Genomic DNA, 94,551 nt, shown 5'->3' with positions numbered 1-94,551 from the left:
TTAGGGAAATAAGCAAGAAAAAGACCCGGAAAACCATGGACCTGAAACCAATGCAGAGTGATGAGTTCCACCTTATGGTCCCCCTGACGAAGGCCAAGACCCATAAAAGTGGGCAAGAGAGAAACGTACTGAAACCCGTTCTGGGAGACTACATTCTTATGGTGTATTTATTGCTGTAGTCAGGATTACGCAAATCGGATCTTATACTCTCACTTTACCTGTGGTCTTCCTGACGCAGGTTAGGAGTCATATTTAAATTGTAATCACAGATATTAAATATTACGCGTAGTGGAAGCGAGCTATGAATACTCTAAAGCAAGTTTAGATAAGTGACACGGTCCTTTAGATTCAAGCATGCCTTAAAATAGCAGAGTGAATCCTATGATTAAATCACTCTAGAGCGTGTGTCAGTATACCGATCTTAGAACAATTCTGTTCGTAGTGCTTAATGTAATCTTTATTTGACCATAGAGTACTCAGAGCTTGGTCAAATAAAATAGCATATTGTTGATGTGTTTTATTGATCAGTAAAAAACCTCGTTTAATATATGCGGGCTTCTTTTGAGACGTGATAGCAGAGCGTTTTGATACTGGCAATGAACGCTTGTATTCTTGAGCGGTGTTTTCATTCATGATCATAATGTCAGCGCGTTTACGCAAAAGGAATGGAATATTCTTGTCAGTATAAGTTGACTCCACTGTTCTTATATTATGTTCACTAATCGCTTCAAGTAATTCATCGGGGTACGTAAGCCCTTTATTGAGTAGTAAAGTGTATGGCTTCAAATCTGAGTAGCGTGTTAACTTTAGCGGTAAACTACTCAGGTGGTAAAATCGACTTACTTCTTCCGTAATAGCATGTTTAGTATATATATAATCTTCACTGCGTTGCTTGCTAAAATACCAATAAGCACTTCCAATGAACTCCTTTTTCATGCCATCTTTATATGCTCTTTCCCATGGCATGAAAACAAATCGCGTTTTTATATCGTATAGTGCAAAAGCATCTCGTATCAAGGAAGCGACGCAGCCTTGATCTTCTTTTGATTGATCAATATAGGGTGGCCATTGACCTGTGGTAATATTAATTTGCCTAGCATACGGCTCACTGTGAACATTTGAGCTAATAAATAGAAAAATGCTAAACAGAATTCTCATAAGGTGCCTTGTAGACGCTTTATTATAACTATAGATAATCAATTACGTTTTCGAAATAGGGTTACTTAGAATAATGGAAAAGTTTTCGAATATATATGAAAGGGCTTGTGCACGAAAAGGGTCTGAACAAGTTCTTATGTCATTAATCAATAGCCCAGTTACAGCAGCAGATTTGATGTTGATTGAGGATGATTTATGGCTAGAAGAGTTCACTCGAAAAGTGTTTCAAAGTGGCTTTTATTGGTCTGTAATTAACGCTAAATGGCATGGCTTTAGAGAAGTATTTTGGGACTTTGAGATCAATAAATTATTGATGATGTCTCCTGAGGTCTTAGAACAAAAATCAGCAGATGAACGCATTGTTCGAAACTATAAGAAGGTTCAGACAATTCCTGATAATTGCTACATGATCCACGAAATACAGCAATCTCACGGGTCATTCTCTCATTTCATTGCACAGTGGCCTACGGATAATATAATTGGGTTGTGGGACTATTTAAAAAAGCATGGTGCCAGATTAGGTGGTAATACAGGCCCTTTCGCACTAAGAGCTATGGGCAAAGATACCTTTTTACTCAGCCGAGATGTGGAGGCGTACTTACGAGCGCATGAGATTATAGAAGGGGGTTTACAAAGTAAGAAATCTTTAGGGGCTGCCCAAGCTTTTTTTAATACCTTGGTAAATGAAAGTGATTGGTCTTTACAAGCTTTAAGCCAATTGGTGGCCTTTAGCATTGGCGATAATCAAGTACCAGAATAAGAGAGTTTGTGATGGAGTTAATTCAACGGTACAACAATATTAGTGACGACTTTTTGGTTGCTAGCAAGCCCGCAACGGTACGGTCAGCAGAATTACTTTTATGGAATGAGGTATTAGTTAATACTTTAAATATTCCAGTTGCGAAAAGTGATGCGAAGGCAATATTAACAGGCAGTGTACAAAGCGTGTGTAGCCCACCTACTGCACTGGCCTATTCAGGTCATCAATTTGGGCACTTTAACCCAACCTTAGGTGATGGCCGAGCTCATCTATTAGGGGCTTTTACCGATTCTAATGGCCAATTATTTGATATTCAATTGAAGGGCTCTGGAAGAACTCCTTTTTCACGAGGAGGGGATGGGTTGTGTGCTTTGGGGCCCGCAGTGAGAGAGTATGTGATGAGCCAAGCAATGGCTGCATTAAATGTACCCACAACTCATTGTCTAGCGGTCATTTCAACGGGACAATCCGTTATACGAAATGAGGTTGTGCCAGGAGCAATAGTTAGCCGCATTGCAAGCAGTCATATCAGAGTGGGCTCTTTTCAGTATCTTGCAGTACATAACGATACCAATGGATTACGAAACTTAATGGACGATGCTATAGCGCGGCATTATCCACATATAGTGAGTTGCGGTAGTACACGAGTTATCGAGTTTTTAAAAGCCGTGTGTAGTGCTCAAATTAAACTTGTGATTCACTGGTTGAGAGTCGGCTTTATACATGGGGTAATGAACACTGACAACACTTTAGTCAGTGGAGAAACAATAGATTACGGACCATGTGCCATGATGGAGCGTTTTGACTTTAATCAGGTTTTTAGTTCTATAGATAAACAAGGACGATACGCATTTGGTAATCAGCCAAATATGGCAAACTGGAATTGTGCACGGTTAGCAGAGTCATTAATGCCATTAATTGACTCAGATGAAGAATCTGCATTACAAATGTTATCTGCTGCGATAGCCGAATTTTCCGCAGAGTTTAATGAGGCCTATCAAGATATGTGGGCGAGCAAGCTTGGCATATTAGTATGGCAAGACTCTGATAATGAATTGCTGTCAGAACTTTTATCAGAAATGAATTCGAAGCAATTAGATTACACCAATACATTTGCCGCATTAACCAATGCTATGGAAGTAAAAAGTGATCCGTTATTTTTAGTCCCTAGTGAGCTTGATAGTTGGATAGTGAAATGGCAATTACGAGTGAGTGAATATGAACGAAGTGACGTGTTGCAACGCATGAAAATAACAAATCCATCAGTGATACCACGAAATCAACTCATTGAAAAAGTCATCGCAGAGTTTAATGAATTAGGTGATAGCCCATTATTGACTAAATGGTTACCCATTTTGAATTCGCCTTACAATTATAAGCGTGTACCAGATCAGTTTGTTCATACAGCTAACTCTGATACGAGTTATCAAACATTCTGTGGGACGTAACAGGTAAGGATTGATATGACAAAATCTCTGAGTTGGCAGGATATACGACAGCAAGTTATTGCGCACAAGAAACCGTTGTTCACTGCTCATATTATTGCTTTTTTAGCCGCTTTGGTAAGTGTGCCGATCCCATTAATGATGCCATTATTGGTTGACGAGGTACTGCTTGGTCACCCTGGAGCTGCGATTGCTTTTTTAAATCAGTTTTTACCTGCTCAATGGCATCAACCAACGGCATATATTCTAGTCGTTTTGCTGGGCGTGGTGCTGATGCGACTCGGGGCGCTGATATTAGGCGTCTTTCAGTCAAGACAGTTTACCTTCATTGGCAAAGACATTAGCCTTAAGATTCGGGAGCAATTACTCGATCATTTACCACAAGTGCAATTAAAAGAATATGAAACACAAGGAGCTGGTGCGATTAGTTCTCGGTGTATTACCGATGTTGAAACGCTGGATACATTTATAAGCCAAACTTTATCAAGGTTTCTTATTGGTTTACTGACTATCATTGGGACTGCGGCTGTATTGCTATGGATTGATTTTACTTTGGGGTTGACTATCTTGTTATTAAACCCCGCGGTTATTTATTTCTCACGACAGTTTGGTAAGCGGATCAAACACTTAAAAAAAGATGAAAATGCAGCATTCGAAGCATTTCAATCATCCTTGGTGGAAACGCTTGATGCAATTTCACAGCTTAAAGCTGTACGCAGAGAAGGTGCATATTTTTCACACGTCAGGGAATCAGCTGCAGACTTGAAGCATTTTGCTATTCAATCACAATGGAAAACAGATGCAGTAAGTCGATTAAGCTTTACCGTATTTTTACTTGGCTTTGAAGTTTTCCGGGCTATAGCCATGCTTATGGTGGTGTTTGCTGATCTCACTGTAGGACAAATTTTTGCGGTATTTGGATATTTATGGTTCATGATGGGGCCTGTGCAAGAATTATTGGGGATCCAGTACGCATATTACGGAGCATCAGCAGCATTACAACGACTCAACCAAGTATTTGCATTTGCTACTGAGCGAGCAGCGCCTGCTAAGCAATCGAGAGTCTTTGAGCAACAAGAGATAGGTATCCATTTTAGCAATGTGGACTTTGGTTATAACGAAGAGCAACCAGTATTGCAAAACGTGACTTTGGATATTCCCGCTGGCAAAAAAGTCGCGGTTGTTGCAGTGTCTGGAGGAGGGAAGTCGACCTTAGTTCAGCTGCTACTGGGGCTATATGAAAAGCAATCAGGGCAAATATATATTGCCGACACCGCAATTGAGGATGTTGGCTATCATACAGTACGGGAGAATATAGCGACGGTATTACAACAACCTATTTTGTTCAATGCAACCGTGCGGGAAAATTTGACGATGGGAAGAGAACATACTGAGCAGGAGATGTGGCAAGCGCTAAAGGTGTCTGAATTGGATGCCACTATCAGAGTTTTAGATAATGGTCTTGACGCGAGAGTTGGGCGTAATGGGGTGAGATTATCTGGCGGACAAAAACAACGCCTTGCCATAGCAAGAATGGTATTAGCAAACCCTAAAGTTGTTATTTTAGATGAAGCAACCTCAGCGCTAGATATAGAAACTGAAAGTAAAGTTCACCGCAACCTACAAGATTTTTTATCGAACCGGACCACATTGATTATTGCCCATCGATTGAGTGCCATACGACAAGCAGACCTTATTTACGTTTTAGATGATGGCCGAGTTTCTCAGTCAGGAAGTCATGAAGCACTTTCAGCAGAACAGGGGCTCTACAAGACATTATTTGGTCGTCAGATAGGATAATTGTATTAGGAATATATTATCTTCAAATGTTAAGTAAAGATTAAGAAATGTTCTACTATTATAAAGCCAAATTGAAGGGCGATCTGCGCTCACGTTGATGAAATACGGGAAGAAATGATGAAACTTAAATATATTAGTTTAATAATTGCAATGACTGCTGCATCGACAGTATCGGCTAAAGAGCATTCAGAAGGTATACACTTTGGAGTGTTTGGCGATTATTACGATGCGAGTTGGGAAAACACGCTAGGGGCAAACACTGGCGGCGTAAATGTTGACGACTCTATGGGTTGGGGAGCTGAGTTAGGCTATCGCTTTAATGACTACTGGAGTGCGCGTTTCGAGTATGCCGATATGGATTTTGATTTATCTGGTGCGAGTACGGGCTCACAAGATGGTGAACGTTTTGGTTTAGATGCTTTATATCACTTTGATGGCGGCCCATTTTACGGGATATTTGGTATTAAATCAGTAGATGTATTTGATAGTAATACGTTTGCAAATGTAGGAGCTGGCTACCGTCACCACTTTAGTGATAATTTATTTGTGAATGCAGAGACGTCAGTATATCAAGGCTTAGAGCGAAGCTATGTGGATGTGGGGGCGAAGCTAGGTATTAACTATTTCTTTGGCACAACTAAAGCAGCTCCAAAAGTTGAAGCAGCGCCGGCACCAGTGAAAGCGCCCGTTGTTACTAAGAAAGATTCAGACAAGGATGGCGTGCTCGACTCAAGAGATCGTTGTAGTAATACTCCGATGATGGATGCGGTTGATGCTAACGGTTGTAGTAAGTATGAAGAGAAAACGGTAAACGTGAAGTTGTTAGTGCGTTTTCCTCATGATAACTCATCTGTATCATCAGATTATCTGAATGACATTGATGAAGTTGTCGCATTTCTGAATAAGCATCAAGACGCAGCAGTTGTACTTGAAGGTCATGCATCCATTGTAGGAGATGCAAAGTATAATCAAGTATTATCGAAAAAGCGTGCCGACCGCGTTGCAAAACAGTTGGTAGCTAAAGGCATTGATGCTCAGCGTATATCAACAATTGGTTATGGTGAAGAGCGGTTACTGAACACCGCGAATACGCTCGCTGCGCATGCGCAGAATCGGCGTGTTGAAGCTGCCATTACAACAACTGAGCGTGTAAAAGTTAAGCGTCAGTAATGTAATGCCCAATCTAAAAAACCAGTCTAATTAGGACTGGTTTTTTGTGTTTTATCAGTAGGCTCTAAATTCACATTCAGTAAATACAAACTCAGAGGTGGTTTGGTAAAGCACTTTAACAACCGTATGTTGAGGCACGGTCTCTGACAATGTTTCAGTGATGCTAAACTCTAGTTCATTAGCAGTAAATGTGACTAATTTAGCCGCTTCAAACCCAAAAAACTTCCCTACACTCGCATATAAGGCCTTAAAGATACTCTCTTTAGCAGAGAATATGAGGGTTAGAGGGTGATCTGTGTACTCATTCAAACGTGAAAATATGGCTGACTCTGCAGGATGAAGAATTTGTGATTTTAGCTTTTGCTCTTGCTCTGCATCCATTAGCCGTTCTATATCAATACCAATACCAAGTACATCACTGTTTGAAGTGGTTACAGCCATAGCAATATGACGAGTGTGGGTTATGCTTCCTGTAATATGAGATGGCCAAATTGGCGCTCTGTCTTCTCCACTTAGTAACGGAAAATTACTCACACCTGCTTTTTCAAGTGTATGCTTTGCGCATATACGGCCAGCTAAAAATTCAGCACGACGCTTGGCAACAGCGTTTTTCAGTTTCTCTGGAAAACTAACTCCATGGAGAGAGAATTGGCTATCATTATAATGCTCGACTGAAAATGTACAGCAATAAAAAGCATGAGGTAATTGTGGTGAAATATGCGTGTCTTGCTGATAGTTTCTTGTAGTATCCATTCTGGATAGAGTCCCTAGTTTTAGATAGGTAATTATGTATCAATCGTGACGAAATAAGTAAAAAGTCATAACTCGAGAATGTATCATATTCAGGAATTAAATAAATAGTGATTCTATATAATGGGTAAAATCGAAGATTGGCAAGATATTCATATTGCATATGTTGTGGCCAAGTACGGTACATTAACCGCTGCAGCTCACGTCTTAAGTATTCACCACAGTACCGTATTGAGACGTATTAATCAGCTAGAAGCCCAGCTCAACACACGATTGTTTCATCGACATGCTCGTGGTTATCAGATGACAGAGGCTGGGCAGCAGTTATTGCAAGCAGGTACGACTATTGAAGATACACTGGGCCACTTGCATCATAAAATTGTTGCAGCAGATACGACTTTGAGTGGCCGATTATTACTGACAACGGTTAGCGGTATTGTGGAAATGTTAAGCCCAGCATGCCTTGAATTTCAAAAGCAACATCCAAAAGTGCAGTTAGAAATAATCTTGGAACAACGACGACTTCGTTTAGATCATGGTCAAGCCCATATCGCAATCCGAGCTGGGGATAAACCGAGCGATCCAGATTATATAGTTCAGCACCTGTGTTCAACGACGGCAGGGTTATATGCATCAGATGATTATATCAAACGGATGGGCATACCACAGACAAAAGCAGAACTATCGCAGCATCATTTTGTATCAGGGGTTGCAGGGTTTAATGCAATGGTGCCATATTTTGATTGGGTGGATAAACAGATAGATGCGGCACAAATATGTATACGAGTTTCAGAAACAGCCGAAGCCGCACGCGCGATTTATAGTGGTTTAGGAATTGGTGGGCTACAGCACAACATTGCTAAACAATCTCATCGTATTCAACCAATACTAGAAGAGGAGTTAACTTGGCCACTAGATTTTTGGCTGGTAACACATGTTTCGGTTCATCGTACCGCAAAAGTGCAAGCATTATGCAGAGTATTTAAGGATTACTTTAAGTCAAGCTGAAGCGGTTCACACACAACGGTTTCCAAAGGTACGTAGTTATGTGTTCTCGAGAAATATAGAACACACAATTCACCGCGTTTTTGTAACTCAAAGCGAGAAACACTGCTCATATCCATAGCGATTATTGCATGCTGAAGTGGACTGGCTAGATTATTAACTCTTTCAAGTAACAACGTGCTGCTGGTGGTAAATACGTTGTCGGCCAAACGCGGAGTTAGCCCCCCTTTGAGGGTAACGATTGCATGCTGCAATTCATTTTTCATCTGGACTGTGGTTTTTTTTATTATGGCCGGCTGAAGGTCAGGTGTGGGGGTCTGCTCACAGCCAACACAGAGTAAAACGAGTGCACAGCAAGAGGCTTTTATTGCGTATGCCATTATTTTTGCTCATTAATAATGGTATAGATAGTATTATTTTGCCAAATGGCATTGGGGAGCGTTAAACTAACCCCTTTGTTGTGATTAGATGCGGTGCTCTGTTGGATAGGGCGATTAACAAGTGATACAGGACAACCCCCTGTTTCTATATGTGTTAATGCAGCCTGTAATTGGGCTTCATTTGGATTGCCTAGTGGCTGCGTAAAATCATCCGCTACAGTGCAGCCTGATACATTTGCCGTTAAGCCTAATTCCGTGGCACCGAGGTCACCATCGATTGGCGTGAATCCGTCCGCATAGTCACCGAACCCCTTCGCATTTGCACTTTTAAACTGTACGGTGTAATAAACTTGGCCACAATTTGGAGCGGGAGTAAAACCATATGGCTTACCGCATGTTTTCGAACCAATAAGTACTACATTAACATCGATACCGCGTAGTCCATTGATGATAAGTTCACTTGCTGAGCAGGTGCTAACAGTACTGAGGATATATACGGTATCTAAGTTGAGGCTAGGTAGGGTTGTATCAGTGTACTGCAGCGTATCCCAATTTATCATTCTTCGCTCAAACCCAACGCTGCGATTTTTTGCTGATTGTTTATCATTGTGAATGGTTTGACTAAAGGTGCTATTACTTGCTCCAGCGACCATATAGCCAAGCTGTGCTGCCATATCAACAAGGCCACCCCCGTTATAACGCATATCTAGGACGAGCGCGTTGACATTGGCGTTGTTAAATTGGTTGAAAGCCGAGATTAAGCCCGCTTGCCCAGCACTGATAAACTGATTGAATTGCACATAACCAACCGTTTTTTCTCCTGCAGTAAAGGTTTTAGCATTTTGCACTGGCGACAAGGCAATATCACCTGCGGTGACCGCTATATCAATTGACTCAGTTTGTCCGGAACGTGAGATTGTAAATGTGTGAGTGCTTCCGTTAGTTGGGCTGAGCCCATTAATGAGTGCTTCTGTGTTATTTGAGTTTATATCGATGTTATTAATAGCGACTATAGTGTCTCCGCGCTTAAACCCAGCTAAGGCAGCTGGAGAGTTATCTTGCATATATGCAACGCGATATATTCTAGGAGGCTTAGTACTTATTGCTGCCCAACGAAGCCCATAACCAGAGGATACGCCTGATTGCGATTCTTTTTTATAAGCATCGTAAGTTTGAGTAAAATGAAATTGGTCTTTTTGATTACCTGAAGGGGTAGTTTGAAATGTTTTTAAAGAATCAAAATACTGTGACACACTGTCAAAGTTCTTAGGATCATTATCTTCTACTTCGTCATACCATAAATAGGTTGAGTGAGTGAGTGAACGTAGCCACATTTTTTCATGTTGTATAGAGCCAGCTTGATCAGGAAAAGGCTGGTTTTCATAAGGATCAATGCCTGTTCTAGGATTCGAACAGTGATTAATGAAGTTTTCAGCAGCAGTAAATTGACCAAATTGCCAAGTTGCGTCGGGCGGTATGGCGCTGTTTGGTGTCGTACTATTTTGTGCTGGACTATCAGCTGTACTGCCACCTGAACCACCACACCCGGTTAGTAACATTAAAGACAGACTTAAGCCCGCAGAAAATATAGCACAAGAGTGAAAATTCATTAATAGTACCTAGTGGTCAAATGTCATTACTATGTGTAGAAATTAGCAACTAATATGGTCAATAGCAATATTTGTTGCGTTACATTGATAACCGAACATTGAAGGCTGAGCCCTCTTTTCACATCTTCTTAGTTACGTTCCTGCGCCTGTACAAATAAGCTCTGAGTGCCGAGTGTTACGACGAGGCTTTACGTATGTTGCGCTTCCTCCGTGGGCGGGATTGAAAAAGAAGCAACATGCCAGTTAAGCAAAATAATACACTTATCGTCGCGAAACTGATTAATAAGGGGTTGTTAAAGTCATCTCTTTCATCGTAGTCCATAATATGGAGCATCCAAAAAAAATCAAAAATACGCCATATATTGCTTCTAATAGTGATTATTTCACCACTGTGGGCATTGAGGTAAATGGTTGTATTTTGCCAATCATTGAAGGTAACTTGCCAGACATGCTTTTTATAGCCGATTTCTCTTGGTCCGGATGCAAAATAATGTGATGACGCTATTTTTCCTTTGCCTAAATAATGTAAATAAGCCTGTTTATGAATATCTTGCTCAATCGGTTGCGCGAGTACTTTGCCACTGATGCCGTTAAACCATTGTGTCTGTTGACCAATCGCTTTAATGACGGGGGTATCAAGAAAATGAATAAATGACACAGATGTGAGCTGTGACATGGTGTTTGTAAGTAAGTTTAAGTCAGCAGTATAATGTTGACGAGAAAAGGGGGAATCTATATGGCGTTTGGCTAAATGCTTGCCATGGACTTTCTCTAATGGGATTGCACTCATCACAAGCCCACCCAATAACCATGCAAAAATTTGCAATGCAAGCAAATACCCTAACCATTTATGCATTTTACGCGCAGGCTTCAATAAGTTTTTGATCATCTCTATTCTAGTGTCGAGTTTTCAATAATGTCAGTTTACGGTAATTTTAGGTACTGTCACTGCGTTAAATTGTCGCAGAGTGAGTTTGTTATAGCCAGCATGGCGTTACTTGGTTACACTTTACCTTGCAGCACCGTTAATTTTTATACTACATAAGGTAAATCAGAAAACATGTCAGAAATTCAGTTTTTAAACGTGGATCTCGAGCTAGAATCTAAACATGACATTAGTGCATTAGTGAGTGACCTTAAAAAAGATGCTGTGATATTGCACTATGACAAAGATGAATATCGTCAATTAGCACGAATTGAAGCTAATGCTGATGTGATTAGTCCCGATAAAGCAATTAACCATTTATGTGAATTAATAGAGTCTTGTACTAAAGCTGGATTGAAACAGTGGTTGTCTTGTTCAAAGCGTACTTTTGACATTGGCTTTAATTCAGGCACGTCACCTAAATGCTATTCTCAAGCGTTACATGCAGATACTTTATTACGTATTTCAGCGATTGGCGCAGGAATAGAAATCACTCTGTACCCAGCAGAGTAAAGTATGTTGCAGTTGTGTAAGACCTAAATATAATTAGGTCTTTAACTCTATCTATGATCTCACCGCAATAAATCACGATAACTCCATGATAAACAATAGTTTTATTTTCACTCCTTGATTCGTTTGTAAATTATTTTGTTAAATTTGTATTAATTTGTTGATATTTTTTGTTGTTAGTTTTATCTTCAATATCCAACACACGTGGATAATAATAGGATTGGAAGATGAAATTAAGAACAAAAATAATGCTCCCGGCCTTAATGGTTGCAGCTGGATTCAATGCCCATTCATCACAAATTCAGGATCAAAAAATAACGACTTTGTTTCCCGAATTGGATGCTTTTTCTTATGGGGAACATCAGGTTGTTGATATAAAAAGTAATATATCTAAGTTTCTTGCTAAAGAAGTTGAATCTCTGACCCCTAAATTAACATCAATCATGAGTCCGCACCGTTTAGCCGTGCCATTAACTTCAAGTTTGTTACAAGGCACTGCGGCAGATAAATTACGTCTGGCATCTCATTATACGAGAAGGTTAAAGGGTCTTACTTTAAGCAATGATGCAATTTATCAATTGCGACTTGCTGACAGCTCTATGTTTGAAAGTTGGCTTGAAGGGGTTGCGCCATTAGTTGCATTTGCGCCTAAAGGTGACGATAAAACATGGCTCTATGTTGAAGCCTATGACCAAAATGGCAACATGCACCTATTAGATGCGCATAGAATGCCTACCCGTCCCGTATTAATTGTTGAAATAGACAGCAAGAAAAGTGCGCGTGAAGGTCTGGCAATAATGCGGAATATCTTCACTTTAAATGATCAGGGGTCCTTGCCGAGAAATATCGAACAAGCTTCTAATGTAGAAAGCTTATCGACCAGTAACTTACAGCGTATTCGTTTAAACGATGATGAAGAGCCTTGGATTTCAGGCAGTGCGGAGGTGTATGCAATTGTTACTGGGGTGAGTCCGAGTCGTGATAAACCTGTACTTGATATTGTTGATATGCCGTACTTAGACCATGATGGTCGTGATTATACCCCAAATCAAACCCTGATCCATTGGAATCGGTATCGTTGGCAAGCGGCAGATGTATTGTTAATGGAGCAAGATGATAATACAAACTACCAAACATTAGCGACCACCTTTTTAGATATTGTCACGCAAGCTATGCGGGCTATTCCTGATGCGAATGTACAAGGGTATGCCATTATTCCGCAATTAACGAATCAATTGATAAAGGCGATGCCAGCGCATTGGTTTAGCAATGATGACGATTATATTGATGTATTTTATACCTTATTTGAAGGGCAGCACTACGATGCTCACATGGGCGCCAGTGGTAATGCAAAGGTGACCATTAAACCTGTTACGATTAACCCAAGATAGATTCCCCGCGTGTCGGTTACGGCCTAAAGGATTAGGCCGTTTTTTTATAGATAATTAGGGGCTATTGATCTTTCAGGTTCATTTTTGCAGCAGTTTGATTGGCTTTTATACAAGGCAGAGGCTGCGTAGCATGGTAGTTCCATGTGAGTCAGCCGATAACATAGTAGAAAAGCCAATCAAGCGCTGCCTACCGGTTCTTTTGAGCACCGCTTTCTCTTTGTTGCTTAATATTCGCTTAGATTACTAGGCCACATATTAAGCGCCGCGATAAAAGCATGCTCAAAGAGAACAAAAATAGAATAGCAAAGATCAACAGCCCCTAAAGCAGCGCTTTATTATCTAAGGCATAGTGTGATCACCATATCTTGGAAACGAATTCAGGGTGGTCCACGTAGGGGTTACGATTCCCTTGGAATTCATAGGCAGCTTGATTCCGAGCTGTTTCAATATCATCGACAGGATCAAGTTGATGCCAGCGTAGTAGCATTGCAATAACCCAGGGCTCGAAAACACGTCCAGTACTACCATCTAAAACGGCGTTGCTATAAGTGGTGTTATTTTGCCAACTCCCAATGGTGTTTTCATAGCGTGTCGCCATATAGAAATACACCCGCGCAAAATCACCTTTGAATTTATCTATTGGCTCAAATACCGTGCCATTGTAGTTTAATGTACTGGTTGCAGAACCTACTTTACTGCCATTTGTTGAGGTAAAGCTCGCAGATGCAACCTCGCCGAATGGAAAGCTACTGCGTTTGGAGTTAACAAAGCCGTCAGTGGCAAATATATGGTGAATGTCAGAGTTCATTGGCTCTACTTTCCCGCCAAACCAACTTTTTGGGAAAGAGTGCTCACGATTATAACAATCACCTTCTCCTCGATATGAACCGCATTGATTGGTTACGGCAACAAAATTATACGCATCATTGGCTGAAGGTTTCTCAGAGTAACGGTCGAGTACTGAGTTATCTTTTTCAAAGTAATTATCTCTTTCCGATTTATCTATGAACTGCCAAATCGCGCTATATCCTTGTGAGTTGTGTGTTTGGATAATCGTGTGTAACTGAGTTTTTAGTGCATACCCTGTCAAACCGGTTGTTGATGCATAATAATCGCCAGGTGTACCCCCTCCATTATCACCACCATCACTACCGAGTGTGAAGTTATGTGTTTTTTGATCTGTAAAAGAAGAGCCACTAGCAATTGTTTGATTGTTATGCGTTAGTAAATATTCTCCATTGCCAAATTCACAACAAATTCCATCGCCATAGCTATCAGAAATAACAAAGCTGTACGATCCATCAGCAACGCATAATGTTTCAGTATGTGTTGTATTGTTCGCAAAGTCAGCACCGCTTGCTACGGTACTTCCTTGTGCTGTGTTAAGTTTCCAGCTTGTTTCACTCGCGTATTTATCTGTAGTGAGTTTTATCGTTAAGGTATTTTTTGTACATGCATTAGGCGGTGGCGGTGTGGCTATCGATGGTTGAAAGTCGTCTAAGTAAACAATTTCACTACCATCAAAGCCACTGGTATCGTAAAAGCGTAAGCCAACATTAATCACTTTGTCCGTATTGGCTGTGTATTGATAGCTTAACTTTTGCCATTGTTGGGTATTAAATGGGTCTGAATAGTTTTGGTAACCATCGATAATAAGGCGTGCTTTAACTTTACCTTCAGTATGGTATACCCACGTACTAAAATCATATGTTTGGCCGGCTTTCACCGTAACCGACTGTAGTAAGTCCGTATTGCTCTGTGATGCTGTAGTGACTGTCACTTGAGCGGATGAAACACCACTCTTAACTGTGGTGTTATTTTCTGTGATAGAGATACCACTATCAATGGTACTCCATTGTGTTGGTTTACCTTGTTGCCAAGACTCGAAGTTACCGTTAGCAACATTTGCGGCCGCATGACCACTTGTTACTAGTCCAAATGTGGCAGCTAAGATCGACAGAGCTGCTTTGTTCCCGTGTTTCATTATTTTCTCTCTATATTTAGTTTAAAGAGTTATTGTTTTTTAGAAGTAAAACAAGATCAATTTTTATACAGAACTTGTTGAGCACATGTTAACTTTAGAGTTGCCTAATTTGAAACAATTCTTTTAAGCTGTTTTTGTTGGAATTTTCCGTTATTAATAACCAAATGGAATAACAAAGCAGATCTTCGTCTTTTTCTTACTCGTAGAGATGCGTATGCTTTCAACTCATAAATCCTTACATCGTGTAAGGGCGTTGTAGATGAGCAATCTAAGCAAAAAATAGTTTAGGGTTACGGGGAATTTTTAATGTTGTTGAGTCAACTTAGTGCTGCGGCAAGCCCGCTCACACAAGAGCAAGTGCAAAAACTACAAGGTTTGGTTGCAGAACTGAACCCTATTCAACAGGCATGGGTTAGTGGGTATTTGGCTGCAAATGCAAATACAGCGGCATTAAGTGGAGTTGTGGGGCAAACGGCTACACCAGCAGGCGATGCTTTGCCACTCACCATATTATATGGTTCACAAACAGGTAACGCGAAAGGCGTTGCTACTCAGCTGAAAGAGCAAGCTGAATCACGAGGCTTGGCGGTTAAACTAGTAAGCATGTCTGATTATAAAACGTCGGCATTGAAAAAAGAGAAGTTTGTAGTGGTGGTGGTATCGACTTATGGAGAAGGAGAACCTCCTGAGGATGCAGAAGCACTACATACATTTATTGCCAGTAAGAAGGCTCCTAAATTAGACAGTACGCAAATAGCTGTGATTGGTTTGGGTGATTCAAGTTACGAGTTTTTCTGCCAAACGGCCATTGATTTTGAAGAGCGTTTAGTTAAGTTAGGCGCTGAAGTTGCCTTTCCTCGAGCAGATCTTGATGTGGATTATGATGAGCAAGCACAGCAGTGGATTACAGATGCATTAGCGGTGTTTGAACCGCAATTGCAAGCACAGCAAAGTGCTGGTGGCAATGTTGTGACTATGCCATTTGGGGTACCTACTGCAGCATCAAGTCAATATACGAAGCAAAATCCATTTTCAGCTGAGCTCAGTGTAGTCCAAAAAATTACTGGTAGAGACTCAAGTAAAGATGTACGTCATGTTGAGATTTCACTAGAGGGTTCTGATATTACTTACACGCCAGGAGACTCCTTAGGTGTGTATTTCTTAAATGATGAGACACAAGTTGACGCGATTCTCAGTACATTAGGCATCGTGGCTGATACACAAGTTACATTGGGTAAAGAGACCCTAGATATTCGTACCGCGCTTATCGAAAAACTAGAATTGACGCAATCTTATCCAGGTTTTGTAGAGAAGTACGGGCAAGCGACAGGTAACTCGGCGCTTTTGGCATTAGTGGAAGATAAAGCTGCAATGCGTGAATATATCGAGCCTCGTCAAGTGTTTGATATTATTTTACAAAATCCAGCTGATATCACAGCGCAAGAATTAGCAGATAGCTGTCGTAAGCTACAAGCGCGTTTGTATTCAATTGCCTCAAGCCAAGCGGAAGTGGAAGAAGAAGTACACTTAACTGTGGGGTTAGTTGAGTTCGAAGCGTTTGGAGAGCAGCACTTCGGTGGCTGCTCTGGTTATTTGGCGCAACGCGCTGAAGAAGGGGTAAGCGTAAAAATATTTAGCGAGCATAACGATAATTTCCGTTTACCGAGCGATGATACAACACCGGTTATTATGGTGGGTCCTGGTACCGGTATCGCACCATTTAGAGCGTTTTTACAAGAGCGTGATGCGCGAGAAGCGCAAGGTGATAACTGGTTGTTTTTCGGTAACCCTAACTTCACCCAAGATTTCTTATATCAAGTGGAATTACAAGGCTATGTAAAATCAGGCTTGTTAACCCATATTGATTTGGCATTTAGCCGTGATCAAGCTGAAAAAATTTATGTGCAAGACCGATTGCGTGAAAAAGGCGCAGCGGTGTTTGCTTGGTTAGAAAAAGGCGCACATTTTTATGTATGTGGTGATGCTAACCGCATGGCCAAAGATGTTCATCAAGCTCTTGTGGATATTGTTAAAGCGCATGGTGGTAAAGATGATGAGCAAGCAGAGTTATATTTGAAAGAGTTGCGTAGTGCAAACCGCTACCAAAAAGACGTCTATTAATCGGTGCGTGTGCTTATATATCCTGCGGTGCGCGTGGGGTATACCGTCAAAGTAAAGTATTTAGGAATTAATAAATGAGCAAGCCCAATAGTAAGCATGATCAAAACGTTAAGTTTGCAGATAACGAACGTTTAAAAACACAAAGTGAGCATTTACGCGGCACGATTACCGAAGACCTGTCTGATCCACTCACCGGTGGTTTTACAGCAGATAACTTTCAGTTGATCCGATTCCACGGCATGTATCAACAAGATGACCGTGATATTCGTCCAGAGCGAACCAAGCAAAAGCTTGAACCTTTACATAATGTAATGCTTAGGGCACGTATGCCAGGTGGTATTATCAAACCAGAGCAATGGCTTGCAGTAGATAAGTTTGCTGGCGAAAAAACCATGTATGGCAGTATTCGTTTAACAACGCGTCAAACGTTTCAGTTTCATGGTGTATTAAAACCAAATATCAAAGAAATGCATTTAACATTGCATGATGTAGGCATTGATTCAATTGCAACTGCGGGTGATGTGAACCGTAATGTACTGTGTACTACTAATCCGGTTGAGTCAGAGCTTCACCAAGAAGCCTATGAGTGGGCAGCAAAAATTTCGGAACACTTACTGCCAAAAACACGCGCCTATTTAGAAATTTGGCTAAATGGTGAGCGCAAAGATACAACGGATATTGAACCAATTCTTGGATCAACTTACTTACCACGTAAGTTTAAAACAACCGTCACAATTCCTCCAAACAATGAAGTAGATGTGCATGCAAATGACTTGAACTTTGTTGCAATTGAAGAAAACGGTAAATTGGTTGGCTTTAACGTGTTAGTTGGCGGTGGCTTAGCCATGACACATGGTGATGTGAATACTTACCCTCGTAAAGCGGATGATTTCGGTTTCATTCCACTAGAGCACACGCTAAAGATCGCTGAGCATGTTGTATCGGTGCAGCGTGACTGGGGTAACCGTGTTAACCGTAAAAACGCCAAGACGAAATACACGCTAGATACGTTTGGTATTGATGAGTTTAAAGCTGAAGTTGAAAATCGAGCGGGTGTTAAGTTTGCTCAGAGCAGACCTTATGTGTTTACACATCGAGGTGATCGCATTGGCTGGGTTGAGGGAATTGATGGCAAGCATCATTTAACCCTATTTATTCAAAATGGTCGTATTTTAGATTATCCAGAGAAAGCGTTGAAAACGGGCTGTCGAAAAATTGCAGAAATACACCAAGGTGATTTCCGCATGACTGCGAATCAGAACTTGATCATCGCTGGTGTACCAACAGAGCAAAAAGCGGAAATTGAAAAAATAGCACGCGAACACGGCTTGATTGATGATACGGATACTGAACAACGGAAAAACTCAATGGCCTGCGTGTCATTACCAACATGTCCACTTGCGATGGCTGAAGCTGAACGATATTTACCTGACTTAGTTACTAAAGTTGAGCAGTTGCTGATAAAGCATGAAGTTGCGAATGACAGCATCATATTGCGTGTTGTGGGTTGCCCTAATGGCTGTGGCCGTGCGCTTTTAGCGGAAGTTGGTTTAGTGGGCAAAGGGCCTGGTAAATATAACGTATATCTAGGTGGTAATAAAGAAGGTACAAGGGTGCCTAAATTATACTTAGAAAATGTAGGCGAAGAAGTGTATTTACCTGCACTAGATACCTTAATCGGTCAGTGGGTAAATGAGCGTGAGCAAGATGAGTGTTTTGGTGACTTTGTGATCCGCAAAGGCATTGTTGCCGAAGTTAAAGTCTCAAAAACAGACTTCCACGCTTAAACAAATAGGATATTGGCGGGTGAAAACTCGCCAACTTTAGGAATAAGCATGAGTGACTATAAAAATATATTACAGTTAAGTGGTGATGAACAACGTCACTTATTAGCACAAGCAAATGAATTACTGTTGCCAATGACGCCGCAACAGCGAGTGACTTGGGCCTTAGAAAATTTGCCGAACAATGCATTTTTATCGTCTAGCTTTGGTATCCAAGCCGCGGTAATGCTGCATTTAGTAACGCAAGAAAAAGCAGATGTGCCAGTTGTATTAACTGATACTGGTTACCTTTTTCCTGAAACATATCAGTTTGTTGACTATTTAACTGAACGGTTAAACTTAAATTTAAAGGTTTATCGTTCTAATTACAGCCCTGCTTGGCAGGAAGCCAAATATGGTAAGTTATGGGAGCTTGGTGAAGAAGGCATAAAGCAATACAATACGCTTAATAAAGTAGAGCCAATGACGCGAGCATTGCAAGAACATAAAGTGGGTACATGGTTTAGTGGGCTACGCAGAGATCAAGCCTCGACACGTGCTGATAAGCAGGTTTTAGAGATCAGCCGCGGAACCGTGAAGGTTTATCCCATCATTGACTGGAGTAATCGCGACGTTTACCAATACCTTACCAAGCATGATCTACCATACCATCCCTTATGGGAGCAAGGATATGTGTCTATGGGAGATGTGCATACGACGCGTAAACTTGAACCGGGTATGACGGAAGAAGAAACACGCTTTTTTGGATTGAACCGTGAATGTGGTTTACACATTGATGGCGATGGTATCTAGTCATTCTCCAGTGTCAGATACGCTTTACAAGCACAACTTTTGTTGTGCTTTTTTTATGTCTGTCAGCTGTGTATCATCTAATTAATCACGCTAAGCTTAATTGAATGATACGAGGGAGTGAAGACATGAAGTCTGTAAGTTATATGATGATTATGGTGATGCTAATAGGGTTGGGATCGCTCTTTGTTTTAAAACGTCCCGATGGTAAGCCTTGGATAAATGCAGAAGAATTGGTACAAAAAGCTCAAGGGAGTGCACAAACGGTATTTCAATACTCGGAACATACACTTAATAAAGCCGTTGGCAAAGCCAAAGAGCTAGCTGATATAGATCCGGAAAAAGAAGTACGCAGTGATCCTGTAATTTATAAATGGCGTGATGAGAATGGCAATTGGATTTATTCAGATAAGCCAAATCCTAAAGGGGATAGTCTGCACCATACCTTAGATCCCAGTCGGGTCACGATTATGGCGGCGGAAGATACAGCGATTTTGGATAAGCTTGCGTCAGAGAAATCAGCGAACGAGTCGCAACACGGCGTACCCTCTGCTTTAAATCCTGCTGCGGTAAATAAGTTGATGAAAGACGCTAAAAATGTACAAAAATTGATGGATGATCGAACCAAACAGTTGGATGATGCAACCGGTGGAAATGGTGACTAGCAAGAAAATTTATAGCACACTAACTTGCTCAACCTAATATGATTTAACCGATATCTTTAAGGACCTGTTCTGCAATTGCTAAGCTAGCTGTCAGGCCTGGAGATTCAATGCCAAATAGGTTTATCAAGCCAGTATAGCCATGTGTATTTGAGGATTGAATTATAAAGTCTTGAGCACCGGTTTGAGTTATTTTTGGGCGAATTCCTGCGTAATCAGCAAAGAGCTTTGTATCGTCGATAGCTGGCCAATATTGCTTAATAGCTTGCACGAATTTATTTTTATCATTGGCATCAACTTGATAATTTAAGTCATGGATAAAATGGGTGTCAGGTCCAAAGCGGAGTTGGCCTGCGAGATTGAGTGTTGCATGTATGCCAAGCCCATGTTTTTCAGGCACAGGATACACTAAGTGTGAAAAAGGGTGTTTACCGTGATAGCTAAAGTATTGACCGCGACAATAGTGTAATTCTGGAATATATTTTTTTTCTAGCCCATCAATTAAAGAGGCATTTTTTTGAGCAAAAAGGCCACCAGCATTAATTAAATATTGGCATTGGATCTGAAATAAATCACCGTCACAATCTAAATCGACTACGTACCCATTACAGGTTTTACGCGCAGCTAAAAACTGTGTACGAGGCACATATTGGCCGTGATTTTGTGTTAATTTTGTCAGAAGTGACAACATAAACTGATGACTATCAATAATCCCTGTAGAGGGAGACCATAGGCCGTGTGTTGCGTTAATATGAGGCGCGTAGCGACCAATGTGTGTTTTGGACAAAAACTGCAAATCATCAACGCCATTGATTTTTGCTTGCGCAGCAATAGTGTGTAAGGTATTTACCTCAGAAGTTGTTTTTGCGGTGAGCACTTTACCGATTCTTTTGTGGGGTACGTGAAATTTTTCACAATGTCGATATAGTAATTCTTTACCTAGGATACACAGCTGGGCTTTTAAACTGTTGGTAGCGTAATACAGCCCTGCGTGGATGACTTCGCTGTTTCTGCTGCTACTGTGTTCACCAAATTGCTCACCTTGTTCGATGAGTAGTGTTTGAGTTGATTCACTGAATTTCGCTGCAACAGCCATTCCGATAACACCAGCGCCAATAACAACAGTGTCTAACTTTTCCATAGTGCTTCTTTCAATGATTGGCAGAAGCTTAGTATACCAAAGGCAATAATATGGGTCATCTTTACTGTATCAATATGAGTACTTTATAGGCTGAGTGGATCATTTATCGACTACACTATATCAACGGCCATATTGATATAAGGAACAAAATTGAAAGGTTTATTTTACCTGGCTTGGTTTATGTTGGTATCTCATTTTACTGCTGCAAGTCCAATTAAAGTGGTTGTTGGGGGGCATAGTCCTTGGCCACCATATATTTTAGAAGATGGTTCAGGTTTAGTGAAAGAGATCACTGTGGCTGCATTCGCGGCACAGAATATTCGCTTTGAAATACGTACTGCGCCATTTAGCAGAGTAATGCGGTTACTGGAACAAAAAGAAATTGATTTAGTGCCAGCACTTTGGTGGACAGAGCAACGAGCGCAGACATTGCTTTTCACCGAACCTTATTTTAATAACGACATGGTGGTGGTCCAACATGCAAAGTACAAGATTAATTTTAAAGGTGCCACCAGTCTGCGTTTCTTAACCATGAGCACCATAAGAGGGTATGGCTATCATGAATTTTTAAATGGTATTGAAGGGCTGAAAGTTGTACCCGTGCTAAGTTTGCATGCTAGCTTACAATTGGTACAAAAAGGACGCGTAGATGTTGCAATAGCTGATTTGTGGGCAGTCAAACATCATTTGAAAGTATACCCAGAACTGCATGATTTAGAGGTGCTATATCCGGCATTGATGTCTTGGCCATTACATACGGGTGTGCTTAAAACACACCCACAAGGGAAGGAGATAATTCGACAATTTAATTTAGGGCTAGCAAAAATCAGAAAGAGTGGAGTTTACCAACAGATTGTTATGAATCACCTTGGCGACTTCGAGTAACAACTGCAGCGGTCATTCGAGATACACAGCATAATTGGTTTTGCGCATTGACGATTTTTACTTCCCAGACTGATGTGCGCTTTCCTATGTGTAGTGCGCGCGCTGTGGCTGTAAGAATGCCATTGCGAGATGCTTTTAAATGATTAGCGTTGATTTCTTGTCCAACACAATAGTAGCGTTCATAGTCCACCACGAAGTTTGCTGCATAGCTGGCGACTGTTTCTGCAAGAGCGACATTGGCACCACCATGGACTATTCCTATCGGGTTGTGATGATGTGGTGTAGCGGGCATTGTGGCGACGAGGTAATCAGATCCGATTTCTTTTATACTAATACCAAGCGTTTTCATGAGCGACCCCTGTCCATGTAATCCGTTGTCTAAGTCATTACAAAACGCTAAAGTGATGGGGCGAAACCAAATGGACATGACAGCTCCTAAAATGAAGTCCTTTAATATAATGGGTGACTTTTATATCACCGAGTATTAAAGATAAGCAATTGAATTATTTATATCAGCCATGCGGTACGAGAATTTTATTATAATAAGGGTAACGCCTTATCTGCACTTCTGCTGAGAAATAGGAGTGAATATGTATCGAATACAAGTGCAGATACGTGTGATCGCCAGCGCCAGTGTTACCCAAATGAAATTGGCTTTCTACCCGTGTCAGCATCTTTTCTATTTTTTCTGCTTCTATTGCGCTTTTTCTTTTTTTCAGGCTCTACAACGTCAGGAGTCGGTTGTGTTCTAATCGCTGGAGTCGCGTCACTAGAGAGTGTGAGTAGATAGTCATCACCATCAAAATGTAGGCTATCACCAGAATACATTTTTTTGCGTTTTACCGTACACACTTCATTGTTGACGGCTATATAGCCTTCACCAATGAGCATTTTAGCTTGCCCACCCGTTTCAACTAGGTCTAATACCTTAAGTAGATTACATAACTCTATTGGCTCTTCTTCTAGCTCAACTTCAATAAATTCAATGGGTTCATCGGTCATTCAAGTAACTCCTATTTCAGTTTGCGATATTATACCGCTGGATGCGACAGCTGACGAAACTTTTTGTCTTTTTTTATGGTCTTTAACTTAGATATCGTTATTTGTGTGTATTTTGGTTCAGAAGCTAATACTAGGCATAAGACAGCACATCTCAAGACAAGGGCGACGTAAGTATGGGTATTCGAGCGATGTTAAAAAAAGAGTTAATGAACTTAGATGGGTTAGACTTAATGACCGCAGAAGATGTGAGAAACTATTTGAAAGCACATTTTGCACGAGTGGCAAATAAATCAGCCCATAGTTATCGTGTGATCTCGCGCTTTAATGAATACCATAATCAGATAATGACTGGTACTGACACCAAGGAATTGACACTGAAATACGAGCGTCATCGCCTATTTAAAGACATTCTTTATAAGAAATCGACGGTACAACAATGGGCCGCTAAATATGAAACGTAAGCGCATAGTAGAGATTTGACGTTGCATTTTGCCCCACCATTGATTACGGTTGTAATCAATGGTGGGGCAAGTAATAAATTATGAATCGAGTACATGGCGTTATATCCAGTATGTTTTGGTTGGTGTTATGTGTTGGTTGCCAATCAAATAGTAAGGTACACGTATATCATGCGGTGTTAGAAGAAAATAAACAGTCCATATTAACAAATGAGTTAGATGCTTTAGGTATTGAGTACCGTCTTAATAATGTGATACCTAAAAGAGTATATGACAACCCAACCCTTTTCTACTTCCCGGGAGATTTGACTCAATCGATAGTTGATGAGGTAACACTTCTTGTAAACAAATTGGGCTTTGAACGCCTTGATACCCGAGTGTTTAATCATGATAATCACTTTTACTCGCAGGGTAACCTTGGGTTATATTTTCCTGCTCTAGCTAGTAAACAGGTTGCCCCTAATTTACTTTATACCCACGATTGCAGTGGGCACGATAGTCGTGTTGTTTTGCGTGCAGAGAGACAGTGGCGTGAGGAAGGGGTGCTAAGTACTCACAATGTTTCGGGGGGGTGGCAATACGAAGCACCGTATTTAACCCTTATTTACACAGGACAATATGGCCGTATACAGCAAGCTTACCGTGAAGAGCACCACCAGGTGATGACGTTGCAAGGCCCAAAAAAAGCCACGACGTACCATGTTTTGGGCCACCGAGAGTATCCGGTTAAGTTGTTCAATTGTGATTTACGCGTTATTTATGCACAATAATTAAAGTGCTTGTAGGCGCTTTTTGGCTATGTCTAATAACGAAAGACTTTGTTTTACTGCGGTAATATTAGGGGTAAATGGCGTCACTCTACTTGTTGCTTTTTCAATGACAGGGTATTCAGCTAGTGAATTGGCATAGACGCTTTGTGTGTCACTTGTTAATAAAAACTGGATGAATTTTTGAGCGTGATGCTTGTTTGGCGCATATTTGGCTATTGCTGCGGTGGTCGTGGAAATAGGTGTAGTACCATCATTTGCAATCATATAATGTATGTTAAGCTTTTCAGCTAGGTCACGGTCTAGCTTGTTATTGGATTGCTTCATCATGGTCCAATAGTAGTGATTTGCCAGTGCATATTGGCATTGCCCTCTGGCCAAAGCGCGCAATTGATCTCTGTCTCCACCTGTGGGTCTTTTTGCCAATAATTGATTAGCGATGGGTAACCATGCTGTATCTGAGCCTGATTCACTGGCAAGCAGCGAGGCTACGAGCATTTGATTATAACTATGCTGCCAGTTACGAACACAAAAGGTGCCTTTGTATTGTGGGCGTGTTAATGATGCATAGCGAAGTGGTGGTGATGATGTATCATCTTTATGACTGAAAAGCGCACGTGTTCGCATCGAAATGCTGACCCAAAATCCATTATTATCTTTAAGTTCACTCGGGATGTGATCCCACTGAGCAAGATGTGGGATTGGCTGTAAGAGGTTTTTGTGATCATGTAACTGTACTAAATCAGAGCTCAGTATCACGTCAGCAAGAGAGTCCATTCCATCTTTTTTCAAGCGAGCGAGTAAGTATTTGGATTTACCATTTACGACGTTAACTTTAATATTGTGCTGTGCTTCAAATTTTTTAATGACAGGTTCAATGAGCTCATATTTACGAAACGAATAAACATTCAAATGCGCTGTATTAGCAAATATTGGGGCACTTTGTATCAATATAAGGGAATAAAGTAAAAGTTTGCTTTTCTTCATTGTAAATAAGAACTATTATCAGGTGTGTATAGAATACAACGTCATTTACATATGTCTATAGTTACGCCAATAATTTCAGTTTTACGTTCACCAGTGCAGTTTGGTGCCGCGTGTTTTGCGCTTTTTGTATCAGTCATGCTGTATGTAGGTTATTTACTGAATAATTATTACCAACAGCAAGAACGGCAAACATTACAACAGCAGCTATCGCAGTACCATCATCAACTTGATACCAAACTATCATACGTTGGGCATTTGTTATATTCGATTGATTCTTATTTGGTGCCTAGTTTTGAAATGGACCTTTTCAACCAAGTCGCACAGTCCCAGCTTCCGGGCAGTGACGTTGAACTACGGCTAGAATTGTATCGAATCATTAGTGCTGAACAAGTGGCGAATGTGGAAGCCAGTCAGAAAAGTCAGGGCTTTTTTGATTATAAAGTACGTTTAGCGCAAGCACACAGCCAGCATTACCTCACATTGATGAACGTGGCCCCAATGGCCGAATATGGGCATACAATGGGGGATAGCTTAAATTTTGCCGAACAACAAATCAACGCCCTTTACGAACAACAAAGTCTGATGGCCATCAACTGGCGAGATCAAGCTAAATGGACATTGCTGGTACAAAGGCCTGATCACGATGGAGCAGCATCAGCATTGGGTATTAGCTTTGAATTACCAATTTTACTAGAAGGTTTGTTTGGTCATATTTACCAGACAAGTCAACAGCACATTCGTGTTTTAACACAACAACAGGTGCTGTTTAGCTCTGATTGGCAAAACACGCATAGTTTAGAAAGTCGACAAGTAGGTGCATATCAACATATCGACTTTTATGGTCAAGAGTTGATGTTACAGTTATTTAGTCAGAAGCAATTGGCCCCCAGTTTACTCGAAAATAGGCAATTGATGATTGCAGGATTCATTGTGGTGGCAAGTCTATGTGCTTGGCTCGTATGGATGCAAGTACGATATCTGGTTTCTAGGAATAACGTTGTTAACAGAATAGTGGTTGAGCGCACCACAAGCCTAGCGCAAGCCAATGAGCGGTTAAGTGTTGAATCGGATAGGCGTTTAGCGGCTTTACAACAGCAGATCAGCGCTGAAAGAAAGTACAAAAGCCTATTTTTGAACAGTAATGAAGGGCTTTTTGTACTTGATGGGCACGGTCAACTTATTGATGCTAACCCTGCATTTAGGCGCTTGCTTATCGGCGTAGAGGACAAACCCCTCGGGGCGTATTTAAGCCAATATATCGTTGATGATGAGTTCGCTACGCAGTGGCAAGCCATCATTGATCAGAAATCGCGACATGACGAATTAGAATGGTTAGCGCAGGTAGAGTCTAAAGATAGTATTTGGCTTAGACAAACTGGAAGTTGGTTACATAACCCTAGTGGGACCTTGTATGAAGGGCGTGTAACAGATATTACGCAACTTAAATTATTTAATGAACAGCTCAAGTACAAAGCTCAGCATGATAGTTTAACAGATCTGATTAATCGACAAACATTCTTGAATTTGGTTGAAACGTGTCGAACGGTCACAGAGCGAAAGTATATATTGCTATATATTGATTTAGATAGGTTTAAGTTGATTAATGATACCTTGGGTCATCTCGCTGGAGACCGACTGTTGGTTGAATTTGCAACACGTATGCGAATATTGCTAGGGAACTTTGCTGACATTGCGCGTTTGGGAGGAGATGAGTTTGCGGTATTAATTGATTTTGCCAAATTGCCGATGCCATTAGAGGGCGTATTGGAAGATATTCTGGTAGAAATACGTAAACCTTTTATATATCAAGAGCAGAGTCATAGTATTAGTGGCAGCGTTGGGGTTAGGAAGTTTACCGTTCCATGTTTGAATTATGAAGCAGAAAAGCTGCTGCATGATGCGGACATTGCTATGTATGAGGCAAAAAAGCGAGGTAAGAATTGCTATCACATCTATAGTCCAGCGATTGCCTGTGAAGCTTCTAGGAAACTGAGAGTCGAGCGCGCATTACATGATATGACGTTAGACACTGAGCTTAAATTACAGTTTCAGCCTATTTTTTGTCGAGATGGCAAGGTGTTGCGAGGCTTTGAAGCGTTAGTGCGGTGGCAAAGCCCAGAGCTGGGCTTTGTCAGCCCAGCAGAGTTTATTCCAATCGCGGAAGAATGTGCCAAAATAAACGTGCTAGGTCAGTGGGTGTTTCGTGAGGCACTATCGTTTATGAGTGAGCATAATTGTGAAGGGCTGTTTATGAGTGTGAACGTGTCTCCCTTACAACTACAGAGTGGGATGTTTGTACCTTGGTTAAAGCAATTGTTTGCTCAGTATGATGTGTCACCGCAACAATTTAAAATTGAATTGACTGAATCTGCGATGATGATGGTGGAGGACAGTTTGATTGAGCCATTAGAGCAACTGCATGAACTTGGATTTGGTATTTATATCGATGATTTTGGAACTGGTTTTAGTAGCTTAGCTCGTTTAAGCGTATTGCCTGTGGATGGTTTAAAAATTGATAGGGCATTTATTGACGGTATTGAGTGCGCTGGCAGCGCTCGTCAGCTGATAGAAGCAATTTGTGCAATTGCGAAAAGTTTTGATTTAGAAGTGACCGCAGAAGGAATTGAAACACCAGAACAATTGGCCGTATTAGGGGCATTGCATTGTCAACAAAGCCAAGGGTACCTTATGAGCAAGCCATTAAAACGTCAGGCAGCAGCAGAATTACTTATTCAGACCTATGGTAGGCCATATTTAGAATTGGTTACACAATAGGCATTCAGTACTGAGAATGTAATACTAACCCATGTGAGTATCTGATTTTGTGCTTTACTTGATATTGACTTTAAGCAATGAGCAATGGAGCCATATATGCCAAAAGTAACCTCTGTTACGAATAATACATTTTGTTGGGCTGAATTATGCTCGAGTGACTGGTCAGCAGCAAAAACATTCTACACCGAATTATTTAACTGGCAGTTTGATGATCAACCTATTGGTGATGATTACTATTACACGATGCTGCAAAAAGATAAAGATGATATAGCCGCCATGTATCAAATGATGCAAGAGCAAGTAGACGCACAGGTTCAGAGCCATTGGTTGGCGTATATTGCAGTGGAAAATGTTGATGTATTAGCCGTTGAAGCGCAAAGTTTAGGCGCACACATTATTCACGGGCCACATGATGTGCCTGGTGCAGGCAGAATGGTTATGATGAGCGACCCAACAGGTGCTTTAGTTGCACTGTGGCAAGCGAAGGAGCACTCAGGTTACCAACGAAAATTAGAGTTTAATGTGCCGTATTGGCATGAACTGGCATCCAAAGATGTCGCAGCAAGTACCTCTTTCTATACACAGCTTTTAGGGTGGGAAGCCGAGATTATGCCTATGGGGGAGTCACAATATACCCTGTTTAGCGTCAATTCAGAGCCTGTTGCAGGGTTAATGGAAATGACATCAGAGTGGGATGAAAGTATTACGCCACATTGGATGATTTATTTTTCTGTGCGAAGTTGTGATGCAATGGTAGCGCAAGCGGAGCAACTCGCTGGCACAGTATGTGTGCCACCGACTGATATTGTGCAAGTGGGTCGGTTTGCTGTATTGAGCGACCCTAGCGGCGCTGTATTTTCAATTTTAGAGTCGACCTCAGGAGATATTATTGACTCTGAACAATAGGCAGAGATTGCGGTAACTTGATCACTTCACCACCACATTTTGCAAAGCTCTGAAGCAGTGTGTCAATTAAAGCTTGCAGCTTACCAGAGTGATGTAATGCCTTAATTGATGCATCTAATGCGCTGACCAGTTTTACGTGGCGCTGGTGCACGTAATGATAGATGCGATGAGGTTTAGCGTGCAGAAGTTTAATGTACACTTTTTTAATTCCTGCGGTGCACAAAGAGCCGCTGGGAAATACGCTGTTTGCTAACAGTATATTTGCTTGTTCTTTTACCAATGCTTGGAAAGCAGAAATGTCATTTTGCACAGCAGTACAGCTTAAATCTTTTTTGGCGCAATAGTGTTCCGCAATGAGGTTACCATGAATACGCAATATGGGATCTTTTAGGTTTACCTGGCAACTGTGTGGTTTAAGGCAAAAAATGGCTAATTGAGATTGCGCAATGGGAGTTGGTATTTTTATTACGTTTTTGTACGTTGTCATCACAACATCAACACGACCGCCTTCCGCATCGAGTAGGCCCTGGTCCACATTTTTTAATCCTCGGTAACTGGGTAAAAATATCACTTCAGGAACGATGTTCAATGGCTGATAAATTTCGGTCATGATGGCGGTAACCTGTTGCTGGCCTAGCTGATAGGAGAGTGCTTCACTGGCATTAATTGTGTAGGGCTTTGCATTGCAAGGGAGGATAAAAAGTACTGATATAATCAGTAGTAATGTGCGCATAGTGAGTTTACCTGTCCATAAATACGTAAGTTAATGATTGTTGTTTTTGCATATTGATTGCTTAGCGCTGGCTTGATTTTTATGTATCTTACCCCAAAAATATTAGTTCAAATTATGTAACGTGAAAGCGTTTCGGGTTAAATATTGTGTAGGGTAATTAGGAATTGATATGAATAAACACATTGTTATCACAGGGGCCAATAGAGGTATTGGGTTAGAGTTTTGCAAGCAGTATGCTTTAGCAGGTTATCAGGTAACAGCCATTGTTCGTCGTTCATCTGATGCCCTTGAACAGTTGAATGGGGTCAATATTGTAACTGACATCGATGTAAGCAACACGACGGACATTACTGTGTTACAGGAGGCTTTATCTGGACAACCGATAGATGTCCTTATCAATAACGCAGGGGTATTTAGTAATGAAACACTAACTGATATGGACTTTTCAGCCCTAGAACGACAGCTACAGGTAAATGCCATTGCCCCAATTCGTGTTGTGCATGCATTACAGCAGAATCTTTCACCCGGTGCTAAAGTTGCTATGATCACCAGCCGAATGGGATCAATTGCAGATAATAGCTCTGGCGCATATATTGGCTATCGCATGTCAAAAGCCGCATTAAATGCCGCGAGCGTGAGCTTAGCGCATGAATTAAAAGAACAAGGTGTCGCGTTAACATTGTTGCACCCAGGGTTCGTACAAACTGAGATGGTGAATTACGCAGGAGATATTTCAGCTGAGCAAGCAGCGTATAGGTTAATTACCCGTATTGAGGAACTGACGCTTGAATCCAGTGGCAGCTTTTTACATGGGAATGGTGATCCACTTCCTTGGTAAAAGACATTTTATAGAGGGAAGAAGTGTCGACCATAGAGTCAATAAAGTTTAGTTTATTTATGCTAATATGAGCACATCAATTGAGTTCACCTGAATGCAGATTATCTATGGAATTATCACAAAATACACCACTTACTTTACCGCTATTTTTATTAAATGATGAAATCGACACGCGTAATATTGACATGCCTGATTTGGTGTTAAATGTTACGCTCGATGAAACACTTCTGGCTAATTTATGTCAAAATCCGAGAGCAGATGAAAGTGTCAGTATTACTTTAGATACGTATGATCTTGAAGTGAGAGATGTCACATTTTCAGCGTTAGCAACAGGCTCACACCAAGCACAGTTATTACTGAATCATGGCCCGGTATTGAGTGCCGTACTCAGTGATGAATCTGAGCAAGTTTTTATTTCCCCTCCGGTAGAGATGATGCCGACCTTTGATTTAGGCGAAGAAGTCGAGGAGGATTAATGCAAAAACGCTTCTGGGCCCTATTGATTGGCTTTTTATTGCTTTGTGGGTGTACCGCAATTGGTTTTAGCAAATATGATGACTTGTTTGGTAAAGCGCAAACTCAAGCACGTTTGAGTAGTGGTCAGTATGGTCTCGCAGCAGAATATTTAAAAGCGGTTAAGCCTGTTTTAGATACACGGTGTGTGGTGTGTCACGGCTGTTATGATGCACCGTGCCAACTTAAGCTATCTTCACCTGAAGGGATTGACCGAGGGGTAAGCAAAATACGGGTCTATGACGGCACAAGGTTATTGGCTCAACAGCCAAGTAGGTTGTTGTATGATGCCGCGAACACAAAGCAGTGGCGTGAAAAGGGATTTACACCGGTATTGAATGAGCGAGTACAAACAGAACAGGCGAACTTGTTAGGGAGTGTATTATACAATAGTTTGCTGTTAAAGATGGGTCATCCGCTACCATCGCAAAGCATACTGGGTGAAGAGTTTGATTTTTCATTAGACCGTACCCAGCGCTGTGCAAATATGGATGAGTATTCCGCATTGGCAAGACATCAACCTCATGCGGGGATGCCTTATGGATTGCCAGCTATATCGCCACAAGAGTTCAATATCCTAACATCATGGATGCGCAAAGGCGCCAAAATGGCCCATATTCTCCCACCCACAGAGGAGGATATAAAGCAGGTGTCACAGTGGGAAGCATTTCTAAATCAAGATAGCCTAAAGCATCGATTGGCTGCGAGATATATTTATGAACATTGGTACCTTGCCAATATTTACTTTCCTACCAAGGTAAAAACAGCATCACCGAGCTTTTTTAAGTTGGTACGCTCGACTACCCCCCCAGGGCAAGAAATTAAACTCATTGCAACTCGCCGCCCGTATGATGATCCGCAAACTGGGCGTGTCTATTATCGGTTAATGCATGAGCGTACTACCATATTAGCCAAAACGCATATGCCGCTTGCGCTAGATGGAAAGAAGATGCTGCGGTTATATCAGCAGTTTATTGGTGCGGATTATGACGTAACGTATTTGCCGAGTTATGATGCCAAGGTTGCGTCGAATCCATTTAAAGCGTTTTCACAAATCCCGGTAAAATCTAAATATCAATTTATGCTTGATGAAGCGGAATTGATCATTAAGGGTTATATCAAAGGCCCCGTGTGTAGAGGACAAGTGGCATTAAATGTGATTAATGACCAGTTTTGGGTGGCGTTTGTTGATCCGGATAAAAACAGTTCTCCAGAAGTGAGTGAGTTGTTGTTATCGCATGATGATGAGTTGACTTTGCCTGCTTCAGAACAAAGTAATGTGTTGCCGGTATCTAGTTGGACGAAGTATGCAACTCAGCAGCATGCCTATTTAAAAGCTAAAACAGCATTGGCCAATAAGTTGCTCGGGGATGGGGAAAACTTAACCCTAGATTTATTATGGCAAGGGGATGGGCATAATCAAAACGCTGCGCTAACGGTATTTCGCCATTTTGACAGTGCAACGGTGGTAAAAGGCTTTGTTGGGCAAAAACCAAAAACAGTTTGGGTACTTGACTATGCATTATTTGAACGTATTCATTATTTGCTGGTGGCGGGCTTTGACGTATACGGTAATATAGGCCATCAGTTAAATACGCGCCTATATATGGACTTTTTACGTTTAGAGGGTGAACAGAACTTTATTAACTTTTTGCCAAAAAGTATTCGTAAAGAAGTGCGGGAACATTGGTATAGGCGTTCACATGTAAGTTTAAGTGAGTTCATAAATCGTAAGGCGTTATGGGGTGCGCCAACGGGTATTGAGTTTGTAACGAATTCACCAAAAGATGAGTTACTTGATAAGTTTCAACAACATTTGGCACCCGTATTGAGCCAAGAATATGATTATAGTGCTGTTCCTGAGGCATTTAAAGCACTCAATCATCTGCCTACCACGACCATAAATTTACTGCCTCAAGTGTCATATATTTTGCAGAAAGGCCCAACAGGGCAGAGCCATAAAGCCTACACGTTGATCCATCATAATGCGCATTATAACATTTCAAGCTTGTTGAATGAAAACGGTCAGCGAGCCTATCAAGAAGACACAGCCACATTAGTCCCAGGGTTTATCGGAGATTACCCAGAAGCAATCTGGTATTTGCCAAATGAAGTACATGCAACAGAGTTTATTTCGCAACTGCAAGCGGTTGCAAGTGAAGCAGATTATCGCGCTTTAAAAGCGCAGTTTGGTATTCGTCGGACGCACCCGCAGTTTTGGCAGTACAGTGATATATTACATAACGTTGCGAAAGAGTATCGGGGTGTAGAGTATGGACTGTTTGATTACAATAGACTGGAAAACCGTTAGATGTTAATGATTTAACAAGCTAACGGTTTTAGTTAGGGAGCGTTACAATATACTCGCGGCTTTCACAGCGGCGAGTAATACAGATTCATCTAAACGAACTTTGTAGTTTGGGTTCGTATATTGAAATTGCACCAGTCCTTTTTTGTCGACTACAAATACCGCTGGTACCGGTAAGGCGACTTTGCTTTGTCCGTCTAAATCAACAAAATTGACACCCATACGATCGCGGTATGCTTTGGCTGTTTTCTCATCTAAGAAATACGCAACACCCAGAGCCTGTGCTAATGCCAGTTTACTATCAGACAGTAACTGATAATTAGGTGAGTCGATTTTGCTTTTTGCCAATGCTGCTGGGCTATCAGGAGATACCGCGATGATTTTTGCACCATAGCCTGCAATTTGTGCTTCAATTTTTTGGATCCCAGCTAATTGACGAGAGCAATATGGACACCATCCACCGCGATAAACGACAATGACTGTTGCTTTATTGTCGGCATATAGGCTGTTTAAATTGACTGATTTATTGTCTTTATTTCTTAACGTCAATTGAGGGGCGTCTAAGCCTGGTAACAAAGGCCTAACGCGTTCAGGGGCAGACTCAATATTAGTAACTTGAGCCGCGTGAGTGATTGGGCTTACGAAAAAGCCAATTATAATAATTGATATAGCTGTTAGAAAACGCATAAAACTCTCATGAATAAATTAGTGACTTGTATTAGAACGGACCAGTGGCGAATTTCTTTCAGTGGGGTATCATATTGCCTTTGAAATGATCATAGAGAGAGCACAATGTCTGCCAATGTCACTAAACTGGTTGTAATGCTAGAAATGCAAAACGCCATGAATACAAAAGTTCATGAACAGTGGTTTAACCAAGGGTTTGATTGGTATCGTGCTATCTGGGTTGAATGTGCAGAAATGCTCGACCATTACGGTTGGAAGTGGTGGAAAAAGCAAATACCTGATACAGAACAAGTGATACTAGAGTTGGTGGATATATTTCACTTTGGTTTGTCACTACGTATTGATGGTGAAACATCATATCAGGCGCTGGCGCAGCAGCTTGATACACAATTACAGCAACCGCATTGTGGTGCTGATTTTAAACAAACACTAGAGCAATTGGCAGCATCAGCTGTTGCGGATAAAACGTTTAATGCAGAAGCCTTTGCTGGGTGTATGCAGCAAATTGACATGAGTATTGACGATTTATATCGCGGTTATGTTGGCAAAAATACGCTGAACTTTTTCCGTCAAGATCATGGTTACAAAGATGGTACGTACATTAAAGTATGGAATGGTCAAGAAGATAACGAGCACCTAGTTGACGTAGTAAAAAGCCTCGATACAGAGCATCCAGATTTTGCCAAAAATGTATATGCTGGTTTAGTTGCGCGTTACCCGAGCTAGTTTACTCATCTGTTAATGGGAGTAAATGGCGGTAATCAGTCACACATTGATAGCCAGTGATCTTATTCGCTGGCTGTTTGCTGTCAGGGTTTGCGACTGCGAGCAAATGGGCAATACCATAGTGCTTGGCGGCATCTAAGACGGCTAAGCTGTCATCCACGAATAAAGTGCGTTGCTTATCAAATTGCAAGTCAGCTTGTACTTGTTGCCACAGAGACTGGCTTTCTTTACTTACACCGTATTGGTGCGTGGAGATAATTTTGTCCAAGTAGGTGTCAAATTGTGTGCGCTCTATTTTCAACGATAAGCTATCAGGATGGGCATTAGTGAGTAATATTAGCTCTTTACCGGCTGCTTTGAGAGCTTGTAAAAAAGCCGGAGTGTCGTCACGAATGGTAATTAGGTGCTGAATTTCTCGCTTAAGGTCCATAATGGGTAAGTCGAGTTGTGCTTGCCAATAATCTAAACAATACCATTGTATTTGGCCGCCGACGGCTTCGTAGCGCTTCATAATTTCAGCTTTCGCATCGGTTAAGCTAATCCCCTGTTTCTTGGCGTACTCCCGAGGGATCACATCGAGCCAAAAATGACTGTCGAAATGGAGATCCAGTAGTGTGCCATCCATATCAAGTAAAACGGTGTCGATATTTGACCAATTTAGCATAGGCATTTTTCGTTAAAGGCTTTATGATTAAGTTACCGTCATGATAGCAAAAAAACGCCTATGTCACAGAAAAAGCACCCTTGTCCACCTGAGATCATGACTTGTGAAGTCGTGGCTAAAAGTAAGCTGTTTACTGTGGAGTCACTCGACTTGCAGTTTTCCAATGGCGTGCAACGCCAATATGAACGAGTTCGTGGCGGTGGTCGAGGTGCCGTTATGATCGTTCCAATAACGGCTGAAAATGAACTACTCTTAGTGAGAGAGTATTGTGCTGGTACGCATGATTATCAATTAGGCTTCCCGAAAGGGCTTATTGATCCTGGTGAAACACCGCTTGAAGCTGGAAATAGGGAACTAAAGGAAGAAGTGGGCGTAGGAGCGAAACAGTTCACAGATTTAAAAACGCTGTCTTTAGCACCGAGTTACTTTAATGCCAAAATGCATGTACTTGTTGCCCAGCAGCTTTACGCACAATGCCTTGAAGGTGATGAACCTGAACCCTTGGTCGTTGTTAAATGGCCATTACACGATTGGCAATCTTTGCTAACTCAAGTGGATTTTACAGAGGCTCGAAGTGTTGCCGCATTACTGTTATTACAGCAATTTTTAGCATCGGAGGAGTAAGTTTGCACTCATTATTGGAGCCTTGTATTACGCTTGCCGCGCAAGCAGGCGCCGCGATATTGGAAATTTATAAAAATGACGATATTGGCGCGCGAGAAAAGTCAGACAAGACGCCCGTGACTTTGGCGGATATTGCCGCCAATGAGGTGCTTATGGCTGGGCTACAACAGTTAACCCCTGATATTCCTATTATGTCAGAAGAAACACCGATCCCTGAATTATCACAGCGAGCATCTTGGCACCGCTATTGGTTACTCGACCCACTGGATGGTACAGGAGAGTTTATTTTAGAAAGTGGCGACTTTGCGGTCAATATTGCTTTGATTGAGAATAATAAACCCGTGTTGGGAGTAATATATTGGCCGACTGAAAATACCACTTACTATGCTGTTCATGGCAGCGGGGCGTTTAAACGTTCAGCGACACAGGACACGCAAATCTATGTATCAAAGCCAAATAACCTCACTGTTGCAGTAAGCCGCAGACAAAAATTGGAAGTTGTCAGTCAATTTATTGAACGGCAGTTTGACACAGTTGCATTAGGGTCTTGTTCATTAAAGGCATGTATTATCGCGGAAGGTCAAGCAGATTGCTTTTTACGGGTTGGTCCGACGGGGGAGTGGGATACCGGCGCATCTCAAGTAATAGTGGAAGAAGCGGGAGGATGTATCACTGACGCAGAGTTTAATCCACTTACTTATAACCAAAGAGAGAGTATCGAAAACCCAGACTTTATTGTGATGGGCCACCAAGATTGGCCTTGGCAGACAATGATCACACCACATCAACGACGGTCACTGTCTAAATAACGCACAAGGTCGGCAATTATTTACTTGCGTTTTGGTATATAAAGCACTTAACGAAAATTAAGTGCTTAATTGCTTGCATTTAAAATAGAATCCTATACTATAGCGACCTCTTCAAAAGACAAGTTTAAAACATTGTTTTTTAGGAGAATAAATTTTAAGCGATTTCACTTAAAATTACAGGCGCGGGATGGAGCAGCCTGGTAGCTCGTCGGGCTCATAACCCGAAGGTCGTCGGTTCAAATCCGGCTCCCGCAACCAATTCTTTTTTGATTTGGTAGCCAAGTTGTCATGTAGAGCAACTTTAAATAATTTCTGCAGTACAGGCGCGGGATGGAGCAGCCTGGTAGCTCGTCGGGCTCATAACCCGAAGGTCGTCGGTTCAAATCCGGCTCCCGCAACCAATTCTTTTTTGATTTGGTAGCCAGTTGTCATGTAGAGCAACTTTAAATAATTTCTGCAGTACAGGCGCGGGATGGAGCAGTCTGGTAGCTCGTCGGGCTCATAACCCGAAGGTCGTCGGTTCAAATCCGGCTCCCGCAACCAATTCTTTTTTGATTTGGTAGCCAAGTTGTCATGTAGATCAACTTTAAACAATTTCTACAGTACAGGCGCGGGATGGAGCAGCCTGGTAGCTCGTCGGGCTCATAACCCGAAGGTCGTCGGTTCAAATCCGGCTCCCGCAACCAATTCCTGTACATAATTCTACTTATTTCTTCTTAATATATCATTCTTAGTATTTCTCAATTATTTTCTAAAGACTCCCTTTACCTTATCTTATGTTTTGAATGACGATTAGAAAATGAGGTTTACTGCTTGCAAAACATGTGAAGCGTGATCGGCAATGAGAAGAAGGTATAGCGATGAGGTCAACGCCGCCATACCGACAAACAGGTTAAAATTGTCTAGCGTATTCTTCTGCTTGACGCCACACCCTTAAGGTATTTCCCCCTAAGATTTTCTTGATTTGGCCTTGGGTATAATTTCTATCTAAAAGACCTTGTACTAAATTAGGATAAGTCGACACATCTTTTAGACCAATAGGCAGAGAATCACCTACTCCGTCGTAGTCAGACCCAATACCAACATGATCGATGCCAATAAGCTTAACAACATGATCTATATGATCAAGAACTTGTTCAAGCGTGGCAAATGGGAAAGGGTTTTTTGCACGGTATGCAGCCGCAAAATCGGTTGGAGTATTGCCGCTCTGTTGTGCTGCTTTTTGTGCTTTATTACGCACATCATACCAACTTCGAGAGCTTGCCGTGACAAAGCTTGAGCCAAAATTTATCTGGATAACACCACCATTTTTTTTGAGTGCTTTTAACATTTTGTCATCCATGTTGCGCTCAAACCCAGGGGTATATTTACGTAATGATGAGTGAGATGCGATAACGGGTACTTTGGATATTTCCATTGTTTGATAAAATGCGGCGTCAGAAATATGTGATACATCAATGAGCATTCCGATTTTATTCATTTCAGTTACTAGCTTCTTACCGAATGGGCTGAGTCCTTTCCATTTTCTACGAATATCATAAGATGAATCAGAAATATGGTTACTTTGTGAGTGTGCTAAGGTGATATAGCGTACACCGCGGTCAAAAAAGTGCTTGAGGTTTTTCAGCTCCCCTTCAATAGGTGAGCCATTTTCCATCCCCATCGCAATAGACATCTTCTTTTGTTTAAAGTGTACATAAATGTCTTTGGTTGAGTATGCAATTGCAAACTTATCAGGGGCTCTGAATGCGAGTGCTTCCATGCCATCTATCAGTTGATTAGCTAGCTGGTAGCTTTTACCTTTCCCTTCAAACTCTAAGTTGGCCGGAATATAAATAGACATAAAAGGGGCGTTTAATCCCCCTTTTACCGCTCTGGGATAATCAAAATCACCTGACTTGGTGGCCTTACTTACGTCATCCCATTGTTCTTTAAGTCGATATGGTACATCAATGTGTGTATCAATCAGGATGTTTTGTTGTGCGAGACGATGGGCGAGCTCTGATGCTTGATAATCTTTTGCATGTACACCGGATATCATCAGTGCTAGTGCGCAAAGAGAATAACGTAAGGTCATGATTTTGCCTTTTTAGTTTAGTTATTAGCTCTAAACTATAACTGAAAATGCAACAGGGCAAAACCAGCTTTAGCTGTAATCCTCACTTTGCATGGCTTGAAATTGGGCTTTTGTGACAATGTTGACAGATTCATGCAGTTCTGAGAATACAATCAGCGCTTCCCCTGCGGTGAGTAGCGCTTTGACATGGGCTATTTTTTCTTCAGTGGAATACTCATGCTCGCCGTAGTCGGTGCCTTCTCGCAAAACATAGTGCTCAATTAAATTAGCCAGTGTGGTTGGGTCAAGTTGTTGCATAGGAATGATCATACTTTTTTATCCATATTGGCCAATGTAGTAAAATAGTGAGGTACAGCTTGCTCTAACCAAAAGAAGGGTTTAAATGGGTTCACGCCACTAATAAATCCGACATGCCCACCACGCTCTGACACCGCTAACGTAACGGCACTACTAACTTGTGCTTCATGGGGGATGGCTTGTACAGACAACATTGGGTCATCTTTAGCGTGAATAAGCAAGGTAGGGGTTTGTATATGCTTTAAATAGGGTTGAGCACTGGCTTGATGATAGTAATCTTCCGCATTGTCAAAACCATGTAGTGGAGCAGTAATTTGATTATCAAATTGCCACAAATCGTCGAAGTTATTCAGGGTCACTTTATCTAAAGGCAATACACTTTGAATAGTTGGTAGCTTACGGGAAAACGACTTCTTCATTCTGTCGAGCAAGTACTTTTGATAAAGACCATAGCAACTGCTACGTATGACTTGGCATGAAGATGAGAGGTGATATGGTGCAGAAATGACGGCGGCACCTGAGAGCTTACATGTATGGCGTTGTTCACCTAAATACTTTGCTAGTACATTTCCGCCCAATGAAAAACCGACCGCATAAAGCGGGCTGTCAGCATAGCGCTGTTTCAGTGTTTTAATTAAAAAGCTTAAATCGCTGGTTTCACCACTGTGATAGGCGCGTGCCAGTTTATTTGGTGCGCGAGAGCAGTTACGAAAATGCATAAGTACTGCGTTGAAGCCTTTCTTACTGAGTGCGTTAAGCATCCCTTTAGCATAAAAGCTATTAATATTACCTTCTAAACCATGCAGAATTATCGCGATTGGGGCACTGGGCTTTTTGTTTTTGGCCCATGCAAGTTCAAGGAAGTCACCATCAGGGGTCGTCAGTTCCTCAAAATAGACAGGTACTTTTTGAAATGGTCTAAAAAAACGCGGCAGTATGGTTTGCACATGCCGGTTGCGCATCCACCATGCACCTTTAAATGAGTAATCCATAAAACATCTTGCTATCAATGGGTCGATTAGTTTAACAAAAAACGCTGAATGTGTTGAGGCTTAAATCGGCACGATCGCAGATAATAAAAAGCACCCGACTAACTAGGTTAGTAAGGTGCTTTGTGCGTCGTGCTTAATTCGTCTACATTGAGAGTGTATATTGTTGTTTTATGTGTGCTTTATTGTTCAGGTACTTCTGCGTCATTAATTTTCTTGATAAAGTAATACACATAAAATAGACACAGCCCAATCACAATCCCCAAAAATCCGAATGACAAGAATAATACTGGGTCAGTAAAAAAGTCTCTGAAGAATACGTTCATGGCCGTGACTCCTAATTAGTTGATGTATTCATCTTAGAGGAGGGGCTTACGAAGGATTATGATCAAGATCAAGTTTTTTAAGCGTGCTACGAGGGTTAATTCACTGATTTGATCTTGATCATGTTTTTGTGGCGAAAAAGCATTGTTTTAAGGCTAGTGCGTGGTGCTCATCAAGGTAAAACGTCAGGTTATTTGAGGCGTTGTTATGGTTCAAAGTATCAGATTCGAGGTGTTCTATAAGTAATTGCTGTTGAAACTTCTCAAGTGCTAATTCACTTGTTAACAGCTGCTTTCGCAATGACTGATAAGCCGGGTGGCGTTGATAAGATGCCTTGATGTGTTTGCGCAATTGCCTGTGTTGTAACAATGTTTGTGCGTCTATATCCGAACACAGATCTGCTAATGCTTTAACTTGTATTGGCGTTAATTGTATTTTTTGTTGCTCTAGGTAAAGTAATAACAAGCATAGGTTTATGTTTTTATTATGCTTATCTTGTAGTGACAACAACAGCTCCTTGATGTTAGGCAGGGCATAGCTAGCGCAAGAAAATTGCCAAAACAGCGCAGCAGAGAGTGCGTTCATGCACTCATACTCTGTTCAAAATGGCGCTCTTTCCCTTCCAGTTCTTCTAATGCCATGAGCAAATCTTCTTCAACTTGGTTAAGCTTTGGTGTCACGAGCGCTTGCTTATTGAGTAAGTCAGTCAACTTAGCCTTGTTATCTTCATGATACAAACCGTTATCCGCTAACTGCATCTCAATCGTGGCCAACTCATCGGAATGCTTATCTAGCGCTTTTTCTAGCTTTTCAATTTGCTTTTTTAACGGTTGCACTGACTTTCTAAATTCGGCTGCTAGGCGCTTTTGTTCTTTACGATTACTACTAGAGTGACTTTTTGTGTCTACTTCCGGTTTCTTCGCGGCCTCTTTGTTTGCATTTAATAACCACTGATAATACTCATCAAGGTCATAACCAAATTGGGTTACCGTCCCATTATCAACGAGGTAGTATTCATCGGCTGTATTTTTTAGCATGTGGCGATCGTGTGATACGGTGACCATGGCGCCCTCAAAGCCTTGCAATGCCATAACGAGTGCATGACGCATTTCTAAATCTAGGTGGTTGGTCGGTTCATCAAGTAACAATAAATTGGGCTTTTGATAGACTAACATCGCAAGTACGAGTCGTGCTTTCTCTCCGCCAGAAAATGGTGCAACTGGATCAAGTGCTTTGTCACCTATAAACGCAAATCCGCCTAAAAAGTCACGTAGGGATTGTTCACTGGCTTTGGGGTCAAGACGCTGTAAATGTGTGATTGCATTTGCTTGTAAGTCTAATGACTCAAGTTGGTGCTGTGCAAAATACCCGATATTTAAGCCTTGATGTTGGAATACTTCACCTGCTTGTGGTGCTAGCTCGCCGGCAAGTAATTTAATGAGAGTTGATTTACCCGCTCCGTTGCGGCCTAACAGGGCAATGCGGCTACCTGGAACAAGGTTTAATTTAATTTTATGTAAGATAGTGACATCACCATACCCAGCAACAGCATTGTCTAACGTCATAAGTGGGTTAGGCAATACTATGGGGTCAGCAAACTCAAAGTTGAAGGGGGAGTCTGCATGCGCTGGCGCAAGTTTCTCCATTCGTTCTAGCGCTTTAACCCGACTTTGCGCTTGCTTTGCTTTACTTGCTTTTGCTTTAAATCGTGTAATAAATTGCTCTAAATGTGCAATATGTTCTTGTTGCTTTTCAAACAAAGCTTGGTGTTGTGCCATTCTTTCAGCTTTTTGACGTTCAAACTGAGAATAATGGCCTTTATAAATATTTATGCGCTGTTGATCTATATGCCAAATTTGGTCAATGACGGCATCTAAAAACTCTCTATCGTGAGAAATTAGTACCAGAGTGCCAGTATATGCTCGCAAGAAACGCTCCAGCCAATAAACCGCATCTAAATCTAAATGGTTAGTTGGTTCATCAAGCAGCAGCAGATCAGCATCACGAATGAGCGCTTGGGCTAGATTTAAACGCATACGCCAACCACCAGAGAAGGCACTCACAGGGTTATCTATTTGCGCATTTGTAAACCCCAAGCCATGTAGTAATTCACCCGCTTTAGATTCAATGCTATAGCCATCAATGAGTTCAAGCTTTTGATGTACTTTGGCTTGTATTGCACCGTCACCGCTCGCCTCAGCTTGCTGCAAAGTGATGCGGCATTGATAATATTCGTGATGACCTTGCAGCACATATTCAAGCGCACTGATGTCTAATGCCGGGGTTTCTTGTTTTACCGAGGCAATAGACCAATCTTTAGGAAATTGAAAATCTCCAGAGTCTAATTGTAATTCACCTTTTAGTAGCGCAAATAGAGTGGATTTTCCACAGCCATTGGCGCCGACTAAGCCAACTTTATGTTCAGGGAATAAAGTGGCATTAGCATTTTTTAAGAGTGTTTTACCACCACGAAGTAACTCAATATCAGACAGCTGGATCATAGTTTCAATTCTAAATGTGCATTGGGTACATCATAACATGATCTGCTTAATCCTGTTCAAGCGTATCATGCACAGTCGCTTTAGGATAAAATGGGATGGTTGTTATATAACCCAGTAGTAGGGGAACATTTGTGAAACAGAAAAAACGCTTTATTGCAGGCGCATCGTGTCCAGAGTGTAAAAAAATGGATGTGATGATGCTATTTAAAGAACATGATGTGGAAAAGGTCGAATGTGTTGAGTGTGGTCATATCATGACACAACCAAAAGCAGCCGTGCAGGCGTCGACTCGCCAGTTTGAACAAGTTATTGGTGTGTTTAAGCCAGAATAAACTGGCTGAATAACGAAAGGTTAGTAATGGGGAGGAGGTGGTTCTTGATGTTGTGGAATAATACCAGACTCATTGGTTTCCTTCATCTTTTCACCAATTAATTCAATTTGGCGCTGCATCTTCGCTAGGCGCTTTTGATGAGTTTGTAATTCATCATTGAGTGTGTCTATCGTGTCATCTTGAAAAGACACTTTAGCCTCTAATTCCATAACGCGGTTTTCTAAATCAGTCATCAACGGTTTACTCGCTTAAATCGTTCTAGTAGTCCACTAGAGCTTTCTGTTAATAGTGCTTGGTCTTGGTTTACAAATGCCACATCAAATACAACGGCTGATTTAGGTCGGCTCCCAGATCTGGGCTCAACAAGCCAAGATCCAAGCTTTTGTCCATCATTTACCTGCCATAAATCCATTTGTCGACTGGGTGAACCGGTAAGTAGCAGTTCACTACTTTGATTGAAACGCACAGCACTAAAAATTTTCTGTCGGGCAATATACTGTAATTGCGAGACAAGATCACCTGAAGTCAGTTGCCATATGCTGGCTTTTTTTAAACTGTCTGCGGTAAATGCATACTGCCCACTGGCATCTAATGCGACTTTTGTGACTCGACTTGGGTGATTAAATCGATGAATTACCTGCCCAGTTTTGGTATTCCAGAAGTAGGCACTGTAATCATTTGCGCCAGTTAAAGCAAAATGTCCATTCGGTGATAATGCGATACTATTAATTTTTTCTTGATGTCCAAGGAACTCTATGCGCCTTCCGCTTTCTAAGTCCAGATGTACAACAACGTTATCGCTGCGACCATAAAGTATGTAACGGCCCTGGTTGCTGATTGCAATGTCGCGAATAGTGCCTGTTTTTATTTGATAGAAACCTTGGTTTTTGCCATTTTTTATATTCCAAATGGCAAAAGTATTATTTTCGGCAGTAACGGCAAAGCTATTATCGTATGCAATAGCCAGTGAGTGGACGAGGTTTTCATGCTCAGATGATTGGTGCCATTGATATTTTAGCCCATGGCTATCATTGTCCCATAGGCTGACACCATGTTCGACTGAGGACACTAAACTGTAACGTCCATCTTGAGAAAGCGCAGCTGTGAATGCCCCCCGTGCGGCGTGTTCAACAGTAAACTCAGCTTGGTTAGTGCCATCAGAGCAGCTTATAAGCAAAATTAATAGTGATAGCAGGGCGACACGAAAAACATTGGGCATAATATCGGTATTTTCCCTTAACGTCATGTAGTGCAAAGGGTAGACTATATATAATCTGCCCGTTAGAAGTAGTATGTTATTAGATACTAGCGTATCAAGTACACAAAGTCGCGTTAACTTATTCTACGTTTAGCGTTTGAATTTGGCATCTACTGCGATGAATGATAATGTGGCTACAATAGATTTAACCATTAATATAATATTAACAGACTACCGTTAGGTATGTCGGAAAGAGAGAATAGACAGAATGAAACAGACGATTAAATTGTCTTTGATTGCTGCGTCAGTTTTAGCATTAACTGCATGTAATCAAAAAGCTGAAGAAAAGCCAGTTGAAGTTAAACTAGAAACAGAGCTACAACAACAAGCTTATGGCATTGGCGCTTCAGTAGGTAATTTCTTGCAAAAAGACCTAGCTGATAAAAAAGGTTTTGGTGTTGAGCTAGATCAAGCGTTACTTATGCGTGGTTTTCAAGACGCATTAGCGGGAGAAGCAAAACTAGATGAAGCTAAAATCCGTGAAGTCCTTACTGCGTTAGATACATCGGTACGTGAGTTACAAGCTGAAAAAACCAAAGTAGATGCTGAAAAGAATAAAGCTGAAGGCGAAAAGTTCTTAGCAGATAATGCACAAAAAGCAGGTGTAACCGTTACTGAGTCAGGTTTACAGTATGAAGTATTAAGTACAGGTGAAGGTAAAAAGCCATTAGTCACTGACGTTGTTAAAGTACATTATAAAGGCACTTTAATTGACGGTACTGAGTTTGATAGCTCGTATTCTCGTGATGAGCCAACTACTTTCCCATTAAATCGTGTTATCTCAGGTTGGACTGAAGGTTTACAGTTAATGCCAGTTGGGTCTAAATACAAGTTTACTATTCCAGCGAACTTAGGTTACGGTGAGCGTGATCTAGGTAAAATCCCAGCAAACTCGACTTTAGTATTTGAAGTTGAATTACTGGAGATCCAAGAAGAAAAAGCGGAAGCTGCTGCGGAGTAATTCATTTCTCCAGCATCAGCAAAAAGGGCCTCAATAGGCCCTTTTTTAATTGTTGCTAACGTTCCGCAATGGCATAGCTATTAACGACTATAATTGGCATAGAGGTTATCAATCAACTCATCTTCTAACTCGAAGCGCAGTTCCAGTGTTTCACCTAATTTAGATAAATCACTATCAAACTCTACCAATGGGCTTTCTTGAGAGGCTTCGGCATATTTATCATTGAAATCTAAAGCAAGGTCAGTTGTATCAGCAATTCTAGGATAAAGCGCTTGCGCTAATTGTGCGCTTTCAGGGCCTTTTTCCTTACAGGCTTCTACGATGTTATCGTAGATTTCAAAATGGCCAGCGGATAAATAGTCCATAAGAATCTGACAGAAAGATTGAATTTGTACCTGCTCTGGTAAAGCTTGTTCATTCTTATCGTAAGGGGAAAATCCAGCTATTTTACAATAAAGTAATAACAGCTCTTGACGTTCAGCCAACCATGCATCAATAACACTATGGCTACCTCCCCATTTTTGTTGGGCTTGTTCTAACCTAGAAAGCATAGCGGACTCCTTTAGCGGATTGTTTTCCTCTATGAAAAGGAAATCTGCTGCAAAGGTCAACCTATTTTTATTTTATTTCACCAAAACTGGTGTAGGTATTTGATTTTTAATGAGTTGTTGTTTTGGGTAAATCAGTCGCTTTTCACAAGAAAAAACCACCCGTAGGTGGTTTGTAAATGAGTTTAGCTCTTTGATAATAGTTGTTATTTTTATTATAAAGGTGTTTTGTTGTTATTTTTGTAACGCGGATATTTTATACCAAGCTTTTACCTCTGTTGCAAACAAATTAATAAATTGTTTTACATTTTGTTACGTAGCAATGGGCTAACTTTCTGAATTTCAGTCTCTTTTAATCTAGATCATATTCCCGTATTTTGGTGCTTGCTTTTAATAGAGCGTTTGCGTGGATGATGATACAATCTGCTCAATTTTTAAAGCTTTGGAATTGAGAGCCGCTATGAGCGAATTGAAAAATGATCGTTATTTACGTGCGTTAATGAAACAACCTGTTGATGTCACGCCAGTATGGATGATGCGCCAAGCAGGTCGATATTTACCTGAGTATCGTGCAACTCGCGCACAAGCAGGTGATTTTATGAGCTTGTGTAAAAATGCAGAATTGGCATGTGAGGTTACTTTGCAGCCGTTGCGTCGTTATCCACTCGATGCGGCTATTTTGTTCAGCGACATCTTGACTATTCCAGATGCAATGGGCCTTGGTTTGTACTTTGAAACTGGGGAAGGGCCTAAGTTTGAACGCCCTATTAGTTCTTTGGCTGATGTGCAGAAAATCCCCAAATTAGATCCTACTGATGAGCTGGGTTATGTGATGAATGCGGTCAGTACAATTCGCCGCGAATTAAAAGGTGAAGTGCCTTTGATTGGTTTTTCTGGCTCTCCTTGGACACTTGCCACATATATGGTGGAAGGGGGCAGTAGTAAAACCTTTGGAAAAATAAAGAAAATGGCGTTTGCTGAGCCTAAGACATTGCACCTGCTGTTAGACAAATTAGCGGATTCAGTGATTGATTACTTGAACGCGCAGGTAAAGGCGGGTGCACAGTCGTTAATGATTTTTGATTCATGGGGAGGTGTCTTAAGTCCTCGCGATTACAAAGAGTTTTCATTGCAATACATGCATAAGATTGTAGACGGTCTCATTCGTGAAAATGATGGTCGAAAAGTGCCCGTAACGCTATTTACAAAAAACGGGGGTCAGTGGATCGAAGCGATTGCAGCGACTGGTTGTGATGCAGTAGGCTTGGATTGGACAATTGATATTGGTGATGCTAAACGTCGCGTGGGTGATAAGGTTGCCTTACAAGGTAATATGGATCCATCAATGCTACATGGTACGCCAGAGCGTATTCGTGAAGAAGTTCAGCACATTCTAGCTGGATTTGGTGAAGGCAATGGCCATGTCTTTAATTTGGGCCATGGTATTACTCCGGAAGTGGATCCTGAGCATGCGGGCGTTTTTATTAATGCAGTTCACGAATTTAGTGCGCAGTATCATAAGTAAGCACTTCTAGATGATAGTGGCTCATTTGCAGAAAACCCAAGCGATTGCTTGGGTTTTTTGTATTTATGGGGTCCGTTTTTCAAGTGCTATTTGGCAAATGCGCGTTTCATAAAGTTAGGAGTTGCCAGTGCACCTTTGTGAATGCCTGTATTATAGTAATCGGTATGAAATAGTGCTTTATCAGCATCTTGCTCTCTGAAGCCTGAGAACCCTTCGCCCTTACGGGCCATCGTTGATGACCATAAGCCACTTGGGTAAATCGGTTGCGGAAAGGGTAAAGTTTGTAAGTCAACAAACCCAACATCTGTCATAGCATCACGCATTTCAATGAGTAGCGGCATATGCATTAGGGGAGATTCACTCTGTTGGATCATGATCCCACCTGTACGTAAAGCGTTTAAGCAGCTTGTATAAAAAGCATGGTTGAAGAGCCCTTCACCAGGCCCTACAGGGTCGGTACCGTCAACGATAATGACATCAATAGATTCAGCATCCGCTTCTTTCATAAATTTTATGCCATCATCAAACATGATGGTGGCTCTTGAGTCATTATTCGATTCACACAGTTCGGGGAAGTATTTAAGCGACATTTGTGTTACCACTTCATCGATGTCGATTTGCGTAACACGTTCAATATCTGGGTGTTTTAAAACCTCACGCAGGGTTCCACAATCCCCTCCCCCGATAATAACGACATTCTTCGGTGCTGGGTGAGAAAACAATGCTGGGTGACTCATCATTTCATGGTAAAAGAAGTTTTCTCTGCTGCTGACCATAGTACAGCCATCGATTATCATTAAGTTGCCAAAGTCGGTGGTTTCATACATTTCAACATTCTGGAATGGAGATTGGATCTCATCGAGTTTTCTGTTGATACGCAGAGAAAAGGCGCTGCCATCACGGTCACTTACTTCGGTAAACCAACGGTTTGCTTCTAGATTTGCCATATATATTTCACACTTACTATTCAATTCGGGTAATTTTGCCAGTGAGCACGTGTTTGCTCAATCTATTTTAGCGTATTTTCGCTAAAAGCTCATGTTTCATCTGAGTTGTCATTGATCGAGCTTTGATTTGGCTAACAAGGAATAACAAAGTGAGGCATGCTTAACGGTTGTTTGATATATGTATTGCTTCTAAACTTTGCATCAAAGTGTGACTTTCGCACTTTTGAAAAAATATAAGCGTATTTTCACGAAAGAGACGTGAATTTTGTTCGCCAATAGTATGCGCTAGTATTAAAATACGCCTTTCAAATTGAGTAAGTGAGATTGCCATGAAATGGGGCTTAGAGACAGCGCGAGATATCTATAATGTTGCACATTGGAGTGATGGCTATTTTGATATTAACGATCAAGGTGAGCTCGTTGCATTCCCGGATGGGGAAAAAAGGACTCCGGCAATCTCATTGACCGAACTGACTGAACAATTTAAAGCAGAAGGCTTAACATTGCCGGTTTTAGTCAGGTTTACAGATATTCTGCAGCACCGTGTTGATACTATGACAGAGGCGTTTTCCTTGGCTTGTGAACAAAAGCAGTATCAAGGTCACTATACCTGTGTTTATCCGATAAAAGTGAATCAACAACGTTCGGTGGTGAGTAAACTATTAGCTCATCCGAGCGGGTTAGTTGGTTTGGAAGCCGGATCTAAGCCTGAATTAATGGCTATTTTAGGTCTTACGAACAAAGCGATTACCATTGTGTGTAATGGTTATAAAGACAGTGAGTTTTTACGTCTTGCATGCATTGGGCAAGCGATGGGTCATAACGTTAACGTGGTGGTTGAAAAGCTTTCTGAATTAACCTCTCTCATTAAAGAAATTGACGACTTAGACATTGAACCAGCGATTGGTATTCGGATCCGATTAAACTCAGTTGGCAAAGGTAAATGGCAGAATACAGGCGGTGAAAAAGGTAAGTTTGGATTAACTGCGGGGCAAGTATTAGAAGCTGTGGAGACTTTAAAACGTCATAACAAACTACATTTAATGAATTTGGTACATTTCCATATCGGATCGCAAATTGCCAATATTCGTGATATTCAACGGGCATTAACGGAATGTGCCCGTCATTTTGCAGAGCTCTCTCGATTAGGCGTGCCCTTAAAAACGGTGGATGTGGGCGGTGGCCTAGGTGTGGACTACGAAGGTTCTGGGTCACGAAGCGCTTGCTCAATGAATTATACGGTAGCGGAGTATGCTCGTAATGTCGTGAGTGCTTTTGCGGATGTATGTGACCAACATGATCTAGAGCATCCTGCGATTATCACCGAATCAGGTCGTGCACTTACAGCGCATCATGCGGTGTTAATCACAGACGTTATTGATATTGAAAAAGCGCCAAAGCAAACGTCAAATACACCACCGAATAAAAGTGATCATGCTATTTTGCACCAGTTATGGCAAGTACTCCATCGCATCACACCACGCTTGGCATTAGAGGCTTATCACGATGCAATGCATTTATTTAGCGAAGCGCATGGTCAATATGTGCATGGTTTAGTGAGCATGACGCAATGGGCACAAATTGAATTAATGTATTTCACTATTTTGCATCAAGTTCGCGAAACATTAAGCGATAATGCACGTTCACACCGCGAAGTGTTGGATGATTTAAATGAGAAGTTGGCTGACAAGCTTTTTGTGAACTTTTCTTTATTTCAATCATTACCTGATGTTTGGGGGATCCAACAGCTATTCCCTGTAATGCCGATAGAGTCTTTAGACCAACCATTGACTCAAAGGGCCATTATCCAAGATATTACCTGTGATTCTGATGGACAGATCAGAGAATATGTTGAAGGCTCGGGAATTGAATCAAGTTTGCCAATACCGCCTTATCAATTTGGTCAGCAATACCATTTAGCCATGTTTATGGTTGGAGCTTATCAAGAGATATTAGGTGATTTACATAACTTATTTGGTGATACTGATTCTGTGCATGTGGAGTTGACGGAGCAAGGATATACGTTAACCAATGCAATTAAAGGGGATAGCGTGGCTGATGTTTTGAAATTTGTACATTATGATCATGAAAAACTGTCTAATAATTTTGTTGAGCAAGTGAGCAAGTTGGATATTGAGCATGATTTAAAAGCGCAATATTTAGCTGAATTAAACGCAGGATTAGCAGGGTATACCTATTTTGAAGATTAAGCTTTTTATTGGCTTAGGTTTTTCGTAGCATAAAAACAAGGTATTATTCTCAGTCATGAATTAGGCTCGCATATGTAGCAAGATGTTAGCCTTTTGACTTAGGTTGTTGTAAAGGAAACATTGAATGTCGTTGTTACGTCGCATTATCAGTTTATTCTTGTATGCCCTGAATACGTTAGTTTGGTTTATACCCATTTTCTTATTTGGCTTATTGAAGTTGTTACCAGTCCCTATATGGCAAAAACTTTGCAGTAAACTGGCCAAAGAGTGTGCAAGCATGTGGGTTGCAGGCAATAACTGTAATCAGAATTTAATCACGCCATTTGAGCTAAATATAACAGGCTTAGAAGATATTAAACGTAAGGATTGGTATTTGGTGATTGCCAATCATCAAAGTTGGGTCGATATTGTGATTATGCAACGCGTTTTACATAGAAAGATCCCATTCTTAAATTTCTTTTTGAAAAAGGAATTATTGTACGTGCCAGTGCTAGGTTTGGCTTGGTGGGCGCTAGATTTCCCATTTATGAGCCGAACCAGCAAAAGCCAATTGCGTAAAAATCCGAAGCTCAAAGGCAAGGATATAGAAACAACGCGTAAAGCCTGTGAGAAGTTTAAAACTATGCCTGTGAGTATTGTAAACTTTGTGGAAGGCACACGTTTTACTCCAGAGAAGCATCAGCGCCAAAAAAGTCCGTTTGACCATTTATTAAAGCCAAAGGCCGGTGGCATTGCATTTGTGATGCAAGCGATGGGTGAGCAAATTAACAAAGTGGTGAATGTGACAATTCATTATCCAGACGGGATCCCAAACTTTATCGACTTTGTCAGTGGCAAGGTAAAAAGAGTAGATGTGCACATTGATGTAATGCCTGTAAGTGAAGAGCTAATAGGGGATTACAGTAACGACAACGAATTTAGAGTGCGTTTTCAGTCAGAATTAAATCGTTTATGGAGCGACAAAGATCAGCAGCTTGAAAAATTACAGCACGTTAAATAGACCGCAAGATAGGTGTGGGGAGCATGTGTAAATACGCTTCTCAATAAACCTTAGTTAATTAGGTGCCAGCAGTTAATGAGTACACAGCACTCACCTTCAAAAACCAAGATGTGGAAATACGGTGATTGTATTAGCGTAAGCTGATGAGGAGTGATTAAAACATGAGTATTGCACATATAACAGACTTAATTGAACCATGGCTTAATGGATTACCAAAAGAAGCTTTATTGAGTGCTATTTCGGCAAACAGCATTGGCTTTATCGGCGTTATTTTTGTATATATATTCACCCGTCGGTTGGTATTTCCAACCATTCAAAATACGCTCACTAAGTTTTCTCCATCGCGCTTGGGACAGCTCACAGAGCACCTCAATAAACTCACTGGTAGAATGGCGGCAATGCTCAGTTGTGTGGCATTTTTGGCATTTTATCCGCGTGTGCTCGTGGCGCCTGAATGGGTGCTATTGAGCTTTAAATCAGTGGGCCAAATTGTTCTGATTGTTATTTCTGGGTTTTTACTCAGCAGCTTAGTGAATCTTGCTCATGGGATTTACAGTCAATTGCGATTCGCTAAAGACGTACCTATACAAGGCATTGTGCAAGTTACTAAATTGATGACTTTTATTGTCTGCAGTATTTTAATCATCAGTTTGTTGTTAGATAAATCACCGACTTACATACTTTCAGGTTTTGGCGCAATTGCTGCTGTGACTTTGTTAGTATTTAAAGACACAATTTTGGGGCTGGTTGCATCCATTCAAATTGCTGCAAATCGATTGGTGACAATTGGTGATTGGATCCAAGTAGATGCATTTGGTGCTGATGGCGAAGTCATTGATTTAGGGCTAAATACGGTAAGAGTGAGAAATTGGGATAACACGGTGACAACCATCCCCACTTATATGCTCATTACGGATTCTTTTAAGAATTGGCGTGCGATGCAAGAGTCTGCGGGTAGAAGAATAAAACGGGCGTTGTTATTAGATATGCATAGTGTCGTTACGTTAAATGCAGCCAGCGTGACGCAGTTGCAAAGTGTGTTCCCTGAACTTTTAGACGTTGGCGAGTTACCACAGCCCATTACGAATGTTGGATTGTTCCGCCGTTATGCAGAAGCATATCTGCGTAAGCATAAAGATATTAACCAAGATTGTGTGCTAATGGTGCGGGAACTCGCGCCTCAACACCATGGTTTACCAATTGAATTCTATTGTTTTAGTGTGAATAAGCAATGGGTTTTTTATGAACACTTACAAGCCGATATTATGGACCATATGATAGCTACAATGTCTGAATTTGAGTTGCGCCCGTACCAAACAGTATCAGGGCAACTACAAATAAACTCACGACAAGAACAGACCCAACGAAGCGAAGGCGATTAACATCATCCAAATTGGTGGCTTGAACAGTTTCATACAACTAAACCCAATAACGACAATGGCAATATGCCATAGATTAGTAACGCTTGATGACCAGATAGGCTGATAAAATGCAGCCGCGAGTAGGCCAACAACAGCCGCATTAATTGCCGCAGTTACACTGGCAAATTTTGGTAAATTACTCAATGCATGCCAACTATGGTGGCAGCTATACATAAGTAGTAAACCGGGCAAAAATACAGCAAGGGTTGCTATAATAGCACCAAACCAGACATTATCAGGCTGTGTCACAGCACCCAAATAGGTTGCAATAGTAAACATTGGACCCGGCACTGCTTGCGCCGCGGCATAAGCGGTTAGAAAGCTTTCTTGAGAAAGGTGCTCTACGCTATTTTGCAACAGGGGTAGCACCACATGACCGCCGCCAAAAACCAAAGCCCCAGCTTGGTAAAAAGGCGCATAGAGATAGTCTGAGAAACCGAAAAATGATAGGACAAATAACCCGACGAAAAGGGCGAGGGCAGGCCAGTGCCATTTGCCGACTTTCGATGTAGTGCTATCGGGTATAGGGCTGAAGCGGTAGAGCATCCCCATAGATGCAGCAATCACCAGCAACCAAATTTGGCTAAATATACTTGGAGAAATAAGTATAAATAAGGTACTTGCAAACGTAACGAGTTTGAGTGCGGTGGTTTTACAAAAGCTCTTTGCCATTGATAAAATAGCGTCGGCGACAACGACCACGGCAAAGAGTTTTAAGCCATGAATGACGCCAGTCAAATTGTCTTGTAATTGGGTTGCGCTTAGAGCCAGTACTACCATGATTAAAAAAGAAGGTAGCGTGAAGCCAATAAAAGCTGCAATACCTCCTAACAGGCCTGCACGTTCTACGCCAATAGCAAAGCCGACTTGACTGGAACCTGGGCCTGGTAATATTTGTGATAAACTGATCATCGAGCTATAGCGCTCGTTTGATAACCACTTGAGGTTATCAACAAAGTGTTTTTTGAAAAAGCCAAGATGGGCAGCTGGACCACCAAAACTTGTACAGCCTAACAAGAAAAACTGATAGAAAATACTCAATACCATGGTTCACCTTATGTTATGGTTAGCACTTCAGCCTTACATACAATTATGACATTTTTGTGACTATGCGATGTAGTATTTTTTCGCTATGCTTAAGTTGCCTTTACTTAAATAGTTTATGTCTTTTAAGCGCGATAAAAGTGTGCTGCAGGTTGTGATTAAAGAACAGAGGTATAATAATTTGAAATGGTCTTTTGTCAGCTCATTGACGTTGATATTGCTACTATTATTAGTCAATATTGCACATGCTGACCATGATAAAGTGTATGTGGCTATCGATCATGCGCCTCCTTATAGTGTCATCACTGATGAGGGAGATGTGTCAGGGCTGATAATTGATATATTAACGCAACTACAGCCATACGCAGAGCGAGGTTATAAAATAGAGCCTGTTCCATGCCCTTTTTCTCGCTGTTTGAGAATGCTAATACAGGGTGAAGTTGATGTATTAGGGGGGCTTATACGCACCCCCAAGCGCGATAATCTAATACGTTTTGTCACGCCAGCCTATATGGCACTGCCATCCTCTTTTGTATTTTACGCTAAGCAAAGTAGTAGCATTGTCGTCAATAACTACGCAGATTTGAAAAATAAGCGCATTGCCGTGATGCGTGGAGGCGTATATTTTACCAAGTTTAATGAAGATCGCAGTCTGAACAAAGTCGCTGTGCCTTCAGAGCGTGTTGCGGTTGATTTATTACTGAAAGGGCGAGTTGACCTTGTTATAGCCGTTGAAGACACGGCGGAAGTCGCGATGAGTGTCCTTGAGCAACCAACTTCAAAATTAAAAAAGGTCGCATATAGGTATACGAACACCATATATGGGCATATGGCATTTAGTAAAGCATTTGCCAAAACGACAGTGGCAAAACAATTGATGCAGGGAATGGTGGATATTGCTCAGCAGGGTACGCTTGATAAAGTGATTGCACCCTACCATTTACCTGCTATTCCAAAAAGGCTGCTGCCAGAATCACCATAGCTTAACTTTCTATTCATTTGTTCTGAGCATACTCATGCCTATGGGAGATCAGAATGAAAGAAATAATATGAAGGCTATGGTGTATTATGTGGCTATGGGGGCAGGCCTTTTATCGCTCTCTGGATGTGAAATGACACAGGCAGATAAAGGAGCAAGCTTAGGTGCAGCCGCCGGAGCTATATTGGGCAAAGCAACGGGGAATCATAAGAATAAGCGGGTGTTTATTGGAGGGGCTATTGGCGCAATCGCAGGCGCAGCTGTAGGAGAGTATATGGATAGGCAGGAAGCCGCACTCAATGACTCGCTTGCTGGTTCAGGAGTCACTATTGTCCGAGAGGGGAATGCTATGCGACTCGTGATGCCCAGTAAAATAACTTTCTCAAGTAACCAAGCGACTATCTCTGCAGATTTTTATAGTACGTTGAACGACATCGCCGATGTTATGCATCAGTATGATAAAACACGCTTGATCATTACGGGTCATACCGACAGCGAGGGAACCACCGCATTTAATCAACACCTCAGTGAGCAACGCGCAGAGACGATTAAAAATTATTTGCTTGCACAAGAAATTGCTGCAGGACGTTTGCAAGCCGTGGGCATGGGTGAGTTTTCAAGTATTGCCAGTAATACAACAGCTCACGGACGTGCGTTAAATCGGCGGGTGGAAATAGAGATAAAGGCTAAATAAACCTCAGCTCTGGGTAAGCGAATCTGCCCAATAAAGCTATTTTTCTCACTCTCGGCGTTGCTTTCATTTGTAATAGCCCGCTATTACTGCATAAAAGCGCCTTGATATTGAAAAAAATATCATCATTGGAATGTACGTAAGTTTGTTTTCAAAATATTTCCTATTCCAAAACCCTTATCCAAACCTGAGGTTAAATAAGCGTAGTAAATTGGCGAGGTACGTATTACCCCGCCATTGTCTTTATTTTTGATATGTATATGCAAGACGCAGTGCCAGTGCTTTTATTTGTGAGAGTGCTTCGCTATGGGAATCAGAATTAAAATCTCCGTTACTGAGTAAAACAATACCATTTTGAGTATGTGTATCACCAATGAGGTAGGTGAGCACACCAGGATCAGCACCATCGTGGTGAATAATGGCTCCATCTAAATTCCAGAAGTAACCAATATCTCGGCTTGATGTTGGCACATCTGTTTGCGATGACAGCATATCTTCGACTACCTTAGCGGGCAGTACTTGCTTATTATTTAACACCCCTTGATTCATTGTGGCTTTCAAAAACTTCGTAAGGTCGTTCACTGTGGAAATAACAGAGCCATCTGCATACGTAATGGTGCGGTAATTTGGGAACTGCATTGGTTGCATCGTTTCTGGATCTATATAAAGCCTTTGGGCAACGTCGTTTGAGGGTATAGCGAGTCCCCAACTCGTGTCTTGCATGTTTAACGGCGAAAATACATAACGGTGCGAGAGTTCAGTAAATGACTCGTTGGTTTTTTTTTCAAGTGCATACGCTGCTAATGATGTTGCGATGTTCGAGTAAACTTGGACCTCACCAACAGATAAGTTGTATTGATGAATGAAATTTTGGGGACTGTTTAATTCTCCACTACGTGTTAAGTATTGCTCGAATAAGTTGGGTAAGCTCGGATTCACTTGGTTAACGCAGTTACTGCTTTGCGTCATTAGGTTATATAAGCTTACATAGTTGTCTAACACGTAATATGTGCAATTGTAGACTTGCGGGTTGTCAATTATGCCACTGGTATGGGTGATAAGATGGCGTAGTGAAATTTGTTCAGCTTGTTCTTCGGGTATAAAGAGTGGGAACGGCAATAAAGGCGCGACGGCCTCGTCTAACAATATTTGCTTATTGTGAACTGCTTGAGCAAGGGTGGCGCCAACTAGCGTTTTGGTCACTGATGCCAAGAAAAAAGGCGTATCGGCTGACACTGGCGAATGTTGTAAGTCTTTAACACCGAAGCCTCCTGCAAATACCGTTGAGCCATTATGTATCACTGCAGCCGATAGTCCAGGTAAGTTATGCTCAGACATAATACGATTAACCTGCTCTTCAAAAGTCGTAACGCTAATCGGGAGGTAGCTTTGTTTATTTAATAAAGACAGTACATGGTCATAACTTTCAAACCGATTAGACTCAAGTTCAAAGCTTGAAAAGGCGGATACATCAATATTGGGTTGTAGGCCTGTTTGCTCAAAGCTTTCGCCTTGAGCATTACGATATACTTCGTTTGAGAGACCGACCTCCCATCCATTTGGCAGATTGAAAGAGAGAATATCTGAGAATTCTCCAGAAGTTTCTTCACCTACTTGAGTTACATGAGGGAACTGTAGCATCGCCATCGCAAATACTTCTGCAGCACTTGCGGTGATTTGGCTAGTAAGTAAGTAGATAGGCTTGTTATACGGGGTATTATGTTGTTTCACAAGTGAACGATATGGTGAACCCAAGCCGGTTTTGTTGATGGCTTGTTTATTAAAAGCCAGAATGTCTTGGGTCGCAAATCGCTGTGCGATAGTCAACGCTAAGTCATCACTGCCGCCGGTGTTGATACGAATATCTAGAATAAGTGCTTCAGTTTCGGCCAAATCAAGCATGATTTTATCTAAATGACGCTCCAGTGCAGCCATGTTTTCAGTCGATGTTGCTTGAGGATGCGTATGGAAGTTCGCCATGTTGTTGATAGTCAATATACCAACATTGTCAGCGGTTTTACCCCAAATAAAGGTTTTCAATGTATCACCCGTTGGAAATGTATTCAGACTTGATGGTGAGATATATTGAGTGAGTGTATTTTCATAGGTAGACAATATGTAGTGCGTGACAGCTTGCTCATTGGGTTGCTCACCGTGTCGTAACGCGCTATTCGCCAACCCTTGTATTGCGTCAAATAGTGGAGAGGGTTTGCCTACCGAAAATGCTGAAAAGTCAGAGCTGAGGCTGACATGGCCGTCTTTTAACGGCGCAATCATAGCCGCAAGCACCTCAAACAAGGCTTCTTTACTCATTGCATTTGTAACACGAGGTCTAAATGTCTCGTATTGTGTTTGCCAATTTACATTCCTTAATTCAAAAAATGCATAATAATCATTAAATGTATGCCAAAAGTAGTCAAAGGTTTGGACTGCAGATATGTCATTGGTGGTGTCTATAGGTGTTAAGCAAGAGGTTGGCAATCCTGTTACTTTATCAAACCGGGAGATGACTAACTCTCCTTGATAAGCAACATGTAATTCGTTATTAGAATGTCGTTTAAGTTGGTCAATTTCGGTAGGGAGTGCTGTTCCTCTGATAAATGAGTGAGTGTTCATGCAACCGTGTTGGTTATACTCGAATCGACTGATCTTATCTTTGGTGATTTCTAACACTTCCCCATAGGCTGTTTTGTTCCAAATACCTAATAAGGGATCTTGATCTTTGTTATCGTTATGGCTGTTGCACCCAGCGAGTAACAGTTGTGTGGTTAGCAGTATTCCTATGAATCTCGTTTTTTCAAACATAACCGGTTCCTTTTGCACATTTGTAACGTTGGAGATATTTTATACATGTGCATAAGGAAGATGCTGTGAGTAATTATTAAGCAATTGTGATGAAGCGTTAATGGGTCCCTACAGTTTTATACAAAAAGGCGTCACCACTGTGTTAAAGAGAGTCGAGCGTAAGATAAATTATTTAAAGGCGTCGTATATCTCTGCAAATTTACAGGTAATAACACTAATATCTTGGTAGCCTAATCGTGTCAGCTGTTCAGCGGCAAATATGGCTCGTCCGCCTGTCGCACAATGTAAGTAGATGGGTTTTTGCGCATCTTTTTCTATATTTGGTAGCTTAAATTCAAGCAACCCTCGGGGTATGTTCATAGCATGTGCTACAGCTTGTTGTTGATGCTCATTAGGTTCTCTAACATCAATCAGTAAACTTTCTTTGTTTGATAGTTCAACTTTAGCTTGTGTTGCACTGATACAGCGTTGATTAGGGCTAACTGTTTTTAAGACATCTTGTACGCTAGTGAGCATGAGGCACCTTGATATAGTTTACTTATAGAATGTTAAGTATATTTGTTATCACTATATTAGCAAGTTCTAATGTTAGACTGAAGCGCGGTAGAACACTATACTAAAGGTATACTATTTGACATAGGCAGATGCATGACTCTCGCAAATATGGCAGACAATGCTGAGCAGGCGGCAAGCTTGTTGAAAATGATGGCAAACAAGCATCGGTTGATGATTTTATGCAGTCTTGTTGAAAACGAAATGAGTGTTGGGCAGCTTAATCATAAAGTCCTGCTTTCACAATCAGCTTTGTCTCAACATTTGGCGAGTTTAAGAAAGGCAAACATTGTTAGCACGCGTAGAGAGAAACAAACGATTTACTACATGATAAGTGATGAAAAAGTGGTTGCGTTGATCACGTCACTGTATCAACTTTTTTGTCTGAAAGAGCCTTGAGTATACGCGGTGTTAGTTTGTTGGTCATGGCACTTTTTTAGCGGGTATTGAGATTGAGTGCCATAGATACAATGACTCACTCAGCATCGAAAGATGTGAGTGAGTGTTTGAGCTATAAAATGGTCGCAATATCATCGAACGGCTTTTTCACCAGAGCATGCTCTGGCACCGTGGCATCGTCAGCGGGGTAACCGGCAATTAGCAACATATACGGGCGTTCATTGTCACGGTCTCGACCGCAGATATCGGTTAAAAAGCTCATTGGTTTTGGAGTATGTGTGAGTGTAGCAAGACCAGCATTGTGCAGCGCTTGAATTAAAAACCCCGTCGCGAGTCCGACAGATTCATGGACATAGTAATTGGTATTTTTATCTTCGGTTTGGATGCCGCCTTTCTTCTGACTGAATACCGCGATGAGCCATGGGGCATGTTCTAAATACGGTTTTTGTGCGTCAGTACCCAAAGGTTTCAACGCATCTAACCACTCTTCTCCCGCGCGGCCTTCATAAAACGATTGCTCTAGCTCTTCCGCTGCGTGACGAATTTGCTTTTTGACATCTTGACTATGAATTGCGACAAAGTGCCAAGGTTGATGGTTTGCCCCGCTTGGCGCAGTCGCGGCTGTTTTTATACATGCTTCAATGATTTCCTGAGGGACGGGGCGGTCGCTAAAACTGCGGATTGAATGACGGCGTTTGGTGTTTGCTAAGTATTCATTAGCACGTTGCAGCATTTCCTCTTGAGGATATTCAACAAAATCACTCAGAGGTATATTGGCATGCTCTTTCATAGGATCACCTGATTTTTTTAGTTAGTATATGGGCAAGTTATAACCTGTGCAGTGCTGAGGCGCAACATGCGTTATAAAAATGTGAATGTGTGATGTAATTAATTAAATACAGAGAGTAAATGAATATGCGATATCAAGCGACATGGGATGATGGAAGGATCATTGACTTGCCTGTAGGGAAGGCAATATGTGTTGGCCGGAATTATGTGGCCCATGCACAAGAGCTCAATAACCCAATTCCTGATGAGCCATTGCTATTTATGAAACCCAGCAGTAGTTTTCAATCATTTGGCAGTGAAATAACATTGCGAGAGGATTTAGGTGAGCACCATTATGAAGCAGAGTTAGTTATTCTAATTGGCAGTGTCGTTGACCGAGATACCGTGAATTATGCAGATGCTGTGATTGGCGTTGGCTTAGGGTTAGATTTAACGTTACGTAGTGTACAAACACGTTTAAAAAGCCAAGGGTTACCTTGGGAGCGGGCGAAAGCCTACGATGGGAGTTGTGCATTGACGCCTTTTACACCGGTATCACAGCATCACAACTTACACGACAGTGAATATCGTTTTTGGATTAATGGAGAGCTCAAGCAACACGGTGACACTTCTTTGATGATCAACTCGGTTGAGGCACTCATAGCAAATATTGCGCAGGTTTTTTCACTCTACCCAGGTGATATTGTTATGACAGGAACTCCAGCAGGTGTCGGTTCACTTGCCCACGGCGATAAACTTCAGCTGCAGTATGAAAATGGTGAAAAATATAGCAGCACCACGATTATTACATAACAGAGACTTTAAGGCTTGGGGGGAATACGGGTTCGTCGGCTAATGAGCCCGGTTGTGAGAATGATATTTTGTACCCCAGGTTTGTATCGTGTAAAGAATATCTCGATTTTTATTTTGACCAGCAATAACCCCAATAGCAAATAGACCATGGTAGCTTCCAGCCAATTAAGTGGTAGTAGTGTGAGGGTAGTAACGGCCTCTAAAGCAATAATAAAAATAACCATGGCGAGAATAGATTTTGCCGGAAGCTTTGTCATAATAAGCCCGCCTAATGGCGCGCCTATGGCCACGATAGGTGCAGCAAAAAACCAGCTAGATATCACAAATGGTGAAGGTACAGTGTTGCTGGATAAGACGAGTACAGAACCAATGATCGCGTTGCCGGCCATCAAAGCAACCGTTGTGGGGATCACTTTTTTTGCAGGTTGCTTCATCAGAATGACATAATAAAAAAACAATAATGTATCAGCACCGGCCCCTAAGAAGCCGCTGACCACCCCGCCAATAAATGCCGCAGTTGCCAGTCTTTTACGCGCAAAAATAAGGTGATATATCTTAGGTGTATGGGTAAAGCTATCAAGCAATATAATTGCAACCAGTAATAAAAAACAAGTGTACATGTGCTTGATAACTAGGCCGCTTTCGATATGAATAAATAAGCATGCAAATTGCCCTAAGGCTGAGAAAACCAGAGCGTAACTGAGTGTTTTCCAGTCAATTTCTATTCTTTTACTGATAAAGAATAGCGTTGCAAATGACATACCGATAGATTGAATGAACAGTGAAAACACCTTTGCGTCTTCAGCAGATACCGCAAGCACTTTAGTTAAAATGGGGAATGCAACGGCGCCACCGCCTAATGGTGTCGATCCGGCGACAAACGAGCCAAATAACATTGTTAAGCCTGTTTTCCAGCTGGCTATGAGCTGTTCGACGTTGAAATATAAATAGTAATTACTGGCCCAAAATAATAGCCCAACGACAAGTGTAAACCAGTAAAGTCCCTGAATCCTTGGTTGTGTACTTAACATTAATAACATTCCATTTACTTGGTGCGGGTATTGTGCCCGTTCTCTCCACAGGGATCAAGGTTGGCTGATTATTCATCATTATAAAAACTTGTCACCCAGCGTTTTTACTGTAATAAACCTTTACTACTCAAGCATTTTTTTATTAGTCACTATAGAATACGACTCTACCTTACCAAGGAAATATTATGAAAATAAGAAAGTTAGGCACGCCTTTTTCTATATCTGCATGCAAGGTTTTGCTATGTGGGGGAGGAGAGCTTGGCAAAGAAGTGGTTATCGAATTTAAACGCTTAGGATGTGAAGTGGTTGTCTTAGATAGATACGACAATGCCCCCGCCATGCAAGTGGCTGATAGGTGCTATGTATTGTCTATGCTAGATGGTGACAAGCTTGAACGCATCATTCAACTAGAGCAACCCGATTATATCGTGCCTGAGATTGAGGCCATAGCTACGGATAAGTTAGTCGCACTGGAAGCACAAGGCTTTACTGTGGTCCCCAGTGCAAAAGCAACTCAGCTAACCATGAATCGTGAAGGTATTCGTCGACTGGCAGCGGAAGAGCTCAATATACCGACTTCAAAGTATCAATTTGTTGATACCTTAAATGACTTTAAGCGTGCCGTTGCAGAAATTGGTTTTCCATGTGTTATAAAACCAATCATGAGCTCATCAGGGAAAGGGCAAAGTGTTGTTAAGCATTCTCAAGATATCGAATTGGCGTGGCAGCATGCCCAAGAGGGCGGTCGGGCTGGGCAAGGTCGCGTAATTGTTGAGGGCTTTGTTGAGTTTGATTATGAAATCACGTTATTAACAGTGCGTCATATTGCAGGCACGAGTTTTTGTGAGCCAATAGGGCATGTACAAGAAAACGGTGATTATCAACAAAGCTGGCAACCACAAGCTATGAGTGCTTTGGCGCTAGAGCGAAGCAAAGCCGTGGCAACTTTAGTGACTGATGCGTTAGGTGGGCGTGGGTTATTTGGGGTAGAGCTGTTTATTAAAGGTGATGAGGTCTTTTTTAGTGAGGTGTCACCTCGACCTCATGATACAGGTATGGTGACCTTGATATCACAAGATTTAAGTGAGTTTGCACTTCATGTACGTGCTATTTTAGGTTTGCCCATTCCGCATATTCATTTTTCAGGGCCTTCAGCATCCAGTGTGCTTTTGGTAACAGGGAATTCAAATCGCGTGGCGTTTGACAACGTGGCAGAGGCATTGAGCGAATCGCACACCGATATTCGTTTGTTTGGGAAGCCCGAAGTTGCGGGTACTCGTCGTATGGGGGTGGCGCTTGCGCGTGATGAGTCTGTTGAGCGAGCAGTGAATAAAGCTAAAAATATAATTGAAAAAATACAGGTAGACGTGTGAGTGAAACAATGAGTTCTCGAGTGATTGACCCCTTAGTAATGGGGTTTTGGCGTTTGTTAGATTGGCAGCTGTCTGATCAGCAATGTGTGTCGTTTTTGAAAGAATGTATTGAACTGGGCATAACTCATACAGATCATGCTGATATTTATGGTCAATATGAGTGTGAGGCTGCATTTGGTGCAGCATTAAAATTGGCGCCCAGTATTCGAGATGAGATAAAGATTATTACCAAATGTGGTATTCGTCCGGCGATCGCTAAAACCGGTTTGGCAGGTAAAGCAAATCACTATGATTCAAGTTATACGCATATAATGGCTTCTGTAGTGCAGTCTTTACAGCATTTTAATACCGATAGAATAGATGTTTTACTGATCCACCGACCTGATTACCTGATGGATGCTGACGAAATGGCGAAGGCATTTAATCAACTGAAGCGTCAAGGTGATGTTTTGAATTTTGGTGTGTCTAATTTTACCCCAGCTCAATTATCTATGCTGCAATCTCGCTGTGATTTTCCACTTATAACCAATCAAATTGAATGCTCACCTTATGAAATGAAGGGGCTAGACGATGGCACACTCGATCAATGTCAGCAGCTAAGGATACATCCTATGCTCTGGTCACCATTGGCAGGAGGAAGACTGTTTAGTAATCGTGATGAAAAAGCGTTACGGTTGCAGACGACATTAAGCAAGGTCGCACAGGAGATAGGGGCAAAGTCAATCGATCAGGTGGTTTATTGCTGGCTGGCCACTTTGCCCAGTAAGCCTTCTATAGTGCTTGGCACCGGTAATCTCGCACGAGTTAAAGCGGCACTAGAGAGTGCTTCTTTATCCATGGATAGAGAGCAGTGGTACCGAATCTGGCAAGCTTCCACAGGGCACAGTGTGCCATAAAGAAAAAAGGGCTCACGGGCCCTTTTTAAATTAAAAATATGTATTAAGAATTTTGAATCTAGAGCTCAAAGTCGAGGCCATAGCTCACATAGGCTTTGACATCATCATCAGCATCTAAATCGGTTTTGACGACGCCAAGGGTAAAACCATTTTTAGCGACGCTGACGCCATAGTCCATATAAGCGTCATCTTCACTGGTCCACTCTAAAACGGTATCACCACTTGAGCGGCCAATATGGAACGACAGGTCTGTGTCATTCAATATCGTGAAACTGGCGCCCAACTCTAAATACAGCATTTCTTCCTCCGTACTTTGGTCTTCTTGTGCATGCGTTAAGTAACTTGCTTTAAAACTCAACCATTGCCAGCTTAAGGCGCCGTATAGCTCTCCGAAATCGATGCTCCCCTCAGCATCAGGGTAGGCATAGTGTATGTAACCTACGTCGTAGCCAAATTGACCTTGCTCGCCAGAGAAACCAGCATATAAGTCAAGTTCATAACTGGTTTTATTGCCAAAGTCGACATTGGATACCCAAGTACCTGCATAGAACCCAGAGTCGTCGCTATAATCTATTCCGCCGGATACTGCTGAGCCATCTTTGGTTTGTGTTATACCGCGCCAAAAATAATTCGAGCTGGCTGCGACGTTTGCGGTGACTTCGGCCATCGAGTGAAACGAAGTAACGCTCATAAATGATGATGCAACGATTAGTGGTAGTAGTTTATTCATTGTAATTCCTCAATGCGCTAGAGATGCCATGAATATTGCAATGGTTGCGCCAGTTGCAATAAAGCAAAGAATTTTTAGTTCAATATATTGATGTATAGTTGATTTTTTTATTCTTGCTAGGGTGAAGGGGTAAGTTGTTGTAAAAAAGTTGCTCAAATGTGGTGCAAAGAAAGAAAAGTTGCACGGGTATATCGCAATGCAGATATCGCTCTATTAACAGTCATAATGCGCGTGTATGGCTCATTTCGAGCCACACACAGACGTGTTAGCCAAAAATAGCACGCATTAATGAGATGGTCTCATCAACACTGCGGCCTTTTTCTACTTCAGCCACAATTGAGTCACGTTTATCGCGAATATGTTCAGGGATTGATTCATCACTGAGTGCTCGGTCAACTAAAATTTCGGCAGATTCTTTACCGCGACGCACTGCTTTTCTAGTCCCTGAGCTTGCACTGCGTGCTGGCTTGTTTAGTAATTTTATGTAGTTAGACTGATTGGCGGTTTCTTTGTCTGCATGATAAAACCAACAAGGGATCAACGCTTTGATACTGGCAAGCTGCTGCTCAAATTCATCTGCAGGTGAGGTCATAGTAAACCAAGGCATAGCGTGAATTGTCATAACAATGTCTGTCCAATAGCGCTCAAAATCACGATTGTTTAGTTTAGTGATACCTAAAGAAGAACATAAAGCGTCTAGTTTCGCATTGGTGATGGGTGTAAATACATCAGGGCGGCGCATCGCAAGTAAGCGGGTAGCTGGTGCCAGAGTTGGTTTTTCGTCACTGTTAGCAAAGGCGGTTAGATAGGCAACCATAAATTGCTGATAATCTTGCTCACTGACCCCACCTTCAAGTGGAATGTATGCGAGTGCAGTATCAAACTCGCCAGGGAAATCTGCAAATAATTGGTGGAAGCCTTTGGCATTTTTAGTTGAAGCAAACCACTCCACATCAAAATTATAAATGCTAGGATCAAGTGAAGCAGCATGTTTACCACTAAAGGCTAAACGGTCTTCTACAATCATTTCTTTCAATGGTGTTGCACGTAAGTTTGCAATGTAGTCGGTGAGTTTGAGTTGTTCTTCAAGTGCGAGCACATCGCTATGTTGTGTTACGAAACCGGTCAGTACAGGCCATGGAGTGACACGCAACGTTTTCAGTTGTAAAAAGCTGATGGCTGATCCTAATAAGTCTTGAAGCTTTTTGACTGTAGGCAACTGATGATCATCTAGCAAATCAAAGTTGATACGATTTTTAGCAATATCATATAGCTCATAACACCAACTTAAAAAGTCTTCTGGGTGTTGCTCAACTTTAACAGCCATGAGGTTTAAGCTTATCTCGGTGGCCTGTTTTAAAATACTTTGGTAAATCTGACTTTCTTGTTCACCTAGAGCCATTTTTGATGGGGAAATAAGCAACTTCTTCATATTGGCGAGAGCCTCCACACATATGCATACATTTTAATCATAATAGTTTAGCCAATAGTGAGCTAAACAGACAAGGCCGTGGATCATACCGAAGAATGTGAAAGTTACAATCACCGAAATAGATAATTGTGCCAGCAAATTGGGGGGTTGTTAGGTAATGAGTGCGTTTAGGCACGTGTTTATAAGATGAAATACTTGTTTTTCAATCACATTGATTTGTGCACTGGACTACATTCTCTCACAAACTCATTGATGATTTTATAGCGTAGCAAGGCTACTATATAGACATAGCGCAAATCAGATTTATAGGGAAAGGTATGAACGCAGTAGTTAAAGTTGTTGGCGGCTTGGTTGTCGTAGTGGTGGGTGTGGCAGTCGCAGCGCCATTTTTGATACCAACACAGACGATTATAGACGAAATATCACAGCAAGTTGAGTCGACAACCGGTAGGACTTTGCAAATAGCGGGTGATAGCACGGTATCGATATTGCCCAGCTTAAATATCACCTTAAATAATGTGCGTTTTGCAAATATGCCATCGGGAAGTACCGAACATATGCTCGCTATGGAGCAATTATCAGTGCATATTCCTTGGCTTTCGTTACTATCAGGCGAGGCTAAATTAGAGCGTTTTGTTATTAATAACCCAACAATAACGCTAGAAACTGATAAACAAGGCCAGCCCAACTGGCAGCTATTTCCGACCCAACCAAATAGTCCTGTTACTGCACAAGAACCAAATACACAAACGGCCTCAGCTGTGTCATTACCCAACGGCTTTGATATCAGTCTTGGTGAAGTGGCCATTTATGGTGGCTCAATTGCTTACATTGATGGCCAAACCGGCGCACAGCATCGCGTCGATGAGCTTGACTTAAGTATTCAGTTGCCGTCTTTGTATAAAGCATTAACAATCAATGGTGCAATTACTTATCAAGCACAGAAATTTGAATTGACTTCAGTGGTTGATACACCCGCTAAGGCCATTGTTGGAGAAACGTTCAGTGTTCAGCAGCGCCTTGATTCGCAATTACTAAATGTTGAGTTCGACGGTGTCATTGCGCAGCAAGGTAAAAACATTCAAGGCGAATTAACCCTTGCTGGCAACTCAGTTAAAGCGATAACTCAATGGCAAAACATGGCGTTATCAGCTAAAGACAACGCGTTTAATCAATTTAGTGTTGCTGGAAGTATGTCGTTTGTTGGCAATACGTTTACGCTGAAGTCTTTGGTTGCCAAACTTGATGAGTTAGAAATCAAAGGCCAAAGCAAAATTGTACTGGGGGAAAAACCGAATATTAACGCTAATATTGATTTAGGCATGTTAGATTTAAATCCTTACCTTCCTGAACCAGTAGAGCGAAAAACCTCAGAAAAAGCCGAAACTCAAACACCAAGTGAGCCCATAGTGTGGGATGACTCCCCAATTGATTTATCGGCATTGGGGCAACTTAATGCGCACGTTGTGGTGCGTTCTACGGGTTTAAAAGCCCGCGATATTACGCTGGGCAAGAATCAATTTTCATTGCGACTCAAAAATAGCGTTGCGCAACTAGGTCTAGATGAGTTCAACGCGTATGAAGGGAGCGGTAAAGGCACTGTGAAAGTGGATGCAACAGCCAGTCCTTATAAAATCGCAACAAATTTTGCGTTAAAAAACATCAATGCGGAACCTTTACTTACCGATGCCGTTGGCTTTGATAAAGTATTGGGCAAAGGCAGTATCGATTGGAACTTAACAACTCACGGACAAAGTCAAAAGCAATTCGTTTCAGCACTTGCGGGTAAGATGGCGTTTAGCTTTAAAGATGGGGGGGTTAAAGGCGCCAATATTGCTGAAATGACTCGTAAAGCCAAAGAGATGCTTAAAGGTGACTTCTCATCATTGAAAGACGGTTTAAATGCCGACTATGATCCGCAACAGAAAACCGATTTCTCAGCATTAACCGGCAGCTTTGTATTCAAAAACGGTGTTGGCCATAACAATGATTTGAGCTTAGCGAGTCCGCTCGTACGGATCAGTGGTTCTGGTGATGTGGATTTACCTAAAACTTATGTTAATTATCGTTTGGTTACCGGTATTGTCGATACTGTTGAAGGGCAAGCCAGTGCGGATAAAAGCACCGGCTTTAAAGTGCCGCTGCGCATTAAAGGGCCTTTTCATAAGGTGGATGTCAATATAGATATAAGTAGTGCCGCAAAAGATACCGTGAAAGACAAATTAAAGGATAAATTGAAAGATAAATTCAAAGGCCTTTTTGGGGGATAATCGGTTACATATAGAGTGCGTATTAAATAAAGGGCCGATTTACCGGCCCTTTATTTCATATATGAATAAAAATAAAAGGTATATTTAGATATGAAACAACAGTGGCAAAATGAATTTTCTCAGCAAGGGTATATCGTCATTGAGCAAGGCATTGAAGCAGCGTTGTTAGCACAACTTCAAGTCTACGCACAGCAACTGCTATTTGATGCGAAAGTGATGGCTATGCAAGGAAAAGACCTCAACAATATTGCCGTGTATAAACAAAGCGGGCAGCTATCAATATCTCGTATTAATGACTTATTTAGATATCAAGTACACTTTGCATCTTTGCTGACCCATTTAAATGTACTCAACGTGGCTGAAGCATTGATTGGCGAACCCGTATTACCCGTTTATGAGTCGCTTGTGATCAAGGACCCTATTAACACAGAGTCATTTGACTGGCATAGAGACATGGCTGTGAGATCAGATGAAAGGATTGTGACAATGGGGATTTATTTAGATGATTCACTCGCAGAGCAAGGGGCATTAAAAGTGATCCCAGGTTCACAGGTGCAAGCACACAGTGTATGTGAATTCAAAGAGGCAGTGGAGCAGGGCTCTGTGGCAAGTCAAAATATAGCGGTAAAGGCGGGAGATGTGGTTATTCACCATGTTAATACCGTGCATGGCTCAGACAAGCAATTAACGAATGACCTTCGGCGAACGATTTATTTTGAGTTTAGGGCTGTCTCTCATTTAAAAAACAATCCACGCTTTAGTGAACATTGGCTTAATCAAAGAGTCAGATTGATGGAACAGCTTAAATCGAAGGCCACTGGTAATGACTCACATGCCATTGTACTGCCAACAGACTTTTATCAAGAGCAACTGCGTATAGAACCTGCTGAGTATTGCTTTAAGTTTTGAGCACCCCCAATAAGGGTTGTTGAATAGGAAGATACACGACATAAAATGGCCCGTTAACTAGGGGAAATAACGGGGGGTGTTAAAATCACGAATGGCAACATCAGACAGTAGCGTAAAAAAAGTGGCGGTCAATCTCGGTGGTAATTGGTGGAGTTTATCTGTAAGAGCTTTGCTCTACGTATAAAGCTTACGTTAAAAATGTTTGCTGGCATTGTTGCAAATAATGAAAAGGTTGGGCGTCGAGTAATTAAATGGAGTAGTTAAATACAGTTTTTTTATAAAATGCAAAATAGCTGGTCAAAACTTAACCTATTGAGTGTATTTAAATTTCTATCTTGAAAAACTAACCCCTTGTCCTCATATCAGAAAAGTACTCAGCGAAACTCGGTGGAATACGTAAATTAATTAAAAATTGAGCTATCCAACCTAGCACTTTGCTGGTACAATTGCCCGCCCTTGAACGACAATGTAATTGTTTTTTGAGTGGTATTTAATCGAAGTGCTTTGATTTTAAACAAATTAAAGCGTGTTAAAACTACACCGGAGCTCATTCAGATGATCCAAATGCAAACTCAGCTGGACGTTGCTGATAACAGCGGCGCTCGCAAAGTGCAGTGTATAAAAGTCCTTGGTGGTTCGCACCGTCGCTATGCAGCGATTGGTGACATCATTAAAGTTTCTGTTAAAGAAGCTATTCCTCGCGGTAAAGTGAAGAAAGGTGATGTTAAAAACGCGGTAGTTGTGCGTACTAGAAAAGGCGTTCGTCGTCCGGACGGTTCTTTGATCCGTTTCGATAGCAATGCGGCTGTTATCTTAAATGATAGCTTACAGCCTGTTGGTACTCGTATCTTCGGCCCTGTGACTCGTGAACTGCGTACTGAAAAGTTCATGAAGATCGTTTCACTAGCCCCAGAAGTACTATAAGGAATCTATCATGGCAGCAAAAATCCGTCGTGATGACGAAGTAATTATACTAGCCGGTAAAGACAAAGGTAAGCGCGGAAAAGTGCTTTCAGTTGTAACTGAAGCTGGTCGAGTATTTGTCGAAGGCATTAACTTAATCAAGAAGCACCAAAAGCCTGTTCCGCAGTTGCAACAAGCTGGTGGTATTGTTGAGAAAGAAGCGTCAATCGACGTATCAAACGTTGCGATCTTCAACCAGGAAACTGGTAAAGCGGATCGTGTAGGTTTCAAGATTGAAGACGGTAAGAAATTACGTATCTTCAAATCTACTGGTAAAACTATCTAATAGTTGGAGTAGACGATGGCGAAACTGCATGAAGTATATAAAGACAAAGTAGTAGTTGAACTTCAAGAGAAGTTCGGTTTCAGCTCTGTTATGCAAGTCCCTCAGATCGAAAAGATCACATTAAACATGGGTGTGGGCGAAGCCCTAGCTGACAAGAAAATTCTAGAAAATGCAGTAAAAGATCTAGAATCAATCTCTGGTCAGAAAGCGCTTATCACGAAAGCACGTAAGTCAGTAGCTGGCTTCAAGATTCGTGAAGGCTACCCAATTGGTTGTAAAGTAACCCTACGTGGCGAGCGTATGTGGGATTTCTTTGAGCGTTTAGTCTCAATTGCAATGCCTCGTATTCGTGACTTCCGCGGTGTAAGTGCTAAGTCTTTTGACGGACGTGGTAACTACTCTATGGGCGTACGTGAGCAAATCATCTTCCCAGAAATCGATTATGATAAAGTAGACCGTGTTCGCGGTATGGATATCACAATCACAACTTCTGCGAAAACTGATGAGGAAGGCCGTGCGTTGTTAGAAGCGTTTAACTTCCCATTTAAGAAATAAGGGTAGGGTTATGGCAAAGAATTCTATGAAAGCGCGCGAAGCAAAGCGCACTAAATTAGTTGCTCAGTTCGCTGAAAAGCGTGCGGCACTAAAAGCTATCATTTCTGATGTAAATGCATCAGAAGATGATCGTTGGGATGCGGTATTAAAGCTACAAGCTCTACCGCGTGATTCTAGCCCTGCACGTCAACGTAATCGTTGTAACATTACGGGCCGCCCACATGGTTTCCTTCGTAAATTCGGCATGAGCCGTATTAAAGTTCGCGAAGCAGCTATGCGCGGTGAAATTCCTGGCCTTAAAAAGGCTTCTTGGTAATAGAATCACGGGAGTAAGACAATGAGCTTGCAAGATCCTATTGCGGATTTGTTCACACGTATCCGTAACGGTCAGACTGCGAAGAAGGTTGCTGTTGCAATGCCTACTTCAAAGCTGAAAGTAGCAGTTGCAAAGGTACTTAAAGACGAAGGTTACATTACTGACTTCGCTGTATCTAGTGACGTAAAAGCAGAATTGACTATCGAATTAAAATATTTCGAAGGTAAAGCTGTTATTGAAAACATCCAGCGTGTTAGTCGCCCAGGTCTACGTATCTATAAGAAACGTGACGCGTTACCGAAGGTAATGGGTGGTCTAGGTATCGCTATCGTATCAACTTCTCAAGGCTTGATGACAGACCGTGCCGCACGTAGTGCTGGTGTTGGTGGTGAAATCATTGGCTTTGTAGCTTAATCGGAGGGGAACAATGTCTCGTATAGCGAAGGCTCCAATTTCAGTTCCTGCCGGTGTAGAAGTTACAATTAAAGGCCAGGACATCACAGTTAAAGGCAAAAACGGTGAGTTGACTCGTACTATTAACAACGCTGTTGAAGTAACTCTTACTGATAACGTGATCGCAACTACACCTCGTGAAGTTGCGAACGCATGGGCACAAGCAGGTACTGCTCGTGCACTTATCAACAACATGATTGTTGGTACGAATGAAGGTTATGAGAAGAAACTTCAGTTAATCGGTGTTGGTTATCGTGCGGCAGTTAAGGGTAAAGTATTAGACTTGACTCTTGGCTTTTCACACCCAGTTAATTTCGAGATCCCAGCGGGTATCACGATTGAAACTCCAAGCCAAACTGAGATTCTTGTTAAGGGCGCAGATAAGCAAGTTGTTGGTCAAACAGCTGCTAACATTCGCGCATACCGTGCACCAGAACCTTATAAAGGTAAAGGTGTTCGCTATGCAGACGAACATGTGCGTCGTAAAGAAGCCAAGAAGAAGTAAGGTAAGACGATGGATAAAAAAACAGCTCGTCTACGTCGTGCTAAACGCACACGTAGAAATTTTATTGAACAAGGCACAACGCGTCTTGTTATCCACCGCACGCCACGTCACATTTACGCTCAGGTTGTTAATGCTGAGGGTACTGTACTGGCTGCTGCTTCTACTGTTGAGAAAGCAATTAGCGAAACAGTTACAGGTACAAGCAACGTGGCTGCAGCACAAGCTGTAGGTAAAGCGGTTGCTGAACGTGCAGCTGACAAAGGCATAGCAAAGCTAGCTTTTGATCGCAGTGGCTTTAAATATCACGGCCGTGTGAAGGCGCTAGCTGATGCTGCGCGTGAAGCCGGTTTGCAATTCTAGGAGTAGACAATGGCTAACGTAGAAGCAAAGCAACAACAGCCTGATTTAGCTGAAAAGCTAATTGCGGTGAACCGTGTGTCTAAAGTAGTTAAAGGTGGTCGTATCTTTAGCTTCACTGCACTAACAGTAGTTGGTGACGGCGCAGGTAAAGTAGGTTTTGGTTACGGTAAAGCACGTGAAGTACCAGCTGCTATTCAAAAAGCAATGGAAAAAGCGCGTCGTAACATGATCAACGTTGATCTTAACGGTAACACACTGCAACACCCTATCAAGGGTCGTCACGCAGGTTCACAAGTGTTCATGAAACCAGCATCTGAAGGTACTGGTATCATCGCAGGTGGCGCAATGCGTGCAGTATTAGAAGTAACGGGTGTACAGAACGTTCTTTCTAAATGTTACGGTTCAACTAACCCAATCAACGTTGTTCGTGCAACAATTTCAGCTCTAGAGAACATGAATTCTCCAGAGGGTATTGCTGCAAAACGTGGTTTGACTGTTGAACAGATTCAGGGGTAATTAACCATGGCTAATAAAACTGTAAAAGTTACACAAGTAAAGAGCTCTATCGGTCGTTTACCGAAGCATAAAGCGACTTTACGTGGCCTTGGTTTACGTCGTATCAATCACACTGTTGAGTTGGAAGACACAGCATGTGTACGTGGTATGATCAACCAAGTTTCATACATGGTTAAGGTTGAGGGGTAATTCGAATGCATTTGAATACACTTTCTCCTGCTGCAGGTTCAAAAACTGCTGCTAAACGTGTTGGTCGTGGTATCGGTTCTGGTCTTGGTAAGACTGGTGGTCGTGGTCACAAAGGTCAAAAGTCACGTTCTGGCGGTAAAGTACGCGTTGGTTTCGAAGGCGGTCAAATGCCTATGCAACGTCGTCTACCTAAGTTCGGTTTCACTTCACGCAAATCTTTAGTATCTGCAGAAGTAAACTTGTACGAAATCGCTAAAGTTGAAGGCGATGTGGTAGACCTAAGCGCGCTACAGGCAGCTGGTCTAGTTAAAAAGAACGTTTTGTTCGTTAAAGTTGTTAAATCTGGCGATGTTTCACGCGCTGTTACCGTTAAAGGCCTTAAGGCTTCTAAAGGTGCTCGCGAAGCTATTGAAGCTGCCGGAGGCAAGGTAGAAGACTAAGGAAGTACAAAATGGCTAAACCAGGTCAAGATATGCAAAGTGCACAAAGTGGGCTTGCGGAACTGAAGCGTCGATTACTCTTTGTATTGGGTGCTATCATTATATACCGTTTGGGTTCATTTGTGCCGATCCCTGGGATTGACGCCGCTGTACTTGCCGAATTCTTCGAGCAACAAAAGGGCACCATTGTTGAGATGTTCAACATGTTTAGCGGTGGTGCGCTTGAGCGAGCTTCGGTATTGGCACTCGGTATTATGCCTTATATTTCGGCTTCGATTATTATGCAGCTATTAACGCACATACATCCTGCGATGATAGAGCTTAAGAAAGAAGGTGAACAAGGTCGTAAGAAGATCAGTCAATATACGCGTTATGGCACGCTCGTGCTTGCTACATTCCAGTCAATAGGTATAGCTACTGGCTTACCAAGCATGATGGACGGATTGGTTGTTAATCCAGGTTTCGGTTTCTACTTCACCGCAGTGGTGAGTTTAGTAACTGGTACTATGTTCCTTATGTGGCTGGGTGAACAAATTACAGAGCGTGGTATCGGTAACGGTATCTCAGTTCTGATATTTGTTGGTATTGTAGCTAACCTGCCGTCTGCGATTGGTTCGACAGCTGAAATGGCGCGCCAAGGTGATTTGCATGTTTTAGCACTGCTATTGATTGCGGTAATCGTATTCGCTGTTACTTATCTTGTTGTGTTCTTTGAACGTGGTCAACGTCGTATTGTCGTTAACTATGCAAAGCGTCAACAAGGTCGTCAGGTATTTGCTGCTCAAAGTACGCATTTACCACTGAAAGTAAACATGGCGGGTGTTATTCCACCAATCTTTGCTAGCAGTATAATTCTGTTCCCTGGTACTATAGCAAGCTGGTTCGGCCAAGGTGAAGGTCCGGTCGCTGATGTGCTACAAGCTATCTCTGCAGTGTTGACTCCTGGTCAGCCTCTGTATGCGATGGTATTAGCCGCGGCTATTATCTTCTTCTGCTTCTTCTACACTGCGTTGGTATTTAACCCGCGTGAGACAGCAGATAACCTGAAAAAATCTGGCGCTTTTATCCCAGGAATTCGTCCCGGTGAGCAGACATCTAAATACATTGATAAAGTGATGACACGCCTGACATTGGCAGGTGCTTTGTATATAACCTTTATCTGTCTGGTGCCCGAGTTTATGACCATGGCATGGCAAACGCCATTCTACTTCGGCGGTACATCAATTTTGATTATCGTTGTTGTGATCATGGACTTCATGGCACAAGTACAAACTCATATGATGTCTCATCAATATGATTCTGTGCTTAAAAAAGCAAACCTTAAAGGCTACGGCCGCTAGGGTTATTTTCACGGAGTTGAGCAATGAAAGTACGTGCTTCCGTTAAGAAAATCTGCCGTAACTGTAAAGTTATCAAACGTGCTGGTGTAGTACGAGTGATATGCAGTGAGCCTAAGCATAAGCAAAGGCAAGGCTAGTAAAACTCATGCAGGCTAAGTAATAATACTTAGCCTGTGTTTTTAAATGTGGTTCGGTCTTCGTTTGAGTATCCTTACGGGCTTTTCAAACAGATGGGAATCGAATCGAAATATAGGAGATGTGTTAGTGGCCCGTATCGCTGGCATTAACGTCCCTGATCATAAGCATGCAGTAATCGGTTTAACTGCTATCTATGGTGTAGGTAAAACTCGCTCTAAGGCTATCTTAGCAGCGACTGGTATCGCCGAAAATACTAAAATCGGTGAGCTTTCAGACGAAACACTTGACGTACTTCGTGAAGAAGTAGGTAAGTACACTGTTGAAGGTGATCTTCGTCGTGAAGTGACTTTAAACATCAAGCGTCTTATGGACCTTGGTTGTTTCCGTGGCTTACGTCATCGTCGTTCGTTACCACTTCGTGGTCAACGTACTAAGACTAACGCGCGTACTCGTAAGGGTCCTCGCAAGCCTATCAAAAGATAAGGTGAGGTAAGTTATGGCTAAAGCACCAATTCGTCGTAAAAAGGTTAAAAAGCAAGTTGTTGATGGTATGGCACACGTTCATGCATCATTCAACAACACGATTGTAACCATCACTGACCGTCAAGGTAATGCTCTTTCTTGGGCGACTGCAGGTGGTTCTGGTTTCCGTGGTTCACGTAAGTCTACTCCGTTCGCTGCACAGGTTGCTGCAGAACGTGCAGGTACTGCTGCTCAAGAGTACGGTCTTAAGAACCTAGAAGTATTCATTAAAGGACCAGGTCCAGGCCGTGAGTCTGCTGTTCGTGCTTTGAATGCTGCTGGTTACCGTATCACAAACATCACTGACGTGACGCCAATTCCACACAATGGTTGTCGTCCACCGAAGAAACGTCGCGTATAACAATAGGTTAGGAGAAAGAACATGGCAAGATATTTGGGCCCTAAGCTCAAGCTGAGTCGTCGTGAAGGTACTGACCTGTTCCTTAAGAGCGGCGTGAGAGCAATCGACTCAAAGTGTAAACTTGAGACAGCACCTGGTCAGCATGGCGCACGTAAAGGTCGTCTATCAGATTATGGTTTACAGTTACGTGAGAAGCAAAAAGTTCGTCGTATCTACGGTGTACTTGAAAAGCAATTCCGTAATTACTACAAAGATGCTGCTCGCCTAAAAGGTAATACTGGTGAAAACCTATTACAACTTTTAGAGCAACGTTTAGATAACGTAGTTTACCGTATGGGTTTTGCAAGCACACGTGCTGAAGCACGTCAGCTAGTAAGCCACAAATCGGTAATGGTTAATGGTCGTGTTGTAAATATTCCTTCATTCGTAGTTACTCCAGAAGATACTGTTGTAATTCGTGAGAAGTCTAAAAAGCAAGCACGTATCATTGCAGCTCTAGAGTTGGCTGAGCAACGTGAAAAGCCTACTTGGGTTGAAGTTGACGGTAAGACATTGGAAGGTAGCTTCAAGCGCCTACCAGAGCGTTCTGATCTGTCTGCGGACATTAACGAACAATTAATCGTCGAACTTTACTCGAAGTAAAGTTAAGAGTTAAGAGAGGATAAAATGCAGGGTTCTGTAACTGAGTTCCTAAAGCCAAGATTAGTCGATATCGACGCTATCAACCCAACGCGTTCTAAAGTTGTTTTAGAACCACTTGAGCGTGGCTTTGGTCACACTCTGGGTAACGCTTTACGCCGTATACTACTTTCGTCTATGCCAGGATGTGCAGTAACTGAAGTTGAAATTGATGGTGTATTGCATGAGTACAGCGCGAAAGAAGGCGTACAAGAAGACATCATTGAAATTTTGTTAAACCTTAAAGGTTTAGCTGTATCTCTAGAAGGTAAAGATGAAGTTTTTCTTACCCTGACAAAATCTGGTGTAGGCCCTGTGACAGCGGCAGACATTCAGCACGATGGAGATGTAACAATCGCCAACCCAGATCACATTATTTGTCATTTAACGGCAAATAATAGCGAGATCAGCATGCGTATTCGTGTTGAACGTGGTCGTGGTTATGTGCCAGCGTCAAGTCGTTTATCCTCTGATGACGATGAGCGTCCAATCGGTCGTCTGTTGCTAGATGCATCATTCAGCCCGGTTGAACGTATTGCGTACTCGGTTGAATCAGCCCGTGTTGAGCAACGTACAGATTTAGACAAGTTAATCATTGATATGGAAACAAACGGCACTTTAGATCCTGAAGAAGCGATCCGCCGTGCGTCTACTATCTTAGCTGAGCAATTAGATGCATTCGTAGATTTACGTGATGTTTCTGAGCCAGAAGAGAAAGAAGAGAAGCCAGAATTCGATCCTATTCTGCTTCGTCCAGTTGATGATCTTGAGCTAACAGTACGTTCAGCAAACTGTCTGAAAGCCGAGCAAATTCAATATATCGGTGACTTAGTACAGCGTACTGAAGTCGAGCTTCTGAAAACGCCAAATCTTGGTAAGAAGTCTTTGACTGAAATAAAAGATGTACTGGCTTCACGTGGTCTTTCTCTAGGCATGCGCCTAGAAAATTGGCCTCCGGCAAGCTTAGCTGAATAAGCTAAGTTACTATATTAGTTTAGTTAGAAGGATAGGGTCATGCGCCATCGTAAGAGTGGTCGTCAATTAAACCGTAACAGCAGCCATCGTAAAGCGATGTTCAGCAATATGGCTAGTTCATTGGTGAAGCACGAAATCATCAAAACAACTGTGCCTAAAGCGAAAGAGTTACGCCGTGTAATTGAACCTTTAATCACACTGGCTAAGACTGACAGTGTAGCAAACCGTCGTTTAGCGTTTGCTCGCACGCGTGATAATGAAGTAGTTGGTAAGTTATTCAGCGAAATTGGTCCTCGTTTCGAAGGCCGTCCAGGTGGTTACACTCGTATTCTTAAGTGTGGCTTCCGTGCTGGTGATAATGCACCAATGGCTTATGTTGAACTTCTAGGTCGCCCTGTGGCGGAAGAAGCTCAAGAAGACGCGCAGTCTGCAGAGTAAGTCTTGTAGAAGACACTAAAAAAGCCGAGCAATAGCTCGGCTTTTTTGTATCTTATTTTTAGTCATTTCACATATACTCGCTATATCTCACACCTTTTCATAATAATGCCCATAACATCAAGAAGATAAAGTTAAGACTACTTTTTAGCATGGCTTGTTTTATCTTTACGGTCTTTTAATACCTGCCTTTTACGCGTAGAAATGCTGGCTAAGAGTTATAGCGTTTGCTTTGTGTCTAAAACTTGGAAAGCACATAAAAAATATAATAATCAAAATCTTGCTAGGTTTAGTTACGAATGATTACTAATTAACAAATATTCATGAGGATAGAGATGTCTACCCATCCCCATTCATCGTATTTATAATGAGTATAAGTGCTTGTTCCAGTTGCGTTATTCTCATCGATATGCAAAGGCCTTATAATTACCTTAAAGAATATAAGGCGACAGGTTTAGGATTTCCACAAACACTGCGCCAATTTACGTCATCAAGAGGGTAAAATTGTGCTTCAAGAATATCGTCAACATGTAGAAGAGCGTGCCGCTCAGGGTATCGTCCCTAAGCCATTAGATGCACAGCAAACCGCAGACTTAATCGAACTCGTCAAAACACCGAGCGCAGGTGAAGAAGAGTTCATCTTAGACTTACTTGTTAACCGTGTACCGCCTGGTGTAGATGATGCTGCTTATATTAAAGCGGGTTTTCTCGCAGCGGTTGCTAAAGGCAATACACAATCACCGCTGATCAGTAAAGAGTATGCAGCTGAGTTACTTGGCTCAATGTTAGGGGGCTATAATATTGCCCCGATGATTGAGCTGCTTGATGACGACGCGTTGGCGCCAATTGCAGTAAAAGGTCTGTCGCACACATTGTTAATGTTTGATGCTTTTTACGATGTAGAAGAAAAAGCCAAAGCGGGTAATACATACGCTCAACAAGTTATTGAGTCTTGGGCAAACGCACAGTGGTTTACTGATAAACCAGCAGTTGCAGAAAAGATTTCCGTCACGGTATTTAAAGTAACCGGCGAAACCAATACGGATGATTTGTCACCCGCACCAGATGCATGGTCTCGTCCCGATATTCCGCTGCATGCTTTGGCGATGCTGAAAATTGAGCGAGAAGGTATTAACCCTGAGAAGTCGGGCGAAATTGGCCCTATTTCACAGTTAGAAGACTTGAAGAAAAAAGGCTTACCACTGGCGTACGTAGGTGATGTAGTTGGTACTGGTTCATCACGTAAATCGGCCACCAACTCGGTGTTATGGTTTATGGGAGATGATATTCCATTTGTGCCAAACAAACGGGTTGGGGGGGTTTGTTTAGGTGGAAAAATTGCACCTATCTTTTTCAACACAATGGAAGACTCAGGTGCATTACCGATTGAGCTACCCGTTGAGCAGCTGCATATGGGCGACCAAATCGATATTTTCCCTTATGAGGGGGTGGTTAAGCGCCATGATAGCGATGAAGTCCTTTCTACCTTTGCATTTAAGTCAGACGTGATCCTAGATGAAGTACGTGCCGGTGGCCGTATTCCTTTGATCATAGGCAGAGGCTTAACAGATAAAGCGCGTACCTCTTTGGGCTTAGAAGCTGAAACTATCTTCCGTAAGCCTGCCGCTGCTGAAGTATCAAATAAAGGCTTTACGTTAGCGCAAAAAATGGTGGGTAAAGCCTGCGGTGTCGAAGGCATACGCCCTGGCCAATATTGTGAGCCAAAAATGACCACCGTTGGTTCTCAAGATACAACAGGCCCTATGACGCGTGATGAGCTTAAAGACTTAGCATGTTTAGGTTTCTCGGCAGATTTAACCATGCAGTCTTTCTGCCATACGTCTGCTTATCCGAAGCCAATTGATGTGAATACACATCATACTTTGCCTGATTTCATTATGAACCGTGGTGGTGTTTCATTACGTCCGGGAGATGGAGTTATTCACTCTTGGTTGAATCGTATGCTATTACCAGACACAGTGGGGACTGGCGGCGATTCACATACGCGGTTCCCGCTCGGGATTTCGTTCCCTGCGGGGTCGGGCGCAGTCGCATTTGCAGCTGCAACTGGGGTTATGCCATTGGATATGCCAGAGTCTATTTTGGTACGCTTCAAAGGGGAAATGCAGCCGGGGATCACGCTACGCGATTTAGTCCATGCCATACCGTATTATGGTATTAAGCAAGGGTTATTAACGGTTGAGAAAAAAGGCAAAGTCAATGAGTTCTCAGGCCGAGTACTTGAGATTGAGGGGGTTGAGCATTTAACCGTTGAGCAAGCCTTTGAACTGTCTGACGCATCTGCTGAACGTTCTGCAGCAGGGTGTGCGGTTAAGCTTTCTAAAGAATCAATCGCTGAATACCTTAACTCAAACATTGTTATGCTTAAGTGGATGATTGCAGAAAGCTATGGTGATGTACGAACCATCGAGCGCCGTATTACTAAAATGCAAGAATGGTTAGCTAATCCAGAGTTAATGGAAGCCGATGCTGATGCCGACTATGCCCATATTATTGAGATTGATTTAGCTGATATTAACGAGCCTATTTTATGCGCGCCAAATGACCCTGACGATGCGCGTTTGCTTTCAACCGTACAAGGGCAAAGCATTGATGAGGTCTTTATTGGTTCATGTATGACCAACATAGGTCACTTCCGCGCAGCGGGTAAGTTATTGGATAACTATGGCGGCCGTTTACCAACACAGCTTTGGGTTGCACCACCGACCAAAATGGACAAAGACCAACTTACCGATGAAGGCTACTATGGTATTTTTGGTCGTGTTGGCGCGCGAATAGAAACGCCGGGGTGTTCATTGTGTATGGGTAACCAGGCACGCGTTGCCGACAAAGCAACGGTTGTATCAACTTCAACACGTAACTTCCCGAATCGCTTGGGTACGGGCGCAAATGTATTTTTAGCATCCGCTGAGCTGGCTGCAGTGGCTGCCATTATTGGTAGACTACCTACAACGACGGAGTATCAAGAATACGCAGAGAAAATTAACGCAACGGCAGCTGATACCTATCGTTACCTTAACTTTCATAAAATGCCACAGTACACTAAAAAAGCCGATGATGTGATCATTCAACAAGCTGTGTGATCATTATTTGCAATGAAAAAAGCCGGCTGTATTGCCGGCTTTTTTGTGGGTAAAACACCGTAATCAAAGTATCAAAATTTTATGAAATAAATATCTAAAAATAATTCAATTATTGGTTTGTTGTTGCGTTTTGCTGGTAATTTAATAGGTAAATTAGACAGTATTTATTTTCCATTCGCTTAGAATTATCGCCAATTTCTCATCAATAGGCGAGCGCAAAATGACCGCAGTAAACAATCAGAATTTGCTTCAACTACGTTTCATCAAACAAGCGCATATCAACGCAGTGAAGCCCTCATTTAATCAATTACCGAGTAACCCCTATGCCGATGGTGCATTTAGGAAACGCCGTTACTCTGTGGTTAAATTTGTTCAAGATGAAGTGTCACTTCAGCCAGCCAAAGCATTTGTGCAAGACGATGCCATTAACACCTTTCAGGGCAATGTCGAGCGAGTATACGAAAACCTAGAAGACAGCTTATTGCAAAGTACAGGCTTTAAACATCTGCTTAGTGAATTTAGAGCGATGACAGGTATTGCAGAAGAGCGTGATATTGAAGTGCACCAGTTCCGCATGCTTGCCATTGAAAGCGATACGCCTCCTGCACCAGAAGGTATTCACCAAGATGGCTTCGATCATGTGTGTGTATGTGGTGTGTCTCATGAAAATATCGCTGGCGGTGAGTTATTGGTGTATGAAAACAAAGATGTTGAACCGTGTTTTAAAATGGAAATAAAAGATGGGTTGTTTGCTTTGATCAATGACCGTGAAGTGTGGCACAACGCAACACCAATGAATAAACTAAATGCTGATGAAGTCGGTTATTTAGATTGTTTTGTATTTACCGCATAACGAGTGAATGATGGACCTAACTAAACTACGACGCCAATTTCCGGCATTAATGCAGCAAGTCAACGGCCAGTCGCCGATTTTTTTAGATGGCCCAGGTGGCTCGCAAGTACCTCAGTCGGTATTGAGTGCTATGTCGGCTTATTTAGGGTATTACAACTCTAATTTAGGTGGGGCGTTTTTCTCTAGTGAAAAAACCGTTGACCTACTAAGTAATGCGCGCCAAGCCGTGGCTGATTTACTGAATGCACCCAGCCAAGAGCAGATCGTGTTTGGTGCCAATATGACCAGCTTAACCTTTAGCTTCAGTCGTGCTATTTCAAGAGACTGGCAAGCAAGCGATGAAGTTATTGTCACTAACGCCGACCACTTCTCGAATGTGTCGTCTTGGCGTCAAGCGGCAGAAGACAAAGGCGCAACAGTTCATGCCCTACAAGTGAATGATGCTGACTGCACCCTTGATTTGACCCAATATCAGCAGTTACTTAACAGCAACACCAAATTAGTCGCGGTGACTTACGCATCAAATACCACAGGGTCTATTAACAACATTAAGCGCATTGTTGAATTGGCTCATCAAGTTGGCGCGCTCGTGTACGTTGATGCGGTGCATTATGCGCCACATGAGCTCATTGATGTGCAAGCACTAAACTGCGACTTCCTAGCGTGTTCAGCCTATAAGTTTTTTGGCCCACATGTGGGTATTGTGTATGGTAAACGCGAGCATTTGGAAGGTTTTACCCCTTACAAAGTGGAGCCTGCCAAAGATATCATTCCTGGTCGCTGGGAAACCGGTACGCAGAGCTTTGAGGGCTTAGCTGGGGTGGTTGCTGCCATTGACTACATTGCAAGCTTAAGTGGATTACCTGAAACAACGCCTCGTCGGCAGCGCTTGAGTGAAGCATTTGCAAACACCAAGCAGCATGAAATGGCATTAAGTGAATACTTTTTAACGCGCTTGGCTGAGTTTCCAGACATTACGTTATTTGGCATAAGCGACTTAACGCGGTTGGCTGAGCGTACGCCTACCTTTGCATTGACCTTTGAAGGCATTGCCCCAAGAGACGTCTCAGAGTTTTTAGGTAAGCAGCACATGTGTGTGTGGGATGGCAACTTTTATGCGCAAGGTTTATGTGAGCAACTGGGGGTAATGGATAAAGGCGGCGTCGTGCGTATTGGGTGTATGCATTACAACACTATCGATGAACTAGAAACATTATTTAGTGCGTTTACGGCCTTATTTAATCGCTCATAATTCGCTAAGACTGAGCGGGGAAAGCGTCGATTAATAATTCGGTATACTATACGCTATCAGTTAGTCAAAAATTGAGCGCTAAAACATTTTAATAATTTTAGTGCTCAATTTTATCTTTGGCTATTTAAATGTTAAATGGTTAAATTAACAGCCAAAGCGAGGGTTATTGCTAATACAGCCTAAATAGCTCATACACTTCCATACAGGTAACGTATAGTCGCCTGCACCTGCTACATTGGGCGTTAATTCTGCTGGCAATGTTTTCGCATTATGTTTTAAATCTTTCATGTTTTTTTTCTTTAGTACGAGTTTCATGTTGTATTCCTTTAAATGTGGAGTACAAAATTTAACCATGCGTACTATGCATGTAAAGTGAATAATATTTATACAGATAAATACAATGGTGCTTTTAATGACACTTAGCGGGGTTATTTTTAATTGTTCATACAAGGGTTTTTATATTTAAAAGTATTAAAACCCATGTAAGAAAAAGATAAACAGCTTAAATATTATCTTCAATAAAGTTACTTAATGTACTAATACGTGCACTCATGCCTTCGATGATTTTGTCTTTTACTTTTTCTCTTATTACATTGGGGAGGCGTGTCATAGCTTCTGGGGTAATGGCCAATAAAATACTGTCTTTGAGTGCTTTGGCGCTGGTAGAGTGTTCTTTATGGCAAATAAAAGCGCCTTCACCAATAAACTCCCCAGGGCCTACGCGGCCTAATTCAAGTAACTGACTTTTTTTGAAAATTATAAACTCGCCACTTAATATAATAAACAAGCGGTTATCGAGCTCAAAGCGTTTAAATGCATGATGCTTCTCATGCACTAAATATAAATGACTAAATGACTCAAGTAATACCTGCCGTTCAGACAGAGTAAACTCATTGAAAAAATTGAGTCGATTGATGATCTCAAGCTGTTTTAAAAGTGGAACATTTTCGAGTAATTTCATGCTAATGGCATAACAGACGTAACATAGGGTAAATAGTGGCGGGTTTTTATCAATGGATCAACGTATTTTAAAAAGCCATACGGGGTATGGCTTAGCGCACTTATAATTAGCAGCCAGGATCATACGGAGAAGTGGGGCAAGTTAACCCTTGGTAACTCATACAACCTGCGTTATAAGGCGATGACGCATATTGCCCACCAGCCGCTTGGGGGGTTAACTCTTTAGCAAGTGTATGCTGGCTGTTATCTAATTGTTTTAGTGACTTCTTGTTGAGTTTTATTTTCATGTTAATTCCTTTACGTGTTGTATTTTTATGTTGTACCGAACGAATCGGTCTAAATAAATTACGCAATGGTTGTGTGTTTTTCAATCAAGTTTAATTCATGTAGTGGGTACACATTATGCGTAACAAAATGTGTTTTTAACTCAGGATCAAGAAGGAGGGCGCTAATCGGTGTCTAATAGGGTGTTTTAATAGATAGTGCGCATTGTTGTTGCAAGAGGTCGTTGTAACAGGTCGCTAAGTCAGAGAGTATAAGCAATTGGGCAAGAGATATTGATAGAGCATCATGACAGTAGCCATAAAAACGAATCCAAGTTGTTTGCCATTATAAAACAGAGCCCCAGAACACGTAGTAAAATCAGATTGGGGCTACTCTGTTGTATAGCAATATCATTTAAGCAACCAGTGCTGTACCAGCCTGATTATTTCCCATTAATTGCGCAATATTAGGGCTAGAAAAGTCATTGCCAAAAATAAGCAACATTTCATAAACCTGGGTAATACTCATCACGGTTTTACCACTTTCAAAATTGCTGATGGTGGCTTGATCGACGCCTAACATATTACCCAGCTGCTTTTGAGTAAGACCCCTGGTTTTACGTAAATTGCGAATCGACTTTTGTAGTTCTTTTTCAAATCGGTTTATTTTGGTTTGTCTTTTTTTAGAGTTGTTTTTCATGTTACACCTCGACCGATGAGTAAAGGGAAGCACTCTGAGGGCTTGCTTTAAGTGCGTCAGAGGACCCAGCTAAAAAGCGCAGCATGGCAAATGCACTTAGGCTAGTTTGTAAGCAAAGGGTGTACAATTTGTTGTGTGGTGCGTTATAAACACCGTTATATCGCGTATTATGCGTATTTATGAACAAATCACGCTGTGGTTGACGTTCTGTACAAGAAATATGCGCATCAAGTCGGCACATAAGCACTGTACTGGCCGTATTGATAGTGCTATTAAGTCCGTTAATAGACGGGGTATTCGCTTCGATATCCATGTTAAAGCATTGTATTGACATATTATTTAGCTAATTATGTGTTGGTGTTAATATATTGTGTTATTCGGTGTGGAAAAATCTCCTCATCGAAAAATAAAATACGACGAAATCACAAATAACGTTACAAAATGATGAAATATAAAGAAAATAGTGCAACTACTCGTGAGTTTACGGTTTACATAAGCGTGTAGAGGGGCAGTATAGAGGCTAAGACTTTATTTTATGTCGCATACAATGCTAAGCGTTGTTAACAAGGGGCTGAAGTGGAGTGCGTTGAACGTCACGGCCATAAAGCCATTACTTTTGAAATCATACTTTTTAAGGCAAGCAAGCGTAAGCCAAAGCGGTTTAAGTCAGCGCCGTTTAAACCAGCGCTGAGCAGCAGAAAGCGTGACTTAACTGATCCCCCTTTTTACTTATAGCCCTTGGTTATTCATTGCCAGTCGTTTGTTTATCGTTACAACAGTGTGAGTTTGTCGAGCTAATCATCATAGCCAGTAATGCACCACAACAGAGCGCCCAGCCAATATAAATCAATCCCTCAAAGTTATCGTAGATGAGCGTCCAAGATTTCAGTTCGAAATGGGACCATGCGATATTTTCTAAAAGGGCGAGTAAGTAGATCAGAGAAGCGTAAATGTAAAGCCAATGGAATATACCATCAAAGTGCGTTAAGGCGATTCTTTTGGACTTAGACAGAAACCGAGATAATTGCACCCTGAACATTAGAGCAATTACCATTGTTAAGCTAAACATTAAATGAATCCCAAAGTGCAATGTGCCTTGTATGAGTTGATTTTCAATTGGTGTAACGTAATCTACAATTCCGGCCTCAAAAACAACATGATTTGCAGCTGTTAAAGTAAATAAAATAGCTGCGATGTGAGTCATGTTAATATCTTTTCTATACACGCTGTAAGCTGCGCAAACACCAAGCAGTAATAAATAAAGGGGGGTGACGATTAAGTGACTCCATAACGGGCTAAACAGCAGTATCACTGACATGATGTCTAGCAGCTTCGACTGACCATTTTTACTCGCTTCGCCGCGTACTGCTTTCACTTGGTTTAATAATATTGATAAATCGAGTTTGCAAAAGGTAAGCCATTGGAATAATCGTGAAGAGGGGATATCACTCACGCCAATTTCATAGTTGTGAATGGTTTTTCTGTCACATTTGAGCTTTTTCGACATGCCTTGCTGCGAAATACCGGCATTGATGCGCATCGCTCTTAAGTCATCACCATCTATCATATTTTTCCTTTTTTAATGAGCGACGTATTTTTAATGGCCATCATATTTTTAATGAACATAGTATTTTTAATAAACATAGTATTTTGAAATATAGGGCCTGTAAACCGACGCTGTATACAAGGAGTGTTTACTGAAAATACATGCAGTAGCTCAATGCTGAGTAGAGCAAGTGTACCGGGTAAATGTGACTCTATTTTGTTAGGGGGGAATGACTGGTGAAATGACCTTGAGGCGAAATGGTTTTGGGGCAGGCAGTAAGTTGGGGGGTTATAATAACCACCCGTTTATAATCTAACTATAAGCGCTGGGGTACTTAAAACTTAAAACTTGAAAGTGATATCTGTATAGAAAGCTGTAGAAAGAATGTGGTATGAAGATAACGGTATGAAGATAACGGTATAAAGATAGCTGCATAAAGAAAGCTGCATAAAGAAAGCTGCATAAAGAAAGCTGCATAAAGAAAGCTGCATAAAGAAAGCCGTATAAAACGCGAACGGTATAAAGAAATTTGAAGACGCAGCTAATTCATGGCTAAATCATAGCCTATTGCGTCTTCTTAATTTATTTAACTTCTTTAAGAAATAGCTTCTTCTTTTTCATCATGATGGTTTGATTTTGTAGAGGTGATCATCATGGCTAGCAAGGTACCGCAACACAATGCCCATGCAACATAAATCAATCCCTCAAAGTTATCGTAAATTAATGTCCAAGATTTCATTTCGAAATAGGCCCATGCGATATTTTCTAAAAGGGCGAGTAAATAGATTGTAAATGTATACATGTAAAGCCAATGGAATATGCCATCAAAGCGAGTTAATGCAATATGCTTGGATTTAGATAGAACTCGGGAAATTTGAACTCTAAAGATTAATGTTATTACAGTTATGAGACTGAATAACAACTGGATACCGTAAATTAGCATGCCCCGTATTAGTTGATCTTGATATGGAGTTACGTAATCAATTATGCCAATTTCAAAAATTATATGGGGGATCGTATTTAATACTAAAATAAAGATCGCTATGTGGGTCATGTTAATATCTTTTCTATACACGCCGTAGGCTGCGCAAACACCGAGAAGCAACAAGTAAAGAGGTGTGACGATTTGGTGTTCCCAAAGTTGAATATAGAAAAACAGCATTGAACCAATACTGAGTAAAATTAAGTCAGAGACTTTCATTTTCTATCCTTGTAAAATATCTATAGGAATAATTGGGGCATGTGTTGCTACAGCTGGCCTAGTAGGTTTTACGGCGGTGCCAGCAAATACTAAAGTACAAGATTCTTGATTGAGCTTATTGGTATTCTGATCGCCTGCAAGCTTTTCCGTACGCGGTCCATTTCCCTTTATTAAAAAATTCATAGCGCTAAGAGTTTTAAGTAGACTTATTTTTTGCATTTTTCTTCATCCTGTAAGCTTGGGTTTTTTGTACGATTGACTTGATCACGGATCTGCTTAATTTCGTTTAACAAGGATCCTGAGTCTATCTTACAATATACCAGCCACATGAAAAGCTGTTTAGAGCGAATATCGCTCACACCTAACTCATAGTTGATGACGGTTTTTCTATCACACTTAAGTTTCTTAGCCATGGTGTCTTGAGAAATACCTGCATTGACTCTCATCGCCCTTAGGTCATCACCATCTATCACATCCTTATCCTTATTTTTTTAGGGGAGAAGTTGTTCCATATATACACATACACACTGTTAACAATGAATACTTCAAGGTAAGGAGTGTATCAGCGAAAAACAGCCAAATATTGTGCTTTTAGCCGTATTAGGACTTCGGTATACATAATATTTCGAAACGCCCAAAATGTAAACGTCATGTTTACATTTGTTGACAGTGTTTGGTGAGAGCTGGCCGAGAATGTGATGGGAGATGAGGTCGAGTTTCGGTTATTGGCAGTGAACGCCCCGCGGGAGGGCTGAGAATGGGGTAAGTAAACGCAAGGAGTAAATAGAACTTCCTAAAAAGAGGTATAAAGCCGCCAGCTATTACGACTTTTTAGTGTGGTTTTATTTAGGTGCGAAGCGCGTATTCATGTTATTTACTGGTATTGCGACGTTAAACAACAAGACTAAATGTAGATTTACCCAGATCTTAATTTTGTTACGTTGCGCTTATGTCCCAATTTTATATAGTATTCAAGTATTGCCATTGGGATGAAAAAAAGGATGTAAAATTGCTTAGCTTGCAGCGTCTGTTTATAAAATTGAAAAAGTTAGTATTCCGTGACAATTCAAGTAACCTGCGGATGGAAACAGAGCGGGTAGCAACTGAATGGGTCGCGACTGTCGAAGAGTTGATTCAGTTAAGTAATCACCGAGATGGCTACAAGAGAGAGAATGCCGCTGCAAAGTTAGGTTATTTAGGTGATCCGATAGCAATTCCAAGTTTGCTTCTGCGTGTTAATGATTGGGTGCCACAAATTAGGGCTGCTGCAATAAAGTCACTTAAAAAATTGATCATAACAGAGCACCTAGACTCAATTATTCAATGCCTGCCACATATATACCATTTAAGAGAGTGCCATAGAGCAGATCACGAACATCTCATCCAGCACATTGAAGTTTTATTGTTGGCGGAATCAAATGAATCTTATTTGCTCGACGGGCTTCATAACGCAAATAGTGATATTGCAAGATTGTGCTTACAGTTAGCAATTCGAAGTCAATTCATTGATGTACCTAATTTATTGTCGGTTGCGTTTTTAAGCAAAGACGTTTTAGTGAGAATGAACACCTTTCGATGGGCCAAAAAAATGTACCCTGACGAGTTAGAGAGGTATTACTCGTCTTTATTGAAAGACGCATTTATGCCTATTCGAAAGGAATCATTGCGGTATTTGCTCTGTGCAGATGATGCTGATACGGTTGCTAAAAATGCTTTATTTGACCACCATACCTCGGTACGCGAGCTTGCCATAAAGTATTGCCTTGAAAATGGCGAAGACGCCGTGTCGTTATATCGGAATAATTTCACAACAAGCGTAAAAACCAAAGCTGCTATTTGGGGACTTGGCTACCTTAACAGTCATGATGACTTGGAAAAAATCAAATCTTTTTATAACAGTGTTACGCCCTCTTTGAGAAAACAGGCGCTTAATAGTTTGTTAAGGCTTGACCCACAAAATAGTGAAATATACCTGCTCAAAGGGTTAAAAGACCCAGCGCCATCCGTGTGTAAGAACTCTGCAAAGTTAATTGTGAAGGTGAAGGTTCATGTTGGTGTGAATGAACTGATACGCATAATCGACGAATCAGCATACCCTCATACTGCATTATCTTGTGTGGCTATTTCTCATCACCTTAACAAATGGGATAGAGCTGTATTTTTACTTTCATGGACAGTAAATAAAAAAATGTCGTCAATGCTTAAAGAAGCGCAATTTGAAGCTGAACTGGGGATCTGGAATAGTGACTACAATCGTTCATTTATACAACCTACTCAAGCTCAAATAGCGACTTTAAAGGCTTTAATGGCGTCTGTAGGTATTGAACAAAAGTCTAAGCAATGGAAAGGTTTAATCAGCACTATTACAAGTACAATTTAGTTGGTTTATTTAAAGGTACTGTTACAGGCCCCCCCAGCTTCTTCGGCCAGCAGTAAACAAGCTTCTCCTTCTGGTAAGGCATTATCAAGGAAACTGTATGCAACAGAGTTATCGTGATTATTATCAAGCGTTAAGCTTGGTGATATGGGGAAACCGTTTTGCTGCCACACTTTATTGTATTCTAATTTAAGCAAGCCTGTTTCTTTGTTCAATATGAGTGAACCGATTAATCAATCTGAAAATTTTGTGTTTAGGCTGTAGGCATCTAATTTATTATCCATGTGTTAAACCCATTCGTTATCTGCTAAAGAGTGAGAGCTAGGAGTTAATAGCTCTTTTGTCGTGAGTTTGATCCCTAACCCTTGTAAGACTGAAAATACTGCGGATAAAGTGCAATTAGCATTGCCGTTTTCAATACGTGATAGGGTATTTATGCCAATTCCACATAGCGCTGCGCAGTCTGCCAGCTTCATATTCAACTTTGTTCGTTTTGCTTTGATCAGCTTACCAAGTATTGCTGCATCTTCTATGTATACAGAGCTGGGCATGTCTGACACTTTAACGCGATTAGCCATATTGAAAATACTCAATTATTCACCATTAATAGTGATTATATTCGTGGTTCTAATATAAGCAATAAAAATTCACCATTATTAGTGAATAAAACAAGTAGTCGTTAGAACGGGAAGTATATTCATCACTATTGGTGAATATATGTTGTACTGCGAGTGATTCAAAAAACATTCACTGGTAGTGGTGAATTTAGGTTCATACTGTATAGCCAAGTCACTGAATCCAAAAGGTCAATCAAAAGGCTCAGAGTTCTGATTTATAAGCCCGAACTTTCATTTTTACTGTTTCATACTTAAATTAACCAAAATAACTCAGACGCTAAAAACAAAAAAGCCCAGTATGACTGGGCTATATCGGGTGATTCTGAATTGATTTAGAGGTTACTCAATATTTTGGATCTGCTCACGCATTTGTTCAATTAATACTTTCAATTCAACCGCTGCGCTGGTGATGTCGGTGTTAATTGATTTTGAGGCAAGGGTGTTTGACTCGCGGTTAAACTCTTGCATCATAAAATCTAAACGACGGCCGCATGCGCCGCCTTTTTTAATGATTTTGTGGGTTTCTTTTACATGTGACTTTAAGCGGTCGAGTTCTTCGGCCACATCTTGCTTTTGAGCTAAGTAAATAAGCTCTTGCTCAAGGCGGTTTTCGTCAATGTCGGCTTTTAAGTCTTCTAGCTTGGCATTGAGCTTTTCACGTTGCCATTTGGCGATTTCTGGCATGTGCGTTTCTACAATAGCCACTTGTTCTAAAATTCCGTCTAGGCGGGTGGTGATCATGGTTTCAAGGTTATCGCCTTCGCTGCCACGTGCGGCTTTAAACTCTTCAATGAGTTCGTTAAAGCCTGCAAGTAGGGCTTTATTCACGGTGTCTAGGTCAACTTCTTGTGCTTCCATGACACCTGGCCAGCGTAAAATGTCTACTGGATTGATGTCGCCTTGGCTTTGCTGTTGCACCCACTTTGCACTGTTTATGAGCTGCTCAGCTAAGGTTTCATTAATTGATAGCTCACCCACGTGTGCTGGGTTGGCAGTAAACTTTAAATACACTTCAACTTTACCGCGCTGTAAGTGTTTACGTAGGCGCTCGCGTATTACCGGCTCCATACCGCGAAATTGTTCAGGTGCGCGGATAAAGGTTTCTAGGTAACGCTGATTTACTGAGCGGATTTCCCAAACTCCTGTGCCCCAATCACCTTTAACTTCTCGGCGTGCGTAGGCGGTCATACTATGGATCATGTAAAGTTCCTAATCTATTAACAAAATTTCCAGCAGGTATTATAGCTTAATAAAAAATCAACGCAGCAAGCAATTTTCACTCAATGTCGTTGTTTTGTCGATTTCTACATGGCATCGTAAAGGCTGACCCATTATAATGACTGAAATTTTGAATATTAGGGGAACGTGGATGCGTCCAAGTGAAAGAACAGCAAACCAGATCAGACCGGTAACATTTACACGTAACTACACAATACATGCTGAAGGTGCTGTATTAGTTGAGTTTGGTAATACAAAAGTACTTTGTACTGCAACCGTTGAAGCCGGTGTGCCGCGCTTTATGAAAGGTCAGGGCAAAGGTTGGATCACCGCTGAATATGGTATGTTGCCACGTTCTACGCATACTCGTAACAACCGTGAAGCGGCCCGTGGTAAGCAAGGCGGTCGTACTATGGAAATTCAACGTTTAATCGCACGTGCACTGCGCGCGGCGGTTGACTTAAAAGCCCTAGGTGAAAATACCATTACTATCGACTGTGATGTATTGCAAGCGGATGGCGGTACGCGTACTGCATCAATCAGTGGTGCATGTGTTGCGTTGGTTGATGCACTGACGCACATGCGTGCGAAAGGCATGATCAACAACAACCCACTTAAATTTATGATTGCAGCGATTTCTGTTGGTGTTTACAACGGTCAAGCAATCTCAGATTTAGAATACCTAGAAGACTCAGAAGCTGAAACTGACATGAACGTGATCATGACCGAAACCGGCAAGCTGATTGAAGTGCAAGGCACGGCTGAAGGTGAACCTTTCTCATTTGAAGAACTAGATGAGCTATTAGGGCTGGCTAAGCATTCAATTCGCGAAATTATCGACCTGCAAAAGAAAGCATTAGCATAATCGGTTGTTGTTCAAGTTTAGTTATCAGTTAAGTAGGTAAGAATATGAAAGCATATCAAAAAGAGTTTATTGAATTTGCCCTTGAAAAGCAGGTGCTTAAGTTTGGTGAGTTCACCCTGAAATCAGGCCGTACTAGCCCGTATTTTTTTAATGCGGGGTTATTTAATACCGGTCGTGATTTAGCACGTTTAGGTCGCTTTTATGCCGCCGCGCTTGAAGATGCAGGTATTGAATATGACTTACTGTTTGGCCCTGCGTATAAAGGCATTCCAATAGCAACTACCACGGCGGTGGCATTGTCTGATCACTATGACAAAGACGTACCGTATTGCTTTAACCGTAAAGAGAAAAAGCAACATGGTGAAGGCGGTTCATTAGTGGGCTCGCCTTTGGAAGGGCGCATTATGCTGGTTG

101 protein-coding genes and 4 tRNA genes (1 of these 105 cut by a window edge) are annotated in these 94,551 nt (G+C 41.6%); 63 read left to right on the top strand and 42 right to left on the bottom strand.

Annotated elements, in window-relative coordinates:
• Window positions 1-390: 390 nt before the first annotated feature.
• On the bottom strand, window positions 391-1,158 hold the full coding sequence (locus J8M01_RS14295) for a transporter substrate-binding domain-containing protein (protein WP_211058430.1): 768 nt from the start codon (window positions 1,156-1,158) through the stop codon (window positions 391-393).
• A 73-nt stretch (window positions 1,159-1,231) separates the two neighbouring features.
• Here J8M01_RS14295 and J8M01_RS14290 point away from each other — a divergent pair, with 73 nt between their 5' ends.
• From J8M01_RS14290 to J8M01_RS14275, 4 genes are all read left to right on the top strand, one after another.
• On the top strand, window positions 1,232-1,918 hold the full coding sequence (locus J8M01_RS14290) for a DNA-3-methyladenine glycosylase I (protein ID WP_192506065.1): 687 nt from the start codon (window positions 1,232-1,234) through the stop codon (window positions 1,916-1,918).
• 11 nt (window positions 1,919-1,929) lie between these two features.
• Window positions 1,930-3,366, top strand: coding sequence for a protein adenylyltransferase SelO family protein (locus J8M01_RS14285; RefSeq protein WP_211058429.1), 1,437 nt, complete (start codon window positions 1,930-1,932; stop codon window positions 3,364-3,366).
• A 15-nt stretch (window positions 3,367-3,381) separates the two neighbouring features.
• Window positions 3,382-5,163, top strand: coding sequence for an ABC transporter ATP-binding protein (locus J8M01_RS14280; RefSeq protein WP_211058428.1), 1,782 nt, complete (start codon window positions 3,382-3,384; stop codon window positions 5,161-5,163).
• A 117-nt stretch (window positions 5,164-5,280) separates the two neighbouring features.
• Complete coding sequence (locus J8M01_RS14275; RefSeq protein ID WP_211058435.1) at window positions 5,281-6,333, top strand: OmpA family protein; 1,053 nt, start codon at window positions 5,281-5,283, stop codon at window positions 6,331-6,333.
• A 54-nt stretch (window positions 6,334-6,387) separates the two neighbouring features.
• On the opposite strand, the gene J8M01_RS14270 is transcribed toward J8M01_RS14275, so the two are convergent.
• Entirely contained in the window at window positions 6,388-7,086 is a 699-nt protein-coding gene (locus J8M01_RS14270; RefSeq protein ID WP_211058427.1) for a 4'-phosphopantetheinyl transferase superfamily protein, read from the bottom strand.
• Between the two features lie 117 nt (window positions 7,087-7,203).
• On the opposite strand from J8M01_RS14270, the gene J8M01_RS14265 reads away from it, so the two are divergent.
• On the top strand, window positions 7,204-8,091 hold the full coding sequence (locus tag J8M01_RS14265) for a LysR family transcriptional regulator (RefSeq protein WP_211058434.1): 888 nt from the start codon (window positions 7,204-7,206) through the stop codon (window positions 8,089-8,091).
• On the opposite strand, the gene J8M01_RS14260 is transcribed toward J8M01_RS14265, so the two are convergent.
• From J8M01_RS14260 to J8M01_RS14250, 3 genes are all read right to left on the bottom strand, one after another.
• Entirely contained in the window at window positions 8,073-8,468 is a 396-nt protein-coding gene (locus J8M01_RS14260; RefSeq protein WP_211058426.1) for a hypothetical protein, read from the bottom strand. The two genes, J8M01_RS14265 and J8M01_RS14260, sit on opposite strands and share 19 nt — an antisense overlap.
• Entirely contained in the window at window positions 8,468-10,078 is a 1,611-nt protein-coding gene (locus J8M01_RS14255) for a S41 family peptidase (RefSeq protein WP_211058425.1), read from the bottom strand. Before J8M01_RS14255 ends, J8M01_RS14260 begins: the two co-directional genes overlap by 1 nt.
• A 175-nt stretch (window positions 10,079-10,253) precedes the next feature.
• Entirely contained in the window at window positions 10,254-10,967 is a 714-nt protein-coding gene (locus tag J8M01_RS14250) for a hypothetical protein (protein ID WP_210998395.1), read from the bottom strand.
• Between the two features lie 171 nt (window positions 10,968-11,138).
• Between J8M01_RS14250 and J8M01_RS14245 the strand changes: the two genes are divergently transcribed.
• Window positions 11,139-11,516, top strand: coding sequence for a hypothetical protein (locus J8M01_RS14245; protein WP_210998394.1), 378 nt, complete (start codon window positions 11,139-11,141; stop codon window positions 11,514-11,516).
• Between the two features lie 224 nt (window positions 11,517-11,740).
• Window positions 11,741-12,904 (top strand): DUF3103 family protein, encoded by a 1,164-nt coding sequence (locus J8M01_RS14240; protein WP_211058424.1) that lies wholly within the window; start codon window positions 11,741-11,743, stop codon window positions 12,902-12,904.
• A 355-nt stretch (window positions 12,905-13,259) separates the two neighbouring features.
• Here the strand turns inward: J8M01_RS14240 and J8M01_RS14235 are convergent, their stop codons facing one another.
• The gene (locus tag J8M01_RS14235; protein WP_211058423.1) at window positions 13,260-14,888 is read right to left on the bottom strand and encodes an endonuclease; all 1,629 of its coding nucleotides are present in this window, start codon (window positions 14,886-14,888) and stop codon (window positions 13,260-13,262) included.
• A 306-nt stretch (window positions 14,889-15,194) separates the two neighbouring features.
• Between J8M01_RS14235 and J8M01_RS14230 the strand changes: the two genes are divergently transcribed.
• From J8M01_RS14230 to J8M01_RS14215, 4 genes are all read left to right on the top strand, one after another.
• Window positions 15,195-17,009 (top strand): assimilatory sulfite reductase (NADPH) flavoprotein subunit, encoded by a 1,815-nt coding sequence (locus J8M01_RS14230; protein WP_211058422.1) that lies wholly within the window; start codon window positions 15,195-15,197, stop codon window positions 17,007-17,009.
• A gap of 74 nt (window positions 17,010-17,083) precedes the next feature.
• A complete protein-coding gene (gene cysI, locus J8M01_RS14225) occupies window positions 17,084-18,796 on the top strand; it encodes an assimilatory sulfite reductase (NADPH) hemoprotein subunit (protein WP_192506055.1) in 1,713 nt (570 codons plus the stop codon).
• 48 nt (window positions 18,797-18,844) lie between these two features.
• Entirely contained in the window at window positions 18,845-19,585 is a 741-nt protein-coding gene (locus tag J8M01_RS14220; RefSeq protein WP_211051149.1) for a phosphoadenylyl-sulfate reductase, read from the top strand.
• A gap of 125 nt (window positions 19,586-19,710) precedes the next feature.
• Window positions 19,711-20,247, top strand: a complete 537-nt coding sequence (locus tag J8M01_RS14215) for a DUF4124 domain-containing protein (protein WP_211058421.1) — start codon at window positions 19,711-19,713, stop codon at window positions 20,245-20,247.
• Between the two features lie 43 nt (window positions 20,248-20,290).
• Here the strand turns inward: J8M01_RS14215 and J8M01_RS14210 are convergent, their stop codons facing one another.
• The gene (locus tag J8M01_RS14210; RefSeq protein WP_211058420.1) at window positions 20,291-21,385 is read right to left on the bottom strand and encodes an NAD(P)/FAD-dependent oxidoreductase; all 1,095 of its coding nucleotides are present in this window, start codon (window positions 21,383-21,385) and stop codon (window positions 20,291-20,293) included.
• Between the two features lie 150 nt (window positions 21,386-21,535).
• Here J8M01_RS14210 and J8M01_RS14205 point away from each other — a divergent pair, with 150 nt between their 5' ends.
• Entirely contained in the window at window positions 21,536-22,270 is a 735-nt protein-coding gene (locus tag J8M01_RS14205) for a transporter substrate-binding domain-containing protein (protein WP_211058419.1), read from the top strand.
• On the opposite strand, the gene J8M01_RS14200 is transcribed toward J8M01_RS14205, so the two are convergent.
• Both J8M01_RS14200 and J8M01_RS14195 read right to left on the bottom strand, forming a co-directional pair.
• Window positions 22,242-22,697, bottom strand: a complete 456-nt coding sequence (locus tag J8M01_RS14200; RefSeq protein WP_192506050.1) for a hotdog fold thioesterase — start codon at window positions 22,695-22,697, stop codon at window positions 22,242-22,244. The genes J8M01_RS14205 and J8M01_RS14200 overlap by 29 nt on opposite strands.
• A 209-nt stretch (window positions 22,698-22,906) precedes the next feature.
• The gene (locus J8M01_RS14195) at window positions 22,907-23,272 is read right to left on the bottom strand and encodes an RNA-binding S4 domain-containing protein (RefSeq protein WP_210998385.1); all 366 of its coding nucleotides are present in this window, start codon (window positions 23,270-23,272) and stop codon (window positions 22,907-22,909) included.
• A 173-nt stretch (window positions 23,273-23,445) separates the two neighbouring features.
• Here J8M01_RS14195 and J8M01_RS14190 point away from each other — a divergent pair, with 173 nt between their 5' ends.
• Together J8M01_RS14190 and J8M01_RS14185 are read left to right on the top strand one after the other, a co-directional pair.
• Window positions 23,446-23,733: a hypothetical protein gene (locus tag J8M01_RS14190; RefSeq protein WP_192506048.1), complete on the top strand. Its 288-nt coding sequence runs from the start codon at window positions 23,446-23,448 to the stop codon at window positions 23,731-23,733.
• A gap of 80 nt (window positions 23,734-23,813) precedes the next feature.
• A complete protein-coding gene (locus J8M01_RS14185) occupies window positions 23,814-24,500 on the top strand; it encodes a hypothetical protein (protein ID WP_211058418.1) in 687 nt (228 codons plus the stop codon).
• Here the strand turns inward: J8M01_RS14185 and J8M01_RS14180 are convergent, their stop codons facing one another.
• The gene (locus J8M01_RS14180) at window positions 24,501-25,484 is read right to left on the bottom strand and encodes an extracellular solute-binding protein (RefSeq protein WP_210998383.1); all 984 of its coding nucleotides are present in this window, start codon (window positions 25,482-25,484) and stop codon (window positions 24,501-24,503) included.
• A gap of 51 nt (window positions 25,485-25,535) precedes the next feature.
• Between J8M01_RS14180 and J8M01_RS14175 the strand changes: the two genes are divergently transcribed.
• On the top strand, window positions 25,536-28,259 hold the full coding sequence (locus tag J8M01_RS14175) for an EAL domain-containing protein (protein WP_211058417.1): 2,724 nt from the start codon (window positions 25,536-25,538) through the stop codon (window positions 28,257-28,259).
• A 96-nt stretch (window positions 28,260-28,355) separates the two neighbouring features.
• On the top strand, window positions 28,356-29,165 hold the full coding sequence (locus tag J8M01_RS14170) for a VOC family protein (RefSeq protein WP_211058416.1): 810 nt from the start codon (window positions 28,356-28,358) through the stop codon (window positions 29,163-29,165).
• On the opposite strand, the gene J8M01_RS14165 is transcribed toward J8M01_RS14170, so the two are convergent.
• Complete coding sequence (locus tag J8M01_RS14165) at window positions 29,146-29,898, bottom strand: hypothetical protein (protein ID WP_211051119.1); 753 nt, start codon at window positions 29,896-29,898, stop codon at window positions 29,146-29,148. The genes J8M01_RS14170 and J8M01_RS14165 overlap by 20 nt on opposite strands.
• Window positions 29,899-30,067: 169 nt before the next feature.
• On the opposite strand from J8M01_RS14165, the gene J8M01_RS14160 reads away from it, so the two are divergent.
• The 3 genes from J8M01_RS14160 (at window position 30,068) to J8M01_RS14150 (ending at window position 33,560) form a co-directional block, all read left to right on the top strand.
• Window positions 30,068-30,736 (top strand): SDR family oxidoreductase, encoded by a 669-nt coding sequence (locus J8M01_RS14160; protein WP_211058415.1) that lies wholly within the window; start codon window positions 30,068-30,070, stop codon window positions 30,734-30,736.
• 107 nt (window positions 30,737-30,843) lie between these two features.
• A complete protein-coding gene (locus tag J8M01_RS14155; protein ID WP_211058414.1) occupies window positions 30,844-31,212 on the top strand; it encodes a hypothetical protein in 369 nt (122 codons plus the stop codon).
• Window positions 31,212-33,560: a fatty acid cis/trans isomerase gene (locus J8M01_RS14150; protein WP_211058413.1), complete on the top strand. Its 2,349-nt coding sequence runs from the start codon at window positions 31,212-31,214 to the stop codon at window positions 33,558-33,560. The genes J8M01_RS14155 and J8M01_RS14150 overlap by 1 nt, the downstream gene beginning before the upstream one ends.
• Window positions 33,561-33,602: 42 nt before the next feature.
• Here J8M01_RS14150 and J8M01_RS14145 read toward each other — a convergent pair whose 3' ends face one another.
• Window positions 33,603-34,244, bottom strand: coding sequence for a peroxiredoxin-like family protein (locus tag J8M01_RS14145; protein WP_210998376.1), 642 nt, complete (start codon window positions 34,242-34,244; stop codon window positions 33,603-33,605).
• Between the two features lie 105 nt (window positions 34,245-34,349).
• Between J8M01_RS14145 and J8M01_RS14140 the strand changes: the two genes are divergently transcribed.
• Complete coding sequence (locus J8M01_RS14140; RefSeq protein WP_211058412.1) at window positions 34,350-34,970, top strand: dUTP diphosphatase; 621 nt, start codon at window positions 34,350-34,352, stop codon at window positions 34,968-34,970.
• Between the two features lies 1 nt (window position 34,971).
• Here the strand turns inward: J8M01_RS14140 and yrfG are convergent, their stop codons facing one another.
• Window positions 34,972-35,634 (bottom strand): GMP/IMP nucleotidase, encoded by a 663-nt coding sequence (yrfG, locus tag J8M01_RS14135; protein WP_211058411.1) that lies wholly within the window; start codon window positions 35,632-35,634, stop codon window positions 34,972-34,974.
• A 60-nt stretch (window positions 35,635-35,694) separates the two neighbouring features.
• Between yrfG and nudE the strand changes: the two genes are divergently transcribed.
• The 6 genes from nudE (at window position 35,695) to J8M01_RS14105 (ending at window position 37,753) form a co-directional block, all read left to right on the top strand.
• The gene (gene nudE, locus J8M01_RS14130) at window positions 35,695-36,258 is read left to right on the top strand and encodes an ADP compounds hydrolase NudE (protein ID WP_210998374.1); all 564 of its coding nucleotides are present in this window, start codon (window positions 35,695-35,697) and stop codon (window positions 36,256-36,258) included.
• Between the two features lie 2 nt (window positions 36,259-36,260).
• On the top strand, window positions 36,261-37,067 hold the full coding sequence (cysQ, locus tag J8M01_RS14125) for a 3'(2'),5'-bisphosphate nucleotidase CysQ (protein ID WP_211058410.1): 807 nt from the start codon (window positions 36,261-36,263) through the stop codon (window positions 37,065-37,067).
• Window positions 37,068-37,248: 181 nt separating this feature from the next.
• A tRNA-Met gene (locus J8M01_RS14120) sits at window positions 37,249-37,325 on the top strand.
• A 66-nt stretch (window positions 37,326-37,391) separates the two neighbouring features.
• Window positions 37,392-37,468 (top strand) — tRNA-Met (locus J8M01_RS14115).
• A gap of 65 nt (window positions 37,469-37,533) precedes the next feature.
• Window positions 37,534-37,610, top strand: a tRNA-Met gene (locus J8M01_RS14110).
• Between the two features lie 66 nt (window positions 37,611-37,676).
• Window positions 37,677-37,753: transfer RNA gene (locus J8M01_RS14105), tRNA-Met, on the top strand.
• A gap of 206 nt (window positions 37,754-37,959) precedes the next feature.
• Here J8M01_RS14105 and J8M01_RS14100 read toward each other — a convergent pair.
• From J8M01_RS14100 to J8M01_RS14075, 6 genes are all read right to left on the bottom strand, one after another.
• On the bottom strand, window positions 37,960-39,144 hold the full coding sequence (locus J8M01_RS14100; protein ID WP_211058409.1) for a dipeptidase: 1,185 nt from the start codon (window positions 39,142-39,144) through the stop codon (window positions 37,960-37,962).
• Window positions 39,145-39,213: 69 nt separating this feature from the next.
• A complete protein-coding gene (locus tag J8M01_RS14095; protein ID WP_210996859.1) occupies window positions 39,214-39,453 on the bottom strand; it encodes a YheU family protein in 240 nt (79 codons plus the stop codon).
• A complete protein-coding gene (locus tag J8M01_RS14090; protein WP_211058408.1) occupies window positions 39,450-40,433 on the bottom strand; it encodes a hydrolase in 984 nt (327 codons plus the stop codon). The genes J8M01_RS14095 and J8M01_RS14090 overlap by 4 nt, the downstream gene beginning before the upstream one ends.
• Window positions 40,434-40,612: 179 nt before the next feature.
• Window positions 40,613-40,756: a hypothetical protein gene (locus J8M01_RS14085; protein WP_192506031.1), complete on the bottom strand. Its 144-nt coding sequence runs from the start codon at window positions 40,754-40,756 to the stop codon at window positions 40,613-40,615.
• Between the two features lie 118 nt (window positions 40,757-40,874).
• Window positions 40,875-41,339, bottom strand: a complete 465-nt coding sequence (locus J8M01_RS14080; RefSeq protein WP_211058407.1) for a TIGR02444 family protein — start codon at window positions 41,337-41,339, stop codon at window positions 40,875-40,877.
• Window positions 41,336-43,255 carry an ATP-binding cassette domain-containing protein gene (locus tag J8M01_RS14075; RefSeq protein ID WP_211058406.1) on the bottom strand — a complete coding sequence of 640 codons (1,920 nt, stop codon included), beginning with the start codon at window positions 43,253-43,255 and terminating at the stop codon, window positions 41,336-41,338. Before J8M01_RS14075 ends, J8M01_RS14080 begins: the two co-directional genes overlap by 4 nt.
• Window positions 43,256-43,386: 131 nt before the next feature.
• Between J8M01_RS14075 and J8M01_RS14070 the strand changes: the two genes are divergently transcribed.
• The gene (locus J8M01_RS14070; RefSeq protein ID WP_192506028.1) at window positions 43,387-43,587 is read left to right on the top strand and encodes a YheV family putative zinc ribbon protein; all 201 of its coding nucleotides are present in this window, start codon (window positions 43,387-43,389) and stop codon (window positions 43,585-43,587) included.
• Window positions 43,588-43,607: 20 nt separating this feature from the next.
• Here J8M01_RS14070 and J8M01_RS14065 read toward each other — a convergent pair whose 3' ends face one another.
• Complete coding sequence (locus tag J8M01_RS14065; RefSeq protein ID WP_210996855.1) at window positions 43,608-43,820, bottom strand: SlyX family protein; 213 nt, start codon at window positions 43,818-43,820, stop codon at window positions 43,608-43,610.
• Complete coding sequence (locus J8M01_RS14060; protein WP_210996854.1) at window positions 43,820-44,806, bottom strand: hypothetical protein; 987 nt, start codon at window positions 44,804-44,806, stop codon at window positions 43,820-43,822. The genes J8M01_RS14065 and J8M01_RS14060 overlap by 1 nt, the downstream gene beginning before the upstream one ends.
• A gap of 247 nt (window positions 44,807-45,053) precedes the next feature.
• On the opposite strand from J8M01_RS14060, the gene fkpA reads away from it, so the two are divergent.
• Complete coding sequence (gene fkpA, locus J8M01_RS14055; RefSeq protein ID WP_192506025.1) at window positions 45,054-45,806, top strand: FKBP-type peptidyl-prolyl cis-trans isomerase; 753 nt, start codon at window positions 45,054-45,056, stop codon at window positions 45,804-45,806.
• A gap of 80 nt (window positions 45,807-45,886) precedes the next feature.
• Here fkpA and rsd read toward each other — a convergent pair whose 3' ends face one another.
• Complete coding sequence (rsd, locus tag J8M01_RS14050; RefSeq protein ID WP_192506024.1) at window positions 45,887-46,357, bottom strand: sigma D regulator; 471 nt, start codon at window positions 46,355-46,357, stop codon at window positions 45,887-45,889.
• A gap of 457 nt (window positions 46,358-46,814) precedes the next feature.
• Between rsd and hemE the strand changes: the two genes are divergently transcribed.
• On the top strand, window positions 46,815-47,879 hold the full coding sequence (hemE, locus tag J8M01_RS14045) for a uroporphyrinogen decarboxylase (RefSeq protein WP_192506023.1): 1,065 nt from the start codon (window positions 46,815-46,817) through the stop codon (window positions 47,877-47,879).
• An 86-nt stretch (window positions 47,880-47,965) separates the two neighbouring features.
• Here the strand turns inward: hemE and speE are convergent, their stop codons facing one another.
• Window positions 47,966-48,826, bottom strand: coding sequence for a polyamine aminopropyltransferase (gene speE, locus J8M01_RS14040; RefSeq protein WP_211058405.1), 861 nt, complete (start codon window positions 48,824-48,826; stop codon window positions 47,966-47,968).
• Window positions 48,827-49,155: 329 nt separating this feature from the next.
• On the opposite strand from speE, the gene speA reads away from it, so the two are divergent.
• From speA to J8M01_RS14025, 3 genes are all read left to right on the top strand, one after another.
• On the top strand, window positions 49,156-51,036 hold the full coding sequence (gene speA / locus J8M01_RS14035) for a biosynthetic arginine decarboxylase (protein ID WP_211058404.1): 1,881 nt from the start codon (window positions 49,156-49,158) through the stop codon (window positions 51,034-51,036).
• Between the two features lie 124 nt (window positions 51,037-51,160).
• Window positions 51,161-52,036, top strand: coding sequence for an acyltransferase (locus J8M01_RS14030; RefSeq protein WP_192506020.1), 876 nt, complete (start codon window positions 51,161-51,163; stop codon window positions 52,034-52,036).
• A gap of 161 nt (window positions 52,037-52,197) precedes the next feature.
• The gene (locus J8M01_RS14025; protein ID WP_192506019.1) at window positions 52,198-53,418 is read left to right on the top strand and encodes a mechanosensitive ion channel domain-containing protein; all 1,221 of its coding nucleotides are present in this window, start codon (window positions 52,198-52,200) and stop codon (window positions 53,416-53,418) included.
• Here J8M01_RS14025 and chrA read toward each other — a convergent pair.
• The gene (chrA, locus tag J8M01_RS14020; RefSeq protein WP_211049718.1) at window positions 53,380-54,504 is read right to left on the bottom strand and encodes a chromate efflux transporter; all 1,125 of its coding nucleotides are present in this window, start codon (window positions 54,502-54,504) and stop codon (window positions 53,380-53,382) included. The two genes, J8M01_RS14025 and chrA, sit on opposite strands and share 39 nt — an antisense overlap.
• A 178-nt stretch (window positions 54,505-54,682) precedes the next feature.
• Here chrA and J8M01_RS14015 point away from each other — a divergent pair, with 178 nt between their 5' ends.
• The gene (locus J8M01_RS14015; protein WP_247671137.1) at window positions 54,683-55,483 is read left to right on the top strand and encodes a transporter substrate-binding domain-containing protein; all 801 of its coding nucleotides are present in this window, start codon (window positions 54,683-54,685) and stop codon (window positions 55,481-55,483) included.
• Window positions 55,484-55,550: 67 nt separating this feature from the next.
• The gene (locus tag J8M01_RS14010; RefSeq protein ID WP_210996847.1) at window positions 55,551-56,174 is read left to right on the top strand and encodes an OmpA family protein; all 624 of its coding nucleotides are present in this window, start codon (window positions 55,551-55,553) and stop codon (window positions 56,172-56,174) included.
• Window positions 56,175-56,414: 240 nt separating this feature from the next.
• Here the strand turns inward: J8M01_RS14010 and J8M01_RS14005 are convergent, their stop codons facing one another.
• Together J8M01_RS14005 and J8M01_RS14000 are read right to left on the bottom strand one after the other, a co-directional pair.
• Window positions 56,415-58,976, bottom strand: a complete 2,562-nt coding sequence (locus J8M01_RS14005; protein ID WP_211058403.1) for a serine hydrolase — start codon at window positions 58,974-58,976, stop codon at window positions 56,415-56,417.
• Window positions 58,977-59,144: 168 nt separating this feature from the next.
• On the bottom strand, window positions 59,145-59,492 hold the full coding sequence (locus tag J8M01_RS14000) for a rhodanese-like domain-containing protein (protein ID WP_192506015.1): 348 nt from the start codon (window positions 59,490-59,492) through the stop codon (window positions 59,145-59,147).
• 132 nt (window positions 59,493-59,624) lie between these two features.
• On the opposite strand from J8M01_RS14000, the gene J8M01_RS13995 reads away from it, so the two are divergent.
• Window positions 59,625-59,927: a metalloregulator ArsR/SmtB family transcription factor gene (locus J8M01_RS13995; protein WP_211049727.1), complete on the top strand. Its 303-nt coding sequence runs from the start codon at window positions 59,625-59,627 to the stop codon at window positions 59,925-59,927.
• A gap of 112 nt (window positions 59,928-60,039) precedes the next feature.
• On the opposite strand, the gene J8M01_RS13990 is transcribed toward J8M01_RS13995, so the two are convergent.
• A complete protein-coding gene (locus tag J8M01_RS13990) occupies window positions 60,040-60,717 on the bottom strand; it encodes a nitroreductase family protein (protein ID WP_211058402.1) in 678 nt (225 codons plus the stop codon).
• Window positions 60,718-60,836: 119 nt separating this feature from the next.
• Between J8M01_RS13990 and J8M01_RS13985 the strand changes: the two genes are divergently transcribed.
• Window positions 60,837-61,508 (top strand): fumarylacetoacetate hydrolase family protein, encoded by a 672-nt coding sequence (locus J8M01_RS13985; protein ID WP_348771906.1) that lies wholly within the window; start codon window positions 60,837-60,839, stop codon window positions 61,506-61,508.
• An 8-nt stretch (window positions 61,509-61,516) separates the two neighbouring features.
• Here J8M01_RS13985 and J8M01_RS13980 read toward each other — a convergent pair whose 3' ends face one another.
• Window positions 61,517-62,539 carry a sulfite exporter TauE/SafE family protein gene (locus tag J8M01_RS13980; protein ID WP_210996842.1) on the bottom strand — a complete coding sequence of 341 codons (1,023 nt, stop codon included), beginning with the start codon at window positions 62,537-62,539 and terminating at the stop codon, window positions 61,517-61,519.
• Window positions 62,540-62,724: 185 nt separating this feature from the next.
• Here J8M01_RS13980 and purT point away from each other — a divergent pair, with 185 nt between their 5' ends.
• Both purT and J8M01_RS13970 read left to right on the top strand, forming a co-directional pair.
• Complete coding sequence (purT, locus tag J8M01_RS13975; protein WP_211058401.1) at window positions 62,725-63,912, top strand: formate-dependent phosphoribosylglycinamide formyltransferase; 1,188 nt, start codon at window positions 62,725-62,727, stop codon at window positions 63,910-63,912.
• An 8-nt stretch (window positions 63,913-63,920) separates the two neighbouring features.
• On the top strand, window positions 63,921-64,808 hold the full coding sequence (locus tag J8M01_RS13970) for an aldo/keto reductase (RefSeq protein WP_211058433.1): 888 nt from the start codon (window positions 63,921-63,923) through the stop codon (window positions 64,806-64,808).
• 58 nt (window positions 64,809-64,866) lie between these two features.
• Here the strand turns inward: J8M01_RS13970 and J8M01_RS13965 are convergent, their stop codons facing one another.
• On the bottom strand, window positions 64,867-65,538 hold the full coding sequence (locus J8M01_RS13965) for a TorF family putative porin (RefSeq protein ID WP_210996840.1): 672 nt from the start codon (window positions 65,536-65,538) through the stop codon (window positions 64,867-64,869).
• A 265-nt stretch (window positions 65,539-65,803) separates the two neighbouring features.
• Complete coding sequence (locus tag J8M01_RS13960) at window positions 65,804-66,970, bottom strand: hypothetical protein (protein WP_211058400.1); 1,167 nt, start codon at window positions 66,968-66,970, stop codon at window positions 65,804-65,806.
• Between the two features lie 317 nt (window positions 66,971-67,287).
• On the opposite strand from J8M01_RS13960, the gene J8M01_RS13955 reads away from it, so the two are divergent.
• The 22 genes from J8M01_RS13955 (at window position 67,288) to J8M01_RS13850 (ending at window position 84,390) form a co-directional block, all read left to right on the top strand.
• The gene (locus J8M01_RS13955) at window positions 67,288-69,240 is read left to right on the top strand and encodes an AsmA family protein (protein ID WP_211058399.1); all 1,953 of its coding nucleotides are present in this window, start codon (window positions 67,288-67,290) and stop codon (window positions 69,238-69,240) included.
• Window positions 69,241-69,330: 90 nt separating this feature from the next.
• Entirely contained in the window at window positions 69,331-70,149 is an 819-nt protein-coding gene (locus J8M01_RS13950; protein WP_211058398.1) for a phytanoyl-CoA dioxygenase family protein, read from the top strand.
• 555 nt (window positions 70,150-70,704) lie between these two features.
• Complete coding sequence (gene rplN, locus J8M01_RS13945) at window positions 70,705-71,073, top strand: 50S ribosomal protein L14 (protein WP_010363768.1); 369 nt, start codon at window positions 70,705-70,707, stop codon at window positions 71,071-71,073.
• A 10-nt stretch (window positions 71,074-71,083) separates the two neighbouring features.
• A complete protein-coding gene (rplX, locus tag J8M01_RS13940) occupies window positions 71,084-71,398 on the top strand; it encodes a 50S ribosomal protein L24 (RefSeq protein ID WP_138593398.1) in 315 nt (104 codons plus the stop codon).
• 15 nt (window positions 71,399-71,413) lie between these two features.
• A complete protein-coding gene (gene rplE / locus J8M01_RS13935; RefSeq protein ID WP_192506006.1) occupies window positions 71,414-71,953 on the top strand; it encodes a 50S ribosomal protein L5 in 540 nt (179 codons plus the stop codon).
• Between the two features lie 10 nt (window positions 71,954-71,963).
• The gene (rpsN, locus tag J8M01_RS13930; protein ID WP_010363762.1) at window positions 71,964-72,269 is read left to right on the top strand and encodes a 30S ribosomal protein S14; all 306 of its coding nucleotides are present in this window, start codon (window positions 71,964-71,966) and stop codon (window positions 72,267-72,269) included.
• 21 nt (window positions 72,270-72,290) lie between these two features.
• The gene (rpsH, locus tag J8M01_RS13925) at window positions 72,291-72,683 is read left to right on the top strand and encodes a 30S ribosomal protein S8 (RefSeq protein ID WP_138593396.1); all 393 of its coding nucleotides are present in this window, start codon (window positions 72,291-72,293) and stop codon (window positions 72,681-72,683) included.
• Between the two features lie 13 nt (window positions 72,684-72,696).
• Window positions 72,697-73,227 carry a 50S ribosomal protein L6 gene (gene rplF / locus J8M01_RS13920; RefSeq protein ID WP_211058397.1) on the top strand — a complete coding sequence of 177 codons (531 nt, stop codon included), beginning with the start codon at window positions 72,697-72,699 and terminating at the stop codon, window positions 73,225-73,227.
• A 9-nt stretch (window positions 73,228-73,236) separates the two neighbouring features.
• Window positions 73,237-73,587 carry a 50S ribosomal protein L18 gene (rplR, locus tag J8M01_RS13915; RefSeq protein ID WP_010363756.1) on the top strand — a complete coding sequence of 117 codons (351 nt, stop codon included), beginning with the start codon at window positions 73,237-73,239 and terminating at the stop codon, window positions 73,585-73,587.
• A gap of 9 nt (window positions 73,588-73,596) precedes the next feature.
• Window positions 73,597-74,103, top strand: coding sequence for a 30S ribosomal protein S5 (gene rpsE / locus J8M01_RS13910; RefSeq protein ID WP_010363754.1), 507 nt, complete (start codon window positions 73,597-73,599; stop codon window positions 74,101-74,103).
• A 6-nt stretch (window positions 74,104-74,109) separates the two neighbouring features.
• A complete protein-coding gene (gene rpmD, locus J8M01_RS13905; protein WP_016710201.1) occupies window positions 74,110-74,292 on the top strand; it encodes a 50S ribosomal protein L30 in 183 nt (60 codons plus the stop codon).
• A 5-nt stretch (window positions 74,293-74,297) separates the two neighbouring features.
• On the top strand, window positions 74,298-74,732 hold the full coding sequence (gene rplO, locus J8M01_RS13900) for a 50S ribosomal protein L15 (RefSeq protein ID WP_192506005.1): 435 nt from the start codon (window positions 74,298-74,300) through the stop codon (window positions 74,730-74,732).
• Window positions 74,733-74,743: 11 nt separating this feature from the next.
• Window positions 74,744-76,072 (top strand): preprotein translocase subunit SecY, encoded by a 1,329-nt coding sequence (gene secY / locus J8M01_RS13895; protein ID WP_192506004.1) that lies wholly within the window; start codon window positions 74,744-74,746, stop codon window positions 76,070-76,072.
• A 23-nt stretch (window positions 76,073-76,095) separates the two neighbouring features.
• Entirely contained in the window at window positions 76,096-76,209 is a 114-nt protein-coding gene (rpmJ, locus tag J8M01_RS13890; protein ID WP_002959476.1) for a 50S ribosomal protein L36, read from the top strand.
• 127 nt (window positions 76,210-76,336) lie between these two features.
• On the top strand, window positions 76,337-76,693 hold the full coding sequence (gene rpsM, locus J8M01_RS13885) for a 30S ribosomal protein S13 (protein WP_010363725.1): 357 nt from the start codon (window positions 76,337-76,339) through the stop codon (window positions 76,691-76,693).
• Window positions 76,694-76,706: 13 nt separating this feature from the next.
• Window positions 76,707-77,093 (top strand): 30S ribosomal protein S11, encoded by a 387-nt coding sequence (rpsK, locus tag J8M01_RS13880; RefSeq protein WP_010363724.1) that lies wholly within the window; start codon window positions 76,707-76,709, stop codon window positions 77,091-77,093.
• 21 nt (window positions 77,094-77,114) lie between these two features.
• Entirely contained in the window at window positions 77,115-77,735 is a 621-nt protein-coding gene (gene rpsD / locus J8M01_RS13875) for a 30S ribosomal protein S4 (RefSeq protein WP_119861573.1), read from the top strand.
• Between the two features lie 24 nt (window positions 77,736-77,759).
• Window positions 77,760-78,746 (top strand): DNA-directed RNA polymerase subunit alpha, encoded by a 987-nt coding sequence (gene rpoA / locus J8M01_RS13870; protein WP_210996837.1) that lies wholly within the window; start codon window positions 77,760-77,762, stop codon window positions 78,744-78,746.
• A gap of 39 nt (window positions 78,747-78,785) precedes the next feature.
• Window positions 78,786-79,184: a 50S ribosomal protein L17 gene (gene rplQ, locus J8M01_RS13865; RefSeq protein WP_192506002.1), complete on the top strand. Its 399-nt coding sequence runs from the start codon at window positions 78,786-78,788 to the stop codon at window positions 79,182-79,184.
• A gap of 503 nt (window positions 79,185-79,687) precedes the next feature.
• Complete coding sequence (gene acnB / locus J8M01_RS13860; RefSeq protein WP_211058396.1) at window positions 79,688-82,285, top strand: bifunctional aconitate hydratase 2/2-methylisocitrate dehydratase; 2,598 nt, start codon at window positions 79,688-79,690, stop codon at window positions 82,283-82,285.
• Between the two features lie 220 nt (window positions 82,286-82,505).
• Window positions 82,506-83,138 (top strand): 2OG-Fe dioxygenase family protein, encoded by a 633-nt coding sequence (locus J8M01_RS13855; protein ID WP_210996835.1) that lies wholly within the window; start codon window positions 82,506-82,508, stop codon window positions 83,136-83,138.
• A 10-nt stretch (window positions 83,139-83,148) separates the two neighbouring features.
• A complete protein-coding gene (locus tag J8M01_RS13850; RefSeq protein ID WP_211058432.1) occupies window positions 83,149-84,390 on the top strand; it encodes a cysteine desulfurase-like protein in 1,242 nt (413 codons plus the stop codon).
• 144 nt (window positions 84,391-84,534) lie between these two features.
• Here the strand turns inward: J8M01_RS13850 and J8M01_RS13845 are convergent, their stop codons facing one another.
• The 9 genes from J8M01_RS13845 to J8M01_RS13805 all read right to left on the bottom strand — a co-directional run bounded on the left by J8M01_RS13845 (window position 84,535) and on the right by J8M01_RS13805 (window position 89,533).
• Window positions 84,535-84,705 carry a hypothetical protein gene (locus tag J8M01_RS13845; RefSeq protein ID WP_192505999.1) on the bottom strand — a complete coding sequence of 57 codons (171 nt, stop codon included), beginning with the start codon at window positions 84,703-84,705 and terminating at the stop codon, window positions 84,535-84,537.
• A 187-nt stretch (window positions 84,706-84,892) separates the two neighbouring features.
• Window positions 84,893-85,351 (bottom strand): cyclic nucleotide-binding domain-containing protein, encoded by a 459-nt coding sequence (locus J8M01_RS13840; protein ID WP_211058395.1) that lies wholly within the window; start codon window positions 85,349-85,351, stop codon window positions 84,893-84,895.
• Window positions 85,352-85,457: 106 nt separating this feature from the next.
• Window positions 85,458-85,637 (bottom strand): hypothetical protein, encoded by a 180-nt coding sequence (locus J8M01_RS13835; protein WP_192505997.1) that lies wholly within the window; start codon window positions 85,635-85,637, stop codon window positions 85,458-85,460.
• Between the two features lie 391 nt (window positions 85,638-86,028).
• Window positions 86,029-86,313, bottom strand: a complete 285-nt coding sequence (locus tag J8M01_RS13830) for a helix-turn-helix transcriptional regulator (protein WP_211058394.1) — start codon at window positions 86,311-86,313, stop codon at window positions 86,029-86,031.
• 1 nt (window position 86,314) lies between these two features.
• Entirely contained in the window at window positions 86,315-86,647 is a 333-nt protein-coding gene (locus J8M01_RS13825; protein ID WP_211058393.1) for a hypothetical protein, read from the bottom strand.
• A 408-nt stretch (window positions 86,648-87,055) separates the two neighbouring features.
• Window positions 87,056-87,880 carry a helix-turn-helix transcriptional regulator gene (locus J8M01_RS13820; RefSeq protein ID WP_211058392.1) on the bottom strand — a complete coding sequence of 275 codons (825 nt, stop codon included), beginning with the start codon at window positions 87,878-87,880 and terminating at the stop codon, window positions 87,056-87,058.
• 574 nt (window positions 87,881-88,454) lie between these two features.
• Window positions 88,455-89,060, bottom strand: coding sequence for a hypothetical protein (locus J8M01_RS13815; protein WP_211058391.1), 606 nt, complete (start codon window positions 89,058-89,060; stop codon window positions 88,455-88,457).
• Window positions 89,061-89,063: 3 nt separating this feature from the next.
• Complete coding sequence (locus tag J8M01_RS13810) at window positions 89,064-89,279, bottom strand: hypothetical protein (RefSeq protein ID WP_211058390.1); 216 nt, start codon at window positions 89,277-89,279, stop codon at window positions 89,064-89,066.
• On the bottom strand, window positions 89,267-89,533 hold the full coding sequence (locus tag J8M01_RS13805; protein ID WP_192505992.1) for a helix-turn-helix transcriptional regulator: 267 nt from the start codon (window positions 89,531-89,533) through the stop codon (window positions 89,267-89,269). The genes J8M01_RS13810 and J8M01_RS13805 overlap by 13 nt, the downstream gene beginning before the upstream one ends.
• A gap of 566 nt (window positions 89,534-90,099) precedes the next feature.
• Here J8M01_RS13805 and J8M01_RS13800 point away from each other — a divergent pair.
• On the top strand, window positions 90,100-91,440 hold the full coding sequence (locus J8M01_RS13800; RefSeq protein ID WP_211058389.1) for a HEAT repeat domain-containing protein: 1,341 nt from the start codon (window positions 90,100-90,102) through the stop codon (window positions 91,438-91,440).
• Window positions 91,441-91,445: 5 nt separating this feature from the next.
• Here the strand turns inward: J8M01_RS13800 and J8M01_RS13795 are convergent, their stop codons facing one another.
• From J8M01_RS13795 to J8M01_RS13785, 3 genes are all read right to left on the bottom strand, one after another.
• A complete protein-coding gene (locus tag J8M01_RS13795; RefSeq protein ID WP_348772761.1) occupies window positions 91,446-91,655 on the bottom strand; it encodes a HipA N-terminal domain-containing protein in 210 nt (69 codons plus the stop codon).
• A gap of 69 nt (window positions 91,656-91,724) precedes the next feature.
• Complete coding sequence (locus J8M01_RS13790; RefSeq protein ID WP_210996864.1) at window positions 91,725-92,015, bottom strand: helix-turn-helix transcriptional regulator; 291 nt, start codon at window positions 92,013-92,015, stop codon at window positions 91,725-91,727.
• 378 nt (window positions 92,016-92,393) lie between these two features.
• On the bottom strand, window positions 92,394-93,254 hold the full coding sequence (locus tag J8M01_RS13785; RefSeq protein WP_211058387.1) for a YicC/YloC family endoribonuclease: 861 nt from the start codon (window positions 93,252-93,254) through the stop codon (window positions 92,394-92,396).
• 169 nt (window positions 93,255-93,423) lie between these two features.
• Between J8M01_RS13785 and rph the strand changes: the two genes are divergently transcribed.
• Window positions 93,424-94,137, top strand: a complete 714-nt coding sequence (rph, locus tag J8M01_RS13780; protein ID WP_010363685.1) for a ribonuclease PH — start codon at window positions 93,424-93,426, stop codon at window positions 94,135-94,137.
• A gap of 44 nt (window positions 94,138-94,181) precedes the next feature.
• A protein-coding gene (pyrE, locus tag J8M01_RS13775; RefSeq protein WP_211058386.1) for an orotate phosphoribosyltransferase crosses the window boundary here: on the top strand, window positions 94,182-94,551 show its 5' portion. The gene runs 275 nt beyond the window's last position; only the first 370 of its 645 coding nucleotides appear in the window; it begins with the start codon at window positions 94,182-94,184; its stop codon lies beyond the right edge, outside the window.

The organism is Pseudoalteromonas sp. MMG005, from assembly GCF_018101015.1.
GTDB lineage: Bacteria > Pseudomonadota > Gammaproteobacteria > Enterobacterales > Alteromonadaceae > Pseudoalteromonas > Pseudoalteromonas aurantia.
This window is presented reverse-complemented; position numbering and strand designations above follow the sequence as displayed.

Bases quoted from the DNA above. Each gene is read 5' to 3' on its own strand.
- J8M01_RS14255 (WP_211058425.1), bottom strand. From the start codon at position 10,078: ATGAATTTTCACTCTTGTGCTATATTTTCTGCGGGCTTAAGTCTGTCT.
- rpsH (WP_138593396.1), top strand. From the start codon at position 72,291: ATGAGCTTGCAAGATCCTATTGCGGATTTGTTCACACGTATCCGTAAC.
- J8M01_RS14150 (WP_211058413.1), top strand. From the start codon at position 31,212: ATGCAAAAACGCTTCTGGGCCCTATTGATTGGCTTTTTATTGCTTTGT.
- J8M01_RS14275 (WP_211058435.1), top strand. From the start codon at position 5,281: ATGAAACTTAAATATATTAGTTTAATAATTGCAATGACTGCTGCATCG.
- rpoA (WP_210996837.1), top strand. From the start codon at position 77,760: ATGCAGGGTTCTGTAACTGAGTTCCTAAAGCCAAGATTAGTCGATATC.
- J8M01_RS14090 (WP_211058408.1), bottom strand. From the start codon at position 40,433: ATGGATTACTCATTTAAAGGTGCATGGTGGATGCGCAACCGGCATGTG.
- rpsD (WP_119861573.1), top strand. From the start codon at position 77,115: ATGGCAAGATATTTGGGCCCTAAGCTCAAGCTGAGTCGTCGTGAAGGT.
- J8M01_RS14095 (WP_210996859.1), bottom strand. From the start codon at position 39,453: ATGATCATTCCTATGCAACAACTTGACCCAACCACACTGGCTAATTTA.
- J8M01_RS14195 (WP_210998385.1), bottom strand. From the start codon at position 23,272: ATGACCGATGAACCCATTGAATTTATTGAAGTTGAGCTAGAAGAAGAG.
- rpsE (WP_010363754.1), top strand. From the start codon at position 73,597: ATGGCTAACGTAGAAGCAAAGCAACAACAGCCTGATTTAGCTGAAAAG.
- cysI (WP_192506055.1), top strand. From the start codon at position 17,084: ATGAGCAAGCCCAATAGTAAGCATGATCAAAACGTTAAGTTTGCAGAT.
- J8M01_RS14025 (WP_192506019.1), top strand. From the start codon at position 52,198: ATGAGTATTGCACATATAACAGACTTAATTGAACCATGGCTTAATGGA.
- speE (WP_211058405.1), bottom strand. From the start codon at position 48,826: ATGGCAAATCTAGAAGCAAACCGTTGGTTTACCGAAGTAAGTGACCGT.
- J8M01_RS14170 (WP_211058416.1), top strand. From the start codon at position 28,356: ATGCCAAAAGTAACCTCTGTTACGAATAATACATTTTGTTGGGCTGAA.
- J8M01_RS14145 (WP_210998376.1), bottom strand. From the start codon at position 34,244: ATGCGTTTTCTAACAGCTATATCAATTATTATAATTGGCTTTTTCGTA.
- J8M01_RS14185 (WP_211058418.1), top strand. From the start codon at position 23,814: ATGAATCGAGTACATGGCGTTATATCCAGTATGTTTTGGTTGGTGTTA.
- J8M01_RS14140 (WP_211058412.1), top strand. From the start codon at position 34,350: ATGTCTGCCAATGTCACTAAACTGGTTGTAATGCTAGAAATGCAAAAC.
- J8M01_RS14290 (WP_192506065.1), top strand. From the start codon at position 1,232: ATGGAAAAGTTTTCGAATATATATGAAAGGGCTTGTGCACGAAAAGGG.
- rpmJ (WP_002959476.1), top strand. From the start codon at position 76,096: ATGAAAGTACGTGCTTCCGTTAAGAAAATCTGCCGTAACTGTAAAGTT.
- J8M01_RS13960 (WP_211058400.1), bottom strand. From the start codon at position 66,970: ATGAAGAAGTTGCTTATTTCCCCATCAAAAATGGCTCTAGGTGAACAA.
- J8M01_RS13985 (WP_348771906.1), top strand. From the start codon at position 60,837: ATGAATATGCGATATCAAGCGACATGGGATGATGGAAGGATCATTGAC.
- chrA (WP_211049718.1), bottom strand. From the start codon at position 54,504: ATGGTATTGAGTATTTTCTATCAGTTTTTCTTGTTAGGCTGTACAAGT.
- J8M01_RS14100 (WP_211058409.1), bottom strand. From the start codon at position 39,144: ATGACCTTACGTTATTCTCTTTGCGCACTAGCACTGATGATATCCGGT.
- J8M01_RS14180 (WP_210998383.1), bottom strand. From the start codon at position 25,484: ATGAAGAAAAGCAAACTTTTACTTTATTCCCTTATATTGATACAAAGT.
- J8M01_RS14155 (WP_211058414.1), top strand. From the start codon at position 30,844: ATGGAATTATCACAAAATACACCACTTACTTTACCGCTATTTTTATTA.
- rpmD (WP_016710201.1), top strand. From the start codon at position 74,110: ATGGCTAATAAAACTGTAAAAGTTACACAAGTAAAGAGCTCTATCGGT.
- J8M01_RS14075 (WP_211058406.1), bottom strand. From the start codon at position 43,255: ATGATCCAGCTGTCTGATATTGAGTTACTTCGTGGTGGTAAAACACTC.
- J8M01_RS14085 (WP_192506031.1), bottom strand. From the start codon at position 40,756: ATGAACGTATTCTTCAGAGACTTTTTTACTGACCCAGTATTATTCTTG.
- J8M01_RS13830 (WP_211058394.1), bottom strand. From the start codon at position 86,313: ATGAAAAACAACTCTAAAAAAAGACAAACCAAAATAAACCGATTTGAA.
- J8M01_RS14010 (WP_210996847.1), top strand. From the start codon at position 55,551: ATGAAGGCTATGGTGTATTATGTGGCTATGGGGGCAGGCCTTTTATCG.
- purT (WP_211058401.1), top strand. From the start codon at position 62,725: ATGAAAATAAGAAAGTTAGGCACGCCTTTTTCTATATCTGCATGCAAG.
- J8M01_RS14000 (WP_192506015.1), bottom strand. From the start codon at position 59,492: ATGCTCACTAGCGTACAAGATGTCTTAAAAACAGTTAGCCCTAATCAA.
- J8M01_RS14080 (WP_211058407.1), bottom strand. From the start codon at position 41,339: ATGAACGCACTCTCTGCTGCGCTGTTTTGGCAATTTTCTTGCGCTAGC.
- J8M01_RS14245 (WP_210998394.1), top strand. From the start codon at position 11,139: ATGTCAGAAATTCAGTTTTTAAACGTGGATCTCGAGCTAGAATCTAAA.
- rpsK (WP_010363724.1), top strand. From the start codon at position 76,707: ATGGCTAAAGCACCAATTCGTCGTAAAAAGGTTAAAAAGCAAGTTGTT.
- rph (WP_010363685.1), top strand. From the start codon at position 93,424: ATGCGTCCAAGTGAAAGAACAGCAAACCAGATCAGACCGGTAACATTT.
- speA (WP_211058404.1), top strand. From the start codon at position 49,156: ATGAAATGGGGCTTAGAGACAGCGCGAGATATCTATAATGTTGCACAT.
- J8M01_RS13855 (WP_210996835.1), top strand. From the start codon at position 82,506: ATGACCGCAGTAAACAATCAGAATTTGCTTCAACTACGTTTCATCAAA.
- J8M01_RS14030 (WP_192506020.1), top strand. From the start codon at position 51,161: ATGTCGTTGTTACGTCGCATTATCAGTTTATTCTTGTATGCCCTGAAT.
- J8M01_RS14220 (WP_211051149.1), top strand. From the start codon at position 18,845: ATGAGTGACTATAAAAATATATTACAGTTAAGTGGTGATGAACAACGT.
- rplF (WP_211058397.1), top strand. From the start codon at position 72,697: ATGTCTCGTATAGCGAAGGCTCCAATTTCAGTTCCTGCCGGTGTAGAA.
- J8M01_RS14210 (WP_211058420.1), bottom strand. From the start codon at position 21,385: ATGGAAAAGTTAGACACTGTTGTTATTGGCGCTGGTGTTATCGGAATG.
- J8M01_RS14005 (WP_211058403.1), bottom strand. From the start codon at position 58,976: ATGTTTGAAAAAACGAGATTCATAGGAATACTGCTAACCACACAACTG.
- J8M01_RS14240 (WP_211058424.1), top strand. From the start codon at position 11,741: ATGAAATTAAGAACAAAAATAATGCTCCCGGCCTTAATGGTTGCAGCT.
- rplX (WP_138593398.1), top strand. From the start codon at position 71,084: ATGGCAGCAAAAATCCGTCGTGATGACGAAGTAATTATACTAGCCGGT.
- J8M01_RS14175 (WP_211058417.1), top strand. From the start codon at position 25,536: ATGTCTATAGTTACGCCAATAATTTCAGTTTTACGTTCACCAGTGCAG.
- J8M01_RS14230 (WP_211058422.1), top strand. From the start codon at position 15,195: ATGTTGTTGAGTCAACTTAGTGCTGCGGCAAGCCCGCTCACACAAGAG.
- J8M01_RS14250 (WP_210998395.1), bottom strand. From the start codon at position 10,967: ATGATCAAAAACTTATTGAAGCCTGCGCGTAAAATGCATAAATGGTTA.
- J8M01_RS13980 (WP_210996842.1), bottom strand. From the start codon at position 62,539: ATGTTAAGTACACAACCAAGGATTCAGGGACTTTACTGGTTTACACTT.
- J8M01_RS13785 (WP_211058387.1), bottom strand. From the start codon at position 93,254: ATGATCCATAGTATGACCGCCTACGCACGCCGAGAAGTTAAAGGTGAT.
- J8M01_RS13950 (WP_211058398.1), top strand. From the start codon at position 69,331: ATGAAACAACAGTGGCAAAATGAATTTTCTCAGCAAGGGTATATCGTC.
- J8M01_RS14260 (WP_211058426.1), bottom strand. From the start codon at position 8,468: ATGGCATACGCAATAAAAGCCTCTTGCTGTGCACTCGTTTTACTCTGT.
- fkpA (WP_192506025.1), top strand. From the start codon at position 45,054: ATGAAACAGACGATTAAATTGTCTTTGATTGCTGCGTCAGTTTTAGCA.
- J8M01_RS13835 (WP_192505997.1), bottom strand. From the start codon at position 85,637: ATGAAAATAAAACTCAACAAGAAGTCACTAAAACAATTAGATAACAGC.
- J8M01_RS14285 (WP_211058429.1), top strand. From the start codon at position 1,930: ATGGAGTTAATTCAACGGTACAACAATATTAGTGACGACTTTTTGGTT.
- J8M01_RS14065 (WP_210996855.1), bottom strand. From the start codon at position 43,820: ATGACTGATTTAGAAAACCGCGTTATGGAATTAGAGGCTAAAGTGTCT.
- J8M01_RS13820 (WP_211058392.1), bottom strand. From the start codon at position 87,880: ATGATAGATGGTGATGACTTAAGAGCGATGCGCATCAATGCCGGTATT.
- J8M01_RS13965 (WP_210996840.1), bottom strand. From the start codon at position 65,538: ATGAATAAACTACTACCACTAATCGTTGCATCATCATTTATGAGCGTT.
- J8M01_RS13815 (WP_211058391.1), bottom strand. From the start codon at position 89,060: ATGAAAGTCTCTGACTTAATTTTACTCAGTATTGGTTCAATGCTGTTT.
- J8M01_RS14295 (WP_211058430.1), bottom strand. From the start codon at position 1,158: ATGAGAATTCTGTTTAGCATTTTTCTATTTATTAGCTCAAATGTTCAC.
- J8M01_RS14215 (WP_211058421.1), top strand. From the start codon at position 19,711: ATGAAGTCTGTAAGTTATATGATGATTATGGTGATGCTAATAGGGTTG.
- J8M01_RS14165 (WP_211051119.1), bottom strand. From the start codon at position 29,898: ATGCGCACATTACTACTGATTATATCAGTACTTTTTATCCTCCCTTGC.
- J8M01_RS14060 (WP_210996854.1), bottom strand. From the start codon at position 44,806: ATGCCCAATGTTTTTCGTGTCGCCCTGCTATCACTATTAATTTTGCTT.
- J8M01_RS13825 (WP_211058393.1), bottom strand. From the start codon at position 86,647: ATGTCAATACAATGCTTTAACATGGATATCGAAGCGAATACCCCGTCT.
- J8M01_RS14280 (WP_211058428.1), top strand. From the start codon at position 3,382: ATGACAAAATCTCTGAGTTGGCAGGATATACGACAGCAAGTTATTGCG.
- J8M01_RS13790 (WP_210996864.1), bottom strand. From the start codon at position 92,015: ATGGCTAATCGCGTTAAAGTGTCAGACATGCCCAGCTCTGTATACATA.
- rplN (WP_010363768.1), top strand. From the start codon at position 70,705: ATGATCCAAATGCAAACTCAGCTGGACGTTGCTGATAACAGCGGCGCT.
- J8M01_RS13850 (WP_211058432.1), top strand. From the start codon at position 83,149: ATGGACCTAACTAAACTACGACGCCAATTTCCGGCATTAATGCAGCAA.
- yrfG (WP_211058411.1), bottom strand. From the start codon at position 35,634: ATGCTAAATTGGTCAAATATCGACACCGTTTTACTTGATATGGATGGC.
- rsd (WP_192506024.1), bottom strand. From the start codon at position 46,357: ATGCTTTCTAGGTTAGAACAAGCCCAACAAAAATGGGGAGGTAGCCAT.
- J8M01_RS14235 (WP_211058423.1), bottom strand. From the start codon at position 14,888: ATGAAACACGGGAACAAAGCAGCTCTGTCGATCTTAGCTGCCACATTT.
- J8M01_RS14270 (WP_211058427.1), bottom strand. From the start codon at position 7,086: ATGGATACTACAAGAAACTATCAGCAAGACACGCATATTTCACCACAA.
- J8M01_RS13810 (WP_211058390.1), bottom strand. From the start codon at position 89,279: ATGCAAAAAATAAGTCTACTTAAAACTCTTAGCGCTATGAATTTTTTA.
- J8M01_RS13990 (WP_211058402.1), bottom strand. From the start codon at position 60,717: ATGAAAGAGCATGCCAATATACCTCTGAGTGATTTTGTTGAATATCCT.
- rplE (WP_192506006.1), top strand. From the start codon at position 71,414: ATGGCGAAACTGCATGAAGTATATAAAGACAAAGTAGTAGTTGAACTT.
- J8M01_RS13840 (WP_211058395.1), bottom strand. From the start codon at position 85,351: ATGAAATTACTCGAAAATGTTCCACTTTTAAAACAGCTTGAGATCATC.
- J8M01_RS14160 (WP_211058415.1), top strand. From the start codon at position 30,068: ATGAATAAACACATTGTTATCACAGGGGCCAATAGAGGTATTGGGTTA.
- J8M01_RS13970 (WP_211058433.1), top strand. From the start codon at position 63,921: ATGAGTTCTCGAGTGATTGACCCCTTAGTAATGGGGTTTTGGCGTTTG.
- J8M01_RS13955 (WP_211058399.1), top strand. From the start codon at position 67,288: ATGAACGCAGTAGTTAAAGTTGTTGGCGGCTTGGTTGTCGTAGTGGTG.
- rplO (WP_192506005.1), top strand. From the start codon at position 74,298: ATGCATTTGAATACACTTTCTCCTGCTGCAGGTTCAAAAACTGCTGCT.
- J8M01_RS13845 (WP_192505999.1), bottom strand. From the start codon at position 84,705: ATGAAACTCGTACTAAAGAAAAAAAACATGAAAGATTTAAAACATAAT.
- nudE (WP_210998374.1), top strand. From the start codon at position 35,695: ATGTCACAGAAAAAGCACCCTTGTCCACCTGAGATCATGACTTGTGAA.
- hemE (WP_192506023.1), top strand. From the start codon at position 46,815: ATGAGCGAATTGAAAAATGATCGTTATTTACGTGCGTTAATGAAACAA.
- J8M01_RS13995 (WP_211049727.1), top strand. From the start codon at position 59,625: ATGACTCTCGCAAATATGGCAGACAATGCTGAGCAGGCGGCAAGCTTG.
- rplR (WP_010363756.1), top strand. From the start codon at position 73,237: ATGGATAAAAAAACAGCTCGTCTACGTCGTGCTAAACGCACACGTAGA.
- secY (WP_192506004.1), top strand. From the start codon at position 74,744: ATGGCTAAACCAGGTCAAGATATGCAAAGTGCACAAAGTGGGCTTGCG.
- rpsN (WP_010363762.1), top strand. From the start codon at position 71,964: ATGGCAAAGAATTCTATGAAAGCGCGCGAAGCAAAGCGCACTAAATTA.
- rplQ (WP_192506002.1), top strand. From the start codon at position 78,786: ATGCGCCATCGTAAGAGTGGTCGTCAATTAAACCGTAACAGCAGCCAT.
- J8M01_RS14190 (WP_192506048.1), top strand. From the start codon at position 23,446: ATGGGTATTCGAGCGATGTTAAAAAAAGAGTTAATGAACTTAGATGGG.
- J8M01_RS14200 (WP_192506050.1), bottom strand. From the start codon at position 22,697: ATGTCCATTTGGTTTCGCCCCATCACTTTAGCGTTTTGTAATGACTTA.